The sequence below is a fragment of the Elusimicrobiota bacterium genome, assembly GCA_016721625.1.
Taxonomy (GTDB): domain Bacteria; phylum Elusimicrobiota; class Elusimicrobia; order FEN-1173; family FEN-1173; genus JADKHR01.
Genome location: JADKHR010000001.1, coordinates 2,305,756 through 2,421,098 on the forward strand (window position 1 = coordinate 2,305,756; position 115,343 = coordinate 2,421,098).

Consider the following 115,343-nt stretch of genomic DNA (forward strand, 5'->3'; position numbering starts at 1 on the left):
GGATTTGATGAAAGTGGGTGGCGCTTGAAAAAAATCTTTGGGATCGCGGCGCTCCTCGCCGCCGGGGTCTCTCTCCGCGCCGCGGTCACCTCCGATTCGGTGTCGCCTGTGGTCGGGATCTCCACCACGAACGCCATGCAAACCGGCATCGCCATTGATGCGCGGAACAACATTCACATGTGCTTTTACGATCCCGCGCTACAGGTCCTCAATTACGCTTTCCTCCAGAACGGGACGAACGTCTGGGCGGTGTCGACGGTCTCGGAAACGGGGGTGCAGGTCGCGCCCCAAAACGCTCTGGCCCTCGAAAACGGGCTGGTTCCCCACGTGGTTTTTTACGAGATCAACCCCAGTTCCGGGGTCCGGCACGCCCGGTTAAACGGCGCCTACTGGGTGACGGACTCGGTGGAGGATTTCGTCGGGACCCCGCCCTATGTGTCGATCGCGGTGGGAACGGACAACAAACCCCGGGTGGCCTACACCTACAGCCCCAGCAGTTCAACGGTTTACGCGGAATATTCCACAACGTGGAGCACCTACACCGTTTTAGCCAGTTCCTTCGCCGGCCCGGTGGACCTGGCCCTGACGTCCGCGAACGCGCCGCGCATCCTCTTCGTGTCCTCCACCGCCACCTCCGGCTGGACCGTGGGGATCGCCGACCGCCAGGGGCCAGGGTTCAGGAGCGTCCTCTATGGGGACGAGAACCTCCCCATCGATGACGGGGTGGCCTTGGCGGTCGATGCCTTGGGCAACGCCCACGCCGTTTTCACCAGCAGTACCACCCCGCCCAGCGGAAAAATAACCCATTACGCGGTCTTCAACAGCACGGGGGACCCTCTGTCCGGCACCCCCTTCACCAACCCCTTGGATTTGTTTGTCTCGACCCAGGCCCCGGTATTTTCCGACATCGCCGTGGATAGCCAAAACCATGCGGCCATCGTTGCGTCGCCGGGGAAGACCGATTTGAGGCTCCTTCGCTTCGATGGGACGGCGACGCCCGGGCTGACCACCCTGGCGGTTTCCACCGACCCGGTGGGGGTGGGCGTGAGCGTCGCGCTGAACCCGTTGGGGCACATCGTGACCGGATACTACCAGGTCGGTTCCGCCGACGTGCGGTTTGCCACGGAGGCGGATCGCCATCTGTCCATCACCGGGTCTCTGTTTGATTTTACCCCCGCCGCCCTTTCGGGGGCGAGCCTCTCCCTGTCGGGGCCGGTCCTGTCTTCTTCGGTGGTTTCGGACGCGGCCGGGGCCTATTCGTTCAACGAGCTTTTGAAGGGACTTATGATGTCACTCCCTCCAAATCCGGTTACGCTTTCCAACCGGCCAAGCGTCAAATCGTCCTGCGGGACCCCGGCGCCCCGAACCAGAATTTCCAGGGCGGGCAGGTGAGTTTTTCCGCCATCGGGAACCTGATCGATCCGACCCAGGGAGAATTCGTTACTTTTCGATACTCTATTCTCCCCGGCGCGACCCTGCTGAAAGTGTACGGCTTGCGGGGAAACCCCGTGAAAACCCTGGTGGACCAGGACGAAACGGGGGGAATTCATACGGTCACCTGGGACGGTCGCGACGATTCGGGGGACGTAGTGGCGAGCGGCATTTACCTGACCCGTTTCTCGGGCGACCAAATTAAAGCCACCGGTAAAGTCGCGGTGGTCAAATGACCTTTTTTCAGCGCCGTTGTTTCATCGGCGGGGCGGCGCTCCTCGCGCTTTCCTCGTTCTCCGTCGCCTGGGCGCTGGATCCGCGCACCGGGGGAACCACCCTCCTGGAAACCATAGACGCCCGGGCCGCGGCCCTGGGTGAAGCGGGATCAAGTTTGACGGGGGATCTGAGCGGTGTTGCTTTCAACCCCGCCGTGCTAACCGCCATGGAGGGCGCTCAATTTGAAACGCAGTTCGAAGCGGCCCCTGGGGATGTCCGCACCGGGCTGGTGGCCTTTGGCCGAGGCGGACCCCGGGCCGGTTGGAGCGCTTCTTTGGTCTTTTTAGACGCTGGAACCATCGATCTCGTGCCAACGGTGGGCACGCCGACGACGGCGCGGGCCCAGCAAGACCTGGTGGGAACGTTGTCGGGGGGCCTCGTTCTGTCTCCCTGGTTTCGGGTGGGCGGGACGGTGAAGGGTCTCCAATCGAAACTGGTTGAGGATTACAGCGCCACGGCCGTGGCCGGGGACGCGGGAGTTCTCATGGATCTTCCGCTCCCGGGACTGCGCCTGGGCGCCGCGGTGCAGAACCTCGGCGCCGACCTCGCGTATCGGTCCACCGGGGATCCCCTGCCGTTGTTTTATCGGGGGGCTGTCCTACACCTTTTCTCCCGGAGGAGAAGACGCCTCCGTCCCCATGGCGAAAACCTGGTACGCCGAAGAAAGTTCGGCCGGTTCTTCCATCTGGGTCGGGGCGGACGCCGTTTCGGACCGCTGGGGAGCCGTCTCTGGGAATTTGGGATTCGAATGGGATTACGCCCACAAGGCTATTTTTCGTCTCGGGGGGAAAGTCGGCGCCGAAGGCGAGGGCCTTTCCGGCGGAGTCGGGTTCTGGATCCAATCTTGGCGTCTGGATTACGCCGTCCAGCTGGTGAACGAAATAACGGACCGGCACCGGTTGTCCGTGTCCTATTTTTGGAAGGGGAAATCCTAACTATGCCGAAACGAACCGACATTGAAACCATCCTGATCCTGGGGTCCGGCCCCATCGTGATCGGGCAAGCCTGTGAATTTGACTATTCCGGAGCCCAGGCGGTGAAAGCCCTGAAGAAAGAGGGTTACCGCGTGGTTCTCATCAATTCCAACCCCGCCACCATCATGACGGATCCGGAATTCGCCCACGCCACCTACATCGAGCCCTTGATCCCGTCCATGGTGGAGCGCATCATTGAAAAGGAAAAGCCCCAGGTCATTTTACCCACCTTGGGAGGCCAAACCGCCCTGAATCTCGCCGTGGAGCTCCACGAGAGGGGAAGCCTGGCCCGTTACGGGGTCGAGCTGATCGGCGCCAAAGTGGAGGCGATCAAACGGGCCGAAGACCGGGAATTGTTCAAGAAAACCATGATGGGCATCGGCCTGGATGTTCCGAAAAGCGGGGTGGCGCGAAACCTGGACCAGGCGGAGCGAATCGCCGCCGATATCGGGTTTCCCTTGATCATCCGCGCGTCGTTTACCTTGGGCGGCATCGGTTCCGCCATCGTCTACACCCGGGAAGATTTTCTGGCCGCCGCCCGCCGCGGTCTGGACGCCAGCCCCATCCACGAAATTTTGCTGGAGCAAAGCGTTATCGGCTGGAAAGAATTCGAGCTGGAAGTCATGCGGGACAAAGCCGACCAGTGCGTGGTGATCTGTTCCATCGAAAACCTGGACCCCATGGGGGTCCACACCGGAGACTCCATCACCGTGGCCCCCGCGCAGACCCTCTCGGACCCGGACTATCAAATCCTGCGGGACCAGTCCTTCGCTTGCATCCGCGCCATCGGCGTCGAGACGGGAGGGTCCAACGTTCAGTTCGCGGTGGATCCCAAGTCGGGCCGCACGGTGATCATCGAAATGAACCCCCGGGTTTCCCGTTCCTCCGCTTTGGCCTCCAAAGCCACGGGGTTTCCCATCGCGAAAATGGCGGCGCTCCTGGCGGTCGGGTACCGGTTGGACGAGATCCCCAACGACATCACGAAAAAAACCCCCGCCTGTTTTGAACCGGTGATCGACTACGTGGTCACCAAAATCCCCCGTTTCGCCTTCGAGAAGTTCACCGAAGCGGACCAGACTTTGAACACCAGCATGAAATCCGTGGGCGAGGTCATGGCCATCGGAAGCACGTTCCGGGAATCCCTCCAAAAGGCCCTTCGCGGGCTCGAAATCGGCCGCGCGGGACTCGGCGCGGACGGGAAATCCATCGTCCCCAAGGTGGATGAGGCCGTTCAACGCCTAGCGGCGGGCGGGGAAAACCCCGAACGAGTGAAGCTCCTGGAGGAAGTGGAACACAAGCTCCGGGTGCCGAACTGCGACCGGATCTTCAATATCAAATACGCTTTGCAGTTGGGCCTGTCCGTTCAGGATATTTGCGGGTTGTCGGCCATCGATCCTTGGTTCGTACACCAGATCTCCATGATTTGGGAGCTGGAAAAAGAAATCCGTGCGGCGGGAAAAAGTCTCTCCATCGACCTGCTCCGCCGGGCCAAGCGCGACGGTTTTTCCGACAAACAGATCTCGTATCTCACGGGGCTCACCTCCGCCGCCGTCGCCAAGATGCGGAAAAAGAACGTGCCCGTGACGTTTAAGAAGGTGGACACCTGCGCGGCAGAGTTTCCGGCGGAGACCCCTTATTTCTATTCCACGTACGAAGAAGAGGACGAATCTCTCCCGCTTTCCAAGAAAGACCGCGTGATCGTTCTGGGCGGCGGTCCCAACCGGATCGGGCAGGGCATCGAATTCGATTATTGTTGCGTGCACGCGGCCATGGCCATCCGGGAATGCGGCGGCGAAGCCATCATGGTGAACTGCAACCCGGAAACCGTTTCCACCGATTACGACACCTCCGACCAGCTTTTCTTTGAGCCGCTGACCTTGGAAGACGTGGTGAACGTGGTGGAGCGCACCAAAGCCAAAGGCGTGATCCCCCAGTTCGGCGGCCAGACACCGCTCAACCTGGCGAAACCGCTCCTCAAGGCGGGCGTGAAAATTTTGGGCACCTCGGCGGATTCCATCGACATGGCCGAGGACCGGCAACGCTTCGGCGACCTTTTAAAAAAGTTGAAGATCCCGCACCCTGCCCACGGCACCGCCCGCAACCTGAAGGAGGCGGAAGAGGCCGCCCGTCGGGTGGGTTACCCCGTCATGGTTCGTCCCTCTTATGTCTTGGGCGGGCGGGCCATGGAAGTGGTTTTTGACGACGCCCAATTGGCCGTCTACATGAAGCGGACCTTGGAAGGCGGCGCCGGCCTCCCCATTCTGTTGGACCGATTTCTGGAGGATGCCAAGGAAGTGGACGTGGACGCGGTGTGCGATGGGAAAGAGGTCTACATCGCCGGCATCATGGAACACATCGAGGAGGCCGGCATCCACTCCGGCGATTCGGCCTGTGTCCTTCCGCCCTATAGCCTCGAACCGAAGGTGTTGGAAGCGCTCTCCCGCTACACGACCCAAATGGCGCTGGCGCTCAAGGTGAAGGGGTTGATCAACATTCAATTCGCCGTCCAGAACGGAACCGTTTACGTGCTGGAAGCCAATCCCCGGGCCAGCCGCACGGTTCCCTTCGTCTCCAAAGCCACGGGCGTGCCCATCGCCAAATTGGCCGCCATGGTGATGGTGGGGAAACCTTTGAAGGATGTTTTGGCCCCCTGGAAAAAAGTCATCGATCAAAAGAAGCCTTGGTTCTCGGTCAAAGAGGTGGTTTTCCCCTGGTTGCGCTTTCCGGAAGTGGACGTGGTCTTGGGGCCCGAGATGCGCTCCACCGGCGAGGTCATGGGGATCGACGTGGATTTTGGGACCGCTTTCGGAAAATCCCAGGCGGCGGCGGGCGGCGCCCTGCCGAAAAAAGGGACCATCTTGTTCAGCCTGCGGGAACGGGACCGGGCCCAGGCGCTCCCGATCGTCAGCGCTTTCCAGAAGATGGGTTACGGTTTGATGGGAACCCAGGGTACTTACGAATACCTAAAAGAGAACGGCCTGGAAATGGAGTCGGTCAAGAAAATCGCCGAAGGGCGGCCCAACGTTTTGGACGTCATCAAAAACCGGGAGGTGGTTCTGGTGGTGAACACTCCCGAGGGCCACCGCTCCCGTTCCGACGGGTTCCACATTCGGCGGACGGCGCTCCTCTCCAACGTCCCCATCGTCACCACTTACGCCTCGGCCCGCGCCGTGGTGGAAGGGCTCCAAGAGTCCCGGGAACGCCGCTGGGAAGTCCGGTCCCTCCAAGAACTCTACAAATCCGGCGCTTCCGTTCCCGTCAAAAAACCCTCCTCCGTTCCCGCCTGACCCCAAGGCGATTGGGATAAGGGGATTTAAGGGTCGTTGCCCGATTTATCGGGCGCCCTTCTTCTATCCCGAGGCAAACCCCATGAATGGGTAACGCCACATCACAGCCCTTCTCTAGAAGCCCAACAAAATCAGGTCCTTCGGGGTCTCTCTTCCCAACGGGCCCAAAGGGCCAGGATGGATTTCAAAAAGACCTGGTCTCCCGCCATGCCGATGATCAGGATGAGGACGTTCAGCGCTCCGAAAAAGAATATCGGACGGAAATGGGACAGCATGAGAACACTGAAGGCGATCCCGATGATGAAGAAAGAGGAGAAGGACGTTTCTCCCTTTTCGTAAGAGACTTCTTCCAAGGCTTTCCTCACGGTCATCCCGCGCCGTCTCGCGTCTTTGAAGGCCACGAAGAAATGCACGGTGTCGTCAACGATAATCCCGAAGGCGGAGGCCGCGATCAAGGACGTGCCCGTGTCCAGGGGAATGCCCGAGGCGCCCATGATCCCGAAATTGACGGCAATGGGAAAGAGGTTCGGCAGTAAAAAGAGCAGGGCCAACCCCCAGGACCGCAGGACCAGGGCCATCAGGAGAAAAATAACGACCACCGTTTGGCTGATGTTGGACACCTGGTCGTTCACCATGACCCGCATGGTTTTAACCGTAAGATCGATGAGGCCCGTGATCCGGGCGGTGACCCCGTCCATGGGGTGGGCGTCGAGGATCCGCTGGATTTGCCCGATCAAATTCTCGGCGTCTTGGGACCCCGGGCAGTGGGCGCGGATCACCAACCGGGTGCGATCATACGCCGGAGTCACGTAGTCCTCCAAATCGTCCGCTCCATAGAGAAGCAGGTATTGCTCCAGGAGCCGCCGCCGTTCCGGAAGCCGGTAGTGGGCAGGGTCTTCGGCGTGAAAGGCTTTGTTCATTTCCTTAAAAAATTCGTTGATCCCGATCACCGTGTCGATTCGTGGAAGCGCGCGGATCTCCTTTTCGACCTCTTCGATGACCGCCAGGCGGGTCGGTTCTTTGAAGGCGTCCCGTTGGCCCGCCTGAAAAGAAACGTCGATGGGTTCCGTCCCGGCCAAATTTTTCCGAACGAAATCAATGTCCTGGCGCACGGGAGAGGACGAGCGGAAGAACTCCACCAGGTTCGTTTCGACCCGAACCTTCCTCATCTGCCATCCCCCCCAGAGCAACGTCAGGAGGCAAAGGGAAACGGCCCAGGTCGGGCGTTTCGTCACCGTCCGGTGGATCCAGCGGATGAGCCGAGGGATTTCCCGCTTGGAATGTACGTCGGGGTCCCGATAGACGCTTTCGGGACGGAGGTAGACCAGAAGGGGTGCCACCAGCCCGAAGGTGAAGATGAATTCAAAAATCATTCCCGCCGAAGCCAGCCACCCGAAACTCCGAATGGCCGGGATGCTGTTGAAGGTGAAAGAGAAAAAGCCCACGGCGGTGTTCACGCTGGTCAAAAGGCAGGGGAACAAAACATTTTCCAGCACCCGTCCCAGGGCACCGGGCGCGTCCGGCGTTTCTTTCAAAAGGGATCGGTCCAAATGGGAAAAAAGGTGCACCAGGTCCGAAAGCGCCAAGGAGACCACCAGCGGAATGACGGCCACGGACGCGTTGTTGATCGGAACCCCGGTCATCCCGGCCAAACCGAGCGTCGCCAAAAGAGTCAGGAGGATCCCGACCCCAGCCAAGAGCAGGAGGCGGCTGTTTCGGAAAAGAAAAAAAACGGTCAAGAGGGTCATGCCCACGCTGAGAGGCATGAAGGTTTTCATGTCGACCATCATGTATTGGGATAGGAAATAATTGGTGGAAGGCCACCCCGCCAGGGAAAACCGGTAACCCGATTTCCGGTAAGGATCCAAAACTTTATCCATCTCCTCCATCAACCGTTTTCGCGCCGTGGAGCTGGGGGTGGCTTCCTCCCCGTCTCCCGCGTAATGAGCGCGAACGTAGACGATGATGGCCGTCGTCTGCCCGTCCTTGGAGATGAGACTTTTCCGATAGAGGGGGTTCGCCAGGGCCCGGGCGCGAAGCGTTTCCAGGGTTTTGGGGTCGGAAGGGATCGTTTGCAGGAAGGGCTCGGCCTGGAAGGCGTCCTCCGTTCCCCGCAGGTCCGTGGCGTTGGCGAGGCTGGTGACGTCTTTGACATCATCGAGGTTCAGCAGGGAGTCCGTGATTTCCTTCAAGTCCTGAAGACGGCGGGGGGTAAACAGGTCTTCGGCTCGATAGGCGATGACGACGAATTCGTTTTTTGGGAAGGCTTTCTTATGGTTCTTGTAAAAGGCGACCGCGGGGTCCGAATCGAGAATGAAGTCGTCCACGTCGTTCTTTGACTTTGTGTTCGGCAGAAACGCCAGGAAGGTTAGGGCGAACAGCGCGGTGAGGAAGATCAGCCTCCCCGAATGGCGGGAGATCTGGAAAGCCATCCAGCCAATGGCGCGCTGGCGGAAAGGGTCGGCGGAGGAGGGTTTCGTGTGCGTCATTAAAAGGGTTGTCGTTTGGGGGCTTGGCCGCGCCCCCCCACTCGTATACCAGGGAAAAGCGATTCCGTCAAGGACGGGGCATCGGAAGCCGGACCGTGAAGACACTCCCCTGTCCCGGCACGCTGGCGACCGTCACGGAGGCTCCCCGGTTTTCAACGATATGTTTCACGATGGCCAGGCCGAGCCCCGTTCCGCCTTTTTGGGAGGTGCGGGCCTTGTCGGCGCGGAAAAAGCGTTCGAACACCCGGGGTTGGTCTTCGGGCGAGATCCCCGTTCCCGAGTCCTCCACCTCGATCCGGGCGTTCCCTTCTTCGCGCGTCGCCCGCAGGGTCACCCGCCCGCCCGGGCGATTGAATTTGATTCCGTTGTCGACCAAATTCATCAGGATTTGCATCAGTTCGTCGGCGTCGACGTCGATGTCCAAGGGGGACGGCGGAAGATCGGCGGAAAGGGAAACGTTTTCTTTTCGGGCCAGGGGTTCCAGGGTCTTGAGGACCCGGGCGACGATCGTGTGGAGGGAGCAGGCCGCTCTCTGGGGGGCGACGCCGGGCCGCTCCAGGAGCGAGAGAGCCAATAGGTCCTCGATGAGACGTTGGAGTCGTTCCGCTTGCTCTTGGGCCGTTTCCAGAAATTCCCGCGCATGGGCGGGGTCTTCGAGCGCGCCGTCCAGCAGGGTCTCCAGGGCGGCGCGGAGTGCCGTGAGCGGGGTTTTGAGCTCGTGGGATACGTTGGCCACGAACTCTTTTCTCAGGTTCTCCAGGCGGCGCAGATGGCTGATGTCGGAGAACGTCAACACCGCCCCGTCGGTTTTTCCTTCGGAGCGAAGCGGCGATGCCCGAACAAGAAAGGTCCGTTCCGGGCCTGTTCCGAACCCCAACTCTCGAGTCCCGCCCGGTCCGCCGGCCATGGCGCCGTCCACCAATTCCCCCAGTTCGCGATGGCGCAAGACTTCCCAAAGAGGTTTCCCGATGGCGTCGAGCGGAGGACGGTTCAAGAGTCCCGAAAGCGCCGGATTGGCCAAAACGACGCGCCGTGCCCGGTCCACGGCCAAAACGCCTTCCGACAGCGAATCCACCAGGGGTTTAAGGAATTCCAACGCGGGAGCCGGTGTGGGGGGGAGAACCGGCGGTGGAGCTGAGGGTTTGCGGAAAAAAAGTGACAAGAGGCTCTAGTCCGCGCGAAAACGGTAGCCGACGTTTTTGATCGTCACCACCCGATTTTTCTCGGGTCCGAGTTTCGACCGGAGTCGGGCCACGTGCTGATCGATGGTTCGGGTTTCGAGATCGGCCGCTCGATCGACGCCCCATACGCGCTCCAACACGTCTTCGCGGGAGAGGACCTTGCCCCGGGCCGTCCAAAGGGTTTTTAGCAGTTCGAATTCTTTTCCCGTGAGAGAGACGCGTTTTTTGTTCACCCGGACTTCGTAGGCCTCCGGGTCGAGCTCCAAAGCCCCGGCCTCCAGGATCCCGGCCGGCATCGCGTCGGCGGGGCCCGTTCGGCGGAGGAGTCCTTTTATCCGCGTCATCACTTCGCGGACGGAAAAAGGTTTCGTGACGTAATCGTCGGCGCCCATTTCCAAACCGACGATTTTGTCCACCTCGCCGCTTTTCGCCGTGAGCATCAGAATGGGAACACCGCGGTCCACCCCGCGCACCAGTCGGCAGACCTCGAGGCCGTCGACCTTGGGGACCATCAAGTCCAGGAGGATCAAACGGGGTTTCTCTCGACGGAAAAGTGCCACCGCCGTCTCTCCGTCTTCGGCCAGGAGCGGCGCGTATCCCTCTTTTTCCAGGTTGTACAGAAGGATCTTGGCGATCGCCCGGTCGTCTTCAACCACCAGGATCTTGGGTTTCCCCACGGCGGTCAGCGGTTGGGGCGGCGGAAGAGGGAGCGGACGCGGGCCAGAAGCTCTTTCTCCCCGAAGGGTTTGGTCAGGTAATCGTCGGCTCCCGCGGTGAGTCCCGTGACCTTGTCGGTGTCTTTTTTCTGCCCGGTGAGCATGAGGATCAAGACGCTCTCATCCTCCCGGCGGATCTCCGCGCAAACGGCCACGCCGTCTTTGATCGGCATGAAGAGGTCCAAGATCACCAGGTCCGGTTTCTCGCGGCGGTAGAGGTCCAAGGCCGCTTGGCCGTCGTTGGCGGCCCACACGGTGTACCCCTCCATCTCGAGCATGCGCTTGAGAACGAACGTGATGTCCGGTTCGTCGTCGGCGATAACAATTTTGCCTTTGCTCATAAAAACCTCAGTTCATCGCCCGACGGCCGGAGAGGGCCTGGGCGAGGGTGTGTTCATCGGCGTATTGGATGACGCTCCCGGAAGGGAGTCCAGCGGCCAAACGGGTGATCCGCACCCCGGCCGTTTTTAAAAGGTCCGCCAAATAGGCCGCGGTCGTTTCTCCCTCGACGGTGGGGTTGGTGGCGAGGATGACTTCCTCGGTCTTGTCGGCGCGGACTCGGTCCAGGAGCGATTCAATCCTTAATTCTTCGGGCCCCACGCCGTCCAGGGCGGAAAGGACGCCGCCCAAAACATGGTAGCCGCCGCGAAAGGCCCGGGACCGTTCCAGCGCCGCCAGGTCGCCGGATTCTTCCACCACACAAATCTGTTGGGCGTCCCGACGGGGGTCTTGGCACCGGCCGCAGGGTTCGGGATTTCCCAGGACCTCCACGTAATCTCCGCACGTGGGGCATCGGCGCATGCGGGCCCGCGCCTCGGTCAGGCTGGTTTGCAGGAAATCAGCGCTTTCCCGCCGCCGCAAAAGGTGGAGCGCGATCCGTTCCGCCATTTTCGGTCCGACGCCGGGCAGGCCCAAAATCGAAGAGACGAGATTGTCCCAGGCTCCGGCCATTACGATTCCTCCACGCGGCGGATCCGTCCAGGGAATTTGTTCAACACCTTTCGGAGGCCCGGGTCCAGTGCGGCGATGGTTTTGGGGTCCTCCTCCTCGGCTTCCAGGGAGGGCGGGGAGGCGCTGGGTTCTTCGTCTTCCGCATTTTCCACAACGGCTTCTTCGTCCGCGGGTTCCGGTTCCGGGGCTGGGGCCCGGGGGGCCGCGGGCGCCGTCGCGGCAACGGCCGGCGGCGCTTCCAGCGCCATTTGAAGGCTGAAGGGAAGGGGGATGTGGCGCCGCAAAATTTCCATCCAAAGGGCCTCTTGGGAAGCCACTTGGAATTTCTGGAACTCCTGGTCGAAAGCGAGTTTCAAGACGTTTCCAGGAAGAGCCGACCATCGCGCGGCGTGCAGGAAGGTTTCCAGCGAGGGTTTCTTTTTCCCCACTTCCTGAACCATGGCGGTCCAGGCAGAACGGACCATGTCCGGACCCCAAGGGCCGGAGGCCACCGGGGCTGTCGGGGCGGACACCGGCTCCGGCGGTCGGGGCGGTTCCGAAGGACGTCCCGTTCCCGGGGTTTGGCCCACGGCGGGCGGGGCCACGGTTCTCTCCGGCATGGGAGGGCGGGGTGCCGGTGCTGAAATGGACGGGGGCGGCATCCCGGAGCGCAGATTTTTCTCTAAAGTTTCCAATCGTTCCACGAGCTCGTTGACGGACACGGCGTCCTGGGCGATTTCCAGGCAGGCCAGCTCGAAGGTGATCCGGGGGGATTCGCTTCGCCGCATGTCGGCCACGGCCCGGGAGAGGATCCCCAGGTCCCGTTCCAGCCGTTCTTCGCCGAGCGCGCCGGCTTCGCTCTCCAGTTCGGCGGCGTCCGGGGCGCGGGGGTCCCGCACGCCGGCTTTCCAAAGGAGAAGGCGGTGTCTTCGTTCCAAGAGATCTTCGGCCAATTGGGAAAGGTCCAAGCCGTCGTCCAAGGCTTTTTGAACGGCCTGAAGCACGGCGGCGGGGTCTCCGCTCCGGATGGTCTCGGCAAAACTTCGGATGAATTCACCGGGCAGAAGCCCCAAGAGGTTCCGCACATCCTCCACGGTGGCTCCCCCGGGCGCGAAGGCGATCACCTGGTCCAGAAGCGAGAGGGCGTCCCGGAGCGACCCGTGGGCCGCGCGCCCCACCTCGCGCAGGGCGGCCTTGTCCACCGGGAGGGATTCGGCGTCGATGATTTTTTTCAATCGGCTGAAAATGTCGCCCAGGGTGATGGATCGGAGTTGGAAGCGTTGACAGCGGGAAAGGATGGTCTCCGGGATTTTTTGTGATTCCGTCGTGGCCATGATGAAAACTACGTGGGGAGGGGGCTCCTCCAGCGTTTTTAAGAGCGCGTTGAATCCGTCCTTGGAAATCTGGTGCGCCTCATCGATGATGATCACTCGGTAGCGGGAGCGGGCGGGAGCGTACTTGACCGTTTCGCGCAGTTCCCGGATTTGGTCGATGCCGCGGTTGGAGGCGCCGTCGATTTCCAACACGTCGTCCGTGGAACTCCCGGCCGTGATCTCGACGCATTGGGGGCATTCGCCACAGGGGGTCGGGGTCGGACCCTTCACGCAGTTCAGGGCCTTGGCCAGGATGCGCGCGGTGGTGGTCTTGCCGCACCCGCGGGGGCCGGAGAGAACGTAGGCGTGGGCGATCCGCCGGGCCGCCAAGGCGTTGGTCAGCGTTTGGGTCACGTGTTCTTGGCCCACCAGGTCGTCGAAACCCTGGGGCCGATATTTGCGGGCGAGAACGAGATAAGACATAAGCGGCCCCTCCAGGGCCAGGCGACTAATCTACCACTTTCCCGTCGGAGGGGTCAATGAATCTGTGGCGGTTTCGGTAAAAGAGAGGGGGAGAACGTCCTCAAAAGGAGCTCGGCGTCGGAGGGCCGCCACCAGGGCTTGGGCCTCGGAAAGACCGCGGGTCCGTTTCGGGTCCGGGATGCGGATTTCCAAGGTTTGGCCCTTTTTCGTCATGCCGGTGATCCGGGCGCCCGAGGCGCGGAGGGCGTCGTTGACCTCTCCCACGCGGGCATCGGCCCGGATTACCACGATGAAATGGGTGGGCGAAAGGAAAGGCCGCCCCGCCTCGTCAAAAATGATCTCCGTGTCCGGAATCCCGCCCGCCGAGTAATCCCGCAGGGCGGAAGCGGCGGGGAGGCTCCGATCCCCCAAAAGGAACACCCCCACCGGGGCCGGCGCTTCGGCCCCGAAAAGGACCGCGGCGGCGAACAAAAAAAAGAGCGCGGGCCGGAGAGCGGCCCGACGAACGTCGGGGGTCATTCAGTGGGAGGGGGCTTTGTTGCGGGCCCAAGCCGCGTCGGGGTCAGGCACGTCCAAATGGTCCAGTCCCTCGGGAATGCGCGCGACGATCTTTTTATACTCGTCTGCCACGGCCGGATCGGGATGGACCCAGGGGTGAAGAAAATAGACTTTCCGGATTTTGGCCTGGAGCATTTCCTTGACGCAACCGAAACACGGTTGGGTTGTGGTATACACGGTGCCGTTGGCGACGGAAATGCCGAAACGGGCGGCCGCCAGAACGGCATTCTGTTCGGCGTGGACGCAGATGCAAAGATCATACCCTGTCCCCGACGGGTAGGAGGACCGGTTGGCGCACCGGTCGCACCCGCCGTCCAGGCAGTTGGTCATCCCCTCGGGGGTGCCGTTGTATCCCGTGGAGACGATCCGGCGGTCCACGACGACGATGGCCCCCACGCGGCTTCCCCGGCAGTTGGCCCGGCGTCGGACGGCCATGGCGATGCCCATGAAGTAATCGTTCGGATCGGGGCGGGGAACGCTCATTTTTTCTTCTCGTCTTTCACGAATTGAAGGGCGGCGGAGTTGATGCAATAGCGGAGCCCCGTGGGTTTGGGGCCGTCGGTGAAGACGTGGCCCAAGTGGGCGCCGCATCGCTTGCACAAAACTTCCGTGCGGGTCATGCCGTGGTCGGTGTCGCTGGTTTCGACCACCCGATCGGTTTTGGCGGGTTTCCAAAAACTGGGCCACCCCGTGCCGGAATCAAATTTTTCGTCGGACCGGAACAGTTCCTCCCCGCACCCGGCGCAACGGTAAACGCCCGGTTCGTGGTGGTTCCAGTAGTCGTTGTGGAAGGGGGCTTCCGTCCCCTTCTGGCGCATGATGCAGAATTGGGCCGGGGTGAGCATTTTTTTCCATTCCGCTTCGGTTTTCGGCATTTCCTTTTCACTCATGGCGGCCTCCTTTTTGGGAACGTTCGTTTCTCCCGCGATCAACGCGGTGGCCAGGCAAATCCACCCTGCGGTGATTACGACTCGAAACTGCACAGATACTCCGTCAAGCCGTTCGCCACGGCGATGTCAAAAGACGATTTTCCTGGGACGTTAAAACTTCCGCCGGCCGGGACGTCTTTCCAAGAGGATTCTCCCGCGAGTTTGACCCGGCAGGACCCCGCCAAAATGTCCATCCGTTCCGGGGCGTCGGTGTTAAAATGAAAAGTGCCGGGCGCGATCAGACCCACGGTTTTTTTGGCGCCGTTCGGGAAAAGGAGGGAATGGCTCACCACCTTCCCGTCAAAATAAACATTGGCCTTCAGTTTTACGGTGACGCCGGAAATGGATTCGGCAACGGGCATGGAGCCTCCTATTTTTTCTTGAACAGTCCCTTGAAGTCCGGGATTTTGAGGGATTTGGTCCCGCTTCCGGCCAGGTCGTCCAGAGTCTTTTTGATTTTCTCTTGAACCCCGGCCATGTCCTTTTCGTTCAGGTTCAGTTTTTCCAAAGCGGGCCCCGCGCTTTTTTCGATGAGAGAGGTGAGCTGGGCGGTTTCCTTGTCCACCAGGCTCCCGATTTCCTTTTCCACATCGCCCCGGAGTTTGGCCACTTCCTGGTCCAGGGCGCCTTTCAACGCCCCGCGAATTTGGTCGTCCACGGTGGTGTTCAAAGCGAACCGAGGGTTTTGGATCGTGCCGGAAAGCTCCACGCCGATTTTCGCCTCGGTGATGCCTTTCAGCACGTTCTCCAAGGCGGCGGTCAGCCGATTGGGTTTGGCGGCCCCGGCGTGCTCCAGCGCCAAGCCGGCGCCGTCCAAGCGGATCGTCCCGCCCAGGGCGTCCCCACGGGCTTCGACGCGGGCGTTCACGTTCCCGCGGCCCCGCTCGATGGAAATAGGGCCCCCGTCCAGGGAGCCGAGACGGAGACCGTTCAACGGAAGCCCCGTATAGTCCGCGTTGATCTTCTCACGGGGAACCTCGGTGGTCAGGTCCAGAGTGGCGTCCACCTTCAGCGCCCGTTCTCCCGACCGGCCCGCCAACTGCAACACGGACGGCTTGCCGAGCCGTTTGGGGTCGGAGGTTACGTCCTGGAGGGTCCCCTCATAGGCCAGTCCCCCGGGCGTCTCCCCGGAAAGGGCGGCGCGCTTCAAATGAAAGGTCGGCCAGTGGTAATGGAAAGGGAACGGGATGTCTTTCCCCTGCCGGGTCGGAATAGGTTTCGGGGTTTCTTCCGCTTTCTTTTCTTTTCCATCCGACCCCGCCAGGCGTCGGCCTTTCTCGATCCAGCCGAGGGCCTTCTCCAGTTTCGCAGACCAAGCCGGTCCCAGGAGCCCCTTCGTCAACCCTTCCGTTGAAAAACCCGACTTCACCTGGGCGACGGCTTTGTCGACGTCCGCTCGGCGCAGGCGGTCAATCTCCTTCACCGTCTCTTTGGCCTCGGCGACTTCTTTCCGCACATCCGTCCCTAGAGTTTTCACTAATTTCTGCGCTTCGGACAGGTCGCCTTTGAGGTCCTTCCTCTTTCAGGAGGGCCTGCACCTTGATCACGCCTTCCACGCCGGAAATCTTTTCCCTCTTGACCTTGTCCGCAAACTCTTGGGCCCGGCGCGACAGGTCTTTCACGTCGAGGTTCTTGGTCCGATTTTTCCAGTCGGCGGAAAGGGCGGTGAGCCGGTCCCGTTCGGCGATGGCTTTCCGATAGGACGCGAGGTTTTCCGGAGAGACCAGTTTCTTGGGGTCGTAGGCGTCTTTCAGGTTGCCCCAGGCGTCATCGGCAACTTTACCGACGGCCGACGGTTTTTCCTTGGGCGCGGAGGATTTCACCTTGTCCGGAAGCGCCCCCGATGTGCGCCGGGGGGTTCCGGTTCGGATGTTGGAAATCTCTGCCGTTTCCACGATAAACTTCCGCCAAAAGAGGGGTTTCAGTTCTAATTTCAACCGCAGGGCGCCGACCTCGACCGCGTTCGTCATGGGCTCCTCCGGGTCCGTCACGGCCAGGCCCCTGACGGTGGCCGACAGGCGCCAGAAGCTGGTGCTGACCCCCGCCACGTCCACCTGGGCTCCCACGGCCGCCGAGCCGGCGGTTTGGATGGCCTGACGAATGCCGCGGTCCAGGAAAAAATGGGTCCCCGCCCAGACGAGGACGAGGGGGGTGAGAAGAAGCGCCAGCCGGCCCCAGCGGATCACGAGAGTTTCTCGTAGAGCATGTAGAGTTTGGAAACTTTCATGAGCTGGAACAATTTCCACTTGGACGCCACGGCGATCACGCGTTCCCGGTAGGTCTTCACCAGCCGGGTCGAGAGGATGAAGATCGGAGCGAAAAGGAGGAGGGCCGAGATCAAACTTCCCAGGACGAGGGTGTTGTTGAATCGCGTCCATGGGAGGACGGGCGTGTTGTAGCAGGCGGTCCAGAAACCCCGGAGGGACGGCAGCGTCAGGAGAAATTCGCCGATGCGGTTGAAAACGGGATCGAAGAGATAGGAGAAAAGAGAAAAAACGGCGACCGCGACCAAGGAGGCGCTTTTGTTGACGGGGAGGAGAAAGATCAGGAGAACGATCACGACATTGTGAAGGCTTCCCTTGGGAGTCAACCCGATGACCGCCCCCAAGGCAAACCCTCCCGCCAACGCCCGGGGGGACGCCTTCTCGTTCAGCGCTTTCAGGAATGAAACGAGGATTTTTAAGACAAGCACGTCCTCATTCTATGGTACGGGGGGGACATCGTCAATCGGCCGAATTCCGTTTGTCGAAAGGGCCTTCGAGGGGTTCTGGGGATGCGGGTGGAGTTTTGACGCCGAGGTTAAATCAGGGTGGCGTTGTTCCTTTGCTGTCCAAACATCGGACCACCTCGGCCTTCAGCTCCTGCATTCCTCGCCCCTCGCGGGCGCTGACCCAGGCCACGTCTTTTGGTGGAAGGCCGAACATTTGGGCGATGGTCTCGCGTTGTTTCGCGGCCAGGGTGGAGCGGACCTGGTCCGCCTTGGTAGCGACGATGCGCCAGGGGATCTTTTGGTCCACCATCCACTCGTGCATCTGCAGGTCCAGGGGGGTGGGGCCCACCTTGGCGTCAATGAGGCAAAAAACCATGCGCAGATTGGGTCGGCCCGTCAGGTACCCTTCGATCATGGGGCCCCAGTCCCGGCGTTCGTTCTTGGGGACCTCGGCGTATCCGTAGCCGGGAAGGTCCACCAACCATCGGTCCTGTCCCGCCGAAAAAACGTTGATCATCCGGGTTCTCCCGGGGGTGCGGGAAACGCGGGCAATCACCTGGCCGCAAAGGGCGTTGATCAGGGTGCTTTTTCCCACGTTGGAGCGGCCCACGAAGCTTACCTCCGAGCGGGAAGGGCCCAGGCGGGTGGGGTCGGTTTCACTGATTAAGTAACGGACGTTTTTCCACATGGCGACAGGCCATTATAACCTCAAACGAGGGGGAACGGGGATTTCCCCGAATTTTCGCTGGGCCCATTCTTGTAGGCCACGACCTTTAGTTTTAACGTGATTCCCTCGGGATGGGCGTAGGAGAGGTTCTGGGGTTGCCGGAGTTTAATGAAGACTTCTCCGTCGGGGCCCTTGACCGTGACCCCCTCTTCCATTGAGCCGGACCATAACCGCGCGGTGAGGTCCGTTCCGGGCAAGGAGGCCGTCATTTGGTAGCGGATTTTTACCCATGTGGCGGTGGCTGGAACCACCGGGGAGAGGTCGGCGACGCCCATGGACAGGGTTTTTACCATTTTCGGGTCCGGGGGGGGATGCCAATCCGCTCCGGTTTTCATATGATCGGTCCTCAGACTTCGCTTCTTCCGTTCGGTATCCCCGTTTTCCCCGCCCGTGGATCGTCACGGGCCGAACGAGATCCAAACCCCAGAGGTTTCCAAGCCATGTCCGATACACAATTTAAAACCATTGACGCCGGCGAAGCCGTCGCCTCCGTCGCGTTCCGCACCAACGAAGTCATCGCCATTTATCCCATCACCCCTTCCTCCACCATGGCCGAATGGTCCGACGCCTGGATGTATGAGATGAAAAAGAACATTTGGGGAGACGTGCCCTACATCTACCAGATGCAAAGCGAAGGCGGCGTGGCCGGCGCGGTTCACGGTGCGCTCCAAACGGGCTCGCTCGCCACCACCTTCACCGCCAGCCAAGGTCTCCTTTTGATGATTCCCAACATGTACAAGATCGCCGGGGAACTCACTCCCGCCGTCTTCCATGTGGCCGCCCGCTCCCTGGCGGCCCAGGGCCTTTCCATTTTCGGCGACCACCAAGACGTCATGGCCGCCCGGCAAACCGGGTGGGCCATGCTCTGTTCCGCTTCCGTCCAAGAAGCCATGGATTTCGCCGCCATTTCCCAGGCCGCGACGTTGAAGTCCCGCATCCCGTTCGTCCATTTCTTCGACGGGTTCCGCACCTCCCACGAAGTCCAAAAAGTCGCCTATTTGGAAGACGACACCCTCCGCGCCTTGATCGACGATGCCGATATCCACGCCCACCGGGCCCGGGGCCTGACCCCGGAGAAGCCCGTCATGCGGGGCTCGGCCCAAAATCCGGATGTCTATTTCCAAGGACGGGAAACCGTCAATCCCTTCTACGACGCCTGTCCCGGCATTACCCAGGAGCTGATGGATCGTTTCGCCAAATTGACGGGTCGGCATTACAAGCTATTCGACTACGTGGGCGCGCCGGACGCGGACCGGGTGATCATTATCATGGGTTCGGCCGCAGAAACCGCGGAAGAAACCGCGAAAGTGTTGAACGCCGCCGGGGGGAAAGTAGGCGTGCTGAAAGTCCGGCTCGTCAGCACCGTGTTCGAGGCCATCGCCGCGAATGCCGCCCCGTTCAAAACGGTGCCCATCATTGTCGGCGGTCGATATGGACTTTCGTCAAAGGATTTTACTCCGGGCATGGCCAAAGCGGTTTTCGACAATTTGTCGGCCGCGAAACCGAAGGGGCATTTCACCATCGGGATCAACGACGACGTGGGCCACACGAGCCTCCCCTGGGACCCCCATTTTTCCGCCGAGCCGAAAAACGGCGTGCGGGCGCTTTTCTATGGTTTGGGCTCGGACGGCACGGTCAGCGCCAACAAGAACTCCATCAAAATCATCGGGGAAAACACCGAGGGGTACGCCCAAGGCTATTTTGTCTACGACTCGAAGAAAGCCGGGTCCATCACCATTTCCCATTTGCGTTTCGGCCCCGAACCCATCCACGCGCCCTACCTGATTTCGGAGGCGGATTTCCTGGGCATTCATAACCCCGTCTTTTTGGAGCGGTTCGACCTCTTGGACCAAATGAAGGTGGGGGGGACGGTCCTCCTCAACACTTCTTTCGGCCCCAACGAGATTTGGGATCAACTTCCCCGCATCTTCCAGGAAAAACTCATTTCCAAGAAACTCCGCTTCTTCGTCATCGACGCCAACTTCGTCGCCAAAGAGGCGGGGCTCCGGGGGTTGATCAACACCGTCATGCAGTCCTGTTTTTTCGGGATCTCCAACGTCCTTCCCCGGGAACGGGCCATCGAACAAATCAAAAACTCCATTATCAAAGCCTACGGCAAAAAAGGCGACGAAGTGGTGCAAATGAATCTTCGTTCCGTGGACATGTCCCTGGAACATATGTTCGAAGTCAAAATCCCGGCGAAGGCGACCAGCCTGAAAGAACTTCCTCCCTCCGTGGCTGAGGGCGCCCCGGCCTATGTCCGAGACGTCATCGGCACCATGATCCGGAACCAGGGGGACAGCTTGCCCGTGAGCGCCATGTCCATTGACGGCACCTTCCCCGTGGGCACCGCCGCCTTCGAAAAACGCAATTTGGCCCAGGAAATTCCCGTGTGGGACACGGCCACCTGCATTCAGTGCAACAAGTGCGTCATGATTTGCCCCCACAGTGTCATCCGCTCCAAAGTGGTGGAACCGGCCCTGCTCGCCAACGCCCCCGCGACGTTCAAAAGCCGGGACGCCATCGAGCGGGACTGGAAAGGACAAAAGTTCCTTCTCCAAGTGGCCCCGGAAGATTGCACCGGCTGTAACCTATGCGTTGAAATTTGCCCCGCCCGCAACAAGTCCGAGGCGAAACTCAAGGCCATCAACATGCGGCCCCAGCCCCCGCTCCGTGCGGCGGAAAAAGAGAACTGGGACTTTTTCTTGAATCTACCGGAATACGATCACCGGAAACTGAAGATGGAGCGGATCAACCAGGTTCAGATCCAAACCCCCCTCTTCGAGTTCTCCGGAGCCTGCTCCGGTTGCGGTGAGACCCCCTATTTGAAACTTCTCTCCCAAATCTGGGGCGACCGGGCGCTGATCGCCAACGCCACGGGGTGTTCCTCCATCTACGGCGGCAATTTGCCGACGACTCCCTGGACGAAGAACAAAGACGGGCGGGGACCGGCCTGGTCCAACTCGCTTTTTGAAGACAACGCGGAGTTCGGCCTGGGGTTCCGCCTGTCGGTCAACCAACAGATGGAGATCGCCCGGGACCTGGTGAAAAAACTCGCTTCCCAGCTGGGGGACGACTTGGTCACCGGCCTTTTGGAGGCCAAACAACGGGACGAGGCGGGGATTTACGACCAACGGGAACGGGTCAAGATCCTGAAGGAAAAGCTGAAATCCATTCCCGGCCAAATTTCCGCGCGGCTCACGGACCTAGCGGACGTCTTGGTTCGCCGAAGCGTGTGGATCGTGGGCGGAGACGGCTGGGCCTACGACATCGGTTTCGGCGGATTGGACCATGTTTTCGCCAGCGGAATGGACGTGAACATCTTGGTGCTCGACACAGGGGTCTACTCCAACACCGGCGGCCAGTTGTCCAAAGCCACGCCCCGGGCCGCCGTGGCCAAGTTCGCCACGGGGGGGAAATCCTCCGTTAAGAAAGACCTGGGCCTCATGGCCATGAGTTACGGCAACATCTACGTGGCCGAGGTCGCCATGGGCGCCCGGGACGAACAGACCCTCCGCTCCTTCCTCGAGGCGGAATCCTTCGACGGGCCGTCCCTGATCATCGCCTACAGCCATTGCATCGCCCACGGCATCAACATGACCAAGGCGTTGGACAGCCAGAAGGCCGCCGTGGGAAGCGGCCAGTGGCTCCTCTACCGCCACGATCCCCGCCGCATCGCCCAGGGCCAGAACCCCCTCGTGATCGATTCCCGCCCGGCCGCCATGAAAATGGAGGACTTTTACCTGCGGGAAAACCGCTTCAAGATGTTGACGAAAACCGCGCCGGAACACGCCAAGGATCTGTGGGGACGGTCCCAGGTGGACACGGATTCCCGCTGGGCTTTGTACCAGCATATGGCCAGCCGACCAGTGGCCAACGGCCAGGCCGCCCCCGCGGCCGTCCCCGCTTCGGCCCCGGCGAACTAAAAGGAGAGCCTCCATGCCCGTTGATCTCTCGACCAATTATCTGGGGATGAAACTTCGGTCTCCGCTGGTCCCCTCGGCGTCCACCTTGGCGGACGATTTGGACACCTTGAAAAAAATGGAAGACGGCGGCGCGGCGGCGGTGGTGCTCCACTCGCTATTCGAGGAACAGCTCCGCCAGGACAAAGAAGAGATGTTCGAGCGCACCACCCAGGGCACGGAGAGTTTCGCCGAGGCGTTGACCTATTTCCCCGAATCCGAAACCGCGATCTTGGGGCCCGAGGAATACCTCGAGCACATCGGGAAAGCCAAGAAAGCCCTCCGCATCCCGGTCATCGCGAGCCTGAATGGGAGTTCCGCGGGAGGGTGGATCGAATACGCCAAAAAAATCCAGGAAGCCGGCGCGGACGCCCTGGAATTGAATATCTACGTTATCCCCACCGATCTGAACGCGTCGGGATCCCAGGTGGAGGACAACGCCGTCGACATCGTTCGGACCGTCCGGGCGGCGGTCAAAATTCCCGCTGGCCGTCAAATGCAGTCCGTTTTATTCGAACATGGCGAACATGGCCAAACGGTTCGTGGACGCCGGGGCCAACGGGCTTGTCCTGTTCAACCGGTTCTATCAGCCCGACGTGGATTTGGAGAACATCGACATCCGTCCGAAAGTCCTCTGGAGCACGCCCCAGGCCGCGCGACTGCCTTTGACCTGGATCGGAATCCTTCACGGCCGATTGAAGACCGATTTCGCCGCCACCAGCGGCGTCCATACCGGCCGCGACGCGTTAAAGATGCTCATGGTGGGCGCCAACGTGGCCATGATCGCCTCGGCTCTCTATCGCCACGGACTGAAACATCTCCCTCTCGTTGAAAAGGAAATTCGGGAGTGGATGGAAAAAAACGAATACGAATCCGTCAAACAACTTCGGGGAAGCCTCTCTCAGATCAATTGCCCCGACCCCTCCGCCTTCGAGCGAGCCCACTACATGCGCGCTCTCCAAACCCCGCCCGCGTCTTAACGCATGCCCCTCGAAGGCCCCCGTTGTGGCGGCGAATATTTCGGCGCCAAGATCGACGCGGCCCTTCGGGGAGGGTTGAAAGCCCGATGAGAGGAATCTTCGTCCTGACCCTGTCCCCCGCCCTATTTTTTTGTCTGGCGTCCACCTCTGGATGGGCGAAAGCCAAAACGGCCGCGGTCCCTTTCTTGACCTTGGACACGAGCGCCCGCGCTTCCAGTATGGGCGGAGCCCAGGCCGCCGCGGTGAACGACGCGAGCGCTCTGGTTGCTAATCCGGCGGCCCTTCGCGGCCTGCTCCGGCCCTCCGCCTCCCTGTTCCATGCGACCTATGAGGGAACACTTTTTTTCGATTTCGCCGGTTTCGGCCGCCGGGTGGGCCGGGACGGCGCCTTCGGCGCGGGCGCCCAATTCCTTTCCCAGGGGGATGTTGAACAAATTGATGTGAATGGAAACACCACCGGCCACCTGACCCCCAACGACCTGGCGCTTTCCCTGGGGTATGCCCGCGAGGTTTCGGGGGTTTGCCTGGGGGTGGGGGGAAAATACATCCAATCCAAATTGGTGAACACCGGATCGACCTTCGCTTTGGACGCGGGGGTTTTATCTCCGCTGTTCAGCCAGGGACGGCTTCGCTGGGCCGCCGTTCTTTCGAACGTGGGCCCCTCGATCACCTACGGATCCAAATCCCAGGCCCTTCCGACCCAAGTTCGGGGCGGCGCGGTCTTTGCCGCCTCCCCCCGCTGGGACCTGGCCGCGGACGCCGTGTTTCCGAATGCGGGAGACTCTTATTTCGCCCTGGGCGCCGAATACCATCTTCCGTTGGAGGGTCCGATGAAGGTTTCCCTCCGGGGCGGTTACAACAACCAAAGCGAGGGACAAGATACCCTGAGCGGGTTCAGCGGTGGGCTTGGTTTCGGCGGGAAATCTTTCGGCCTGGACTACGCCCTGGTCACCCTGGGCGATCTCGGTCTCAGCCACCGCTTTTCCCTTAATTTCCGCTTCGGTCCGGAAACCAAACCCCCCACGCCCAAAACCTTTCCTTCCCGCCCGCCGGAATAAACGGGAATTTTCCCTCCCGTCTGTTTTGTCGCCGAACCGCGACGCAACTGAGGATTTCGGGTTAGGGGAGGTGGACAGGGGATTCTGGCTCCGCGTCGACGGGAGAACCTCGGTTAGTGAATCGACCATTGAATCCCTTTGGCGTCGGCATGGGTACACCCTACCCATGATTTTCCTTGGGTTCCAGTCACCCCGTTAAAAGTGTTGCTAATCGTCCAGTTCCAGTAGACCCAGTTGCCATTGTCGGTTGTAAAGATTGCGTTTAGACCTCCTTGATCATTGGTGAAAACGGTTGTTGCCCTGTCGTGGATCCCGACTTTTGGGGTTGGGATCGATTCCAAATACCGCCCCCCGGTCGTCAAGCAGGTCAGGCGGTCGGAAGGAAACAATCCTTCCGTATCGGCGTAGTAAATGGATATCGCGGACCGCAGTCCGCCCAGATCTCCCTGTACGGAAGCGTCCCGGGACTTCTGTATTAAGTCCCCAAATTTCGGAATGGCTATGGCGGCCAAAATTCCGATGATGGCGACGACAATCATAAGCTCGATCAGCGTAAATCCGAAATCTCGAAAAAAACCTTTCGTTCCATCTTTCATATCTGAAGGATAAAGGGAATTTTTTTTCTTGTCAACCCCGAGCATGGCGTGCCCCCTAACGCCTGGTGGGGAACCAGCCTGGAAAAACTTGAGAAGGGTTCTGCTTTTGCAGCGTTTATTCTAAAATTCGGGTGAATTTTATCCACAGAAAGGAGTCTTCCATGGGCATGAATTCGGTTGTTCGAGGGTTGATTTCGCTGTCTATCGTTGGTTTCTTGGCGGGGGGTGCGGTGGCGGAGTGGGAAGAGTCCGCGGATTATCCCTATCCCGTTCCGACGGGTCTCAAAAAACCGCCGGTGCCGACGGACAACCCCCTGTCGGACGCCAAGGTCGCTTTGGGGAAGGCCCTCTACTTCGATACTCGGCTGTCCGCGGACAAAACGGTCAGTTGCGCCACCTGTCACAACCCCAAAAAAGGGTGGACCGACCAGGCTCCCGTTTCGACGGGAATCCGGGGGCAAAAGGGGGCCCGGAGCGCTCCGTCGGTGTTGAACAGCGCTTATTACGATAAACAGTTTTGGGACGGCCGCGCGCCGAGTTTAGAAGAACAGGCCAAGGGCCCCATCCAAAACCCCATCGAGATGGGCAACACCCATGAAGCCGCCGTGGCGACGCTGAGGGGTATCCCCGGCTACGGGCCCCTCTTCGAACAGGCTTTTGGATCGTCGGAGATCACCATCGACCGGGTGGCCCAGGCCATTGCCTCGTTCGAACGAACCGTGTTGACGGGGAACTCGCCCTACGACCTCTACGAGGCGGGGGATAAAAAAGCGCTTTCCGCCTCCGCGCAACGGGGATTGAAACTCTTTTTCGGCAAGGCCAATTGCAGTGTCTGTCACACGGGGTTCAACTTCTCCAACTCCGACTTTCACAACATCGGCGTCGGCATGACCGCGAAGGATCCCGACCTCGGCCGCGAGAAAGAGACGAAGGACATGGCCCACCGCGGCGCTTTCAAAACCCCCACCCTCCGCAACCTGGCCCACACCGCGCCCTACATGCACGACGGTTCCGAGAAGACCTTGGAATCCGTGGTGGAGTATTACAATAAAGGCGGTTTCCCCAACCCCTGGCGGGACAAGGAAATGAAACCCCTGGGCCTGACGAAAGCCGAGAAAAAAGATCTGGTGAATTTCTTGAAATCGCTGAACGGCGACAAGGTGGAAATAAAAGCACCACCTCTTCCCTGATCAACAATCACCGGCACTCTTGGAGACGCTGGACCGGGGAAGGTGGGTGTCGCTCGGGAAAAAACCATGGCGAAAGGACGTCGGGCAGAACCTCTCTCAGAATGATTTCCCGTTCCGCAATTAACCTGAAAATACGCCGATGGGTGTTTTCTCTGGGTGGGAAATCAATCTGTGCATTTGACATGAGGGGGCGGTCTTTGTTAGGATTCTTGTGATTGGCGGGGCCCCGAACCTGCGTAACGGAAGAAATTCTGGGGCCACGCCTCACGGCGAGGCTTTAATCACCAACTTGCCCCGGCCGGCTCGAGGTTGTGAGCGAACAGGGTGCTAAAGCGGTCCGAGTCCCTCAAGATTTTCTGAAGGCCCGCACCGCAACATCCGGTGGGGGCCTTTTTTTATTGCCCCGCCTAAAAACGGAGTACTCCCATGACACAGTTCGATAGCAAGCTCAAAGCGGAAACGTTGGCCCTGCACGGCGGGCAAGAGGCGGATCCCACCACGGGGTCCCGCGCGGTGCCCATTTACCAAACCACCAGTTACCAATTCAAAAATACCGAACACGCGGCCAACCTGTTCGGTCTTAAAGAGTTCGGCAACATCTACACCCGGCTCATGAACCCCACCACCGACGTTCTGGAAAAACGCATCGCGGCCCTGGACGGCGGCGTGGGCGCCCTGGCGGTGTCCAGCGGGCAGTCGGCCATCAGCTTGGCTCTGCTGAACATCGCCCAGGCCGGGGACGAGATTGTTTCGGCCGACAATCTCTATGGCGGCACCTACAACCTGTTCCACTACACGTTCCCGAAACTCGGTGTGACGGTGAAATTCGCCAAGTCCAACGATCTGGACGCCATCAAGAAGGCGATCACGCCCAAAACCAAGGCGATCTACGCCGAATCCATCGGTAACCCCAAACTGGACGTGGCCGACCTGGAAGGGATCTCCAAAATCGCCCACGCGGCGGGGATTCCGTTCGTCCTGGACAACACCGTGTCGCCCTACCTGCTTCGTCCTTTCGACCACGGCGTGGACATCACCGTTTATTCCGCCACCAAGTTCATCGGCGGTCACGGGACCTCCATCGGCGGTTTGATCGTGGATTCGGGGAAATTCGATTGGACCAACGGAAAGTTTCCGTTGATCGCCGATCCCGACCCTTCTTATCACGGGATCAGGTTCGTCGAAGCGTTGAAACCGATCGGCAACATCGCCTACATCATTAAAGCCCGGGTGACGCTCCTCCGCGACCTGGGAACGGCGATCTCGCCCTTCAACTCGTTCCTTCTGCTCCAGGGATTCGAGACGCTCCACCTTCGTATGCCGCGCCATTCGGAGAACGCCCTGGCCGTGGCGACCTTCCTCAAAAAGCATTCCAAAGTGGCCTGGGTCAACTATCCCGGGCTGGCGGACAGCCCCGAACAAACCCGCGCGAAGAAATATCTCCCGAAAGGCGCCGGCGCCATTTTGGGGTTCGGCATCCAGGGGGGACTGGAGGCGGGCCGGAAATTCATCGACGGCTTGAAACTGGTGAGCCATTTGGCGAATGTGGGCGATGCCAAAACGCTGGCGATCCATCCGGCCACGACCACGCACTCCCAGCTGTCGGCCGAAGAACAAAAGGCCACGGGCGTGACGCCGGACTTCATCCGCCTCTCCGTTGGGATCGAGCACATCGACGACATTCTGGCGGATATCGACCAGGCCTTGAAACAGGCATGATTCAACCCCCACCCTCTCCCCAGCCCTCTCCCGCATCAGCGCCTTTGGCGCCCCAGGGGCCCATCGCTCTACGATGGGCCGCAAGCGGGAGAGGGAGCTAAAGGCTCGCGTCATGATGTATCTTCTCCTTTGCTTTTCCGGCCTCTCTTTCCCTCTCCCGCTCGCGGGAGAGGGCAGGGAGAGGGTGGGGGGTTGATCCATGACCGATCTCCTTTCATCCATCGGCCCTGTCCAGACCCAATCCTTTACTTTTGACCGCCTGATGTTGGCCTCCGGTCAAGAGTTGGGGCCTGTGACGCTCGCCTACCAAACCTATGGCCGGCTGGACGATCGCGGGGGAAATGCCATCCTCCTTCTTCACGCCCTCACCGGGGACGCCCACGTGGCGGGCCTGGTGGCGGGGGAACCTAAACCCGGCTGGTGGGACCCCATGGTGGGTCCCGGGAAGGCCTTCGACACCGACAAATACTTTATTGTTTGCTCCAATGTCATCGGGGGCTGTCGCGGGTCCACGGGGCCGGGCTCCACGGATCTGAAAACAGGAAAACCCTATGGTATTCATTTTCCGGTCGTTACGATCGCCGACATGGTGGAAGCCCAACGCCACTTGATGGACCATCTGGGGGTCCCCGCCTGGTTGGCGGTGGCGGGGGGGTCCATGGGGGGAATGCAAGCGCTTCAGTGGGCGGCCCGTTACCCCGAGAGGGTGCGGAGCGTGATCCCCATCGCCGCCACGCTCAAACATTCTCCCCAACAGATCGCTTTCGACGAGGTGGGCCGCCAGGCCATCATGGCGGACCCGGATTGGCGGGGCGGGGATTATTACGGCCACGGCCAACCCGAGCGGGGTTTGGCGGTGGCGCGGATGATCGGGCACATTACCTACATGTCCGACCAGTCCATGGAGGAAAAATTTTCGCGCCGGATGAAAAATGAAGGGTTCAAATTCACCTTCGACGCCGAATTCGAAGTCGAAGGCTACCTGCGCAACCGCGGGGCGCATTTCGTCCGCCGGTTCGATGCGAACAGTTACCTCTACGTGACCCGCGCCATGGACTATTTTGATTTGTCCGGCGACAAACTTTTTAAACCCGGCACGCCGATCCCTCGATTTCTGGTTGTTTCCTTCAAGTCGGATTGGCTCTATCCCTCCTATCAGTCGAGGGACATCGTGACCGCCCTCCGCTCGAAGCACGGCGACGTCACCTACGTGGAAGTGAACTCCACCTACGGCCACGACGCCTTTTTGGTGGAGTATGACGAGCAAACCCGCCTCATTAAATCGTTCATCGCCAAAACCCATGCGCCCTGACCACGAAGCCATTCTCCGAATGGTGGAACCCGGCGCCAAGGTTTTGGATCTCGGGTGCGGAAAGGGCGATCTCCTGGCCCTCCTGGTCAAAGAGAAGGGGGTGAAGGCCCAGGGCATCGAACTGCGGGAAGAATCCATTTACGAATGCGTGGAAAAAGGGCTCACAGTGTTGCACGGAGACATCGAGGGCGGGTTGGGCGAGTTTCCCGACAAATCTTTCGATTACGTCATTCTCAATCAAAGCATGCAGGAAACCCGGAACGTGGAGTTCGTTCTGAAAGAGGCCCTGCGGGTCGGAAAAAAGGCCATCATCGGGTTTCCTAATATGTGCCACTGGCGCGCCCGGATCGACGTGTTCTTTCGGGGGAGAACCCCGTTGTCCCCCGCCCTGCCTTACCATTGGCACAACACGCCCAACATCCATTTCTTGAGCCTGAAAGATTTCGAAGAGTTCTGTCTTGAAAAGGGTCTCCGGGTACTGGCTCGAGAGGGGCTCACCCGAACCGGGCGGGCGCGGATTTGGCCCAACGTGTTCGGGGAAAGCGCGGTTTTTAAAATAACGGCTGGGGATTTATTCTCTTTATAACGGCGTGGTCCTTTTCCAGATAGGAGGCCACATAGAACGCCATGGCCTCGGTGGGGTTCAGTTTCCCATCCCTGCAGATTGTCAATTCAATTGACAATCTGCAGAATATGAAAGCGCTTGACAAATCGATTATGATTAGGTATAAAGTGAAAATTAACGGTGAGGCTTTAAGAACCAACTTGCCCCGACCGGCTTAAAAAGCGCACAGGGGGCTAAAGCGGCGAAGTACCAGGGCTCTGTCATGTCCCGTGCCGCTTTTTTAGCCGCACGGGTCTTTTTTTTGCAGGATCGGATTTGTTGAAGTGAACGGCGAGGTCCCAAACCCGTGTCGCCGCGGGAAAACTGGGGCCACGCCTAACGGCGAGGCTTTAAGAACCAACTTGCCCCGGCCGACTCATCAGAGTGAACAGGGTGCTAAAGCGGTCGAGTTCACGGAAAATTATTTTCCTGCGACCCGTGCCGCATAACGTGGCACGGGTCTTTTTATTTGGACCCGGCCCAAAAAATGAAAAGGAGAAAGACAATGAAGAAGCAATGGGCAGTGGCCGGGGCGATCGTGTTGAGCGCTTTCGGTTGGACGTCGGTCAAGGCCGAAGATGCTGTCAGCGCCGCCGATCGGTTGATTCAGTTGGAACAGCGTCAAAGCATCTTAGAGAGGAAATACGAAGTCGATCAAGAAAACGCCGCCGCCAAGGCCAAAGAGACGCCCGTGGTGACGGCGAATTCCAAAGATGGGTTCAGCGTGAAGGCGCCGGACGGGTCCTTTGTCTTTAAGATCACCGGCGATATTCAGGCGGACAGCCGGTTCTTCTTGAACGATGCCCAGGACACGGCCAAAGGGTTGACGGACACGTTCCTTCTTCGTCGCGCACGCCCCACGTTTGAAGTGTCCCTTAATAAGTGGATCACGGGGCGACTCCAAACCAACTTCGGCCAGGGGACCGCGACCATCGAAGACGCCTACATCAACCTGGCGTTTCATCCGTTGGTCCAATTCCGCACGGGCCGTTTCAAAGCGCCGCTGGGCCTCGAGAACCTGAAATCAAGCACGAAGCTCACTTTTATCGAGCGCGCGCTTCCCACCCAACTGGTGCCGATCTTTGACCAGGGCGTTCAACTGTGGGGAGAACCCTTGGACGGCCGTTTGAGTTACGCCTTCGCCGTGACCAACGGCGCCGTGGACGGAACCAACGTGGACAACACCGATACCAACGATCGGAAAGAGTTCACCGGACGCCTTTTCCTGAAACCGCTCAAGACGTCGGCTCAACCGCTCTTGGCCGGTTTAGGTGTTGGAATTGCCGGATCCACCGGTCGTCAGGTGGGAACGTCCGCCGCGCCCGGGTTGACGTCGGGCTATAAAACCAACGCGCAAACCAACTTCTTCACGTATACCTCCGGCCGCGCCGTGGCGGCGGGAAATCGGACCCGTTGGTCTCCCCAGTTGACGTGGTATCCGGGCCGATTCGGGGTTCTGGGGGAATACGTGGCCAGCCGTCAAGCCGTTCAGTCCACGACCACTCTGCAAACCACCGATTTGACCCATCGCTCCTGGCAGGTGGCGGCGAGCTATGTGTTGACCGGGGAAGACGTGACGGAAAAAGGGGTCACGCCGCGTCAGCCTTACCAGGTCGGGAAACCCGGTTGGGGCGCATTGGAAGTGGCGGGCCGTTATTCCCAATTCAATGCGGATAAGGCGACCTTTCCGACCTATGCGTCTTTGACGTCCTCCGCGCAAACGGCGCGGTCCTGGACCGGCGGGCTGAACTGGTATGCGACCAATACGGTCAAGATCCAATCCAACTACGAATACACCTCCTTTGATCGGGGGCGGCCGGGACCGGCCATCGGCCCGTGGAGCGGGCGATTCTGACCCGCGTTCAGCTCGCATTCTAATAGCTTAACAGGAGAAACCCCATGTTAAAGCATTCGATTCGGTTTTTGTCAGCGGTGGCCGTTTTGGGGGTGTGGATCGGTTCCCCCCTGGCCGCCAAAGAAATTAAACTGTTGAACGTCTCCTACGACCCAACGCGGGAGCTGTATCAAGAGTACAACAAGGCCTTCGCTTCCTACTGGAAGACGAAAACGGGGGACGACGTGACGGTGGAGCAGTCCCACGGTGGTTCCGGCAAACAGGCCCGGGCGGTCATCGACGGGTTAGACGCCGATGTCGTCACCTTGGCCCTGGCCTACGACGTGGACGCGATCTCGGAGAAAGCGGGGTTGTTCCCGAAGGATTGGCAGGAACGCCTTCCGTCGAACAGTTCGCCCTACACCTCCACCATCGTGTTCCTGGTGCGGAAAGGGAATCCCACGGGCGTCAAAGATTGGGACGATCTCATCCGCCCCGGCGTGACGGTCATCACCCCAAACCCTAAAACTTCCGGCGGCGCCCGCTGGAACTATTTGGCGGCGTGGGGGTATGCCCTGAAGAAGTTCGGGAGTGAGGCCAAAGCCATGGAGTTCGTGGGTAAGCTCTACAAAAATGTCCCGGTGCTGGATTCGGGCGCTCGGGGAGCGACGGTGACTTTCGTCGAACGGGGCATCGGGGACGTTCTGATCGCCTGGGAGAACGAGGCTTTTCTCGCGCTGGAAGATTTAGGGAAAGGCCGGTTTGAAATCGTCATTCCCTCGGTGAGCATTTTGGCCGAGCCGCCGGTCGCGGTGGTGGACAAAGTGGTGGATCGGCGTGGAACCCGCCGAGTGGCGGAAGAATATCTGAAATATCTCTACACGGTGGAAGGACAGACGATCGCGGCCAAGCACCACTACCGACCGCGACTGGAAAGCGTAGCGACCGAATACAGCCACCTTTTTCCAAAGGTGAACCTGTTCACCATCGATGGATTATTCGGCGGTTGGCAAAAGGCCCAGAAGACCCACTTCGCGGACGGCGGGGTGTTCGACCAAATCTACCAACCCGGGCGGTAAGGAAAGAAGGGCGCGCCCCGCCCGGGCAGACAGGCCCGGGCGGGGCAGTTCCCCCCTATCGGCCAAAGCGATACAATCTCTGTCTCCATGAAGGCGTTTAAGAAATCACCAGGCGTTCTCCCCGGGTTTGGCCTTTCGCTGGGCTTTACCCTGTTCTATCTTTGCCTCATTGTCCTCCTCCCGTTGTCCACCCTGTTTGCCAAGGCTTTCCATTTAACCGGGCCTGAGTTCTGGGGTATCCTTTCCTCTCCCCGGGTCCTGGCGGCTTTCCGACTCAGTTTTGGGGCCTCCGCCCTGGCGGCCCTGGTCAATACCGTCTTCGGGCTCTTGGTCGCTTGGGTGTTGGTGCGTTATTCTTTCCCGGGCCGAAAACTGGTGGACGCCATCGTTGATATGCCCTTCGCGTTGCCCACCGCCGTGGCCGGCATTTCCTTGACCGCCGTTTACGCGCCCACCGGCTGGCTGGGCGCGCCACTGGCCCGATGGGGAATCCAGGCGGCTTTCGCCCCCCTGGGGGTGGTGATCGCCTTGATCTTTATCGGATTGCCCTTCGTCGTGCGGACCCTTCAGCCGGTGCTGGAGGCCACGGAACCCGACATGGAGGAAGCCGCCCAGACCCTGGGAGCCTCTCGTTGGCAGACGCTTCGGAGCGTGGTGTTCCCGCCGCTCGTCCCGGCCCTGCTCACAGGGTTCGCCCTTTCCTTCGCTCGGGGAGTCGGGGAATATGGGTCCGTGGCTTTCATCTCGGGCAACATGCCCATGAAAACGGAGATCGCGCCGCTCCTCATCATGACGAAATTGGAACAATACGACTACGCCGGGGCCGCGGCCATCGCCGTGGTCATGCTGGGGATCTCCTTCTCCCTGTTGTTGACGATCAATCTGCTCCAGGCCTGGAGCAGACGGCGGAGCGGGGAAAAATAATGGCCGGCGGCGCTTCTTCCCTCACGCGGATCGGCGGGGCCTCCCCGGCCCGCACTCTCACGGAACCTCGCTGGGTTCAACGGATGGCCATCGGGGCCAGTCTTCTGTTTTTAGGACTTTTTCTCGTCGTCCCGCTCCTTTCCGTTTTTGTGAACGCTTTTTCCAAGGGCTTGGCCGTTTTCGGCCGCGCTGTGGTGGACCCCATGGCCCTGTCGGCGGTCCGCCTTACGCTCTTGACCGCGGCCATCGCCGTGCCGGCCAATCTGGTCTTTGGCCTGGCGGCTTCCTGGGCCATCGCGCGGTTTCGTTTTCCGGGAAAGAATTTTCTTATCACGCTGATCGATTTACCCTTTTCCGTCTCGCCGGTGATTTCCGGCATGGTGTTCGTCCTGATGTTTGGGGCCCAAGGCTGGTTCGGCCCCTGGTTGGCCGACCGCGGGATCCGGATTTTGTTCGCCGTCCCGGGGATCGTTCTGGCGACGATCTTCGTGACCTTCCCCTTCGTGGCGCGGGAAGTGATCCCGCTGATGCAGTCCCAGGGCACGGAGGAAGAAGAGGCGGCTTTCGTGATGGGCGCCAGCGGCTGGCAGATGTTTTGGCGCGTGACGCTTCCCAATATCAAATGGGGTTTGCTCTACGGAATCATTCTTTGCAACGCCCGCGCCATGGGCGAATTCGGGGCGGTCTCGGTCGTGAGCGGCCATATCCGCGGCCGGACCAACACCCTCCCCCTGCACGTGGAAATCCTTTACAACGAATACAATTTTGCCGCCGCCTTCGCCGTGGCTTCCCTCTTGGCGCTCCTGGCCCTCGTCACCCTCGCCGCCAAAACCTGGGTGGAGTGGCGCTTTCGATCAGAAACCGCGGCCCGGCATCCTGAACTTTAAATGAAAAGCCATACCGACTACCTCTGGTTGACGACGAAAAAGCGGCGGGAGATTTTGAACATTACTTCGGTCCTGGCCGGTCAGGTGGAAAAAAGCGGCGTGCGGGAAGGGTTCTGTTTGGTTTCCGCCATGCACATCACCGCCGCCATTTGGGTCAACGACGAGGAACCGGGGCTGAAAGAGGACGTGATGGCGTGGTTGGAGAAGCTGGCTCCCGCCGGGGACTACCTCCACCACCGCACCGGGGAAGACAACGCCGACGCGCACCTGAAACGCACGCTCATGGGCCACCAAGTGATTCTCCCCATCACGAAAGGCGCGTTGGACCTGGGCCCCTGGGAACAGATTTTCTACATGGAGTTCGACGGCCAACGGCGGAAGCGGGTGGTGGTCAAAATCCTGGGGGAGTGAAATCTTCCGTGGCAGGCCCGGCCCCGGATCGCCTGGGCGGGCGCGGGCAGGTCAACAGGAGGAGATGGTTCCGGGCCCTTGCAAAAAGGGCGGATTGGAGTCATACTCTGGTTATGCGACGGTCGGCGGTTGCGCTTTGCGGGCTTTTCCTATTCGGGGTCTATGCCCTGCCGGGGAAGGTTTGCCCCAATGGGCATGAAACGGCGGCCCGGCCGGCCGCAGAGCGGTCGGACCTTCCGCCTTGCCATCGAAAAATGGCGGCCCACAAAGCGGGGCCCGGCGTTCCTTGCGACACCATGGTGTGCTGTCTCGTTCCAGAAGCGACCCGGGGGGCGACGACGGCGGTGGCACTGCCTTCACCTCGTTTTTCCGGCACATTGGTCGCGTCTTCCGTCCTCACGGTTACGCCGGTTCCGGATTTTGTTTCCCGCATTTGTTTTGAAGCCCAGGCCCCTCCCGGGGTTTTGGGACGATTCCCCTCGCACACTTCTCCTCGCGGTCCTCCCCTGGCCTAAACGGGCGGGGGCACCGTTCTTTCCCCGCTCTGTCTGAACCGGCCCCGCTTTTGCGGGGACGGCATTCGTGCGTTTGCGTAGCATAGGGGGAAAAATGAAAATTTCAGGAATGATCATGATTTTAATGGTTTCGGTAGCGGCGGGAGCGGAACCTCCTTTAGCGGAGTTTTTGTCTCTAGAGGACTTGTTGAGCGCGGTGGACACGCGGAGCCCGGAACTGAAATCCGTTCGGGCCGCGGCCTCGGCGGCGGAGGGGCGGGTGGGCCCGGCCGGGACGTGGCCTAACCCGTCGGTGGGATTCTCCCGGGAGAAAATACCCGGTGGGGAGAAGATGAGCCACCTGAAGGGGGAACAAGAAATTCCCTTTCCCGGGAAACTCACCCAGGACGCGCGGATGACGGCCCACGAGGCCCAGGTTCTGCAAGAGCAATCTAGGCAGAAGGCGTTGGCGATTCGGAGCCGGGCGCGGGTTCTGTATTTCGATCTCCGTCGCGCGGAGGAAGTCACTCGGCGAATTTCGGATCAAATTGCGATCGTTGATTCGCTTATGGCGTCGCTCCGGGGTCGGGTGGCCGGCGGAGGTGGGGGGGGGATGGGGGGAGGCCCCCCTGGCGCGGACCTTTTCGCACTGGAAGCGGAGCGCGGGCGCATGTCCAACATGCTCCTCATGGAAAAACAGGCGCGTCTAACCGTCCGGTTTGAATTGAACGCTCTCCTCGATCAATCGCCGGAAGCGCCCCTTTCGGCCCGCGGGGTCCCTGTCTTAAAAGACCCGCCGGGAACGGTGGAATTCTTGATCGAACAGGCCCGCGCCCAGGGGCCGCTTTTTCGTCAGGCTCAACACGAAGAGTCCCATGCCCGGGCCCAGCTCCGCCGCTCGCGGCTGTCTTACGCTCCGGACCTGGCGGTCATGTACGACCGCTCGAAAGATGACGACGGGATGACCGGTTATGAGGCGGGCGTCTCGGCTTCGGTGCCGCTCTGGTGGTCCCGCCCCCAAGGGGAACGGCGCGAGGCCCGCGCCCATATGGAGTCCGCCCAATCGTCGGCCCGGGCTATGGAAAACGAGGTGCTCCGGGCGGTGACGACAGAGCGGGGCGAGGTGGCGACCCGTCTTGCCTTGGCGAGGAGTTTTGAAACCGTCCTTCTCCCCGCGGCCCGAAGTTCCCTCGAACTTTCCCGGCGGCGGTTTGAAAGCGGTTCCTTTCCGTTCGTCCAGTTCTTGGAAGCGCTCCGGACCCTTTCGGCGGCGGAGATCGACTATCAGGATTCCCTGGTGCAATACGCCGTCCACTGGGGAATGTTGGAAGAATGGGTGGGTGTCCCCTTGGACACTCTCCCTCACTAGGAGAACCCCATGAAAAACAAGATCCCATTATTCTTTTTGGCAACGGCGCTCCTGGCCGGGTACGCCTGTCGCCCGGCTTCCGCGCCCACGGAGATGAAACAGGCTCTCTATCATTGTCCCATGCATCCCAGTTATACCTCCGACCGCCCAGGGGAATGTCCGATCTGTCACATGGCGCTCGTGCCCGTGGAACCCGCTCTCCCCATGGATCGAAAGGCGGACGAAGGGGGCGATCGCGCCCCCGTTTATGTGGCGGGGGAAAAAGAGCAGTGGATCGGCGTGCGGACGGCGGTGGTGGAGAAAAAAGAACTGGAGGTCCTGGTCCGTGCCAGCGCGCGGGTTTCTTATGATCCGGACCTTTTCGCCCTCCTGGCCGAACACCGGGAATTTCTGGCGGCCCGGGACCGCGCCGCTTCCGGCGGGAACGCCGAGGCCGCCGCTCGCGCGGAAGGACTGCTCCGATCTTCCCGCATTCGACTGGCCCAGTCGGGCCTGTCGGACGCCCAAATGGACAAGATGGCCCGAGGGGGAGGGCAAGGTCTCCTGGCGGGGTCGGGACCCCGCGAGGTGTATGTTCAGGTCTATGAGGACGAAGCCGGCCTGGTCAAGCCGGGACAGTCGGTGGACTTCACCTCCCCCGCCCTGTCGAACCAAGAGGTTATGGGCCGGGTGGAGTCTTTGGATCGCGTGGTGGACCCCGCGACCCGGACGATCCGGGCCCGCGTGCGCGTCACGGCGGGGGCCGAGGAACTGCGGCCGGAAATGTATTTGGAGGCGGTCATCCACGTGGGACTTGGAAAACGTCTGGCGCTTCCCAAGGAAGCGCTGATCGATACCGGCACCCGGCGATTGGTGTATGTGAAAACGGAGCCGGGCCATTACGTCCCCAAAACCGTCACCGTGGGCAGAGAAGCTGAAGAGGATTTTGAGGTTTTGTCGGGCCTGAGCGAGGGAGACGAGGTGGTGGCCTCCGGCCAGTTCTTGATCGACTCGGAATCTCGTTTGAAAGCGGTGGTGAGCGGAGCTGACCATGTCCACTGAGGCGCCGGAGAAAGAGTCCCCTGGAGGGGCCAGCGGAAAAATCGGGCTCATTGCCCGGATCATCGCCTTCTCGGCGCACAACCGGTTTTTGGTTTTGTTGCTGACCCTTGTGGCCTGCGGCGGAGCGGTCTGGTGCCTCAAGCACATTCCTCTGGACGCCCTGCCGGACCTCTCCGACACCCAGGTCATCGTCTACTCGAAGTGGGACCGCAGTCCGGACATCGTGGAAGACCAGGTGACCTACCCCATCGTCTCGGCCCTCCTGGGCGCGCCGCGGGTCAAGGCGGTGCGGGGGTTTTCGGACTTCGGTTTTTCCTACGTCTACATCGTTTTCCAGGACGGCACCGACCTTTACTGGGCCCGAAGCCGGGTGTTGGAATATCTGTCCAAAATCCAAGCCCAACTTCCGTCGGGTGTTAAAACCGAGCTCGGGCCCGACGCCAGCGGCGTGGGCTGGGTGTTCCAATACGCGCTGGTGGACAAGACGGGTGGGCACGACCTGGCCCAGCTCCGGAGTTTTCAAGATTGGACGCTCCGCTATTGGCTTCAGTCTGTGCCGGGGGTGGCCGAGGTGGCCTCCATCGGCGGATTTCAGAAACAATACCAGGTGAACGTGAACCCCAACGCCCTGGCGGCGCACCGGGTTCCCTTAATGAAGGTCGTCCAAGCCGTGCGGGAAGGCAACAACGACGTGGGCGCGCGCCTGGTGGAATTCGCCGGGGCGGAATACATGGTTCGGGGGCGCGGTTATTTGAAGAATCTGCGCGACATCGAAAACATCGCCGTGGGTCAGGGCATGGACGGCACGCCGGTCCTGGTCAAAAACGTCGCCCGGGTGGTGCTGGGTCCGGACATCCGTCGGGGTGTGGCCGACTTGGACGGGCTGGGGGAGACCGTGGGCGGCATTGTGGTCATGCGCCAGGGCGAAAACGCCCTGAACGTCATCGATCGCCTCAAGGCCAAAATCGAGGACATTCGTCCCTCTTTGCCCAAGGGCATGGAGATTGTGGTGACCTACGACCGGTCGGACTTGATCCACCGGGCCATCGAAACCGTCACCCACGAATTGGCGGGGGCCATGGTGGTGGTGAGCCTCGTGATCCTATTTTTCCTGTGGCACATTCCTTCGGCCATCGTGCCCATCGTGACGATTCCGGTCAGCGTTCTGTTGGCGTTTATCCCGCTCTATTTCATGGGACTCACCACGAACCTCATGTCGCTTTCCGGCATCGCCATCTCCATCGGGGTGTTGGTGGACGGCGCCATCGTGGAGGTGGAGAACGCCTACAAGCGGTTGGAGGAATGGTCGTCGGGCGGCCGGAAGGGCGATTTCCATGAGGTGCGCTTAAAAGCCTTGCAGGAAGTCGGGCCGTCGGTCTTTTTCTCGCTCCTGGTGATCGCCGTGGCCTTCGTGCCGATTTTTACGCTGGTCGACCAGGAGGGGCGGCTCTTCAAGCCCTTGGCCTATGCGAAGAACCTCACCATGGCCCTGGCGGCGGTACTGGCCATCACCTTGGACCCCGCGCTCCGCATGCTGTTCTCACGGATGGACCCCTGGCGGTTTCGGCCCGCTGTCCTCTCGCGGGTGTGGAATGCGGTGACCGTCGGGACCTATTACCCCGAGGAAAAACACCCGGTCAGCCGACGGCTCTTCGCCCTTTATGAACCCGTCTGCCGCTGGACGCTCCGCCATCCCAAAAAAACTCTGGGCGGGGCCCTGCTTTTAATGGCGGCCACCGTTCCGATCTATTTCCGACTGGGTTCGGAATTCATGCCGCCCTTAAACGAGGGTGTTCTCCTCTACATGCCCACCACCATGCCCGGCATCTCCGTAACGGAGGCCCAGCGCCTCCTCCAAACCCAGGATAAAATCCTGAAGAGCTTTCCCGAGGTGGAGCGTGTGTTCGGAAAGGCGGGCCGGGCCGAAACGGCCACGGACCCCGCCCCCTTTTCCATGATGGAAACCACCATCGTGTTAAAACCCCGGGACCAATGGCGGGCCAAACCCCGCTGGTATTCCCGCTGGCCGGGGTTCCTACAGGAGCCCTTCCGGCGGGTGTGGCCGGACCGAATATCCCAGGAGGAGCTGATTCAAGAACTGGATCGAGCCGTGAAACTGCCGGGGGTCGTTAACGCCTGGACCCTGCCCATCAAGGCCCGGATCGATATGCTGACCACCGGGGTCCGCACGCCCGTGGGTATTAAAATTTTCGGCACGGACCTCGCGCAGATCGAAGCGGTGGGAGCCCGGTTGGAACGGCTCTTGCCGGAGGTGAAGGGCACCCGGAGCGTCTACGCGGAACGCACCGCGGGCGGTTATTTTCTGGACGTGGAACTGAGGCGGGACCGCCTGGCCCGGTTCGGTTTGACCGTTCAAGAGGCGGAGATGACGCTCATGGCCGCCGTGGGCGGCGAGCCCGTGACCACCACCGTGGAAGGGCGGGAACGCTACAGCGTGAACGTCCGTTACGCCCGGGAGTTCCGGGACGACCTCTCCGCCTTAAAACGGGTATTGGTTTCCACCATGGGCGGCGCCCAAGTTCCCCTGGGTCAGGTGGCGGAATTCCGGTTCGTTTCGGGGCCCGCCATGATCCGGGACGAGGACGGGCGGTTGGCGGGATACGTTTACGTGGACCTCGAAGGCCGGGACGTCGGTGGATACGTGCGGGACGCCAAGGAGCTGGTGGGGAATAAACTGTCTTTACCCGCCGGCACCACCCTGGTCTGGAGCGGCCAATATGAAAACATGATCCGCGTTCGGGACCGGTTGAAGATCGTTGTCCCTGTCACGCTCCTCTTGATTTTCGTTCTGCTCTACATGAACACGGGGTCGGCGGCCAAAACCTGGATCGTTCTTTTAGCGGTCCCCTTCTCCATGGTGGGCGCGGTCTGGCTTTTGTGGGCCTTGAACTACAACATCTCCATCGCGGTTTGGGTGGGCCTCATTGCCCTCCTGGGGTTGGACGCAGAAACCGGTGTTTTCATGTTGTTGTATTTGGACCTGTCCTATGAGGAAGCCAAACGGTCGGGGCGCCTTCGGGGTCCGGCGGACCTGGAGGAAGCGTTGGTCCACGGCGCCGTCAAGCGGATCCGGCCGAAACTCATGACGGTCCTCACCTCGATGATCGGGCTACTGCCCATCCTGTGGTCCACGGGCGCCGGCGCCGACCTGATGAAACGCGTGGCCGCCCCTCTGGTCGGAGGGCTCGTGACGAGCTTTCTCCTAGAACTGTTAATTTACCCGCCCCTGTACGGAATATGGAAGCGGCGGGAAACGGGAGGTATACGATGAGAAAGGAAATACGGTTGGCGGGGTTGTTGGTGTTGGGGGCCCTGTTGGGGGCGGCTCCGGTTCCCCCGAAAAAAGCGGCGGAGGAACCCTTGTCGCCCGGTCGTTACAGCGCCACGATCAAGGCCTTCGTCTGCGGCGGGTGCGCGGAATGGGTGGAAAGCCATCTTCAATCGCAAAAATCCCTGGAGAACGTGAAAGCCGTTCAGGAAACCAAAGCGTTGAGCTTCACGGTGAAAAAGGGGGCGAAGGTGAAACGTTCCGACGTCCAAAAGGTGTTGGACGCCGCCGCCAAGGAAATGGGGATGGGGGCGGATTATGAAATGACGGCGCTCAGGAAAATGTAAGGACCGAGCGACGGCCCGGCCATGAAGCGTGGGCGTTTTAACCCGAATTACCCAGGCGCCGGGGGCTTTGCGGCTGGCCGGTCTTCGCGTCCTACTGAATTGTCCGGGTTAAGACGGCGATTGAGTCAGGGGAGGAGGGGATGTCGATTTGACCCATGAAGCGTAGGCCAGGTCATCCTTGAGAACATGTTGAGAAAGCCAATCCGCCAGGAATTGACTGACCTCGACCGTGAGGACGGATTGGGTCAATTGATAAGTTTGCGCCATGGCCGTCACATGTTCCATCAATTCCGCGTGGCGCGCTTTATGGGCGCGCAGACCGGGATAGGCGGTCCGGGCCAACAGGATTTCTTCCTTGCTGAAATGGTTGGCGGTGTAATGGATGAGGAATTCGATGGTTTCCGCAACCTGTTCTCGGTTTAAACCCTGGCGCAACGCCTCGTCAAAGGCGTTGACGCATTGAAAAAGTTCCTGATGCTCCCGGTCGATTCCGGGGAGGCCGGTGCGGTATTGGTCGGACCAGAGCATAAGAGCCATAAGAACCCATTGTATCTCCCAAATCGTCCGAAATCAAGATAAATATAGTCATGTATCTTTTTTCCAAAATCCGGGGGATCATAAGATCCGAAAAATAACCCTTGAAAATTTATTATTCAGGGGCTAGACTATCGCCGTATGTGGACCCATCTCACGAGCCAGGATGTTTTCACTGAGGCGGGGCCCGTCGGTTTTCGGCGCGCCGACCGGTTCCAGAAGAGCCTTCCTAAGAGGATGAGACAAATCCGGCAAAAGGCGGGCGAAAATTGTCGCACCAAATGGCCGTTGTGTCGCATGCATGATACCTGATATGACACAAACGAAAGCGTTTTTTATGAACAAAACATTGAAACTCTGGTTTCTGGGTGGTTTAGCCATCCTGGCGGGTCGCGGGTGGGCTGTGGATCAATATGTCATCACAGGTCCCTCCGTGGTCATGGTGGCCGACTCGGACGTCTCCATTTCCTTGGAACCCCGGGAAAAGGGAGAACCCGACGCGACCCCCCATCGGGTCAAATTTGTCGGCCTCCCCGCGGGTTTAACCATCACCCCGGATAATCCCGCGGACGGATCCCCTGTCCAAGGCCCCACCCGGTTTTTCCTTTCTTTTAATGCCACCGTTACCCCTGGGCCCTTCGTTCTTAAGGTTCGGAAATCTGATAACGCGCGAGTGTTGGGCCAAAAAGCCGTTAACCTGGAGCGTTCCGTCGCTCGTTTTAGCCTGACGCCCCTGGCGCGGCCTTTTGTGGGCGTCGTCGGTCAACCCTTTGAGTTACAGATCATCGCCCGGGATGCCACGGGAGCCGTGGTGACTTCCTTTAAAGGCGACGTGGACCTGAAAGCCGTCTCGGGCGACCTGGATGGCGGGAGCGTCACCGGTGACAAGTTCGAGAAAGGGATCGCCACCGTGACCGTCCGATTTTTGGGTGGAGATCCCACCGCTCAGTTCAATCGACTCTCCGCTCGGGCCCGGACGATCTACAGCGGCCAACAGGAGCCCGCCACCGGCCAGCTGGACCTGGCGGTACGGACGGCGGAGCCCGCCCCTTGAAAACCTTAAAACGTGGGATCAAAACGCTGGGATGGCTCTCCCTCCTTTGGGTTCTGGCGGCTTCCCGCGCCCAGGCGGTGGACTCCTACTTTATCTCCATTGCCACTAACGTGATGAGGGGCGATACCAACGTCACCCTGACTCTCAATCCCCTGTCGGGAGGTCTTCCGGACCTGACCGCGCACAACGCGGCCTTCGTCGGTTTACCGCCGGGCGTTAGTGTGACTCCGAACGACACTGTTTTTGGCGTCCCTGTGGCGGGCCCCACGGGTTTCACTCTTTTGGCGACCGGGGCGGCTCCCCTGGGACCGATGATTTTGACGGCGGAAAAAAAGCCGGTGGTGGGCGTGCAGGGAACCATCTCCATCAATATTCAACGGGTGGTGCACCATTTCGATGTGGTTCCCCCCTTCGGGCCCTTTACCGGAACGGCCGGCGTCCCCTTCGCGGTTCAAATCGTCGCTCGCGACAGCGTGGGCGGGGTGGTGAGCGGTTTCCACGATAACGTCGACATCACTGCTTCCACGGGCGACGTGATCGTCAACGGCGTCAGCACGTTCATCAACGGGACCTCGTTTGTCAACGGTATCGCCGTGGCCACTATCCAGATGAACGGCACGGATCCCGGTTCCCGCACCAACCGGCTTTGGGCGACGGCCCAATTGACCTACGTGGCGGCCGGGCAAGCGGCTCCCGCCACGGGCTATGTGGATATGACCATCAATCCCAACAGTTTCGACCACATTACGTTGCTGTTTCCAGGGGAACGTTTAACCCCGGGCACCGGGGCGGGAAAAATCGGCGCCGCCAACCCCGCCGTGGCCGGGATCGGCGTGCTCAATGTTTCCACCTTTCTGGTGGACCTTTACCACAACCCTGTGATCTCGGCCCCCGGATCGGTTTCCGTTGTCTACACCTCGCTTTCCCATCCGGGCCCTCCAAATCCGCCCGGCGATATTTTCCCCGGCCTCCGAACGATCAACAGCGGGAATCAGGATTTGATGAACGGCCTGTTCTCCTTTACCATCTCCGGTGTCAACCACACGATCCGGGCCCAGGTTTTTCCGGGCGGCCCCATTTCGGATAGTTCCATCTTCGTCAATAGCGCCGCGCCCAGCAGTGTGGAAATCTCCACCATCTCCACCCCCCAAACGGCCACCAGCTTTTTCGCCGTTTCGGCCCGGGTTCGGGACGTGGCGGGGAACACCGTGGTGTCCTACAATGGCCCGATGACGGTTTCGGCCAATAACTGTTTAGGCACGGGGCTCGGAAACAATACTTTAGACACGAACCCCGGCTTGGGCGGCGTGCAGAACACGGTCAATTTCGTCGCGGGTGTTTGGGTGGGAGCGGTCAAGGTGTTGCGGGAAAGTTTGACGGCCTGCATCCGCTTCGACGATGGCGCGGGTTTCACCGGGGATTCCAACCTCTTTTTGAACAATCACGGTCCCCTGGACCACCTGCACCTCGTTCTCCCCGGGCAGTCGTTTACGCCTGGGGCCTACCCCGGCAACGATCCAAGCCTCCCTCCCAGCCCCCAGTTGGCGGGGAACGTCGTCGCGGTTCAAGTGTGGGCCGTGGACGCCAGTTGGAATCCGGTGCCGAGTCCCGCCAACCCGGTCACCATCGCCGCCGACAACAGCGCGTTTCCCGCTTACGTGGACATCCCGGGGACTCCCAATATGGTGCCATCGGGGGGGCCCTTAAGCATCGCTGGGATTACTCTCCGAACCGCCTATCCATCGAGCCTTCAGCGGCTGACGGCTTCCATGTCGGGCACGGCCTTGGGGGTGAGCGACTATATGAACGTCGGGCCCCGGCCTTACAACCAGATCATTTTCGTCGCGCCGGGTGAAACCCTGGAGCCCGGGATCAACCCCATCGCCACGGGGGAAACCGATGGAAAAACTGGCACCATTTCAACGGCCGCCGTTAATGTTCCCGTGAGGTTCGACGTCTATCTGACGGATAGTTATTTTAACCCGATCACCAATCCGCCGTTGGCCGGGGGGCTCTGGCCGATCCTGAACTTCACCCTTCCCAGCGGCGGGGTCTGGACCCTGCCTTTCGTGAACCCCTTTCAAATGTCGAGCGGCCTGTTTCCCCAGCAATTGACGCTCGGGACACTGGGGCCCAATGTGGTCCGCGTGCGCGACAACAGCCCCATTCCCAAACAAGTGGACACGACGATTTCCGTTCAAGCCGGCCCGGTGGACCATTTCGTCGTGACGCCGAACGCTTTGTCCGTGACGGCGGATCCCATTCCCAATCAGACCGTGGGCGTGCCCTTTCTTCTGACGTTCAAGGCGTTTGATCAGTTCAATAACCTTTCGAAGAATTTTGGGGGGCTGGTCCAGTTGGAGTTGTGGGAGAATGGCGCACCCGTGCCCTACGCGGGGACGATTTCGCCCAGCACCATCACCTTCGTGGCCGACCCCGTCTTGGGGGGCGTGGTGACGCAACCCATCACGATCACCTACGCGGGGCCCTCTTTGCTGACAGGGGCCGACCAGCTTCAAGTCAGGGCTTTCTATAGCACCTCCACGGTCCGGGAGGGTTTCAGCGCCCTGTTCAATGTGAAGGAATTGATCGTCTGCTCGGGCATCGTCCTCACTCTTCCCGGCGAAACCCGCACGCCGGGGTTGGGGCTTGGGTCGCTGAAGTCCGGAAGTCCCAGCGGCGTCCTGGCCGGCAACTCTTTCCCCGTCACGGTGACGGCCGTGGATCTTTACGGAAACAAGATCGACCAGGCCGCGATCGCGAACCTCGGTCTGCCGACCCTGGGAGTCTTCGCCAATCTGGGGTCCCCGGCTCAGGTGGTCCTGGCCAACGGCACGGGCACGGGGTTCGTTCAGGTTTATACGGCGGGACCTTCGGTGATCGTGGCGTCGATCACCGCGCTCGGGTTTCAGAACAGTTCCACGGTGACCGTGAACGCGGGTTCCTACTCCGGGGGAACCGGCCGGTTGCTTCTTCTGGCGCCGGGGGAAGTCCACTTTCCGGGTTCGCCCTCGGACCCCGGGAAAAACAGCGTCTCTATCAGCTCCGTCCAGGCCAACACCTCCATGAGTTACACCCTTCTGGCCTGCGACCGTTTCTACAATAAGGACGTCACCTATTCAGGCAACACATTTTCTTTGAATTCGAACGACACCGCCATCTCGCTTTCAGGCGTGGCGGTCAACAGCGGTTCGACGACGGTGAGCGGCGTTTTCCTCCGGGGTATGTTGCCCACGAACCCCTGCACCGTCCGCGTCACCGCCACCGACCAGTCCGCCCCAGCCAAAACGTCCTATTCCGACGTGCCTGTCACTCCGGGCGCTTTTTACCAATTCACCGTTCTTCCGGCCACCGCGTTGGCGGGCCAGAATTTTAATATGACCGTCACCCTGGTGGATCCGGTCAGCGGTCTTCCCGTTCCCACTGCCAATAACGCCATTAACCTCCAGGCCCTGGACCCGGCTCTCTCACCGGCCACGGTCCCCCTGGGAACCGGCGTGGCGACCCTCAACGCGGGGAGCGTGATCATTCCGCAAAGCTACAGTTACGTGGAGACCATTCGGATCCGGGTCACCGACAGTTTTAACCGCGTGGCGGATTCCGGAAACATCACCATCACGCCGAACGGTTTGAAATACGTCGTCACCCTTCCCCCGGCGGCCAAAAGCACCGACGACATTTTCTCCGTCACCGTCGGACTTTACGACACGATCCAAGACGCACTCCCGATTCAGGACACCAGTTATCAACATACCTTCGGCGTGTCGGTGGAGGTGGGAACCAGCCCGGCCGTGGGGAGTTTTCCGGTGTCCGCCGCCACCCTCACGAACGGCCTAGCGACCTTTAATTTCAGCTACACCAAGGCGGAACACATCGTGGTCCGCGCCTCGGGCACTTTGGGCGTGTTTCCGACTATTGTCGGTTTTGACGATATGGACATCACCCCCGGGGCCTACGTCAAGGTTCAAATCCTCGCTCCGGGGGAGGTCGCCATTCCGGGCATCCCTTCGTTGACGGGAAAAGATTCCTCCGGCTTGGCGGCCCAGGCGGCGCAGGAATCCTTTTCGGTTCAGGTGAACGCGGTGGACCGCTATTGGAACGTCGTCACTTCGCTGAACACCGCGTTGGCGCCCAGCGTGAGGCTCACTTCGTCGGACGGTGCGCTGGCCGCCATGCCCGTCCAGTCGTTTTCCAACGGGCAAGCGCTCTTCGCGGGTGTCAAACTGAGCGCGCCTCCCCAGGTGACCGTCACGGCCCAAGACATCTCCAGCGTCAGCCTTTTCCCGCAATCGGTGGTGATTCCCATCACGGGCCGGACCTATGTGGCCGTCTTGACCCCCAATTTTCCGCCGAATTTTTACAGCGGCCCCCCTCGAGATTTCCATGTGGACCTGTCCCTGTACCGTTTCACCGGGGTGAGCACCGGCGCCCTCGTGACCGGTTTTACGGGCACTGTGGATATTGAGCCTGTCACGTTGTCCCTCCAGCCTCTGCCCGTTGGCAACCTGGTCATCGTGAACCCGCCGGTCCCGGACGTGAATCACCCTAACCGGGTCCGCATGGACCCTTCGGGTCTTTTGAACCTCACCTTGGGTTACCGGGTGGCCGAAGACGTCATTTTGAAATTCGTCGACGAGGGGGGCTGGCAGGGGTTCAGCGCTCCCATCCATTTCATTCCTCGCGATGTGGACTACGTGGCCACTATCCCGGCGGAAAATCGCGTGGGTCCGCCGGACTCGTTCACCATGACGGTCGCCCCCCGGGATCGGGACACCGGGACCACCGCCAAAAACTGGTCCCAGCCGGTCACCCTCTCCGCCGTGAGCCCGGCGGCGCTTCCAGTAACGGGAACCCTTCAGGTCACGAACCTTCTGATCAACGCGGGGGCCTACACGTTCCAGCAGGCCTTCTCCCAGGCCGGCCTCTTTTATTTCCAAATGACGGACGGCGTGCGGACGTCGACCAGCGCTTCCATGAATTTCATCCCGGGCCCCTTGGCCGGTTTGACCACCAACCTCCCCGCTACATTGGAAGCCGGGACCACCCAAGCCATTCAGGTGACGCTGGTGGACGCCTACTCCAACCCCATCCCCAATTTGCCGGTGACCTTCCAACTCCCGGACCCGACCTTCGGGACTCTTTCGACCCTGAGCGGGGTGTCGGACGTCGCCGGCCAGGCGTCCACCCTGTTCGTGACCAACGCCCAGAAGTCGGGCACCGGGGAATTCGTTGGGGCGTCTGGCGGCGCCAGCGTCCGTCAATTCTTCCGTCTGCTCGGGCCCCCGCTGACGACGCTCCGGGTCGGCGGCCGGGGAGTGGCGGAGGACAAGGGGTTCGCCATCAAACCAGGCGACCCCATCTTCCTCGACGTTCAGGTGGAGACCGGCACGGTCCTTCTCTCTCTCAGTTATTCCATCGACGGGGGGCCGACCCAGGTTTACGGCGGCCCCTTCGTGATTAACGACGTGGGTCGGCACACGGTTCAATATTTCGGGGTGACCCAGTCGGGGGTGATTCATACGGAAACCCTCAAAACCAGCAAGACCCTTTTCGTTTCGGCCCCGACGACTCCCGACCAGGGGTTGCTCAACTACCCGAACCCTTTCCGGGCGGGACGGGACCTCACGTATCTGGAGTATAACCTCCCGGGGGATTCCGGCGTTCGGTTGACCATCTACGACCTGATGGGTCAGAAGGTTCGGGAACAGAGTTTCTCCCAAGGGGAAGCGGGCGGTCAGACGGGATTGAACCGGATCTCCTGGGATGGACGCAACGATGACGGCGTGGCCGTTGGAAACGGCGGCTATGTGGCCGTCTTGGAATCGGCCATCGACGGAAGCACCTTCAAACGAAAGATAGCGGTGATCAAATAATATGACCCCACGAACTTCTGGTTCTCCCTTCTCGTCCCCTCGTTTTTCGCCTTGGTGGAGGGCGGGGGTGACTTCCTTCCTTCTGGTTTCTTTCTCCCTGGCTTCCCGGTCGGAAACGACCTTCGGGCAGGCGGGAGACTATTTGCTCTACGGCGCGGGGGCCCGGGCCTTGGCCATGGGCGGCGCCTTCACGGCGGTGGCCGATGACGTTTCGGCGGAATATTGGAACCCCGCGGCTTTGTCTTTTCTCGACGAATATCAACTGCACACGATGTATGCCCCCTTGAACCTCGGGACCAAACTCTACGACCTGGCCCTCGGCGTTCCGTTGGGACCCCTCGGCGGGTTGGCCGTTTCCGACATGTTGCTCCGTTCGGACGGGTTTCAAGGGAGGGACGATCTGAACCTCGCCTCCGGCGGGGATGGGGCGGTTTCCCAGAATGCGCTGTCCTTGTCGTACGGGAAATCTTTTAGGGACTTCTGGGCGGCGGGAGCGCGGGTGCGATTTCTTCAACAGAAAGTCCTTTCTCGATCCGGGAGCGCCTTCGCCGTCGATCTGTCCGGATACACCCGGCCCTGGCACGGGGTCAGCGCCGGACTGGCGCTCAACAATCTCAATAAACCGGAAATCACGCTGGGCGACGACGCCGACCCGATCCGTCCGGTGGCTCGGTTCGGGCTGGCCTTCCGGGCGCCGCGGGACCTCATCATCGTTTCCATGGACGCCAACAAAACCGAGCGGCAGAACCCCTACTACGTCGCCGGGCTTGAATACAATCCCACCCCCCTGCTCAGCTTGCGTACCGGGTGGGACCAGAACCAGGAGTGGACGGCCGGGCTCGGCGTGGCGCTTCGGCTCTTCCGTTTCGACTACGCGTTCGCCAACCAGCAGGACCTGGGTTCGACGAACAAGGTCTCCCTCACGCTCCGGTGGGGGAACATCTATCAGGCAAAAATTTCACCGGAAGGCCTTGCGCCGAACTCGGATTCGATATATATAGAAGGGCTGAAGAACGAGGTGAAGTTCAAGATCGATGTCCCGAATTTCAAGATCGCCCGCTGGACGCTGATCTTGACGGACGAAGAGGGGAAAATCGTTCGAACGCTGGCGGAGCAGTTCCATCCGGGTTCCACGATCCTGTGGGACATGACCGACGAGAACGGTCGGCCCGTCAAGCGGGGCCTCTACCGCTACCGCTTCGCGGTGGAATACAAGGCGGGCCGGTTGTGGGAGGAGCGGGGCAAGTTCCGGCTGGATTATAAGTCGAACATCGTGCCGGACGTGGAAATACGCATGCGGGCGCCGGAGGGGCTGGAGGGAGCGGACCCATCGGTTCCCGCGGCGCCGGTGGCCCCCCCGGTTCCGAAGGCCGAATCGGTTCCGGTCCTGGACGGCGGAGGGGCGGACGGCGGTGAACGAGTGACGAACTGACGAACCAACGCAAGCTATGAGGGACACCATGATGACACGCACACGAACCCCCTTTGGTCTTCGCAACGCTCTGGTCTTGGCGGCCGCGCTGGGAGGGATGGGCGCGGCCCAGGCCGCCTTCGTCAACCCGGACGCCGAGCGCCTTTTCGTCGTCATGTCGGGCGCTTTCCAGTCCGGCAAATATGAGACGTCGATCGCCGAAAGCCGTGAATTTCTTCGCCAGTTCGCCCGCCACCCCAAAGCCGCCGCGGCCCAATACGTGAAGGCTGAATCCTATTTCCTCCAAAACCGATGGCCCGAGGCCGCCGCCGAGTTCAAGGAATTCATCGATAACAACGGCGCCTCGGAGAACGCCAACCTCATCATTTCGGCCCGCCTCCGCATGGGCGAATGCCATTTCAATTTAAAGAAATACCTGACGGCCCTGGATCATTTCGCCTGGGTGGAAAAGTCGAAGAACGACAGTCTTCGCGCGGAAGCTCTCTTGGGGTCGGCTTACTGTCTCCTGGCCCGCGGTGAGCACGCCAAGGCGGAGGGGTATTTGGTTAAACTCCTGGAATCCCATGGCGGTTACGCCAACCTGCCGAACGTGGTCGTTCCTCTGGCCTTGATCTACATGGAACGCGGCGAATATCAAAATGCCCTGGAGCTCTTGGAACGGGCGCCGGGAGATCCTTCCTGCCTCTACTACCGCGGCGTTTGCCAGCGGCTCTTAAACCGCGTGATCGCCTCCGCCCAGCTTCTGAAGGAAGTGTTGGACAACGATGAAAAAAAACTCTGGACGGATCGGGCCCTGTATCAAATGGGAGAAGCCTATTTCCAATCCAAAGAATACCCCCTGGCCTACAATTCCTTTAAACGCATCTACACCACCGAACTCGCCAGCCCCTTCCGCCCCTTCGCCCTGTTCCGCATGGGTTGCGTGGACTTCCAGAACGGGAAATTTGATCAAGCCGGCCTGAACTGGACCCAACTGGTGAAGGAGTTCCCTCAAAACCTCTCGGGCCCGGCGAGCCAATACCTCCTGGCGGAGATCTCGCTCCGTCAAGGCGAGTTGGCGAAGGCCATTCCGGGTTTCTCCGGGTTGATCACCAACAACGACTACACCATGGACGCGCAATTCAAGATCATCTGGAGTCTCGCGGTCCAGGGACAGTATGACGTCGCCATCGCCAAGGCCGACCGCTTTCTAAAGGATTTTGAGTGGGGCGAACTGCACGCCAAAGTCAGCCTCATGAAGGGCCTCTGCCAAATGATGATGAAAAAGCCCGACGAGGCCATCGCCACTTTCCAGTTCATCCTGGACCGCTACCCCAACACCGGCTACTTCGATAAGGCGCTCTATCTCATGGCGGTGACCATGATCCAGGAACGCCGCTACGCGGAGGTCGTCACCCACGTCTTGTTGAACAACGCGGACATGAAGAAGACCGGAACCCTGGACTCCGCCGACGTGTTCTTCAACAAGCGCGAATACGAGCGCGCTGTCGGTTTCTATGAGGAGTTCATCGCCAAATATCCGGACGATTCCCGGACGGAGCGCGCTCTCTACCAAGCCGGTCTTGCGCTCTACCGGCAGGAGTATTTCACCGAGGCCATCGGCAAGTGGACCACGCTATCGGTTAAACACCCGGCCTCCAAGTTCGCCCCGGACGCCGTCTTCCAGACGGCGCGCACCTATTTCGGGCTCGGCCAATACAACCAGGCGTATCAGTCCTTCCGAAAGGTTGTGGAACTCTATCCCGCCTCGCCCCTGGCCAAAGAGTCCATGCTTCAAATCGGCCAGTGTTTCTACAACGCGGGCGACATTCCCCGCGCCATCGACCAGTACCGGGCCTACATGGAGAAATACCCGGACGACGAAAAGGCCAAAGAGGTTCAGGAACTCCTCCAGATGGCTTTCTACAAGCAAGGGAAAACCGGCGGCGACATGAAGGAACTCGTGGCCCAGTTCCCGAAAAGCAAATTCACCGCGGACATCTATTGGGAGCTCGGGGCCGAAGCCTACAACCGCAAGGATTACGACAAGGCCCTGGACTACTTCCAGCGGCTCATCCTGGATTTCCCGGATTCCACCCAAGCCATGCAGTCGTTCTATTACAAGGCGGATTCCTACTTCTTGAAAGGCGAATACGCCGCCGCCGTCAACACGTTCAAGAACTTCATCGTGAACTATCCCCAAGACGTCCTGACGAAAGACTCTCGCTTCAAACTCGCGGTGTCTTACTTCAGCTTGAAGGATTATGGGCAGGCGGCCTTGTCCTTTAATGACTTCCTGGAGGCCCACCCCTCCGACCCGAAGTCCCGGGACGCCGCCTTGAATATTCCGATCTGCTATACCAAATCCGGCCAACCGTTCCAGGCCATCGACGCTTACATGAACTTCCTCCGCCGCTACCCGGGAGACGAGAAAACCGCCTACGTGTATCTTCAAGTGGGGCAACTCTACGAGGAGGTGGAGGATTACATGAAGGCCGTCGAAACCTACCAGAAGCTTCCGGCGGACCGGGAGGAAATTTTCGAGGCGACCTTTAACATGGGGCGGTGTTACGAAAAGTTGAAGGCCCCGACCGAACAGAAGAAGGCCTACGAAACCCTGCGCCGTCTCTCGCCCAAAGACAACAAGTTCCGTCTGGCGGGGCTGGCGCTCCTGGGTGAACTTTACGAAAAAGAAGGGGCGACGGCCCAGGCCGTCGCGGTGTATGCGGATATCGCTTCGTTCAGCACCAATGCGGAATGGCGGGCCATCGCCCAGCAAAAAGTGAAAGACTTAAAGGGAGGAAAGTAAAATGATGCAGATGGGTTTCAAAGAGTGGTTCATGGTCAACCCCCCCATCATCAGCACCATCCTCATTTTTTCGGTGCTGGTCGTGGCTTTCACACTGGAGCGTTTTTGGGTTTTTCGAAGGGAAGCCAAGTTTCCCAAGGAGCTGTGGGAGCGGATCATGGGCCTGGTGAGGGAAAAACGCCTGCGGGACGCGATCGCTCTCTGCGAGGTCAGTTCCGGCGTTTTCTCGAAGGTGTTCAAGGCCGGGCTGGAAGGCTCGCTGGTCTCCCGCCTCGATGCCGAGGACGGGATGGTCATCGAAAAAGAGGAAGGTCAGGAGATTCTGCGCAAACGGGTCGGCCTTTTCGGCACCGTCAGTTTCATCTCTCCGTTGATTGGCCTTTTGGGCACGGTGATGGGCGTGTTGCACGCCTTCCACAGTTTGGCTCAGTCCGGGTCCGGCGGGCCTTCGGTGGTGGCGGCCGGTATTTCCGAGGCCTTGATCACGACCGTGGCCGGGCTGGTGGTCGCGGTGCCCGCGGCCATGATCTACAACTACTTCAACTTCCGCCTCCGGGCGGTTCTGGTGGAGATGAACACCTACGGCCAGCGGCTTCTGCTGGCGGTCTTCGGGGAAAAACGGTAGGAACCTTTCCGCCGGACCGGTGTCCCATACGGTGACGCTGGAACGGAGGTCGAACCCATGAAACGCGCGTCCATCGAGAAAGGCGAAGGCGAAGAGATCAGCGAGATCAACGTGGTGCCGTTGGCCGACATCTCGCTGGTTCTGTTGATCATCCTTATGCTGATCACGCCCATGGTGATGCAATCCATGATCAAGATTTCCGCTTCCCAGGCGGCCTCCGCGGTAAAGGTCAGGGACGCCGTTCCGGAGAAACCCCTCATCGTGGAGGTTCGTCCGGACGGTTACTGGTTGAACCAGAACAAAATGGCGTCCGCCGTGGATCTCCAGCATTACCTGGCGGGGGAGCTGTCCCGAAAAAACGACCGAACCGTGATCATCACGGCCGCCAAGGGGGTCCGGCACGGATTGGTGGTGACCGCGTTGGACATGTCCAAACAGGCTGGCGCGGCTAAATTGTCTTTGGTCAAACGGGCGAAAAAATGAAAAAAGTCCGGGAATACGGGAACGCCATTTCGGGCATCAACATCACGCCCATCATCGACGTGACGCTGGTTCTCCTCATCATCATGCTGGTGGCCGCGCCGGTGTTGAATATCCCGAACATGAACGTGGAACTTCCGGAGGCCTATACCTCCGAAACCAAAGAACAAAATATTTCCATCTCGCTCGGCACCGATTTACGCGTCGCCATCGACGAAAACATCGTGCCCCTGGGGGATTTGCCTCGCCTCCTGGAACGGCTTCTGAAAAAGAAAAAGGGATCGGTCGTCATCATCCGGGCGGACAAAGACGTCGACTACGAGAACGTGGAAAACCTGATCGAGACCATAAAAACGAAAACCCACGCTCGGAAAATTGCCGTGGCTACGAAGCAGAAAACGGTCACGTTGGGGAAGAAGTGATGCTGGAAGTCAACGATCATATTTTCGGCAGTCCCCGGGAAATGCTCTGCGTGGGCCTGGCCCTGGCGATCCACATCCCGCTGTACTTTTGGAAGGCCATGCCCGATGCGGGGCCCATGGGCGACCCCATCGCCGAAATCGAGTTCAAGATCGACCAGGCGGAAACGGAAACGCCCGCGCCCCCTCCGAAGGAAGAAAAGAAAGAGGAAGTGAGTTTTTTTCAAGAAGATGACCCAAGCGGTGGGCCTCAGCACTCCCAAACCGATGGACAAGCTGATCGTCCCCGACAAGCCCAAAACGGATCTTCTCGGCACGCAGACCCCCAGCGCGATTCAGGCGACTCGGCGGATTCCGGAAAATGTTCAACAGCAGGGTCGGTTGGTTGATAAGGATCGGAGTTTGGCCGGGACGTTTGATGTGGGGAAGATCCAGCCCAAGGCGGGGGGCGGATTATCCGGCGTGGGTTTAGGCGCTGGGGACAAGGTGGGCGGCGGGGGAACGATTAATCAAAAATCTCCGGGCGTTCGGTTCGCGAAAGGCGATCTGCCGTTCGCGCTGAATAAAGGTCCCGCAGGGGAATTGGCCAACGCGGACCCGGATGCCCCTCAGATCGTTTTGTCCAACCGAACCGATAAACGCGCGAAGTCCGTTTCAACCGCCTTCTTCGGCACCGGGGGCGGGACGGGGGGCGGCGATGGATCGGGAGAGGGGGGCGGTGGAACCCTGAAGAGCAAGGAGGGTGGCCGCCCGTTAATGGGGGTGTCGGGCGGGTTCTCGACGATCGGAGCGCCCGGAACCGATTCCGGCGCCGGCGGCGGGGACGCCCTCATGGGAACGCCCAGCGGTAAAGGCCGCGGCGCAGGGGCTGGGGGCGGGTCCCGGGTCCCCTATGAAATTTCCGGGCCTCTTTCCGGACGACGAATTCTGTTTCAGACCTTGCCGGTTTTCCCCGACTGGGCTCGGGAGAAAGGCCTGATCGCGACGGTCGGCATCCGGTTTTACGTCCTGCACACGGGCGAAGTGAACGCCAATAAAACCGTCGTGGACCGGTCTTCGGGGTACCAGAAGCTCGACGAATTGGCGAGGCAAGCGCTCCTCCAGTGGCGGTTCCAGGAATTGGACCCCGCGCAATACGGCAAGGAGCAATGGGGTATCATCACCTTCAAGTTTAAAGCCCTTTGATTCGGAGATGTTGACGGGAAGTGGATGGCGGCGGGTTGACAGAGTTTAGGAGGCAGGAATGAGACACCGTGTGCTTGCATCTTTGATCCTTTGCGTGGGGGTCGGCGCTTCCTTCGCCGCGACCCTCGGAAACCCGACGGCCCCGGCCCCGAAGAAAGTCGGTTCCCCCGCCTCAAAAAGCGCTCCGGCGAAACCCGCGGCGAAACCTGCGGCCAAACCCGCGGCTCCCCCGAAAAAGTCGTCCACGCCGCCGCCCCCGTCGTCCACCCCCACCTCTCCGGCCGCCGCTGTGGGGCAGGAGAACCTGGGGTCCATGGAGGTGACGGGTCAGGCCAAAGACAAAGTGATGATCGAGAAGGTCACGCCCGAAATTAAGATCGACATGAAGGATCTGGTGGATGCGGTCACGGACAAGACGGAAAAACTTTTAGAGCAGGGGCGGCCTATCCCCTCCGAAGACGATTTCCGCCGCTTTGATCGCCTTTCTTCCCACCAAACCGCGCGACCCTGGTTGCCGGATTTGGTGGAGCCTCCCCTCATCAGCTTTCAGCCCGCTCCCGCGAAAACCACGGTGATCGGCTGGCGACTGGAAGTCGCGGACGACAAAGGCGACATCGTCCACACCATCGCGGGCAAGGGCAATCCTGTCAACGAGATCGTGTGGGACGGTTTCAACAAAGAAGGGCAGATGATCCGGGTCGCGTCGGCCTATTCTTTCCGGTTCATCACCGTCGACGAATTTAACGACACCCACACAACGCTCGGAAAAGCCTTCACCCTTCGCCACCTGAAATATCGGGACAAGAAAAACCTGGTGGTGGAGTTTTCCTCCACCTATCTTTTCCGGGACGAAAAGATCAACCCCGATGCCCTCCCGATTTTCGAGCGGGGGTTGGACGTCCTGAGGGAATACTCCTCCTATCCCTTCGCCCTGGAGTTCCAAACCATGAATCCCCTGGGCGATATGGTGAAAGGGCGGCAAAAGACCGTGACGGACAAAATCGCCGCCGACCTTCAACTCCCCCCGGACAGCATCAAATACACCTATTCCGAGGTCAAGGATCGGGGCGACGTGCTTCGGTTCGTGATCAAACTGCGCTGACCCGCGCGGGCGGGGAGAGAAACATCAGGGCGGCCGCGGCCAGGAGAGCGAACCCCGCGCCCACCAGGAACGACAGCGGATCGCCTCCCCATTTCCACAGCAGGCCGAAAATAAGCGAAGCGAAAAGCGAGGCGACGCCGCTGATCAGGTGGTAAAGCCCGAAAACCGACCCCCTTAAAACGCCCGGCGCGAAGTCGGCCACCAACGCCCGCTCCACCCCTTCCGTCAACCCAAAAAACAATCCATAAATTCCAAAGAGCATCCACACCTGGAGGGGCGTTTTCGCGTAGGCGAACCCCGCATAAACAGCCGCATAGATCCCCCAGCCGGCCACCAGGAGACTCCGCCGACCCACCCGATCGGACAGACGACCCCCGAGGAAGGAGGTCCCGCTCTTGACCACGTGAAAGAAGCTCCACAGGACGAGAATCAGAGCGGTGGAGAGGCCGAGATTTTTCGCTTTCAAGATCAGAAACGCGTCGCTGGCGTTTCCGAGGGTGAAAATAAAAAGGACGGAGAGAAAGTGTTTGAGCGTCGGGGGCAGTTGCCGCCACGCTTCCCTCGGATGGAAGGGGGCAGGCTCCGCGGGCGAGGACGCGCCTCGTTTGAGCCCAAACAAAATGAGCAGGAGACACAGGGTCCCCGGGATCGCGGAGAGAAGGAACACGGTTCGGAGCGGCAGGTTCCACGCGATCAGGAAACAGGCGGCCACCAGCGGCCCCACCACCGCCCCGGCGTGGTCCATGGCCCGGTGATACCCATACGCGCGGCCGCGCTGGTCGGGTGAGACCGCGTCCGCCACCAAGGCGTCCCGGGGCGACGTCCGCAATCCTTTTCCGATCCGGTCGGCGAAGCGGAGAATCAGGACCTGGGGCCAGGTGGAGGCGATCGCCATCAACGGCCGGACGAGGTTGGAGACCCCGTAGCCCGCCACGATCCATGATTTTCGGTTGCGAAATCGGTCCGAAAGGACGCCGGAGAAAAGCTTGAAAAGGGAGACCGACGATTCCGCCACGCCTTCGATCAACCCAAGCGACGCCGGCCCGGCGCCCAACACCTGCGTTAAAAAAACCGGCAGGAGGGGATAAATCATGTCCGCGGCGGCGTCGTTTAAAAAGCTGACGAAGCCCAAAACGCGGACCGTTTTAGGGAGGGGCGGCTGTTTCAGGGAAGCGGGGGCAGATATGACGGGCGTCATAGACGGGGTCCTTGGCGAATCTTACGATAAACCCGCAGGTCTTCTTTATCAAAAGAGAGGGTATCCTATGAAATTCTTAAGGCTCTTGTTGGCCCTGGCTCTGTTGTTCCCAGCCACCGGCGTCCGGCTCTTCGCCGCGGGCGAGGGGGACGGTCTTTCCCTCGACGATCTGGGGTTCAAGGCCGATCAGTTGAAATCCGATCCGGCCGCCCAGGCCACCCTTCATAAGCGGTCCAAAATGCTTAAGACCCATCAAATCCTCGGTCTCGTGACGGCGGTCCCCATGTTGGCCAGCGTGATGACCGCGTCCGGGGCGGCGGAAGGAACCGATTCCAAGCGGGACCTCCATAAAAATTTGGGAATTACGACGGGCGTCCTCTACTTCACCACGGCGTCTTTCTCTCTTCTCGCGCCGGAAGGGGAAGCCAAGAAATCCGCCGGCGCCACCAAGATTCACAAGGGGTTGGCGTGGATCCATTTCCCGGCCATGGTGATCGCCCCCATCTTAGGGTACCAGGCGTATCAACAACGGGATAAAGGCGAGGATGTGCACGGCGCGGCGAAACATCACGCGACGGTGGCCGGCGTCGGCGCCGCCGCCTATTTTCTGTCCATGGCCGTGATGGTCTTCAACTTCTAGGGGCACCCATGAAAAAAATCCTCTTCGCTTTGACGTTGGCGGTCGCGTCTGTTTTGATTCACGCAGAATCCTGGGTGTTGGATTCCTCTGCGCTCACTTACCATGTCACGCACACCCTTCATAAGGTGGAGGGAACCAGCACGGCGTCCCGCGGCAAAGGAATCTGCGATGGCTCGGGCTGTAAATTCTTGGTGGCGGCGCCGGTCAACAGTTTTTTGTCCGGAGACACCAACCGGGATTCCCACATGTTGGAAACCACGCGAGGCGCCACGTTCCCCATGGTCCAGGTATCCGTGGCGATGCCGAACGCTCCCGCCGGTCAAAATTTCACGGCGGACTTGGACATTGCTTTCTCCGGCCAAAAAACGACCTACAAAGCCGTCCCCTTCACCGTCGTGGACCGCCCGGAAGGAAAACTTCATTTCAAGGGCGTCGTGCCCCTAAACATCGACGACTTCAAGATCCCGGCCCCTTCCCTCCTCGGCATGGCCATCAAACGCCAGGTTCCCGTCGATGTGGAAATGACCTGGAAAAAACAATAACTTCCCCGCGAAAAACGTAAAATAGAGGGGTGAGCGAGCCTTCCACCCCGCCCAGGGACGGTGTTCTTGGGCCGGGGTTTGTTTTATCCGCCGTTTTCTTTTTGGCCTTTCTTCTCTTAAGGCTGGTCTTGGCCCTTTGGGTTCACGGCATGTTGGAAACGGGGTTCGCGGTTTGGGCGAAAACCTGGTGGGTGGGACTTCGGTTGGACGCCGTGGCCGCCCTGGCGCTTTCTCTGCCCGCGGCGTTGGCGTTATGGGCGATTCCCTCCCGCCTATGGCGTCGGCGGGGTTTTCTGTTATTCCTTCGGGGCGCCTATTTCCTGGGGCTCTTCCTTTTCCTTTTCACCTCCACCATCGAAGTGGCTTTCTTTGACGAGTTCAACGCGCGATTCAACTACATCGCCGTGGATTATCTGCTTTTTCCCACTGAAGTGGCCGGAAACATATGGCAGTCTTATCCGGTGCTCTGGATTTTAGCGGGAGTGGCGACCGTGGCTCTGGGATTTTTTCTTCTCACCTATCGTCGATTGGAGCGGGGGCTCGATCAGCCCCGCCGTTTCGCGGCCAAGGGCTTGGCGGTTCACGCGGCGCTTTTGTTGGTTCTGGGGGCCATCACCCCCCTTTCTTCCATGGAGGTTTGCCAAAACCGGGTTCAAAATGAAGTGGCGGCCAACGGGGTTTTGACGTTTTTCCGGGCTCTTTGGACCAACGATCTCAACTACCACGCTTTTTACCACACCCTGGATACAGACGAAGCCCATCGACGGGTGAACGCGCTCCTCGCCGAGCCCGAAGGGGGCCCCACTTCCGGCGGGACTCCGAACCCCCTGGAACGGGTCCTCACGGAGGATGGGAGACTTTCCCGCCCCAATTTCGTGATCATGATCGAGGAAAGCCTGGGAGCGAACTTCACCGGCGTTCTGGGTCACCATCCCGAAAACCTCACGCCCGCTTTTGATCAATTGTCCCGTGGGGGTCTGCTTTTCACCCGTTTCTACGCCACAGGTTCCCGCACGGTTCGGGGCCTGGAGGCCATTCTCTGCGGGTTCCCGCCGATCCCCGGCGTGTCGATTCTCAAGCGGTCCAAGTCCGAAAATGTTTTCACGATCGCCGACATCGTGAAGACCCACGGGTATGAGACCCTTTTTCTCTACGGGGGCCGGGGGATCTTTGACGGCATGCGGCCTTTCATGAGGAACAACGGGTTTAACCGATTTGTGGAACAGAAGGATTTTAAAGCCCCCGTCTTCACCACGGCCTGGGGTGTTTCGGACGAAGATATTTTTCATCGAGGCCTGGAGGAATTCGACCAACTCCACGCCGCGGGACGGCCCTTTTTGGCGGTGGTGCTCAGCGTTTCCAACCATAAACCCTACGAGTACCCCCCGGGGCGGATCGACCTGGACCCGAAACGCCACCGACGGGAACATGCCGTCAAATATGCCGATTGGGCCCTGGGCGATTTTTTCGACGCGGCCCGGACCCGGCCGTTTTTTAAGAACACCGTATTTGTGATCATCGGCGACCACGGCGCCCGTGTCTACGGCGCGGACTTCATCCCCATCCGCTCCTATGAAGTCCCCTTTTTGATTTACGCGCCCGGGCTTTTGAAGCCGGGAACAGTGGGCACGCTGGCCTGTTCCATGGATGTGGCTCCCACTCTGTTGGGCCTGACGAACTGGACTTTCCCGAGCGTTTTTTTTGGCCGGGACCTGTTTGATGTGCCGCCCGACCGCGGTTACGCCATGATGCAACACGATCGGGACGTGGGATTCTTGCGGGGGGACCGGCTGGCCGTTTACCGCCCGGACAAGTCCGCGAACCTTTATCTCTTCGACCGCTCGAGCGCCCATTTCAACCCCGCCCCGCCCGCGCCCGGTGACGAGGACATCGTGAAGGACGGGGCCGCCTTGTTTCAAACGGCCTACGAACTCTACGACCAACGTCGGCTCCGTTTGAAAAACGGCCGCCGGTAGTTTCGCCGACCTTTCCCATGGACCCCGTTTCTGTTCCGCTCCCCGCCTCCCAAGAGCCCGGGCTGTGGTCCGGCCGGGCTTTGGAAGACCTGATGGCGGACCTGGCCACCTCCCTCGGTGGACTGACGGAAAAAGAGGCCCAGGTGCGTTTTGAAAAAGGGGGGCCCAACGAACCCGCGCGGCGTCGCAAACGGGGGCTCCTCTTTGGGTTTCTGGCCCGGTTCCTCGATCCCCTGGTTCTCGTCCTGCTGGTCATCGGCGGTTTCTCTCTGTTCTTCGGCGAAAAAGTGAGCGCCGCCCTCGTGGCCGGCATGGCCTTGATCAGCGTAGGGTTGAGCTTCGCCCAGGAATTCCGGGCGGACCGAGCCGCCGAAAAACTGACCGCCATGGTCCGCGTGCGCGCCACCGCCCTTCGGGACGGCGTTCCCCAGGAGGTGGATCTTCGGAACATCGTTCCGGGAGACGTGGTGGTTCTGGCCGCGGGGGATATGATCCCGGCGGACCTCCGCGTGCTGGAAGCCAAAGACCTCTTCGTCAACCAGTCCGCCCTCACGGGGGAATCCTTGCCTTTGGAAAAACAGGCCGCGCCTCCGGCGGCCGGGGGTCGGGGACTCTCGGACTTGACGAACGCGGCGTTCATGGGGACGAGTGTGGTGAGCGGCCGGGGGCTGGGGCTGGTCGTTAAAACGGGTCCCGCCACCCAGTTCGGCGCCATTTCCCAGCGCTTGGCCCGGCGGCGGGCGGAAACCTCTTTCGAGAAGGGCCTTCAAAGTTTCGTCTGGCTCATGCTTCGTTTGATGCTGGTGTTGGTCGTGGTGATCTTTGCCGCCAACCTATTAACCAAGACGGGGTGGATGGAATCCCTCCTCTTTGCCCTGGCCGTGGCCGTCGGGTTGACGCCCGAAATGTTGCCCATGATCGTGACCTTAAATCTTTCCCGTGGCGCCCTCCGCATGTCCCAGCGGGAGGTGATCGTCAAACGGCTGTCCTCCATCCAAAACCTGGGAGCCATGGACGTTTTTTGCACTGACAAGACCGGCACCCTCACCATGGACGAGGTTGTTTTGGAGCGGCATTGCGACGTGATCCTTCAAGAAGACGAGGCGGTCCTGTCCCTCGCCTATCTGAATAGCGTCCATCAAACGGGGTTGAAAAACCTGCTCGATCGGGCGATTTTGAAACATCATGACGAAATGAAGGTGGTCGGGGAAAAGGTCGACGAGATCCCCTTCGATTTTTCCCGGCGGATCCTTTCCGTCGTGGTCTCCCCAGGGGCGCCACCGCTTGATCGCCAAAGGGGCCCCCGAGGAGATCTTTAAGCGGTGTGTGCGATACGAGTTGGACGGCGAGATCTTTCCCATGGAAGATCTCATTCTCCAGGACCTCCGGGAAGAACACGACGCCTTGAGCCGGGACGGTTACCGGGTTCTGGCGGTGGCCTACCGGGACATGACGGAGCCTAAATCGGCCTACAGCAAGGCGGATGAAACGGATCTGGTTCTTCGGGGCTACCTCGCCTTTCTGGACCCCCCGAAACCCTCCGCGATGGAGGCGTTAGCGGCGCTTCGTCGCCGGGGTGTTTCGTGCAAGGTGTTGACCGGGGACAACGCCCTCGTGACCCAAAAGATCGCGCGGGAGGTGGGCCTTCCCGTGGACGGCCTGCTGACGGGGGAAGAGCTGGACCTCCTTTCCGATGAAGCGTTGGCGCCCCGTTTGTCGTCCTGCACGATTTTCGCGCGCCTCGCCCCGCTCCAAAAAGAGCGCGTGATCCGCCTGCTTCAAAAAGAAGGTCGAACGGTGGGGTTTCTGGGGGACGGGATCAACGACGCCCCCGCGCTCAAGGCCGCGGACGTCGGTCTTTCGGTGGAAAACGCCGTGGACGTGGCCCGGGAAGCGGCCGACATGATTCTGCTCCGAAAGAACCTGAACGTCCTGGCGGCCGGCATTGACGAAGGTCGCCGCACCTTCGCCAACATCGTCAAATACGTCCGCATGGGGGCCAGCTCCAATTTCGGGAACATGATCAGCATGACGGGCGCGAGCCTCGTATTGCCTTTTCTCCCGATGCTTCCCATCCAAATCCTCCTCAATAATTTTCTCTATGACATTTCTCAGGTGGCGCTCCCCACTGACACGGTGGATCCCGAAGCCCTGGAACGCCCGCGCCCCTGGGACATTTCTTCCATTCGGCGTTTCATGTTTCTTTTCGGTCCCTTAAGCTCCCTGTTCGATTTCGCTACCTTCGGCGTCCTGTGGCTTCTTTTCGGTCGACAGCCGCTGTTTTTTCAGACCGGGTGGTTTTTGGAATCGTTTTTGAGCCAATCCTTGGTCGTTTATGTTATTCGAACCCGAAAACGCCCCTGGGCCGGCGCCCGTCCCAGCCTACCGCTTCTCGCCTCCACGGTCCTGCTGGGAACTGTTGTCCTTTGGCTCCCGAAGTCATTTCTGGCGAAGCCTTTCCACTTCGCCGCGCTCCCTCCCCTCTACTTCACCGCCCTCGCCCTCATCCTTGGAACTTACCTCGCCCTCGCCCAAACCCTCAAAACCCATTTTATCCGCCGTTACGGCTACGATTGACCAACGCCCCCCGTTGAGCTATAATCCTCGACGGAAAGAATCAAAGGAAACCGCCCTCTGCGCAGTCCCCTCCCCAGAGTTCCGGGGACAGGCCGCGGGCCAGAGGCCCGAATACTCGGCCGAGCGTCGAGGACAGGCGGCGGCCCAGAGGGCCGAAGGCCCCGCCGGGGTGCCCTCGCACAAAACGCGAGGACTCCACGGACAATGTGGCCAGAATGACCGGCACCCACGCAGAGCTTATGGTGCCGGCGGCGGGTCCAGCGGACCCGAAACCCCGCCGGGGTGTAGCTCAGTTGGCTAGAGCGTCCGCTTTGGGAGCGGAAGGTCGCTGGTTCAAGTCCAGTCACCCCGAGATTTGAGCAGAGAAAAGGCGCCTGCGTTGGGGCGAAGAGTGCCCAAAGGCACTCTTCGCGGGCGCGCTAGCGCCCCGGCCCGAACCGAGCCGTTAGGCGAGGAGAGGGAGGAGGCCGCTGGTTCAAGTCCAGTCACCCCGGTCGTTCCCCTAAATTTTTTCTTGGAAGGGAAAATGGCACTTTCGTCTTTTTGACCCATGCTTACCGTCACCAACCTTCATAAAGCCTTCGGGCAACAAGTGGTTTTCGACGCCGCGTCGCTTCAACTGAACGCCGGGGATCGCTACGCCCTCATGGGGCCCAACGGGTCGGGAAAATCCACGCTTTTTAAAATCCTCCGGGGGTTGGAGCTTCCCGACGAGGGGGCCATCACCTTCCCGCGCGGGGTCCGGATCGGATACCTGCCGCAGGAAACGGCGGATCTGGGGGAGGGAACCGTTCTGGAGGAGACCCTCTCGGGGGAGGGGGAACGGGAAGACGGTCCCTCACCGGAAAGGCGGAGCGCCGAGGCCAAGAAAATCCTCATGGGGTTGGGCTTCCGCGTGACGGATTTCGATCGGCCGGCCTCGGCCATGTCCGGCGGATGGCGAATGCGGGTCGCCATCGCTCGGCTCCTTTTGCAAGCGCCGGATCTCCTGCTCTTGGACGAACCCACCAACCATTTGGACTTGGCGTCGCTCCTCTGGTTTCAGGAATACCTCCAGCGGTCCCGAAGTTCCATCCTGTTGATTTCCCACGACCGGGCCTTCGTCAACGCCATCGCCCAGGGGATTTTGGATTTGCGGGACCAAAAGATCTTTCGTTACGTGGGGGACTACGAGAAATTCCTGGCCGCCCGCGCCATGGAGCAAGAACAGGTTTTGGCCGCTTACAAAAAGCAACAGCGGGAGATCGCCGACGCCCAGGAGTTCATTAACCGTTTTCGGGCCCAGGCTTCCAAGGCCCCCCAGGTTCAAAGCCGGATCAAAATGTTGGAGAAAATGGAACGGATCGAAATCCCGCCCGAGATCAAAAAAATAAGCATCCATTTTCCTCAACCCACCAAGACCGGGGTGAAGGTGTTGTCGCTGAAAGGGGTCGGCAAGTCCTACGGCGATGTGGTGGTTTACGATGGGTTGGATTTTGAGCTGGAGCGAGGTCAAAAAGTGGCTTTCGTGGGCCCGAATGGGGCGGGGAAGTCCACCCTGCTTAAAATGTTGGCCGGGGTACTGCCTTTTGAGCGGGGGGAACGGGTCCTCGGGCTCAATGTTCAGTCCGGCTACTTTTCCCAGCATCGATGGGAAACGTTGAACGCCGGCCGCACCGTCCTCCAGGAGGCCATGGACACCAAACGCATGAACCCGGACCTGCTGGTTCGCACGGTGTTGGGGACCTTTCTCTTTCGGGACAACGCGGTGTTCAAAAAAGTGGAGGTTTTGAGCGGCGGGGAAAAGAGCCGTTTGGCCCTGGCCAAACTCCTTCTGGACCCCCCCAATCTGCTACTCTTAGACGAGCCCACCACGCACTTGGACATGGCCAGCGTGGATGCCCTGGTGGAGGCGCTTAAGGATTTCGAGGGCACGATCTGTTTCATCAGCCACGATCTTTACTTCGTGAACGCCCTCAGTAACCACGTGGCCCACGTGGACCAGGGAAGGGTGAAGCTCTACGCGGGGAACCACGACGATTTCCTTCGTTTGGCGGCCCGGACGGCCGGGCGGGCCGGCGTGGCTTCCCCCGCGGCCCCGGCGACGGAGCCGCTTCCGGGTGGCGCCCCGGCCTGGATGAAGTCATCGAACGACGATTTAAAACGCCTGCGCGAGGCCGAAAAGGCCCGCACCAAGAATCGGAAGAAGTTGAACGAACGCATCCGTGAACTGGAGGAAGAAATGTCCGACTTAAACCAACGCATGAGTTCGGTGTTCATCCAGAGCGACTACCAAAAGTTGATGGAATTGGACCTGTCCTTGAAGGCCCGGCAAAAAGACCTGAACGAGGCCCGCGCGGCCCTGGACCAAACCCGATGATTCGCCGCCTCGCTGACGAACGCTGTTTTCCGCCTCAGGAAGGGGATTCCTCCTTGTCCGGGGAAGAACTGGCCGAGCTTTGCGAAGCGCTCAACCGTTGGAAACTGGATCACCGGGAAGGCGTGGCGCGCATCGTGAAAGTTTTCTCTTTTCGGTCGGCGGCGGATGGGCAAACCTTCGCCCAGGGGGTTTCCACCCTGGCGGAACGGGAAGACCACCACCCGGAGATCGTGGTGGAGGAGTCCCGGGTCACCGTGGTTTGGTGGACCCGCCGCCTCCGAGGCCTCCATCGGAACGATTTTATCATGGCCGCGAAGACGGACCGGCTGGCCGGCTAGATTGACAAAGCGTCGGCATGTGATAAAATAGGGCTGATCCGGCAACCTGTTCCAACTCCGTTCCGATTCCCGGCGGCATCGACCACTCGCTTCCCTAACGACATGAGGCACAAATTGAAAATAAAGCTTTCCCTTTTCGCGGTCCTTCTTATGGCTGTCTCCAGCGCCCGCGCGGCGTCGCCAGTGATTGAACTGATCGACATCCCGACGGCCGAAGTGTTGGACCGCTACGGGTTTGACGCCTCTTTCCGTTTCTATACGGATGGAGGCATGTTGACCAAGACCCATTTCGGCGTTTTTCCCCGTTTGAATATCGGTTTCAACCTGGACGCCGAGGGATTCGTGGGCAACCAGTCGGTGGACGTCAACAAACCCACGCTGAACGTCCGGTTTCGGTTTTTTGACGGCCAGCGAAATCTTCCGGCCCTGGCGTTGGGATACGACGGGCAGGGACTTTTTTATAACAACGACACGGACAAATACACCCAGAGGGAAAAGGGGCTTTTCCTGGTGGGGAGCGGCGAAATCATCGTTCCGGATTTGAGCCTTCACGCCGGCCTCAATATGTATGATTTCAGCAACGATTACGTTTACGGGTTCATGGGCGTGCGTTACCTGTTTCGCGATGTCATTGGGTTGACCACCGAATGGGACAATATTCGCGTGGGCCGGGACAGCCGTCTGAACGCGGGTCTCAGTTGGTGGGTGACCCCCAGCTTCGCCGTGGAATTTGCCGGGCGGGACTTGGCCGCCACCGGCCGGCGCGCGGAACGGATCGTTCGTTTGGTTTACACCGGAGGGTTTTAAGCCAAGGGGGATGACGACAGCCATGGCCGAACACACGACGACGTTCAAAGGGTTTGATTTCGAAAAGCCGATCCTTGATTTGGAGGAACAGATCCAGGGTTTGGAAAAAACCGCCCAGGACAACGAAGGCGTGGGCATCACCGCCGAAATCAAGGCCCTCCGCCAACGCCTGGACGATCTCCGCCGGGACATTTACGGGAAACTGACCCCCTGGCAAAGGGTTCAAATCGCCCGGCACCCGCGCCGACCGTATTCGCTGGATTTTATCGAACGGGTGTTCACGGGGTTCATCGAAATGCACGGCGACCGTCATTTCGCCGACGATAAAGCCATCGTGGGGGGGCCCGCTTATCTGGACGGTAAGCCGGTGGTGGTGATCGGCCATCAGAAGGGTCGGACCCTTCAAGAATCCATGGCCAGGAACTTCGGCATGCCCCATCCCGAAGGCTACCGGAAAGCGCTCCGACTCATGCGGATGGCCGCCAAGTTCGGGGCGCCGATCATCGCCTTCATCGATACGGCGGGCGCTTACCCCGGCATCGGGGCCGAGGAGCGCGGGCAAGCCACCGCCATCGCGGAAAATTTGCGCGAGATGTCCCAGTTCGCCGTGCCCATCCTTTGTTGCGTGATCGGAGAGGGCGGTTCCGGTGGCGCGTTGGCGCTCGGCGTGGGCGACCGGATTTTGATGTTGGAGAACTCGTGGTATTCGGTGATCTCGCCGGAAGGGTGCGCCTCGATTCTCTACCACGACGCGGCCAAGGCCCCGGAAGCGGCGCGAGCCCTTAAGATCACGGCGGCCGACCTCAAAGAGATGGGGGTCATCGACGAGATCCTTCCGGAGCCCTTGGGAGGGGCCCACCGGGACGTGGACGCTTCCGCCGTCACCGTCAAAGAGGCGCTTCTCCGGAACCTGATGGAACTTCAAGCGATGCCTCCCGTCGAACTGGTGAAGAAGCGTTACGATAAATTTCGTTCCATTGGCCGTTTTGAAACGACCGAGAAAGCGCGCCTTTCCGCCCGCCGAAAAACAAAAGTCAAATCCAAAGAATAATCGTTTTTCATCCTTAGGAGGATCGAACCAATGACCACCGTTGCCGACACATCGAAGAAAAGTTCCATCGCTGAACTCCTTGGCAAAGACGCCGAGAATCTGTTGACCTACAAGGCCAAAGTCCCCGCCTCCCGCCTTCACCTTCCGGGCCAGGATCACGTGGACCGCGTTTGGGTTTATTCCGATCGGAAGGCTCCCGTTCTTCGCAATTTACAGAATTTGATCGAGAGCGGACGCATGAAAGGAACCGGGTACGTCTCCATCCTCCCCGTGGACCAGGGCATCGAGCATTCCGGTGGGGCGTCCTTCGCTCCGAACCCGGACTACTTCGACCCGGAAAACATCGTGAAGCTGGCCATCGAGGGCGGTTGCAACGCGGTGGCTTCCACTTATGGGGTGTTGGGGTCCGTGGCGCGGAAGTTCGCCCACAAGATTCCCTTCATGCTCAAAATCAACCACAACGAGCTGATGTCCCTCCCGCAGGTTCCGGACCAGACCATGTTCACCAAGGTCAAACAGGCCTTTGACATGGGGTGCACCTCCATCGGCGCCACCATTTATTGGGGTTCTTTGGAAAGCCGCCGCCAACTGCAAGAAGTGTCGGAAGCCTTCGCCCAAGCTCACGAGCTCGGTATGTTCACGGTGTTGTGGTGCTACGCCCGGAACAACGCCTTCAAGACGGCGGAGAAAGACTACCACGTTTCCGCTGATATCACCGGCCAAGCCAATCACCTCGGCGTCACGATCGAAGCCGACATCATCAAGCAGAAGCTCCCCGAAAACAACGGCGGCTACAATGCCGTGAAATTCGGTAAGACCAGCCCGAAGGTCTACACGGACCTCACCACGGACCACCCCATCGACCTCTGCCGCTATCAGGTTCTGAACTGCTATTCCGGCCGGGCCGGGTTGATCAACTCCGGTGGAGAATCCAAGGGGGCTTCCGACTTGGCCGACGCCGTTCGCACCGCCGTCATCAACAAGCGTGCCGGGGGCATGGGCTTGATTTCCGGCCGGAAAGCCTTCCAGCGTCCGATGAAAGAGGGCGTGGCGCTTTTGAACGCGATCCAAGACGTTTACTTGGACAAAACGGTCACGATCGCTTAATCTTCGATCCTCAACGGCACAGACCTCTCCCGCCCTCCTTGAGACGGAGGGGGAACACCGCCTACCTTTTTTGGCGTCGTTCCCTCCCCTTCTTAAGGGGAGGGCGGGGGAGGGGTCTCAGAAAATGATTCTTGACTAAAATGAGGTCAGTGTCCATGCCATCCAAACCATCCGAACTTCAAATCGAGCGAGCCAAATTCAAACCCGTTCTTCCGACCGTGTTTCGTTCCGGGCCGGCGGGGGTTTCTTTGCAAATGGGAAAGCCCACCCAAAGCGTGTCCGACCAGGGGCCCCTTCGGGCCATCTTTCCGAACATGTACGGGCTTCCTTTGGCGATTTTGAAGAAAGGACGGAACGCCTCTTTGGGGAAGAAGGTGTTTCGGTTGGGGGTCGTTCTTTCCGGCGGGCAAGCCCCGGGTGGGCACAACGTGTTGGCCGGACTTTTTGATGCATTGAAAAAAGCGAACCCCAAAAACAAACTCATTGGATTTTTGGGCGGTCCTTCCGGGATTTTGGAGAATAAGTGGGTGGAGATCACCGCCGGGATGGTGGGCCCCTACCGCAACACCGGCGGGTTCGACATGATTCAGTCCGGCCGAACGAAAATCGACACCCCGGAACAACTCGCCGCCGCCAAACAAACCATGGAGCAAACCGTCGGGAAAAACCGCCTGGACGGGCTGGTGGTCGTCGGGGGGGACGATTCCAACACCAACGCCGCGGTGTTGGCCGAATATTTCAAAACCCACGGGCTTCCGGTGGGCGTGATCGGCGTTCCCAAAACCATCGATGGGGACCTGAAAAACGACGACATCGAAGCGTCTTTCGGTTTCGACACCGCCACGAAAATCTACGCCGAACTGGTGGGAAACATCTGCCGAGATGTGTTGTCGGCGCGAAAATACTGGCATTTCATTCGTCTCATGGGGCGGAGCGCGTCCCACATCACCCTGGAAGTTTCCCTGAAGACGCGGCCGAACCTAACGTTGATCGGCGAGGAGGTTCTGGCCAAGAAAATGACGCTGGCCCAGGTGGTGGACCAAATCGCCCAGGCCGTGGCCCGTCGCGCGGAAGCGAAAAAGAATTACGGCGTGGTGTTGGTGCCGGAAGGGCTCATCGAGTTCATCCCGGAAATGAAGGAGTTGATTTCCGCTTTGAACGACACCTTGGCCGCCCAGGAACCCCGTTTGGCGTTGCTGTCGACTTTTGACGAGAAACGAGCGGTGGTGGCGGAAGCGCTCCCCGCGCCCTTGTCGTCTCTGCTTCATTCTCTTCCCCAGGGCATTCAGGCCCAGCTCATGCTGGATCGAGACCCCCACGGGAACGTCCAGGTTTCCCAAATTGAGACGGAAAAACTGTTGGTGGAAATGGTGAAGGCCCGTCTCGTTTCATTGAAGGTGGGGGGAGCCTACGCAGGTAAGTTTGCCGCCATCACCCACTTCTTCGGTTACGAGGGCCGGTGCGGCGCCCCGTCGAACTTCGACGCGACCTATTGCTACGCCCTGGGCTTTAACGCGGCGGTTTTGGCGTTGAACGGATTGACGGGCTACCTGTCATCCATCAAAAATCTGACCAAACCGGCGGCCCAGTGGGTGCCCGGGGGAGTTCCCTTGACGATGATGATGAACCTGGAACGGCGGAAAGGGAAGGAGAAACCCGTGATCCAAAAGGCGTTGGTCAAGCTGGACGGCGCCCCCTTCCGGGCCCTGGAGAAGATTCGCGAATCCCTGGTGTTGGAAGACGCCTACGTTTACCCAGGCCCCATCCAATATTTCGGCCCCGCCTCCGTCACGGACCTCACCACCCAAACTCTCCAGTTGGAATCTTAATGATTCACGAAATGGATTTTAGGGTTTCCTATGCGGACACGGACCGCATGGGCGTGGTCTATTACGCCAACTATCTCGTTCTCTTTGAACGGGGCCGGACCGAGCTCATGCGGGGGCTGGGCGTTCGATATCGGGACCTGGAGGAACAGGGGCTGTTTCTCCCGGCCATGGAAGCCCAAGTTAAATATCTGGCTCCCGCCCACTACGACGACCTGTTGAAGATTCGGACGTGGATCTCCGCTCTCGGCCGGGCGTCCATCACCTTCGAATATGAACTGCACAATGCCGATTCGGGCAAAGTGATGGCCCGGGGCTCCACCAAACACCCCTTCGTCGACAAGTCCTGGAAGCCCGTCGCCATTCCTTCCCCCATCAGAGAGACCCTTCTCACTTCTCTCCCTCATCCCTGAGGTCTATTTATATTTCCGGGAAGGAAAATGGATCCAAGGCCAAAAAGAAGCTAGAATGACCCCGGTGGGGGAAACGGACCTCGTGCCCGCCTTTGTTCAAACCATCCCCGCCGTGTGAGAATTTCACCAAAAAGGAAGACCATGGATTCTTTGGATTTTGATAAACCACCGGAAAAAAAGGCTCCTGAGTTGGAGAAAAAACCCCTTTCCTCCCCGGCGCCGGACCCCGCCCCTGCCGTTGTTTATGATCGTCGGACGGAAGCCAAACCAATGGTTTCGTTTTTAGTCCCGGTTTTTAATGAGCGCGCCTTTATTAGGAAATGCCTGGATAGATTGGCCGCGGTTCCCCTCTCCAAAGAAATCGTCATCGTGGACGACGGGTCCACCGACCGAACCCGGGATTTCCTGGCGGGGAACCCCGTGGATGGAGCGGTTCTTCTTTTTCACGCTAAAAACCAGGGGAAAGGCGGGGCCCTTCGCACGGCCTTGACCAAGGCCAACGGGGCTTACTCAGCGGTTCAAGACGCGGACCTCGAATACGATCCGGGCGAATACGTGGACTTGCTGAAATACGCCCGGCAAAACAATATCAAGGTCGTTTTTGGGTCACGGTTTCTAAAATCGAATCCGCATCCCTACCGGCGATTTCTCTGGGGCAACAAAGCTTTGACGGCTTGGATCAATTTCCTTTGCGCCTCCTCCTACACGGACTGCTACACCGGCTACAAGCTGATGCCCACGGCCGTCTGGCGGGAACTGGGTTTGGTTTCTCGGGGTTTTGAAGTGGAGGCGGAAATCTGTGTAAAGGTGGCCCACCGGCGGCATTCTTTCGCCGAACTCCCGATTTCTTATGCCCCGCGGCGGGTAGAAGAAGGAAAGAAAATCAGTTGGAAAGACGCCGTCCGTGGCCTTCGCGCCGCCCGTTTTTTCGCCTACGCCAAATAGCCGTTGACTTTCCCACCCGCCAACCCCAAAAAACCCTCATAGTATAATAGTGAAGGGCGTCCCGTTTCGCGTCCACCGCGAGCATGAGTTCAATTAAAGTGAATCCCCGGGCGCGCTTTTTAAAGGGCTCCTATCGCCTCCGCATCGTTCTTCCAATCCCAAGGTTCCCTCTCAAGCTTACCCCCCTCCCCCGATCTGTTAAGGGGGGAATTTAATCGCTGAAACGGTGGCGGCGGTGGAACCAGAGGGCGCCGGCGAGGCAGAAAGTGCCGCCGGCCAAAATGGTGTGGGGCGCGCCGAATTTTTGGGCCAGGGCGCCGGCCACCAGGCTTCCGAAGGGGGCGGTGCCTAGGAAGGCCATGATGAAGAGGCTCATGACCCGGCCGCGTTTGTCGTCTTCCACGATGGTTTGGATCATGGTGTTGCTGGCGGCCATTTGAACCATGAAACCGAACCCGGTCACCACCAGGAGTGCCATGGACAGCCAGGGGGTTCGGGAAAAGGAAAAACCCATGAGACCCACGGCGAAGAGGGCCGTTCCTGCGGGGATCCAGGCGGCGAGGCCTCGGGTGGATTTTCGCGCGGCCAAGGTGAGGGCCGCCATCAAGGCGCCGCTTCCGGCGGCCGTCATCAGGAATCCCAGGGTATGGGGGCCCCCGTGCAAAACCTTGCCGGCGAAAATCGGGATGAGCGTCATGTAGGGGACTCCGACCAAGCTGGACAGTGCGAGCAGGATCAGGATGGCTCGGATGGGTTTTGAACGGAACGCATAACTCCAGCCCTCCCACAGTTGGTTCAGGGTTCCCCGGGTCCGGGGGGGAAGGGGTGGACGTACGGGGACCCGGATCGCCAGGAGGGCGGCGATGACCGCCAGGTAACTGATGCCGTCCACCAGGAAACACCAGCCTTCCCCCGCCGCGGAGATCAGCATCCCGCCCAGGGAGGGGCCCACCAATCGGGCCAGGTTGAACATGGACGAATTGAGGGCGATGGCGTTGCCCAGATCCTCTTTGTTTTCGATCAGGTCCACCACGAAGGATTGGCGGCCGGGCATGTCGAAGGCGTTGACGATGCCTTGAAGGGCAGTCAGGGCCAAGAGGGCGGGGATGGTGGCTCGGTTCGAGAGGGCCAAAAAGGCCAGGGCGAGAGACTGAAACATCGACAGGGTTTGGGTGGCGATCAGCAGTCGTCGGCGGTCCCAGCGGTCCACCGTCAAGCCGGCGAAGGGGGTGACGAAAAAAGCCGGGAATTGGCCCACGAAGCCCACCACCCCCAGCATAAGCCCCGAACCCGTCAGGCGGTAGACCAGCCAGCTCGTGGCGATGGAACTCATCCAGGTTCCCACGAGCGAAATGATTTGCCCCCCGAAAAACAGGCGGTAATTGGGATAGCGCAGGGCGCGCAGGAGGAACGCCGCGCGGGAGGGCGAAGAGGGAGCCGGTGTTTGATCTATATTCATGAGTTTGTCCCGAAAACAGAGGCGAAATTCCGAGAACGATGGCGAAACCTATAAACCACCCCTCCCTGGCCCTCCCCTTGGCAAGGAGAGGGGAAAAAACGACGAACCGGGTTGCACGACCCGTTCGGGGAAATTTCGCCTTTTCTTGGTCTCCCCTCCTTCCCAAGGAGGGGAGAAAGGGGAGGTCTTAATTCGTTCCTCCGTGTTCATCGTCGGGGGACTCCATCCGGTCCGGGGCGGGAGCCCATGGGAAAGCCATTCTAGCTGACCTTGAGCCTTTTGGGTGGACCGGGCGACTCTGCGTGCGACAATGTTATCTGGCCGAGCGGGTTTTGAATTTCTATAATAAAAAGGTGAAAAAGTTTATCTGGTTTCTTTTAGCGGTGCTTCTCGTCGGCTGTGGGCGGGATGAAATGCAAACCTACCGCGTTCCGAAAGAGCCCGAGGCCACCCTCCCCCTGTCGGGCGAAATGCCTCCGTCGGATCTTCCGGGGGGGCATGTCCATACGCCACCGGGGAAAGCCGATCTGCCACCGGGACATCCGGAGATCGGCAACGATATGGGCCTGGCCAACGCGGCCGCCCAGGGGCTGGTTCCTCCGTCCGCGCCTTCGGGCGAGGTCACGTGGACGACGCCCAGGGGTTGGGTGGAAAAGCCGGGGTCCGGTTTCCGTTATGCCAGCTTCGTGGTTCCGGGTCCTGAGGGGTTGACGGGGGATCTCTCGGTGACGGTGTTGGAGGGCGGCGGCGGGGACCTTTTGGCCAACGTCAACCGATGGCGCGGCCAGATCGGCCTCGCGGACTTGTCCGCCGACCAGCTACCCACCCAGACCCAATCCATTCACCCGGCGGGGCGGGCCATGACGCTCGTCGATTTTTTAAGCGAAGGCAACCTGATCGACGGAAAATACAAAAAACGACTTTTGTCGGCTGTTTTTTCATCGGACGGGAAAACCTGGTTCTTTAAACTGGTGGGGGAAGACCGGCTGGTTGAATCCGCGAAAGGCGATTTCCTGAAATTCCTGGAAAGCCTGAAAGGGCTCTAGTGTCCTCCAAAAAGAAACCCATCGGTTCTTCGCCTCCGGCTCGACCCTCCCAGAAACCTCCATCGGGTCTTCAAATCGCTTGGGACCTGTTGGGGTCCATGGAACTGACGGTGGCGCTTATCGTCTTGATGATGGTCTTGGTTTTTTTCGGGACGATCCATCAGGTTCAGCTGGGCACCTGGCTCGCCCAAAAGAAATATTTTTCCAGTTGGCTCCTCTTCTTTGAAACGGAGAACGGATTTCGGTTCCCGATCTTTCCCGGCGGCTATGCCTTGGGGTCCCTTTGGCTCGTCAACCTCCTGGCGTCCCATTCGGCCCGGGCCCGGTGGGAATGGCGGCGCGCGGGGCTCCTCCTCACCCATGGGGGGCTTTTCGTTCTGCTCCTGGGGCAGGGGCTGACCCAAATGTTTTCCCGTGAAAGCCAGATGGCCATCGAAGAGGGCCAAACCGCGAACCATTCGGAAGATTCCCGCGACGCGGAGTTGGCGGTGATCGACGTTTCCGGTCCCACCGAGGACGTGGTCCATACCTTTCCGGTGTCCCTGCTCGAAAAAGAGGACGCCCTTCAACATCCGGATTTGCCTTTTGAGGTGGTGGTGAAAAAGTTTTTCCCCAACGCCGTGCTGGGGCGAGGGGGCAACACCCTGGCCACCATGGGGGTCGGATCGCGGGTCAGCGTGATGGAAGCCCCTCGCGTGACCGCGGACGACGAGTCGGACAATATCTCGTCCTTCATTGAAATTCGTGCGGGAGGCCAGAGCCACGGGGTGTGGCTGGTGTCCATGGCCCTGGGGGCCCCCCAGACCTTCGTCTTTAAAGACAAAACTTACCGCCTGGCCCTGCGCGCCACACGGCATTATATGCCCTTCAACCTAACCTTGAAAGATTTCACCCATGACGTTTATCCCGGCACGGACATTCCCAAAAACTTTTCCAGCCTCCTCCGTCTTCAGGACAAAGAAACGGGGGAGGACCGGGACGTCCTGATCTATATGAACCATCCCCTCCGCTACCGGGGGTTGACGTTCTTTCAGGCCAGTTTCGGCAAAGGGGATCGGCTCTCGATTCTTCAAGTGGTTCGGAACCCGGTTTGGGTCACGCCCTATCTGGCCTGCCTTTTAGTGTGCTTGGGCCTCGCCTGGCAATTTTTGGCCCACCTGGTCCGTTTCCGACGGGGGATCCCATGAATCGGCGGTTCTTCTCCCTCGTGGTTTCCTTGGTGGGGGTCTATTTGGTGTACGCCTTGGTGTCCTGCGGCGGGCCGGCGGGGGCGCCGGATCGGTTGTTCGGCGAACTCCCGGCGTTAAACGGGGGGCGCGTGAAACCCCTGGACTCCCTGGCCCGCCAATCGCTTCTCCTTCTTTCCGGCCGACAAACCGCTCGGCTGAACAAACATTCCGTCACCGCGACCCACTGGCTGATGGAGATGGTTTTCCGTCCATCGGCGGCCGACGCCTATCCTGTATTTGAAATCGACGATCCGGACGTCCTGGGCCTGATCGGAATCCAGCAGAGCGCCCAGCGGCGCTTCACCTTTCTGGACCTCCAACCGCACCTGGGCGAACTTCAGACCCAGGCCAACCGCGCCCAGGAAGTGCGGGCGGAACAGCGATCGCGGTTCCAGACCGCCGTTTTGCGGCTCGGGGAAAAGGTGTTTCTCTATTGGCGCCTGCAAAACACCCTCCAGCTCACGGACGCCGACGCCCAGCTCCCCGGGGTCACAAGTCAAGTTCAGGAAATGTCGGCCTACGAGACCGCCCTGAACGAGCGGGATGCTCCCTCAAAACCGGCGCGAAAAGATAAAGGGGCCGCCGCTACCCTGGCCGGCGCCGTGGCCGCTTTCCGAGACCGCTATCACACTCTGGCCGATCGCGCGGAATTCATGCCCCTTCCCATTCCCCCGGAGTCCGACACCCGTTGGGTCAGCGTCGGCCAGGCCCTGGCGAATCGAGCCGACGGGTCGGCCATGCTCCCCGGCCTGGGGTTTTTCGCCCGGATGGGAGACGCCTACCGTTCTGACGACGTGGCGGGGTTCCGGGAATCGCTCCGGGACTATCGGCGCTGGCTTTCCGACAATGCCCCCCGGGCCTTGGCCCACGCCCGGCGCGAGCGCCTGTTCAATCAATACGACCCTTTTTATAAGAGCTTGGTCCTCTATGTCCTCGTCTGCCTGATGATTTTTGTTTCGTTCCTCCGCTGGCCGGAGTCTCTCCGCCAAGCGGCCTTTGGGATTTTGGTGTTGGCGTTGATCGTTCACACCGGCGGGCTTTTCGCCCGGGTCATTCTCCAGGGCCGGCCTCCCGTGACGAACCTTTACTCCTCGGCCATCTTCGTCGGTTGGTGCGCGGTGCTCCTGGGGGTCATCCTGGAACGGATGTTCCGGAACGGGCTGGGGGCTCTGGGCGCCGCGGCCATCGGATTTCTGACCCAGATCATCGCGCTTCACCTGTCGGCCCAGGGCGACACCATGGAAATGATGCGCGCGGTCCTCGACTCCAACTTCTGGCTGGCGACCCACGTGGTGACGGTGACGGTGGGATACAGTTCCACCTTCCTGTCCGGCGCCCTCGCCATCGTATTCATCCTGCGGGGCCTCTTCAGCACAAAACTCTCCGAGGACTCCGCCCAAAACCTCACGCGCATGGTGTATGGAATCGTGTGTTTCAGCATGTTCTTCAGTTTCATCGGGACCGTCCTGGGCGGCATTTGGGCCGACCAGAGCTGGGGGCGATTCTGGGGTTGGGACCCTAAAGAAAACGGCGCCCTCATGATCGTGTTCTGGAACGCCCTCATCCTCCACGTCTGGTGGGGAAAAATGGTGACCCGTCGAGGCCTCATGGTGATGGCGGTTTTCGGCAACGTCATCACCGCCCTCTCTTGGTTCGGCGTCAACATGCTGGGCATCGGCCTTCACTCCTACGGTTTCATGGACAAGGCGTTCCCTTGGCTCCTCACCTTCTGCATCGCCCAACTGGTTCTGATGGCCCTGGGCGCTCTCCCCGCCCGGTTCTGGTCTTCTCCCTCCAACGACGCTGGCCGTTGATTCGCTTTCGCCGCCGGAAAAAAAAATAGATAATGGGGACGACGCCTATGTCCGCCAAACGACTTCACAACGAAACCGAGATCCGGTCCGCCCTGCGCGACATCGCGCTGAACATCGCCACCCGTGTGGCGGCCCCGAAAAGCCAATGGGCTCTGGTGGGTATTCACCGGCGCGGCGTTCCCCTGGCGCACCGCCTGGCGGCGGCACTGGAGGAACGGAGCGTTCCGGCGCTTCCCGTGGGGAGCCTGGACATCACTTTTTACCGGGATGACGCAGGCGAGACGCCCCTCAACCCCGTCGTACAGGAGACGGACCTCCCCTTTGACGTTTCGGGCAAAGTGGTCTTCTTGGTGGACGACGTGCTCTTTACGGGACGCACGATCCGGTGCGCCCTGGACGAACTGATGGATTTTGGTCGGCCGGCGCGGGTCTATTTGGTCGCCCTGTTGGACCGGGGCCACCGGGAACTTCCGATCCAGGCCGATTTCGTGGGCAAAACGATTCCCACGGAACGCGACGAGCGGGTGGACGTCCACCTGACGGAAATCGACGGAGAAGACGCCGTCTGGCTGTCTCCGCCGGGCGAACGGAGCGACCGGAAACGATGAAAGACCTCCTGGGTTTGGAATCGCTTTCCGCCGCGCAAATCGGCTACATTTTGGACGTGGCGCGGCCCATGAAAAGCCTGTTCACCCGGTCTATCAAAAAAGTCCCGGTGCTTCGAGGGAAAACGGTCGCTCTCCTCTTTTTCGAAGCCTCCACCCGCACGCGCAGTTCCTTTGAGCTCGCGGCCAAACGGCTCTCCGCGGACACGCTTTCCTTCACCGCTTCCACCAGTTCCGTCACCAAGGGGGAGTCGCTTCTGGACACCGCCAAGACCTACGAGGCCATGAAAGTGGATTTCCTCGTGATGCGCCATTCGGCTTCCGGCGCTCCGGCGCTGGTGGCCCCGGAAGTCAAGGCTCACGTGATCAATGCCGGGGACGGTTCCCACGAACATCCCACCCAGGGGCTCTTGGACCTCTTCACGATTTTGGAAAAGAAAAGAAAAATGGAGGGCCTGCGCGTGGTCATCCTGGGGGACATCCTCCATTCCCGCGTGGCGCGGTCCAACCTCTGGGGGTTGACGAAACTCGGGGCCCACGTGACGGTGTGCGGACCGGCCACCTTGATCCCGCCGGGGCTTCCGGAAATTTTCGGGCCCAGCGTGTCGGTGTCGACGGACCTGGACGAAGCCTTGGACGGAGCCGATGTCATCAACGTGCTCCGCCTCCAGCGCGAGCGCCAACAGGGCGACTACTTCCCCACCGTGCGGGAATACACGGAACTTTTCGGACTGACCACCGAACGGTTAAGGCGTGCCAAGCCCGACTGCCTGGTTCTCCACCCTGGGCCCATGAACCGGGGTCTGGAGATTTCGTCCGAAGTGGCCGACGGGCCGCGGTCACAGATCCTCGAACAGGTGACGAACGGCATCGCTGTGCGCATGGCCGTGCTTCACCTTTTTTCCGGTCCCGATGGATTGCCGTCGGTGATACCGGACAGCCAACGGACGGCCAAGGCCGTTCAGACCACCTTCAAGGCCCTCTCATGAACGCTCCCCTCGTTCCGCCGTCCGCGCCTTTCCTCATTAAAGGAGGCCGCCTCGTGGACCCGGCCCACCACCGCGACGAGGTTTTGGACCTTTTGGTGGAAAACGGCAAGGTGGCCCGGCTGGGAAAATCCCTCGCGCTTCCTCCCGGCGGCACGGTGTTGGACGCCAAGGGGATGATCGTCGCCCCGGGCCTCGTGGACATCCACGTCCATCTTCGGGAGCCCGGGAACGAAGGGGCCGAAACCATCGAGTCGGGAACCTTGGCGGCCGCGGCCGGCGGGGTGACGAGCGTGGTCGCGATGCCCAACACGAATCCGCCCATCGACAGCGGCACGGGAATCCGGTTCGTCCTCCGGCGCGCGGCCGAAACGGCCCACGTGCGGGTGTGGCCTTCGGGTTCCATCACCCTGGGCCGCGCCGGGGAAAAGTTGGCCGAGATCGGCGGGATGGTCCAGGCCGGCGCCGTGGCCGTGACGGACGACGGGAATTCCGTTCCCGACACGCAACTCCTCCGGCGGGCCTTGGACTACGCCAAGATGTTCGAGGTAACGGTGATCGAACACGCCGAAGACAAATCTCTGATGGGTGACGGGGTCATGAACGAAGGCGCTCTGGCCACGCGGCTGGGCTACAAGGGCATTCCCCGCCAATCCGAGTCCATCGCGGCGGCCAGGAACATCGCCTTGGCGGAACTGACCGGCGCCCATCTCCATTTGACGCACATCTCGACCCGGGAAACCGTGGACCTCGTCCGCCGGGCCAAAAAGAAGGGGCTCCGCGTGACGGCGGACTGCACGCCGCACCATTTCACTTTGACGGAAGAGGCCGTGGTTCGTTGCGGAACCAACGCCAAGATGAACCCTCCGCTTCGGGGCGACGACGACCGCCGGGCCTTGGTAGAAGGGTTGGCGGACGGGACCATCGACGCCATCGCCACCGACCACGCCCCGCACACCCGGGCCTCCAAAGAACAGGAATTTTCCGCCGCTCCCTTCGGGGTGATCGGGCTGGAAACGCTCTTGCCCCTGACCGTCACCCAACTGATCGAGCCCGGTCATCTCTCCTGGATGGAGGCGATCCGTCGCCTGGCCACCAACCCCGCCAAGATCCTCAGCCTTCCCGTGGGCCACCTGGGGGAGGGCGCGCCGGCGGACCTCGTGGTCATCGATCCCGCCGAGGAGCGGACCGTGACGGGGTTCAGTTCGCGGAGCCAAAATTCACCGTTTTTAGGATGGACCCTTCGCGGGTTTCCTCAACTGGTCCTGGTGGAGGGACGGGTGATCCTCCGCCGCGAAGCGGTTCGGGTCGCGGCCTCGTCCTAAGTGGGCCTGGGCGCGCTGTTTTACCGGAAACTCCTCCGGCCGGCGCTCTTTCTTCTCGCTCCTGAAACCGCCCACGGCGTGGCCGTGGCGATCCTCCAGGCGGCCGCGCCAGTGGCGGGGTGGGGACGGCCTTTTTTTAAAACCGACGATCCCCGGGGTGTCGTGGTGCTGGGGACCGGCGCCGACGCGCTCCGTTTTTCCAATCCCGTCGGGTTGGCCGCCGGGTTCGACAAGGACGGGGAAGCCCTGGCCGCGCTGGCGTCCCTGGGATTCGGGTTCATCGAGGTCGGAACCGTGACCCCTCGACCCCAGCCCGGAAACCCGAAACCCCGGCTGTTTCGTTTTCCGAATCAGCGGGCCCTGGTGAACCGGTTGGGGTTCAACAACGCCGGGGCCGAGGCGCTGGCCCGACGATTGGGGCGCGGTCCGCGTTTGGGCATCCCGCTGGGGATCAACATCGGGAAAAACAAGGACACGCCCAACGATCGGGCGGTGGACGATTATTTGTTTTGCTTGGACCGGCTTTTTGATTTCGCCGACTTTTTCATCGTGAATGTCAGTTCTCCCAATACTCCCGGCCTCCGATCGCTTCAGTCGGCCGACGTGTTGGAACCGCTCTTGACCGCTCTTCGCCGTCGGGCGGCGGCGTTGAGAGAGGAGCGACGAAAGCCCAAACGCCCCCTCCTTTTCGTCAAGCTGTCTCCCGACGAGACCGATTATGCGGATAGGGTGGAAACCGTGGTCCGGTCGGGTTTCGATGGAATCGTGGCCACGAACACGTCTCGAAACCGCGCCGGGCTCCCGGCCGAAGCTCCCCCCGAGGGGGGGATGAGCGGGGCCCCGCTCCTTGACCTTTCGACGGAAGCCCTCCGGAAAATCGCCCGGGCGTCCCGGGGCCGATTGGCCTTGATTGGCGTGGGGGGGATCTTTCAGGGGGAGGACGCATTGGAAAAGGTGATGGCCGGGGCCTCGCTCGTGGAACTCTACACCGGTTTCGTCTACGGCGGGCCGGGAACGGCCAAGGCGGTGGCGCGGCGGCTTCCTCGCTTGACCGCCCGGGCCGGGTTCCGCACGGTTCAGGAGGCGGTGGGGAAAGGATTATGAAATCAAGGGAACTGATCGTGGCGTTGGATCTGGAGGGGGAGGAGGCCCGGGGGCTGGTCCGCCGCCTGGGTCCCGCGGTGGATTTTTATAAGGTTCCCCCGGCGGCGACGCTGAACGATCCGCGGTTGATCGGCTGGCTTCTGGCCCGAAAAAAACGGGTGTTTCTCGACTGCAAGTGGTTCGATATCCCCACCCAGGTCCGCCGTTCCGTGGAGGCGGCGGGGCGGTTGGGCGTGACGGCGGTCACCCTTCACGCCGGGGCGGGAAGGGCCGTGATGTCGGCCGCCTTGTCCGCGCGGCCGCGGCCCCTGGTGTGGGGCGTCACGGTCTTGACGAGTTTCGGGTCGGAAGATTTGAGGGAGGTGGGCCTTCGGGTCCTTCCCTCCGTTCAGGTTCTTCGGTTGGCCCGTTTGGCCCAGCGCGCGGGGCTGGACGGGTTGGTCTGTTCTCCTCAAGAGGTGGCTTCGCTCCGAAGGGCGGGGATCCGCCTGCCGCTCGTCACTCCGGGCATTCAATTCGGGGGGCTCGTGGGCGCGGACCAAAAACGCACGGCCACTCCGGAGAAGGCCTGGGGGGCCGGGGCCAACCACCTGGTGGTGGGGCGAAGCATTTTGGAGGCGCCGGATCCCGCCCAGGTGGCTCGGGAAATCCTAGAATTAGGCCGCCGCGGTTCACGAAAAGCGAAAGGATGACCATGGACCCGAACCTTCCTGAAGTTCGAATTCAAGATGATTTTCACCTCTGGGCGCTTTTTTGCCACCTGAGCATCTTTCTGTCCATCGTCATCCCCTTGGCCAATTACATTGTTCCGTTGGTCCTCTGGCTTTTGAAACGGAAAGAGTCTCCCTTGGTGGACCACCACGGAAAGGAATCCATCAATTTCCAGATTTCCATGCTGATCTACGGCATGGGAATCCTGGTTTTTCTCGCTTTCAGCATTCTGCCGTGGATATTCCTGAAATCAAAAATGACTCTGGCCCTGGCGGGGCTTCTTTCTTTGCCGGTCCTGGCGAGCATCACGGCGGGACTGGTTTTGATTTTAGCGGGCATCATTCTTCCCATCGTCGCCGGAATCAAGGCGTTTCATCGGGAAGATTACCGTTACCCGGCTATTTTGCGGTTCGTTAAATGAGGAGCCTTCCCTCGCGCGTGTACTCGCTCTGCAATTTGAAGGGGTCTTTCAAACTCAGGAGCGGACAGGTTTCCAACGAATATTTCGACAAGTATCTTTTTGAATCCCAGCCGGAGGTCTTGCGGGAAATCGCCGAGGGGCTCCGGTCTCGGATCCCTCCGGGGACCGAGGTCTTGGCGGGCTTGGAGATGGGCGGGATTCCGGTGGCGACCGCGCTGTCCCTGGCGTCCGGTTTGCCGGTGGTGTTCGTGCGGAAAAAAGCCAAGGACTATGGGACCTGCAAGGTGGCCGAGGGGGCGGACGTGACGGGGCGGAAGGTTCTGGTCATTGAGGACGTGGTCACCATGGGCGGAGCGGTCATCGAGGGTGTTCGGGCCCTGCGGGAGCGTGGGGCCGCCATCGACACGGTGCTGTGCGTGATCGACCGGGAATCCGGCGGCGCGGAAACTTTGAAAAATTCGGGACTCACCTTAAAGCCCCTCTTCACGGCGACGGAACTGCGAAAGGCGGCGGGAGAATAATCATGGCGAAGAAAACCGCATGGACGTATAAAAAAGCCGGCGTGGACATCGAGGCGGGGGACGCTCTCGTGGATCGGATCAAGAAACGGCTTCCCGCCATCGGCGATTTCGCGGGGCTCTTTCCGTTCCCTTCCGGCCTGAAGAAACCCTATCTGGTGGGTTGCACGGACGGGGTGGGGACGAAACTAAAAATCGCCCAGGAATTGGACGGCCATGACACCATCGGCATCGACCTCGTGGCCATGAACGTCAACGACCTGATCTGCACCGGCGCGCGTCCGCTTTTCTTCCTGGACTATTTCGCCACGGGCCATTTGGACGTGGGAGTGGCCGAACGGGTGATCGACGGGATGATCGACGGTTGCAAACAAGCCGGTTGCGCATTGATCGGGGCGAAACGGCGGAAATGCCCGGGTTCCACAAACCGGGGGAATACGACCTGGCCGGTTTTTCCGTCGGCGTGGTCGACGAGCCGGACCGCGTCCGAAACGAGAAAATCAAGCCCGGCGACGTCCTCCTGGGCCTCCCCAGTTCGGGGGTCCACTCCAACGGCTATTCGCTGGTGCGGGTTCTCTTTCGCGGCGCCGACTTAAAAAAGTGGGGGCCCGCGCTTTTGGCGCCCACGAAAATTTACGTCAAGCCGGTTCTCGCCGCCTTAAAAAAGTTTCCGGGCGCCATCAAGGGCGTCGCCCATATCACCGGCGGCGGGCTTTTGGAGAACGTGCCCCGGTTCCTGCCGAGAAATTGCGACGCGGCTTTTCATCTCGCGACCTGGCCCATGCCCGAGGTCTTCAACGAAATCCGCCGACGGGGGAACGTGTCGGATACCGAGATGTACCGAACCTTCAACATGGGTCTCGGCCTGGTGCTGGCCGTGGACCGGTCGAAAGCCGACGCCGTTCAAAAGGCCCTGGCTCCTTGCTTTCACGTGGGCCGCGTCGAGAAAGGCGCGCGCGCGGTGCGCTTTCTCTAAGGCGATCGTGAAGCGCATCTTTCTCCTGCTGGGGCATCCGGACACCCGAAGTTTCTGCGGGGCCCTGGCCGATATGTACGAAGCCGGGGCCCGGTCGGCGGGGATGGAGGTCCGGCGGTTGAATTTGGGCGAGCTCGCTTTCGATCCCATCCTTCGGCGGGGGTTCAAGGGCGACCAGGCGCTGGAGCCCGATCTGGTCCGCGCCCAGGAGGCCATCGCCTGGTGCACCCATTGGGTTCTGGTCTATCCCACCTGGTGGGGTTCCTTTCCCGCCCTGTTGAAAGGTTTTTTTGATCGCGTCCTTTTACCGGGGTTCGCCTTTAACTACCGTCCCAACAGTTCCCGATGGGACCGTTTTTTGGGCGGGCGGAGCGGGCGGCTTTTCATCACCTCGGACGCTCCGGCGATTTGGACGAGCCTGGTGTACCGCGGCGCGCCGGCCCAAGTGGTGAAAAAGGCCGTCCTTGATTTCTGCGGGGTGCGGCCGGTGAAGACGACCTGGTTCCACGGTTTGCGCCGGTCCAGCGACCGGCGGCGGGCCGCCTGGCTGAAAGAGACCCGCCGGTTGGGCGAGGCCGGCGCGTGAGAACCGGCGCGGGGTTTTCCCGTGCCTGAGGCGGAGCTGGGGATCGGCGTTCTGGCTTCCGGCGGAGGATCGAATTTTGAGTCGTTGGCCCGCGCCTGCCGGGACGCCCGGATCCCCGGAGCCGCGGTCCGGCTCCTCATCGTCAACAAAGCGGGGGTCGGCGCCCTGGATCGCGCGGCGCGCCTGGGGATCGAGGCCATGGTTCTGAGTCCGAAGGATTTCGCGACCCGCGAAGTTTACTTTGAGCGGATCGCCCGGGAACTGGAGTCCCGGGGCGTTCGGTTGGTCTGCCTGGCGGGGTTTCTCCTGAAAGTCGAGCCTCTTCTGGTCCATCGTTTTCCGGGGCGGATGGTGAACATTCATCCGGCGCTTTTGCCAAAATATGGAGGCCGGGGGATGTTCGGGCACCATGTCCACGAGGCGGTGTTGAACGCGGGCGACGCCGAATCCGGTTGCACCGTGCATGGGGTGGACGAAGAGTTCGACCACGGCCCGGTCCTGGCCCAGGCGCGGGTGCCCGTCCTTCCCGGCGACACGGCGGAGACCCTGGCCGCCCGCGTGCTGAAAGAGGAACATCGAATTTATCCGGAGGCGGTCCGCGACCTGGTCCTTCGACTGAAAAAGGAGATCGCATGATTCCCCGTTACACTCGACCCGACATGGCGGCCTTGTGGACCGACGAGTTTCGCTGGAAAACGATCCTCGAGATCGAACTTTTGGCCGCCGCGGCCTACGCCCGGTCGCCGGAAGACCGGCGCGCGGTGCGCGTCTTGCGCCGGAAGGCGCGAGTGAACGTGCGCCGGATCCTGGCCATCGAAAAGACGACGAAACATGATGTGATCGCTTTTTTGACCCAGATCGAGGAACAAGCCGGGCCGGCCGCCCGGATCCTCCATCGGGGACTGACCTCCTCGGATGTCCTCGACACGGCCTTGGCCGTGCAAATGACGAAATCCCTGGACCTTCTGGCGACGGGTCTCCGGAAACTAATGGTCCCCGTCAAACGACTCGCCCTGGCCCACGCGAGAACGCCTCTCATGGGGCGGAGCCACGGCGTTCACGGAGAACCCATCACCTTCGGGTTCAAGGTCGCCGGTTGGTACGCGGAGCTGAAACGGAACCTGACCCGCCTTGGCGCGGCCCGGCACGAAGTGGCCTTCGGCCAACTTTCCGGAGCCATGGGAAACTTCGCCCATTTGGATCCATCCGTGGAGGCCGCGGTCTGCAGAAAATTAGGTCTTCGGCCGGAACCGGCCTCCACCCAAGTGATTCCCCGGGACCGCCACGCCGTCTTCATCCAAACCATCGCGTTGGCGGGGGCCGCCCTGGAGCGGATCGCCACCGAGATCCGCCATCTCCAGCGCACTGAAGTACTGGAAGTGGAGGAGCCGTTCACCAAGGGGCAAAAAGGGTCCAGCGCCATGCCCCACAAACGGAACCCCGTGGCGTCCGAAAATGTGCGGGTTGGCCCGTCTTCTTCGTTCCCACACGATCCCCGCGCTGGAAAATATCTCTCTTTGGCATGAGCGGGATATCTCCCATTCTTCCGTCGAACGCGTGATCCTTCCGGACGCGGCGGTGACCCTGGACTATATGTTTCATCGGATGACCGGCGTTTTGGAAGGGCTCCAGGTTTACCCCGATCGGATGAAGGCCAACATGGCCAAAACCGCCGACCTCGTTTGTTCCCAACGGGTGGTGGTCGCGCTGACCAAGAAGGGCCTCCCCAAGCAAGAGGCCTACGAGCTTGTGCAAGCCCACGCGCTCCGGGCGTGGACCGAAGGGGTTCCCTTTCGCCCCGCGGTGGAAGCCGACGGGCGCATTCGGTCCAGCCTCGCCCCCCGGGAGCTGGACGCCTGTTTCGACCTCGCCCCGTTTCATCGACACACGAGGGCCGTTCTTCGGCGTGCGCTTTCCTCATTCCGAATCCGCCGCGGTCGGGCCTCCTAATCCCATGGAACACGACTATTACCAATTCAGGCACCTGTCCGTGGACGACGCCGTTCTGTTCGGTTTCAACGCGTGGACAGCGCGCATGGCGGTGTGGCTTGCCTGCGGGATCGCGCTGGGTCCCGTCCACCATGTATTGCTGAACGCTTTGGGGGAAAAAGGCTACGTGTCGCTCTTCGTACGGATTCTCGAGGCCCTTCTCCTTTCCGCCCTCCCCCTCCAAGTCGCCTCTCGCGCCGCGACGGAGTATCAAGAGGAAAAGGATGGCGGGTTTTGGGGTTTAGTTCGGCCGGGAAACTTGGTGGTCTTGGCATTGTGCATTTACACCCTGTTTTTCTTGGCCCTGGTCGGCGCGCTATCGATCAACGGGCTGGTGGAGGCGGCTTTTTGGTATTTTTTCAACAACGACGTTAATTTGTTGTGGCGTGACCTTCTGGCCCCCATAAAGGTGTTGCCCTCGATGACCGCCTACCCTCTCTTGATCTTTGGCGGCATGCTCTTCGGGGCCCGTTATTCCTTCATTCCTTTCGTGGCGATCCATGAAGGAGGAGGTTTTTTCAATGCGGTCAAACGCGGGCGGGAATTGGCCCAAGAGTTGGTGTTCGCCATGATTTTTTTGCATGGGGCATTGTTTATCACGGTGAGCTTATCCTTCTTGGTGGCCGCGGTGCTGTCCAACGAAGCCACCCTCCTAAATCGGACCGCGGAGTCCTGCTTGATCACCCTCGCGGTTTCTTTCACGGCCTGCGTCTGGAATCATGCCTACCGACAAGCCTTGTTTTTTGATAAGAAACAGAGAAGGTTGGGTCCGACGGGAAAAACGCTCTTCGTGATCCAGTGAGGGGACATGCCTCGATCTAATTGTCGGTTCCGGACCCTGTCGGTGCAGGACGCCATCTTTTTTGGTTTCTCGATCCTTCTTCCGAATGTTCTCGTTTGGTCGGGGGCGGGAATTTTGGTGGGGGCTCTCCATCACTTCCTGCTGCGTTTTCTGGTGTCCGACGGAGGATCTTTCACGCTGGCGGAGCGGTTGGTGGAGGCCATCCTCATCACGATGTGGCCTCTTTCCATCGCGGTGGGGTCGGCTTCCCTCACCCAGGACGGGGAGAGGCCGTCTCTTCCCCAGGTGCTCAAATTCCACCATATGTTTTCCCTCGCTTTCAGCGTGTTCTCGCTCCTCTTCGTTTCCCTGGGGGGCGCTCTCGTCCTCCAGCAGATCCTGGTCTGGATTTTCCCGGGAGAGGTGAAATCTCTTCCCGCCCTTTTAATGGGGCCCGTTTCGACGTCAGCGGGGATGGCCCTCTATTCCCTGATGATGCTGGGGGGGGGGATCCTGGGGCTGGCCTACGCCTTTGCTCCCTTCGTGGCGTTTCACGAGGGGAAAGAGTTCCTGGAGGCTATGGAACGGAGCCGCCACCTCTCTCGCGAGCTCAAGCTCGAGATGTTTTTCCTTTATGGATTTCTTTTCATAGAGGTGACGCTGGGTTTTTTCACTGTCGCCTTCCTGCCCAAGGAGCCCACCCTCCTGAACCGGGTGGTGGAGTCTCTGGTTCTCTGTTGGACGGTGGGGCTGGGGGGGGCCGTTTGGAACCATGCCTACCGGCAGGCGATCGCGCTGGACGAGTTCATTCCGGACGACGGGGTCCTTCAGGCCCATCGTCGGCACATTGTTCCGGACTCTGCCCTGGATGCAAATATTTCGGAAGAGCCTTGAAAATTAAGCCCATCTCGACCATACTAAAGGGAGGAGACGCATGACCTTACAACTCTACATCGCGATCCTGTTGACTGTCCTCGTTCTGGCCCTGCTGGCCGTGACGGTGGCGCTTGTGTTGGCCTTGGTTCAGATACGCCGGGTCGCCCGCGCCGTTGAACGGCTGGCCCGTCGGGCGGAAGACGAGATGTCTCGGCTGGGCGTGATGGCCGGGACCCTGGGCCAGGTGGCCCTGGGGGTCGCGGGAGGGTTGGGAAAAAAGGCCGCCCTGGGAGTGAGCCTTCTTTACGGCGTCCTCCGTTTTTTTCGCCGCCGCCGGCGCGAAAAAAATGAGTCGGAGGCGGAGAACGAGGATTCAGGAGGCATCCATGACTGAAGAACGTTCGGGGGGGAATACGCTGGCCGTTTTGTTGATCGGGGCGGCGGTGGGGGCGGTGGCGGGCCTTTTTCTCGCGCCGCGAAGCGGCCGGGACACTCGCCGGCGCCTGTCTCATTTTTTGGATCGGTTGGAGGATGGGGGAAAAGACCTGTTGGACGGGGGCCGGGAAGTTCTGGCACGGGGAAAGGACACGGCCCGCAAACTTCGCCGGACGGTCGAGACCGCGGCCCGCGATCTCGAGGATAAGATTTCCTAGTGGACCTCCTGGCGGACCAAGTCCCTTCCCGCCCGGCGACCCTGGTCGGCCGCGTGGGGGCCCGGGTTCGGGCGTCAGCCGAAGCGTTCCTCGGCGACCCGGTCTATCGCCAAAAAATCCATTTTTTCCGAGCCATCATTCTCTTTAAGGATCTGGGTCGTTGGGATTTGGCCCGATTAGTCAAACGGATGATGGAGAAGACCTACGCTCCCGGCGACGTCGTTTTCCAGGAGGGGCATTTGGGGAGGGCGTTCTTCATCGTGGCGGAAGGGCGGGTGGAGGTTCTGCGCCACAACCCGGCCAAAGAAGGTATGGAGCCCGTGGCGGAGTTCGGTCCGGGTGATTTTTTTGGCGAGATGGTTCTCTTGGATGAGTTGCCCCGCTCGGCCACCTGCCGGGCGGTGGAGACCACGCGGCTTTACGTCCTTTATAAGGACCATTTCGACGCTCTGCGCGCGCAGGCTCCTCGGGCGGCGGGGATTATCCTGCACGCGCTGGCGCGCCTTTTGTCCGCACGCCTCCGCCGGGAGCGGCGGTCTTTCCGGTCGTTGGCGGCGGCGAACGACCCCGTCCAATGAACGACCGCCGACAAGAGGGCGGACGGTTTTCCGCCCCTGTGTCGGGCGGGGCGGCCCTGTTCCTGCTGGCGTTGGCCGGCTGGTTCCTCTATGGGGTTCGGGCGGTCCTGACGCCCTTTGTTTTCGCCGCCATCCTCGCCTACCTCCTGAACCCCTTGGTGTCATTCTTAGAAACCCGCGGCGTTCGCCGGGAGAAGGCGGTTTTGGTCCTCTTTATCGGGCTCTTGGCGGCGGCCACGGGTCTGGCCTATTGGGGTCTGGTGGCGTTGTGGCAGGACCTGCCCGACCTTCGAGCCAGTTGGCCGACGTACATGGGCCGGGCCGAGGAGGCCATGCGTAAAATCCAAGCGTCGCTGGAGTTCGAGTGGCCCTATTTTCAACGAACCAAAATTCTGGAACGGACGATCACCGATTCCATGGCGTGGGTCCAGCTCAACCTTTGGCATTCACCGACGGTGGTCACCTCGGTTCTGGTTTTTTTGGTGAACGTGTTTCTGGCGCCTTTCATCGCGTTCTTTTTCCTTCGCGGCGGATCCCGCGCGGCCCAGATGGCGTTGGACGCTTGCCCGGGTTCCTGGGTGGAACGCTTCTTGAGCCTGCTCAATAAGTTCGGGGAGGTTTTGGGAAACTACACGCGCGGCGTGATCTTTGAGTCCTTCCTGGTGGGCGTTCTTTCGGTGGCGGGTCTCCAGTGGCTGGGACTGAACTACGCGGCCCTGATCGGGATTTCCACGGGCGTGGCCAACATGATCCCTTTTTTCGGGCCCGTTCTCGGGGGGGCGTTGGGGGTGGCGGCGGCGGTTTTTCAGTTTTCCAACATGACCGTGGCTCTCCGGGTGGTGGTGCTGTTCATCGTCGTCCACTACATCGACAGTTGGATCCTCCAACCCCTGATCATGAAACGGGCCGTCAATTTGAACCCCGTCACCGTGGTTTTCGCTTTGATGTGCGGGGCCAAGTTGGGCGGCGTGTGGGGCTTGGTGTTCGCGGTCCCCGTGGCCGGTTTGGTCAAGGAAGCCAGCGCGGTGTTCTACGTGTGGTATCGGGCGGAACGCGGCCTGATCGTTCCCTCGAAAGACATTGCCCTGGCCGCCGCCAAACCCTGGATCGTTTAGTTTTTGAACTTGAAGGGTTCTCTGGCCCTTTCTGAGGGGGCGGCGAAATAAAAAGAGCTTCCTTTTCCCTGTTGAAAAAGGGGATCGTGGGTGGGAGGAATGGGTGTTTTCCGTCGACAAATTCCCTCTCCCGCCAGCGGGAGAGGGAAAGCGCTTTCGTGGGCCTCAAAAATATTTTCGCGCGGGTCTTGACAGAGCGCGTCTCGCTTGTATAATGACGTCCGTCCCGTTCCGGGACTCCCGCTGGTCAAGGCCTCCGCGAAAAATTAATCGGACAGAGAAGGGGGCGGCCCTCCTTCTGAAATAAGACCGGGTGAGGCGCGGGTTCGGAACGTCGACCCAAAACCGTTTTGAATCATCGAACCTCCAATCCAATCCGGAATCATTCGACCACCTGAAGGAGTCCTCCATGGACCATCACACCCATCCTCACCCGCATCCCCATTCAAATCCAACCCCGCCCGTCACTCCCGCCGGGAGCAACTCAACGGGGGCCTCCCAGAAAATCCTCAAGGCGGCCATGCTCTCCCGGGCGCCCATGGGGGAACTGATGAAATTGGCGGAGGATCTCAAAGTCTCGATTTCGGGCATGCGCCGCCAGGAAATCATCGCGCGGGTGCTGGAAGCCCAGGCCCGGGAATCCGGGGAATTGGTGCGCCAGGGGGTTTTGGAAATTTTGCAGGACGGTTTCGGCTTTTTGCGTAGTCCGGACTACAATTACCTTTCGGGACCGGACGACATTTATATCAGCCCATCCCAGATCAAGCGGTTCGCCTTGAGAAAAGGAGACACCGTGGCCGGCCAGGTCCGGCCGCCCAAGGACCAGGAACGCTTTTTCGCTCTCCTGCAGGTCCACACCATCAACGGGGATCCAGTGGAGAAGTCCATCCATCGGCCGCTTTTCGACAACCTGACGCCCCTCTATCCCCAAAACCGCATTAATTTGGAGACCAAAAAGGACGAAATCAACACCCGCGTCCTGAACTTGGTGGCCCCCATCGGAAAGGGCCAGCGCGGCCTGATCGTGGCGGCTCCCCGCACCGGCAAGACGATATTCTTACAGAAAATCGCCAACGCGGTTTCGGAAAACCATCCCGAGGTGGATTTGATCGTCCTTCTCATCGATGAGCGGCCGGAGGAAGTGACGGACATGCAGAGGTCCGTTAAAGGCGAGGTCATCAGTTCCACGTTCGATGAGCCGGCCGATCGCCACGTCCAGGTGGCCGAAATGGTGATCGAAAAGGCCAAACGCCAGACGGAGTGCGGCAAGGACGTCGTGATCCTTTTGGATTCCATCACCCGGCTCGCCCGGGCCTACAACACGGTGACGCCGTCCTCGGGACGCGTCCTCTCGGGCGGTTTGGATTCGAACGCGCTCCAGCGGCCCAAACGTTTTTTCGGCGCCGCGCGGAACATCGAGGAAGGCGGCAGTCTCACCATTGTGGCCACTGCCCTGGTGGAGACCGGAAGCCGGATGGACGACGTGATCTTCGAGGAATTTAAGGGCACGGGGAACATGGAAGTGTACCTCGATCGGAAACTCGCCGACCGCCGCGTTTTCCCGGCCATCGACATGCACCGTTCGGGCACCCGAAAAGAGGAACTGTTGTTGACGCCCGACGAACTCAACAAGGTATGGGTCCTCCGAAAAGTCCTCTCCACCATGACGCCCGTGGACGCCATGGAACTCCTGATCGAGAAAGTCTCCGCCACCAAGTCCAACAAAGACTTTCTCCGCGCCATGGAAGTTTCCAGCATCAACAAATAAAACCGTTGAAATTTCGCCGAATTCCGTCTATGCTTAGGGGCGTGAAGAGGCCGACGGATCTATTGCTTTTGGTGATCGTCCTGGCGGCGGTGCTGGTGGGTTCCCTGGCGCCGCTCGGGGGCGCGGCGTTTCAGTTCAGCGCCGGACCGTTGCCTGCCTTTTCCGAATCCCTCCTTTTGTCGGCAGGGCCGGCCGCCACGGGCCCCGCGCCGGAGATCTTTCGGAGCCTCGGGACCCTGGGCCGCGTGGTGGTGGGCCAATACGAAGTTCGCCGCAACGACACCCTGGCCTCCCTGTCCAAAACCTTCGGTTCCGCTCCGGATTTCATCCGAAGCACCAACCATCTGGGCTCGGTCAACCTCTCTCCCGGAAAAACCCTCCTGGTCCACAACGGGCTGGGCATGCTCTACCAGGTCCGGGAAAAGAGCGGCCGACCCGAGAGCATTCAGGAAATCGCGAAGAAATACAATCTTTCCGCCGTCGAAATCGCCCGGGCGAACCGTCTTCCCGGCGTCGCCCTCTTGAGCGATCGATGGCTGGATCCCGGGCGGGTGATATTCCTGCCCAGCGTCCGATTGCGGTTCACCGACTATCTTTTGCCCGTGGCTTGGGTTCCGGGCGAACGGATGATTTCCTCCGGTTTCGGCTATCGGCGCCATCCCATTCTGCACACCCGGCGTTTCCACCAAGGGCTCGATATGCCGCGTCCGGCCCGGTCTCCGGTTCGCGCAGCTCGGGAGGGGACGGTGATTTTCGCCGGTTGGCGGGGTGCTTTCGGGCGGCTGATCATCCTCAAGCACGAGGGGGGGCTCCGGACGTGGTACGGCCATTTGTCTTCGATCGATGTCCAGCCCGGCCAACGGGTGGCGAAAGGGCATTTCATCGGCCGTGTGGGAAGTTCGGGGCTGGCCACGGGACCCCATCTCCATTTCGAGGTGCGGGACCGCTACGGGAACTCGTTAAATCCCAAAAAGTTTCTGTTTTAAGGTATAATGCCGCTTTGAGGCCCCGGACGGGCGTCTCGCCCGATCCGGGTTTTTTTATTGTCCAAGAGAGGCCGACATGAAAGATGGGATCCACCCCTTGTATCAACAAGTCACCGTCGTTTGCGCCTGCGGGAACACCTGGGAAACCCGCTCCACGGCGAAGCAGATCCGTTTGGAAATTTGTTCCAACTGCCATCCGTTCTACACCGGGCGGCAAAAACTGATGGACACCGCGGGCCGCGTCGAGCGCTTTGAGAAGCGTTACGCCGAGACCGGCGGCAAGACCGTCGCCCGCAAGCCCGCGAAAAAGAAAGCGGCCCCCGCGGTCAAACCAGCCGCCAAAAAAGCCGCCAAGGTCCTCACCAGCACTCCGAAACCGGGGACCAAGGCCAAAACCGGAAAGCCCGAGAAACCGGCCAAGACCGAAAAAGTGTCCGCCAAGGCGTAAGGCCTTTTTTATCGGCGAATCTCCCCCTGGCGGGGAGGTTCGCTTGAGGTTCCCGTGAATCCCGCTTTCGATCCGATCGAAGTCCGTTACCACGCCCTGCAGGAACGGTTGGCGGACCCCGTTCTTCAGGGCACTCCGACGTACAACGAGTTGGCCCGGGAATACAAGGGTTTGGAACTGGCCGTGCAGAAAGTGCGCAAGGTCCGCCAGGCTGAAGCCGAAATTCAGCAGGCGGAGGGTTTGCTCTCCTCTTCGGAACCGGACCTGAGGGCCTTGGCCGAGGCGGAGTTAAAAGCGCTCAGGGAACGGGTGGACGGTCTGTCCCGGGAGCTGGAAGATTTCTTGGTGCCCCGGGATCCCCGGGATGGACGAGACGTCATTATTGAAATTCGCGCGGGAACCGGGGGGGACGAAGCGGCGATTTTCGCGGGAGACCTTTTTCGCATGTATTCTCGATACGGGGTCGAACATTCTTTCATCGTGGAGCCCTACGCTTCCTCTCCCTCGGGGCTCGGGGGTTTCAAGGAAATCGTTTTCGGAATCAAGGGACCGGACGCCTACGCCCGCTTCAAACATGAAAGCGGGGTCCATCGGGTTCAGCGGGTTCCCGACACCGAGGCGTCCGGCCGCATCCATACCTCGACGGCCACCGTTGCCGTTCTTCCGGAGGCCGACGAGGTGGAAGTGACCGTCAACCCGGCCGACCTTCGGATCGACACCTACCGCGCCTCCGGCGCCGGGGGCCAACACGTGAACAAGACCGAGTCGGCCATCCGCATCACGCACCTTCCCTCGGGCATTGTCGTCGCCTGCCAGGAAGAGCGTAGCCAGGTGAAAAACAGGGCGCGGGCGTTTTCCATGCTCCGGGCCAAGCTTTACCAATCGGAACGGGACCGGTTGGATGTGGAGCGGCGTGACCTTCGCCGTAGCCAGGTGGGGACGGGGGAACGCACGGAGAAAATCCGAACGTATAATTTTCCCCAAGACCGCGTGACCGACCACCGCATCAATCAAAACTGTCATAACCCCCCGGGCATTCGGGAGGGGCACATGGACGACACCCACGCCGCTCTGTGGGATGCCGAAAAAAAGGAGCGGCTCGCGCGGGTCGAGCCATGAACGTCGTGCTGGAATCGATCCCTTTAACCGTTTCAGAGGCCCTTTTGGAGACGACCCAAAGCCTGGTCGCCGCCGGGTTCTCCAATGGAGAGGGGGAGGCCAAGGAAATGGTGGCCCGGGCCCTGGGCGCGATCCCAAAAACCATGGACCTCCGACGGCCCGACCCCTGGTCGGCGCCTGCCCAAAAGATCCTGAATTCCCTCCTCCGGAGACGCCTCTCCCACGTTCCCTTGGCCCATCTTCTGGGCGAGTGGGACTTTCTGGACCTGACCCTGACCATCACGCCCGACGTGCTGATCCCGCGCCCGGAAACCGAAGAACTCTTTTTGTTGATGGTGCGAATAGTGACCTCCTCCGTCGGATGGGGGGAGGGCGCCTCGCAGGTTTTGTTGGACGTCGGGACGGGGGCCGGCGGTCTGGCCCTTTCCATGGCCCGACGTTGGCCGAAGGCCCAGGTGGTGGCGGTGGACCTTTCGCCGGCCGTCTTGGCCGTGGCCCGGTGGAACGCGCGGCGGCATGGCTTGGAGTCTCGAATCCAGTTTCGAAAAGCGGACCTTTTGTCGGGAGTGGAGGCCGGGACGCTCGATTTGGTGGTGGCCAATTTGCCCTACGTTTCTACGGGAGATTGGGCCGCCCTGTCGCCGGAAGTCCGCCGGGAACCGCGGCTCGCGTTGGACGGCGGCCCGGACGGCCTCGCCTTGATCCGCCGGTTGATTCCTGAGGCGGCGTTCGCGCTCAAGGTGGGAGGCCGGTTGTTCTTGGAGGTTGGGATCGGCCAGTCGGAGGAAGCGGCGGAGGGAATGCGGAACGCGGGTTTTTCTTTCGTTGGGGTGGAGAATGATTTTTCCGGGATCCATCGGTTTGTGTGGGGGGAGCGATGATCCGAATGGACAGTTTCGTCGTCAAGGGGGGGCGCCGGTTGAAGGGAACCGTCCGCGTGTCCGGCTCCAAAAATTCAGCGCTTCCTTGCCTTTTCGCGACGCTTCTGACCGACGAGGTCTGCGTGTTGGAGAATGTGCCCGACCTCCAGGACATCCGGACCGCGTTCCGCCTTCTGGAACGGCTGGGGAAAAAGGTCGACGTTTCCTCTTCAAGGGTCACGGTGAGGAAGCGCGGGGCTCTTCGCGCCCAGGCGCCCTACGATTTGGTCCGTCGGATGCGCGCCAGCGCGGTGGTCATGGGCCCTCTCCTGGCCCGGCTCGGGCGAGCCGAGGTTTCGCTTCCGGGCGGGTGCGCCATCGGCGCGCGGCCCATCAATTTCCACCTCAAAGCCTTCGAGAAAATGGGGGCGCGTATTTCCGTTCACGAAGGGTACATCACGGCCGTGGGCCGGCTCCGGGGAGGGCGGGTTAAACTTCCTTTCCCTAGCGTCGGCGCGACGGAGAATGTTTTGATGGCGGCCACGCTGGCCCGTGGCCGGACGACGATCGAGAACGCGGCCCGCGAACCGGAAATTTCGGACCTGGCGAACCTGTTGACCGGCATGGGGGCGTCGATCGTGGGCGCGGGAACGCCGCGCATCGTCGTTGACGGATCGCCCCGTCTTCACGGGGTTCACCACCGGGTGATCCCGGACCGGATCGAGGCGGGAACGTTTCTGGTGGCGGCGGCCATCACCCGCGGGCGGGTGCGGCTCACGGGGGTGGAACCCGCCCATCTGAAAGCGGTCCTGGACGCGCTCCGGCGGGCGGGCATGGGGCTCACCGTGGATCGGGACGGCGTGGAGGCGAAGTGGGTTCGGCCGCTCACCCCGGTGTCGGTCAAAACCCGGGTCTACCCCGGTTTCCCAACGGACATGCAGGCCCAATGGACGGCGCTCATGGCCGTGACCCCAGGCCGGAGCGTGATCGAGGAGGACATTTTCGAAAACCGATTTTTGCACGCCCAGGAACTTCTTCGCATGAGCGCGCGTCGATATTCGCGGGAGCCGGGCCCACGTGGAAGGCGTCAAACGGTTGTCGGGGTGCCCTCTCATGGTATCGGATTTGCGGGCGGGGGCGGCGTTGGTTCTGGCGGGGTTGGCCGCCCAAGGGACGACTAAGATCCTCCGCGTCTACCACCTGGACCGAGGCTATGAACAGCTTGAAAAAAAATTGCGCGCGTTGGGGGCGGACGTTCGGCGGGTGCCCCAGTGAGACGTCGTTCGTGGCTGGTTGTCTCGGCAGCGGCTCTCGTCCAGGGCCTCGGGGGGGCCCAGGAACCCGCGGGTTCTTCCTCTCCCGTCGCCGGGGCGGTCTTTTCATCCACCGCGCCTTCGTCGGACACGCTCGGGACCCCGCTTCCGGCGACGAACCTGGAGGAAAAACCTTCCTGGCTCCTGCGCGCCGAAAAAAACATGGCGGACGGCGTGGCGGCCGAAACCGCGGGCGACCTCCGCTCGGCCCACCGAAAATACGCCAAGGCGTTGAAACTGATCGCCGAAGGAGCCGATGACGTGACGCTCCTGAGCCTGAGGCCGCAAATTTCGGAGCTCATGGGCCTCGCGGGCCAGGGCGCGGGCCCCGAAATTCCGATCGCCGCCATTCCCCCGCCGGCCGTAAACGACCCGGTTCGAGTGCTGGACCTCTCGGCGTCCCTGCCTCGTACGTCCACCCATTCCTATTCCTTTCGGATCAACGCGGAGGATCCTCTCGTCAAACGGTATGTTGAACTTTATACCGGACCCCTGCGCGGTCGGACCCAGGAGGCTTTTGACCGAATGAGCCGGTATCTGGAAATGGTGAACCGGACGATTGAAGAAGAACAGATGCCGAAGGAACTCGCCTACCTCCCGGTGGTGGAAAGCGAATATCAGCCGTTCGCGGTGTCGCCGGCGGGGGCCGTGGGTCTGTGGCAGTTCATGAGTTCCACGGCGAAATTTGCCGGGCTCAAAATTAACTATTGGATCGACGAGCGGAGGGATCCCGATAAATCCACCCGGGCGGCCATGAAAACCTTAAAGAGCCTTTACGATTGGTTCGACGACTGGTCCCTGGCTTTGGCCGCCTACAACCGGGGTTTATACGGCATCCAACGGGATTTGGAGTTCACTCGGTCGACAAATTTTTCCCTCCTCTCCAGCCGGCAGGGCGTTCCCGTGGAGACGGAGCACTATGTGCCGAAGCTGATGGCCCTCGTCCTGATCGGCGAGAACCCGGCGGCCCATGGGTTTCGGGCTCCTTCCTCGGGGCGCTCTCCGAAACCCGACACGGTGATTCTTGAAAAACCTTTGGACCTAAAAGTGGCGGCGGCCTGCGCGCGGACCACCGAGGCGGTCATCCGGGAACTCAATCCTTCGTTGCGTTTGTGGGTGACGCCGAACAACGAACCGAATTTCGCTTTGAAGGTCCCCCCGGGATCCAAGACCCTGTTTTTGGAAGAACTGGCCAAGGTGAAGGATTGGACGCCTTCGCCGGGTTTCGTCCGCTACACCGTCCAGAAAGGCGACATTTTGGGCCGTATCGCGAAACGTTACCGGACCACGTCGGAGGCGATCCAGCGGGAAAACAAGATCGCTAACCCCAACCGTCTTCGACCCGGAGATAAACTGGTCATCCGACCCGGCCGCGGATTCAAAGGAGAATAAGCGTTATGGCTCAACCCATCGTTTTTGGAACGGACGGCTGGCGCGGGCTCATCGCCCGGGATTTCACTTTTCCGAACGTGCGGCGGGTGGCGGAGGCCCTGTCGGTGGTTTTGCGGCCCCGGTCCCGGGTGGCCGTGGGATACGATTTCCGTTTCTTGTCGGCGGAGTTCGCGGAGGAAGCGGCACGCATTTTGTCGGCCCGGGGACACCGGGTGTTCCTTGCCAAAGAGGCCACCACCAGTCCCGCTCTTTCTTTTTCCCTGAAAGGTTTGGGCGCCGCCGCCGGCGTGATGATCACGGCCAGCCACAACCCTTCCTCCTACAATGGATTCAAGATCAAGGTCCCGCCCGGACGGTCGGCGGACCCGACCTTCACCGCGCTCGTGGAATCAAAGATCGAGTCCGAGGCCCCTCGACCGGAGCCGGGACCGGCTCCGGATGCGTTTTCCCCGAGGGAGGGCTACCTCGCCCATCTCCTGTCCCGCCTGAACCCCGCGCTGTGGCGGGGGAAGAAGCCCCCGATCGCGGTGGACGCCATGCACGGGACAGGCGGCCCCGTTTGGACCGCCCTCTTCGATCGGCTGGGGATGAAAGGGGAGATCGTGCGGGGGAATCGAGACCCGCTCTTCGGCGGGACCGCGCCGGAACCCATTGAAAAAAATCTAGCACCGCTCGTGGACGCCGTTCGGCGGAGCAAAGCGGCGCTCGGGGTGGCGGTGGACGGCGACGCAGACCGTTTGGGCATCGTCGACGACACGGGCGCTTACCTGCCCCCCCACACGGTCTTCCCTCTTCTTTTGACGCACCTGGTTCAAAACCGGAAATTGAAGGGGAACGTGGTGCAGGCGGTCTCCCTCGGCTATTTGTCGGAACGGATGGCCAAAGCCTGGGGCCTGCCGCTGACTCACGTCCCCGTGGGGTTCAAATACGTGGCGGACGAGATGGCTCGCCGCAAGACGTTGTTGGGGGGCGAGGAATCGGGCGGTTTCGGTGTCGGATTGTGGGGGTTGGAGCGGGACGGGATTCTTTCCGGCCTTCTCTTGATAGAGATGGTTCTCGCCTCCGGCAAACCGCTGTCGGCGCTCCGTCGGGAAATGGCGGAAAAGTTTGGCGCTTCGGATTTTCAACGGGTGGACCTACCCCTGCGGACGCCCGTCCCCGATAAGGCCGCCTGGGCCGCCGCCGTGGCCCAGCGCGTGCCGGAGAAGCTCGCGGGGCGGCTCGTGAAGGAAAAACGAACGGCCGATGGTTTGAAGATTATTCTGGCGGACGGCGCCTGGCTTCTCCTGCGGCCCAGCGGAACGGAACCCCTGCTTCGGACCTACGCCGAAACGCCGGATCCCGCCGTCACGGCTCAGCTTCTCCGCAAGGCCCAGGAATGGGCGGGGACGAAAATCGGGCCGCCTGGATCATGAACCGGAGGGGGGATAGGGGGCGGTCCCTTTCGGAGGCGGAGTATTTTTCCCTTGTAAATTTCTGTTTTGGATCTATACTAATAGGGAGTGAAGTTGAGCTGTGGGCTCCTCTGGATCGGATGACGTTAAGGCCAATGCCGGTCCCTTAAGTCCCGGAGGGGCCTGGCCCCCTTCATGGGGCTCTGTTTAAGTGGGTAAAGTTTGGATGTCGATGTCAAAGGAGCCCGATCCATCGGGCAACGACGCTTGCCTGCAGGGAAGTGACGGGCCGGTGTTTCAGTTGTTTTAAGAAAATGATCCAAAGGGTCGGTCGGGGGTCCTGTTCCCGATGGCCCATCCTAACCGAAATTCCAGACGCCAGGGAGGGCGGCTGGAAATCGGACTTTCGTTACGGAGGACACACGGTTTGATGACAACCCGGGCACGACCACAAGGAATCACGCGGTGTCGTTAACGGAACCTCAACCGCTCCTGTTGTTCTCGACGGGCGCCCGTTCGCGGGGCACCCAGTTGGCTGCGCTGTTGATCGGCCCCGCGGGGCTTCCCCTTTTTACCGCCTTGATCCTTTGGGGAATGGTCCGCGCTCCCCTTCCCGCCACCCACCTTTTCCCCCTCTTCGTTTCCCTGGAGTTGTTTCTCTACCTTGGGGCGGGACTGAGCTGGGTGTTTGCCACGGCGATTTTGGCTTCGGCGGTCGCTTTGGGCGGATTCTTTTTTTCCATGGCGCCCTGGGCCCGGACTCTTTACGCCATCCACGGGATTTTGGTGTGGGTGGTGTTTTGGGTCCTCAGTTTGTTCGACCGCCGTCGGAACGCCACCTGGAACCATTTTCACGAGGAATGGGATGGTCTCGAGCTGGATCTCTCCCGCCTTCAGGCCGATGTCGAAACGGCCCGAACGGTGATCGAAGACAACCAAGCCCGCATCGGCGCCTTCGATCGCCTCCAACTGTTCACCGATGACCTCATTGGTCCCTACCACCGGGACGAACTGCTCCAGCGCGCTCAAGCGGGTTTGCGAACCATGTTTCCCAAAGCCCGGGTGACGCTTCACCTCTTTCCCAAACCCGACGCCCCGGACCCCGGCGACGAGTGGGGCATGAAGGTGTTGCAATGGGGCCAACCGAGGCTCCTGACGTCGCGGGCCTCCACGACCCCCACCTGGGAGCCCGGCCTTTTCATCTGCCTTCCGGTCAAGGGGCGGGAAACCTACCTAGGGTGGATCGCCCTGGAGGCTAAAAGCGCAGACCAGCCCTTCCACATCCACGACCTCCGCCTGGCTTCCATCGGCTCGGACCTGATTTCCCTGGCGCTCGGCAACACGGAACGTTTCAGCCAGACCGAGGCTTTGGCCATTTCAGACGAGCTGACGGGGGTTTACACCCGAGGCTACTTCAACGAGCGTCTTTTGGAGGAGTTTGGGAAGGCGCGCCACAACTCCCGCCCCTTCTCTTTGGTCCTTCTGGACATCGACCACTTTAAAAAGGTCAACGACGCCCACGGGCACCACATGGGCGACGAAGTTCTTCGCTGGCTGGCTCGCCTTGTCACGGCCCAGGCCCGGGAGACCGATTTCGTCGCCCGCTACGGCGGCGAAGAATTTGTGGTCATCATGCCCTCGACCCGCGGCGCCGACGCCTTCCGGTTCACCCAACGCCTCGTTAAAATCATCGCCGCCACGCCTTTCCGGTGGGGGCAAAAAAATATCAAGGTCACCGTATCCGCCGGGGTCGCCACCTTGACGGACGACGTGGCGAACGAGGAAGAAATGATCCGTCGTTCGGACGAGGCTCTTTACGCCGCCAAGAACGGCGGCCGCAATCGGGTGCGCGCCCATGCGGATTGATTTCGATCTCGCCCACGCCCTTTTGTTCTGGGGGACCGTGCCGGTCCTCTGGGGGTGCATCCTTTTCAGCGACGCCCGCTGTTTTTTCTTTGGCGGCATCTTCGGCGTCCTCGCGGTCCTTCATTCAGCCACGGGCCTGGGGGGCGCCGTGGACCTGGCGCTCCACTTGGGGACCTATGGTTTGGCGGTCATGGTTCCGCTCTATTTCCGTCGGTCGCAGAGCGCCCTCGAGCGGGATTTTACCCGGCGGCGTTCCGCCCTCCAGGAACAAAAAACCAAGGTCCTCCATAAACACGAATCGGTTCTGCGGGAAAAGGCCGACCGACAGGAAAACCTCGAAGCGCTTCAAAACCGCTTCGCCCTGGTGCAGGTCATGGCCACGAAACTTGAGGCCGGCGAGATTTTGCAAACCCTGGGCCACATGTGGAAGAAGCGCGCGGGGGTGAAAGGGGCCTTGATCCTTCGACGGCAATTGAACGGAAATTGGGGCACCGCTTTTACCGACGGACACTTCAACGCCCAAGACTGGGTGCGGGTTCTGGCCTCGCACCCTTCCCTCGGCCGGTCCCGGAACATCCGGCGCTATGCCGCCTCCGGCAAACAACTGACGCTTCCAGGCCAGCCTTTCGGTTCCACCTGTCTCCTCGTTCCCTTTACCTGGGACAAAGACATTTTGGCCATGGGCATTCTGGAGGTGGATCCCAACGGCCTGGAGGAAAGTAGCGAGGGGTTCAATATCGAGCGGAAACTTGTTTCCATCGGCCTGCGCCGCGCGGACCTCTACGATTTAATGACCGAGCGCAGCCGTTTCGACGCCCTGACCGGGGCCTTTCTTCGTCGGAGCATGACGGAACGGCTCGAGGACGGGCTGAGGAAATCGCACCGTTACACGACCCCCCTCTTTTTCGCCCTCATGGACATTGACAGTTTCAAGACGCTGAACGATCGCTGGGGCCATCTGGTGGGGGACAAAGTCCTCATCCATCTCGCCCAGGCGGTTCGCCGCCTGGCTCATCCGGGCATCACCTTGGGTCGTTTTGGGGGAGACGAGTTTGCTTTAATCTTGGAGATGGAAACCGTGACCGAAGTGTTCGCCTGGTTCGAGCGTCTCCGGCAGGGCGTGGCGGAAACGCCCCTCCGGGACCGTGAAGCCATTATCCGTTACACGGTCAGCGCCGGGATCAGCGCTTATCTGCCGGAACGGCCGCCGCTGTCCGAGCTGATGGCCCAGGCGGACCATGCCCTCTATCAGGCCAAACGCGCAGGGCGGGACCGGGTGATGCTGTGGCGCGCGCCGGGCACCACGGCGCCTGCGTCCAGGAAATAGCCCATGGCCCGACTCTCCCTGCAAAATGTTTCCAAGTGGTACGGCCTGGTGCCCGGGGTCCAGAACATTTCCTTCGATGTGGAAGACCGGGAGCTTTTCGTCATGGTAGGGCCCTCCGGGTGTGGAAAAACGACACTGCTTCGGCTGATCGCAGGGTTGGATGACGTCACCGAAGGTAAGATTTTTATCGACAAACGGGTCGTCAACCATGACCCGCCCAAGGCGCGGAACGTCTCCATGGTGTTCCAAAACTATGCCCTCTACCCCCACATGACGGTGATGGACAACATGTCCTTCGGTTTGAGGATGCGCGGCTATTCTGACGAGGAAATTCAGGCGCGGGTGCGCCAGGCGGCCGAGATGTTGGATTTGGTGGCTCTTTTGAACCGCAAACCGAGCGAGATTTCGGGCGGTCAACGCCAGCGGGTGGCGGTGGGGCGCGCCATCGTCCGGAAGCCGAAAGTGTTTTTGTTCGACGAGCCGTTTTCGAACCTCGACGCGAAGCTCCGGGGAGAAACGCGGGGGGAACTCATCCGGCTTCATCAGCGCCTGCAGACCACCATGATTTACGTGACCCACGACCAGGTGGAGGCCATGACGCTCGGGGATCGCATCGCCGTTTTAAAAGACGGCGCGGGCCAGCAGATTGGAAAACCCATCGATCTATACCGCCGCCCCAAAAACCGGTTTGTGGCCGAGTTCATCGGAAGCCCTCCCATGAACTTCTTTAACGTGACTGTTCTGGACCGCGGCGACAGCGTCTGGCTGGATCAAGGCCACTTCCAATTGAAACTGCCGCCTCGGTATCGGCGAACCGGTTTTTTAAAAGACGGCCTGGAAATCCTTTTGGGCGTTCGCCCCGAGGATATTCATGACCGGCTTTTTCAAACCGGCGCTGTAACCGAGGGGAACACGGTGATCGCCATGGTCCAATTGGTGGAACCCGTGGGCGCCGAAACCCACGTTCACCTGGACGCGGGGGGAACGCGTTTCATCGCCCGGGTTCATCCCGACAATCCTCTGGAGATGAACCAGCCCATGGAACTGGTCTTCGACTTGGACAAAATCCACTTGTTCTCCCGCAACGGAAAAGAACGTTTTTCCCTGGAAGCCTAACCCGACGTCCCGTCGCCCAATCGATCGTTGTGGGACCCACCTTGCGTTGAATTTAATTTAAGACGGTTCGTTGGCTGGGGGGAGAGGCGGAGGATTTACAAATCTGCCGGAGGGGGGACTTCCCTCTCCCCCGCGCCTTCGGCGCTCCGCCGAGGGCCGGCCACTCGCCCTTCATCCGCCATTCATGGCGGCGGGCGGTGGCTTCAGCCCCCTCCTTTATCAGGAAGGATCTACAAATCTGCCGGAGGACTTCCCTCTCCCCGCGCCTTCGGCGCTCCGCCGAGGGCCGGCCACTCGCCCTTCATCCGCCATTCATGGCGGCGGGCGAGTTGGCTTCAAGCCCCCCCTCCTTTATCAGGAAGGATCTACAAATCTGCCGGAGGGGGGACTTCCCTCTCCCCCGCGCCTTCGGCGCTCCGCCGAGGGCCGGCCACTCGCCCTTCATCCGCCATTCATGGCGGCGGGCGAGTTGGCTTCAAGCCCCCCCTCCTTTATCAGGAAGGATCTACAAATCTGCCGGAGGGGGGACTTGAACCCCCACGCCGCATAAGCGGCTTGAGATTTTGAGTCTCACGCGTCTGCCGATTTCGCCACCCCGGCCTGAGGGTGTATTATCTTTTTTCCGTCGATGAATGTCAACATGGGTGGCCGGGCGTTTTTCGGGCTTGGAGCGGGGCTCTGGGTCGGGTACAATTAATCACCGTGGACGACACTCCCGACTATGCCGAACATCGGAAACGCCTTCGCCACCGGTGGGACACCGCGGGGGGGAAGGGGTTCGCGGATTACGACCTCTTGGAACTCTTGTTGACCTACGCCATCCCCCGCCGGGACACCAAGCCCCTGGCCAAACGGTTCATGGAAAAGTTCGGGTCCTTTAAAGCGGTGCTGGACGCGTCGCCGGAACAGTTGTCGGCGGTGGAAGGCGCGGGGGCGGCGACGGGTTCCTTTGTCGGGCTCCTGCGGGGGGCCATGGAACGCTATTTTGAGACGCAAGCCCGGCAATCGGACCTGCTTAATTCCCCGGAGGCGGTGCTGGCCTATTGCCGTGCGTCCTTGGAGGGGCTCCGGAACGAGGTTTTTGACGTGGTTTATCTCTCGACAAAAAACCGCGTGATCGGCAAAGATCGTTTGACGGAAGGGACCATCGACCAGGCGGCGGTTTATCCACGCCGGGTGGTGGCGGGAGCCCTGGCGGCCAACGCGGCGGGTTTGATTTTTGTTCACAACCATCCCTCGGGCGATCCGACCCCTTCCCCGGAGGACAAGCGGTTGACGACGCTCCTTTCCCAGGCGGCCCAAACGGTGGGCATCCCCGTTCTCGATCACATCATTGTCGGCAACGGACGACATTACAGTTTTCGCGATCGAGGGCTCCTATGAAGATATGGCGGTGGGCCTCCCGGTGGGGCCCAGTGGCGGCGTGGGCCGGGCTCATCTTTTTCCTCTCGTCGATCCCCGATACCCGGACGGGAGGCGGATCGGAACTTCCGGAACTCATGTTTCGAAAGGCGGCCCATCTGACCGAATACGGGATTTTGGCGTTCCTTCTGGCGCGGGCCCTGTCCGGGCGCGGGTGGAGCCCCCGGAGGATTTTCGCGACGGGTCTTTTATTCTGCGTTCTTTTTGCGGCGTCTGATGAGATCCATCAATCCTTCGTGCCGGGTCGGTTCGGAAAAGTCCGGGACGTGGCGCTGGATAGCTTGGGCGCGGCCCTGGTTTTGAGTTTGGACGCCCGTCGGAAAGAATCGGCTCTTTTCCGACGGGAGACTGTGGTATAATACTCCCGCTATGGCGTCCGAACCAGATTATTTTGATGGGATCCGCTTCGATCGAGAGTGGGAGGAGGAGGACTGGGAGCGGTTCTTCGACGCCCAGGACCGCCTTTCTTCCGATCTCCGGCGCAAGGTCGGGTCTCCCCCGGAACGGCCCTCCGCCGATCCAGCGCTCACCTTCCGCGGCGTTCTGCGCCAGTTCGGCATGGACCCGGACAACCCCGAGGCGTCTCCCCGTCCCTTCGCCCTGGACCAGGTGGTGGGTCCCGACGGAGCCGTGGGCCTGCCCTTTTGGCATCCGGGGGCTGACCACGAACGTTTGCCTCTCTACCTGCAAGCCGCCGAATTTCACCGCCAGTCAGCGGAATTCGTTGAAATCCGTTTCGCCAAAATGCTCGCCAAAACCTACAAGAGCGCCTCCTACCGGCAATTCCAAAAGGTCCTGCCGGAAATCGAAGATCGGGCCCGGGCCATCCCCCGCCTGATCGCCCTCGGGCACCGCGTGGGCTACGACCCGTTCGGAGCCAAGGGCAACATCGTCCGTTGCCGTCGGGCGCTGGAACATGCGGAATCCTGTGTCAGTCTCCTCTCCCGCCTTCCCCGCCGCCACATGGACCGCGACCTTTACCAACGGTTCTTCGCCGATGGCATCCGTCTCCGGAATGGGCTTTTGGATTGGATCCTTTTGCTTCGGACCCGGTTCGCGGCCCGTTCGAACCGGCGCCCATGAGTTCCGGGATGGTGGTGGCCGTGGGGGTTTTGGCCATCGTGGCCGTCCTGGCGTTGGTCCTGGCTCTGCGCGCCCGCCCCGGGAGCGATCTGGTCCTTCTCCAACAGCAGATCGAAGCCCTGCGGCGCCAGTCGGCCGATTCCGCCCAAAGCCAAACCCAGCTCGTGACGGACCGCCTCCTACGGTTGAGCGCGGACGTCAACCGTCAGTTGGAAACGGTGGGCCAGCGGGTCCAGGAAAGCCAAAAATCGGTGGGGATCGGCTGGAGAGCGCTACCCGCGTGGTGGGCGAGGTCCAAAAAAGTTTGGGCGCCTTGGGCCAGGCGTCCGAGAGAATATTTGAGATCGGCAAGGACATTTCGAGCCTTCAGGACATTTTAAAGGCGCCCAAACTGCGGGGCGGGCTAGGGGAGTTCTTTCTGGCCGATCTCTTGGCCCAAATCCTGCCGGCGCAAAACGTGGAGCTTCAACACACCTTCAAAACGCGGGACACCGTGGACGCGGTGATCCGCTTGGGCGGACGGCTGGTTCCGGTGGACGCCAAATTTCCGCTGGAGAACTTCCGGAAGATGTTAGCGACGGTTTCTGAAGAAGAGCGGCGCTCCCTGCGGAAAAAGTTCGCCGTGGACATGAGGAAGCATGTGGACGCCGTGGCCTCCAAATACATCCTGCCGGACGAAGGCACCTTCGATTTCGCCCTGCTCTACATTCCGGCGGAGAACGTCTACTACGAATGCATCGTCAAAGACGATCCGGAGGAAAGCGCCCTCGTGGAATACGCCCTGCGCCGACGGGTAGTGCCCGTGTCCCCGGGAAGTTTTTATGCCTATTTGCAGGTGATCGCGCTGGGCTTGCGGGGATTTCAAATCGAAGAAAACGCCCGGCGCATCATGGAGGATCTGGGCCGACTGCGGGAGGATTTCGGGCGTTTCGCCGAAGAGTTCGATCTGGTGGGCCGCCACCTCTCGAACGCGAAAACCAAACACGACGACGCCGGCCGCCGACTGGAACGCTTCGAAGATAAACTCTCCACCATCGCCAACACCGCGCCCCCGCTCCTGCCTCCCGCCGAAACGCCCGCTCTCACCTCCCGTCCCTGATCAGGAGCGGGACGCCGCCCCCCTTCCTTTCTAGGGGACGTTTAGACCTTGAAGGAGTCGCCGCAGGAACAGGTGGCGGAAGCGTTGGGGTTTTTGAACGTGAATCGGCGGGAAAAGACGGAATCTTCGTAGTCGAGGGTGGTTCCAGCCAGGAAAAGCAGACTTTTTTTGTCGACGTAGACGGACAGGCCGTCCAGGTCGACCCGGTGGTCATCGGCGGGGGCGGGACCCGCCCAGGGTTCCAGATGGTAACTGAATCCGGAACAGCCTCCCGGGGTAACCTTGACCCGGAGGGCGCGGGCCCCCGAGGGGACCCCGGCCAACAGAACGTTGGCGCGGGCCACGGCCCGTTCGGTCACGTCGAAAAGACCGCGGGATTTAGGCGTTGAAAGATTTTCCGCAACCACAGGAACTCTTGGCGTTGGGATTCGAAATGGCGAACCCGCCGCCGGCGAAATCCTCTTTGTAGTCAATCACGGAACCCGCCAGTAGAGAGGCGGTTTGGGGATCCACCAAAACCTTCAAACCGGCTTGATCCAGCTCCGCGTCCCCGTCTTTTCTCTGGTCAAAGGAGAACCCGTATTGGTAGCTGGAACAGCCGCCTTTCTCCACCAGCACCCGGAGGGATTTTCCCGCCAGGGACGGGTCTCCCGCAACGATTTCCTTCACTTTTTGAGCGGCGCCTTCGGTGAGAGTCACCATATCAACCTCCTAAGGATATAACAATAGATTACAAAAAGTGTCATATATTGTCAATCCCGTCGGTGACATGTATAATGGAGGGGCCATGAACGAGCCCATTCCGAAAAGTCTCCCCGCTCTTCTGCCGATCCGCAAATACGGCGATCCCGTTTTGGTGCGGAAAGCCAAACCCATCCAGCGGATCGACGAGTCGGTCCTTCGTTTGATCCCGGTGATGTTCAACACCATGTACGCCGAGCCCGGCATCGGGCTGGCGGCGCCCCAGGTGGGGGTGTCTTTACGCCTCATGGTGGTGGACGTGGCGCCGGAGGGGAAAAGCCAGCCCCTGGCTCTGATCAATCCCAAGATCGACGAGCGGAAAGGCCGCATCCAATCGGAGGAAGGGTGTCTTTCGTTTCCCGGTATTCAGGTGACGGTTCCCCGGGCGGCCTGGGTGAAAGTTTCGGCGGTGAACGAAAAGGGCCTCCCGGTCACCATCGAGGCCGATGGACTTCTGTCGCGATGCCTTCAGCACGAGCTGGATCATTTGAACGGGGTCGTGATGATCGATCTCCTCTCCCTCCCCCGCCGTGTCACCGCCCTCTGGGAAATCCGCAAACGGAAGAAAGCCGGCCTCTGGTAGGGCCCCTGTGCTGACCACCGTTTTTTTCGGGACGCCTCTCGTGGCCGTGCCTTTTTTAGAGCGGCTGGCCAAAACATCCACCGTTCTGGGCGTTGTCACCTCTCCGGACCGGCCGGCGGGGCGGGGGTACGGGCTCGCTCCAACCGAGGTCAAGCGCGCGGCCCAGTCGCTGGGTATTCCTGTTCAACAACCCGAACGGTTGGCGGGCTTCTCGATCGAAGGGGCTTTCGGAAAGAAACCGGACGTGGGGATCGTGGTCGCCTACGGCCACCTGATCCCGCCCTCTGTTTTCAACGAACCTCGCCAGGGCCTGGTGAACATTCACTTCTCGCTCGTTCCCCAATACAGGGGCGCCGGGCCCATGCAGTGGGTGTTGATCCGGGGAGAAACCGAAACGGGGGTCTCCCTCTTTCGAATTGAGAAGGGTTTGGACACGGGGCCGGTCTTCCTGCAGGGTCGCCAGACGATCGATCCCGCCGACGATGCCGTGACCCTGAGAGAAAAATTGGTGGCCCTGGGGCTTGAACTTATGGACAACTTCCTTCGTCAGTTGGAGGAGGGTCCCTGGGCCCCGACGCCCCAGAGCGGAGCGGTCTCCACGGCGCCGCTTTTGACCAAGGAGGACGGCCGGATCCGCTGGAGCCTCCGATCCGCCGGGGAAATCGTGAACCTGATTCGCGGAACCTGCGAATGGCCCGGCGCCTACGGCGTGTTGAAGGGGCAACGGATGAAAATACGGCGGGCGGAGTCCTGTCCCGGGGGGGCGGGCGCCCCGGGAGAGATCATCGCCGTCGAGAAAGACCGCGGTTTTTTGGTAAAATGTGCGTCGGACAGCCTTCTCGTTCGGAGCCTTCAGCCGGAGGGGAAAAAAGAGATGGACGCGCCCCGTTTTTGGAACGGAGCCCGCCTTTCGGTGGGCGACCGGTTTGAAGAATAATAAAAGGAGTCAACCATGGCATTCATGAAACGAATGGTGCTTTTTATGGCCGTCAACCTATTGGTGGTCGCGACGATTTCCATTGTTTTGAACGTTCTCCAGGTGCGCCCTTACCTGACGAACCACGGCATCGACATGCGGTCCTTGGCCGTGTTCTGTCTGGTGTGGGGCATGGGGGGCTCGCTTATTTCCCTCGGCCTTTCGCGGATCATGGCCAAGATGGCCATGGGCGTGAAAGTGATCGACCCGGTGTCCTCCTCCGGCGAGGCGGCCTGGTTGGTCCAAACCGTGCACCAGTTGGCCCGTTCCGCCGATCTTCCGGCCATGCCGGAAGTGGGCATCTACCAAAGCCCTGAATTGAACGCTTTCGCCACGGGGCCCACCAAAAGTCGTTCTTTGGTGGCCGTTTCCTCGGGACTTCTGGAACGAATGGACCGGAACCAGGTGGAAGGCGTTTTGGGCCATGAGATTACCCACATCGCCAACGGCGACATGGTGACCATGACCCTCCTGCAGGGTGTCGTGAACGCTTTCGTCATGTTCGCGGCTCGCGTGATCGCCTTCGCCATCAGCCAAAACGTGAAAGAGGAAAGCCGGCGGGGGGTCCAAATGATGGTGACCATCGTCCTTGAGATTTTGCTCAGCGTTCTCGGAATGCTCGTGGTGGCCGGTTTCTCCCGACTGCGGGAGTTCCGCGCCGACGCGGGCGGGGCGCGCCTGTCCGGGCGGGAGAAGATGATCGCCGCTTTGGAAGCCCTGGGCCGGGGCGCGGGCCTCGTGGATAAAAGGGCTCCGTCCCTGGCCGCGTTCAAAATTTCCGGTCGGCCCGGGGGATTTCTGGCTCTCCTGGCCACGCACCCTCCCCTGGAAGTCCGCATCGAACGCCTGCGTCGGGCGTATTAAAACGATTCCTTTGTGACTTCTTCCGCCGTCGCCGCGCGGCCTCTGCTGGATATTCCCTTCAACGACTGGTTCAAGGTTTTAGGCCTTGAACCCAAGGAGGCCTATCGCGTTCGGCAGGTCCAAACCTGGGTCTTTGAACGGCGCGTGAAAACCTTCGGCGAGATGAGCGATCTGCCCCAGGCGCTCCGTGAAAGATGGGAAGGCGCCTTTCGTTTGAGAACGTTGCGTCTGACCCGCCGGGAAGTCTCCGCCGAGGATGGGACCGCGCGGCTTTTTTTTGAGGCTTCGGACGGGCGATCTTTTTCAGCGGTCTATCTGCCGGCCAAGGGCGGCGAGGGGGACCGGTCGGCCCTTTGCCTATCAACCCAAGTTGGGTGCGCTTGGGGTTGCGTGTTTTGCGCGTCCGGGCGGGTGCCGTTGGAGCGCAACCTCACTCCGTCCGAAATGGTGGAGCAGGTCCTTTGGGCCGAAGAGGCCTTCGGCCATAAGATCAACAGCCTGGTGTTCATGGGGATGGGTGAGCCCCTGGCCAACTACGCCAACCTGATTTCCGCTCTCCAAATCCTCCGCTCGCCTTTGGGATTGAATTTCGGCGCGCGTCACGTGACGGTGTCCACGTCGGGCTTGGTTCCTCAAATCGAGGCGCTGGCCCGGGAGGCGCCCAAGGTGAACCTGGCCATCAGTCTCCACGCGGCGGACGATGAAACGCGAAAGAAGCTCCTGCCGAAGGCGTCCGCCTGGACCATTAAAACATTGCTCAAAGCGGCCTGGGATTATCAGCGCGCCACCGGCCGGGGCCGCGTGACGTTTGAATACATTTTGATCAAGGGCGTGAACGATTCGGTCCGAGAGGCTCAACGGTTGGCCAACCTGCTCCGAAGCAAGAAGGCCTGGGTCAATTTGATCGCCTACAACCCCGTGGCGGGGGTGCCTTACGAGGCGCCGGACGAGGCGTCCGTGCGCGCTTTCGCGAAGGTGTTGGGGGAGCGGGCCCTGTTCGTTCGGGTTCGCAAGCCCCAAGGCACCGATATCGCCGCGGGTTGCGGCCAGTTAGGCGAGGCGCGTTCTCTGTGACAAACTCGAAAAAAGTTTCTTTCCGTTCCTCGCCTCGCGGCGGCATTTTTTACTCTTAAGAGAGGGTATTTCCATGTCTCCTGACTATCCCAATATTCCAGACGATACACCCCCTGGTTCCCTGAAAGACGATCGCTTGGCCGCCCTCGCCCATCGATTAGGGACGAAGGGAGCCCGCTTCCGGCTCAGTTCCTTGGCGTTGTTCGTTTTTCTCTTTATCGTGGCCGCCCTGGCCTCGGTTTTGGCTCTTCATTGGGCTGTTTCCGGTTTTCTTCATTCGCGGAAAAACGTTACCGTGCCGGACCTCACGGGGAAAAATCTGGAGCAGGCCCTGGACCTTCTTTCTCCCCAAGGGCTCGGGCTCACCAAAGAGGCCGTCCAGTTCGATGAAAGTTCGCCGCCGGGAGCCATTCTCCGTCAAGCCCCGCCGCCTGGGCTCCAAGTGCGGGAGGGAAAAATCGTCCGCGTGACCCTTTCTTCGGGCGGGCAGGTCCTTTTCATTCCCGACCTCACGGCGGTGACCATCACCGAAGCCCAAAACCGCCTTCGGGCGGCGGGGCTCGCGTTGGGAGCCGTCACCCAGGTCTATTCCATCGAGAAAGCGGCGGGCATCGTCATCGAGCAGAACCCGGCTTCCAACGGCGTCGCTCACCGCAACGCCATGGTGGACCTCCGGGTCTCCAAAGGTCCGCCGCCCGAGGGAACCGTGTTGATGCCGGACTTCGTTAACCGCCCCTACGCCCAGGCCCGCCAGTGGGCCGAGGACCAACACATTTCCCCCGACGTGAAAGAGGAGCTGACCGCCGCTTTTCTCCCCGGGCTGGTGATTCGACAGACGCCGGCCCCCGATTCGACCGTTGCGGAAAAAACCGCCATCCATTTCGTCGTGGCCCGTTCTTCCAGCGCGCAATCCCAAGACGTCGTCATGGTCCGTTATCAAGTGCCGGAAGGGTCGGATCGGGTCACGGTCCGCGTCGTGCTTCGCGACGACGGAGGGGAACGCGAGGTCTTTTCCTCGGCTCAGGGAGGAGGTTCCGTTGTGGAGGTCCCCGTCTCGCCTCAAGGCGCCGCCCGGGCCCGGATTTTCGTGAACGGAGTTTTGGTGGAGGAAAAACCCCTCCCGTGAATCGTCCCCCTCTCATCGCGCCGTCCATCCTGTCCGCCGATTTCGCGCGCCTGGCCGAGGAGGTCCGTCGGGTGGAAAAGGCCGGCGCGGACTGGCTTCATGTGGACGTCATGGACGGCCATTTCGTGCCCAACCTGACCATCGGGCCGGTGGTGGTCCATTGGTTGAAGAAATGCACCCGTCTTCCGTTGGATGTCCACCTCATGATCGAACATCCCGAAAAATACATTCCCGATTTCGCCAAGGCCGGGGCCTGGAACATCACGGTCCATTGGGAAGCCTGCCGCCGACCGGCGGATGTGTTACGGTTGATCAAAAAACAGGGGTGTCGGGCGGGGATGTCAGTGCGGCCCCGCACGCCCATCGAAAAGGTGGCGCCCTATTTAAAAGAGTTGGATGTGGTTTTGGTCATGACGGTGGAGCCCGGATTCGGCGGCCAATCGTTCATGCCGGACATGCTTTCCAAGATCCGTTGGCTCCGGGAACGGAACACCAAGCTCAAAAGCTCCCACCAACCATGGATCGAAGTGGACGGCGGCATTAACAACGAAACAGCCCCCCTCGCCGTCCACGCCGGGGCCGAGGTTCTGGTAGCCGGAAACGCCATTTTCGCCGCCAAAGACCCCGCCGCCGCCCTCCAAACCCTCCGCCACCGCGCTCAAACCCCTATCCTGTAATCCCCATTTTGGGTGATCGGGGCCTTGTGGTAAAATAGTTTAATAGTATAGGGCGTCCCTTAATGCTCTTAATGCCTCTAATGCCCTTGAGTGAACGTGGGATTATTTCTTTTTGAAGAGACGCTCGAGGGCTTGGCCGGCGGCCTCTCCGAGGGGGTCTTTGGCGGGGGCGTCGTTCGAGGAGGGGGCCTTCTTCGGGTCGGGGGAACGGTCGGGTTTTCCTTTCCAGCCGCCGATGGCTTTTTTCAGGATGTCTTGGGCGGCCCGGCGGACCGTGTCCCGGTAATCCACTTTGACTTTGGGGTCGCCCAAGGGGCCCTTGAGCGAGGCTTCGATGGTGGGGCGGCCGTCCTCGGCGGTGATCCAGTCGCCGACGCTTCCCCGGACCGAGCCGGGGGGGAGCTTCAATTGCAGGGTGAGGTCCGAATCCAGGTCTCCCAGGCGGACCCGGCCTTTCGCGAGAAAGTCCGTTTGGTCGCTGTCCAGCGTGAAAGTCTTGATGTCGGCCAGTCCCCGGGTGACGACGAACTGGCCGGCCAATTTTTGGTAGGTGATCTCCGCCCCTTCGCGGCCCATGAGTTTGTTGATCTTCTTCGCCACCGGGACGTCGGTGATCTCCCCCGAGGCGGCGGTGACGGAGGCCGTGCCGGATAGAACCGAGAGGTCGGGGCCCACGTCCCGGAGGTTCCAGTTGAATTGAAAGTTCCGCCCGAGATAGTGGGGGTGGGTGATTTCGCCGATGCGGAACACCCCGGCGGCGCGGGCGATGGGCGCCGGGCTGGGGCGCGGCGGGGTTTTAGCCGCCGTGGGGGAAGTCTTCGAGGGCGTGGTCGTGGGAGAGAAGGCCTTCAGCACCTTGTCCACTTCCAGGCGCGCCCAATCGCCGTCCAGAAAGATCGCGGGTCGTTCCCCGTTATCGACCCGGGCGTTCAGGGTGAAAGGCGAGCCGAAGGCTTTCCCGCTCAA

102 protein-coding genes, 2 tRNA genes and 7 pseudogenes (2 of these 111 only partly in view) are annotated in these 115,343 nt (G+C 60.6%); 87 read left to right on the plus strand and 24 right to left on the minus strand.

Going from position 1 to position 115,343, the window contains the following annotated elements; genetic code table 11:
* From carA to carB, 4 genes are all read left to right on the plus strand, one after another.
* A protein-coding gene (carA, locus tag IPP35_09985) for a glutamine-hydrolyzing carbamoyl-phosphate synthase small subunit (GenBank protein MBL0059419.1) crosses the window boundary here: on the plus strand, nucleotides 1-28 show its end. Its footprint begins 1,121 nt before the window's first position; only the last 28 of its 1,149 coding nucleotides appear in the window; its start codon lies beyond the left edge, outside the window; the stop codon is at nucleotides 26-28.
* Entirely contained in the window at nucleotides 25-1,392 is a 1,368-nt protein-coding gene (locus tag IPP35_09990) for a hypothetical protein (GenBank protein ID MBL0059420.1), read from the plus strand. Before carA ends, IPP35_09990 begins: the two co-directional genes overlap by 4 nt.
* On the plus strand, nucleotides 1,389-1,667 hold the full coding sequence (locus IPP35_09995; GenBank protein ID MBL0059421.1) for a hypothetical protein: 279 nt from the start codon (nucleotides 1,389-1,391) through the stop codon (nucleotides 1,665-1,667). The genes IPP35_09990 and IPP35_09995 overlap by 4 nt, the downstream gene beginning before the upstream one ends.
* A 977-nt stretch (nucleotides 1,668-2,644) precedes the next feature.
* Nucleotides 2,645-5,968 carry a carbamoyl-phosphate synthase large subunit gene (gene carB / locus IPP35_10000; GenBank protein ID MBL0059422.1) on the plus strand — a complete coding sequence of 1,108 codons (3,324 nt, stop codon included), beginning with the start codon at nucleotides 2,645-2,647 and terminating at the stop codon, nucleotides 5,966-5,968.
* A gap of 131 nt (nucleotides 5,969-6,099) precedes the next feature.
* Here carB and IPP35_10005 read toward each other — a convergent pair whose 3' ends face one another.
* The 15 genes from IPP35_10005 to IPP35_10075 form a co-directional block, all read right to left on the minus strand.
* Nucleotides 6,100-8,457, minus strand: a complete 2,358-nt coding sequence (locus IPP35_10005) for an MMPL family transporter (protein ID MBL0059423.1) — start codon at nucleotides 8,455-8,457, stop codon at nucleotides 6,100-6,102.
* Between the two features lie 67 nt (nucleotides 8,458-8,524).
* Nucleotides 8,525-9,553, minus strand: coding sequence for a PAS domain-containing protein (locus IPP35_10010; protein MBL0059424.1), 1,029 nt, complete (start codon nucleotides 9,551-9,553; stop codon nucleotides 8,525-8,527).
* A gap of 72 nt (nucleotides 9,554-9,625) precedes the next feature.
* Complete coding sequence (locus tag IPP35_10015; GenBank protein ID MBL0059425.1) at nucleotides 9,626-10,315, minus strand: response regulator transcription factor; 690 nt, start codon at nucleotides 10,313-10,315, stop codon at nucleotides 9,626-9,628.
* Nucleotides 10,316-10,320: 5 nt separating this feature from the next.
* Entirely contained in the window at nucleotides 10,321-10,695 is a 375-nt protein-coding gene (locus tag IPP35_10020) for a response regulator (GenBank protein ID MBL0059426.1), read from the minus strand.
* A 7-nt stretch (nucleotides 10,696-10,702) separates the two neighbouring features.
* Nucleotides 10,703-11,305, minus strand: a complete 603-nt coding sequence (gene recR, locus IPP35_10025) for a recombination protein RecR (GenBank protein MBL0059427.1) — start codon at nucleotides 11,303-11,305, stop codon at nucleotides 10,703-10,705.
* Nucleotides 11,305-13,080, minus strand: coding sequence for a DNA polymerase III subunit gamma/tau (gene dnaX / locus IPP35_10030; GenBank protein MBL0059428.1), 1,776 nt, complete (start codon nucleotides 13,078-13,080; stop codon nucleotides 11,305-11,307). The genes recR and dnaX overlap by 1 nt, the downstream gene beginning before the upstream one ends.
* A gap of 30 nt (nucleotides 13,081-13,110) precedes the next feature.
* Nucleotides 13,111-13,599 carry a hypothetical protein gene (locus IPP35_10035; GenBank protein MBL0059429.1) on the minus strand — a complete coding sequence of 163 codons (489 nt, stop codon included), beginning with the start codon at nucleotides 13,597-13,599 and terminating at the stop codon, nucleotides 13,111-13,113.
* Nucleotides 13,600-14,085 carry a dCMP deaminase family protein gene (locus IPP35_10040; GenBank protein ID MBL0059430.1) on the minus strand — a complete coding sequence of 162 codons (486 nt, stop codon included), beginning with the start codon at nucleotides 14,083-14,085 and terminating at the stop codon, nucleotides 13,600-13,602.
* Between the two features lie 32 nt (nucleotides 14,086-14,117).
* On the minus strand, nucleotides 14,118-14,528 hold the full coding sequence (gene msrB / locus IPP35_10045; protein ID MBL0059431.1) for a peptide-methionine (R)-S-oxide reductase MsrB: 411 nt from the start codon (nucleotides 14,526-14,528) through the stop codon (nucleotides 14,118-14,120).
* A gap of 74 nt (nucleotides 14,529-14,602) precedes the next feature.
* Nucleotides 14,603-14,929: a pyrimidine/purine nucleoside phosphorylase gene (locus IPP35_10050; GenBank protein ID MBL0059432.1), complete on the minus strand. Its 327-nt coding sequence runs from the start codon at nucleotides 14,927-14,929 to the stop codon at nucleotides 14,603-14,605.
* An 8-nt stretch (nucleotides 14,930-14,937) separates the two neighbouring features.
* Nucleotides 14,938-16,023, minus strand: coding sequence for a hypothetical protein (locus IPP35_10055; protein MBL0059433.1), 1,086 nt, complete (start codon nucleotides 16,021-16,023; stop codon nucleotides 14,938-14,940).
* The gene (locus IPP35_10060) at nucleotides 15,977-16,753 is read right to left on the minus strand and encodes a hypothetical protein (protein ID MBL0059434.1); all 777 of its coding nucleotides are present in this window, start codon (nucleotides 16,751-16,753) and stop codon (nucleotides 15,977-15,979) included. Before IPP35_10060 ends, IPP35_10055 begins: the two co-directional genes overlap by 47 nt.
* Nucleotides 16,750-17,259, minus strand: a complete 510-nt coding sequence (locus tag IPP35_10065; protein MBL0059435.1) for a TIGR03546 family protein — start codon at nucleotides 17,257-17,259, stop codon at nucleotides 16,750-16,752. The genes IPP35_10060 and IPP35_10065 overlap by 4 nt, the downstream gene beginning before the upstream one ends.
* 112 nt (nucleotides 17,260-17,371) lie before the next feature.
* Nucleotides 17,372-17,965 carry a ribosome biogenesis GTP-binding protein YsxC gene (gene ysxC, locus IPP35_10070; GenBank protein ID MBL0059436.1) on the minus strand — a complete coding sequence of 198 codons (594 nt, stop codon included), beginning with the start codon at nucleotides 17,963-17,965 and terminating at the stop codon, nucleotides 17,372-17,374.
* 20 nt (nucleotides 17,966-17,985) lie between these two features.
* Entirely contained in the window at nucleotides 17,986-18,339 is a 354-nt protein-coding gene (locus tag IPP35_10075; protein ID MBL0059437.1) for a hypothetical protein, read from the minus strand.
* Nucleotides 18,340-18,444: 105 nt separating this feature from the next.
* On the opposite strand from IPP35_10075, the gene nifJ reads away from it, so the two are divergent.
* The 3 genes and pseudogenes from nifJ (at nucleotide 18,445) to IPP35_10090 (ending at nucleotide 24,004) form a co-directional block, all read left to right on the plus strand.
* The gene (gene nifJ / locus IPP35_10080; protein ID MBL0059438.1) at nucleotides 18,445-21,930 is read left to right on the plus strand and encodes a pyruvate:ferredoxin (flavodoxin) oxidoreductase; all 3,486 of its coding nucleotides are present in this window, start codon (nucleotides 18,445-18,447) and stop codon (nucleotides 21,928-21,930) included.
* A gap of 13 nt (nucleotides 21,931-21,943) precedes the next feature.
* Nucleotides 21,944-22,946, plus strand: a pseudogene (locus IPP35_10085) (dihydroorotate dehydrogenase-like protein).
* A gap of 86 nt (nucleotides 22,947-23,032) precedes the next feature.
* Entirely contained in the window at nucleotides 23,033-24,004 is a 972-nt protein-coding gene (locus IPP35_10090; GenBank protein ID MBL0059439.1) for a PorV/PorQ family protein, read from the plus strand.
* Nucleotides 24,005-24,489: 485 nt separating this feature from the next.
* Here IPP35_10090 and IPP35_10095 read toward each other — a convergent pair.
* Nucleotides 24,490-24,600, minus strand: a pseudogene (locus IPP35_10095) (prepilin-type N-terminal cleavage/methylation domain-containing protein).
* Between the two features lie 167 nt (nucleotides 24,601-24,767).
* Between IPP35_10095 and IPP35_10100 the strand changes: the two are divergent.
* The 14 genes from IPP35_10100 (at nucleotide 24,768) to IPP35_10165 (ending at nucleotide 41,100) form a co-directional block, all read left to right on the plus strand.
* Nucleotides 24,768-25,790 (plus strand): cytochrome-c peroxidase, encoded by a 1,023-nt coding sequence (locus IPP35_10100; protein ID MBL0059440.1) that lies wholly within the window; start codon nucleotides 24,768-24,770, stop codon nucleotides 25,788-25,790.
* A gap of 426 nt (nucleotides 25,791-26,216) precedes the next feature.
* Nucleotides 26,217-27,509, plus strand: a complete 1,293-nt coding sequence (locus tag IPP35_10105; GenBank protein MBL0059441.1) for an O-acetylhomoserine aminocarboxypropyltransferase/cysteine synthase — start codon at nucleotides 26,217-26,219, stop codon at nucleotides 27,507-27,509.
* 199 nt (nucleotides 27,510-27,708) lie between these two features.
* Complete coding sequence (locus tag IPP35_10110) at nucleotides 27,709-28,821, plus strand: homoserine O-acetyltransferase (GenBank protein MBL0059442.1); 1,113 nt, start codon at nucleotides 27,709-27,711, stop codon at nucleotides 28,819-28,821.
* Nucleotides 28,811-29,407, plus strand: coding sequence for a methionine biosynthesis protein MetW (gene metW, locus IPP35_10115; protein ID MBL0059443.1), 597 nt, complete (start codon nucleotides 28,811-28,813; stop codon nucleotides 29,405-29,407). The genes IPP35_10110 and metW overlap by 11 nt, the downstream gene beginning before the upstream one ends.
* A 523-nt stretch (nucleotides 29,408-29,930) precedes the next feature.
* Nucleotides 29,931-31,280 (plus strand): porin, encoded by a 1,350-nt coding sequence (locus IPP35_10120; GenBank protein MBL0059444.1) that lies wholly within the window; start codon nucleotides 29,931-29,933, stop codon nucleotides 31,278-31,280.
* 44 nt (nucleotides 31,281-31,324) lie between these two features.
* On the plus strand, nucleotides 31,325-32,338 hold the full coding sequence (locus IPP35_10125; protein MBL0059445.1) for a sulfate ABC transporter substrate-binding protein: 1,014 nt from the start codon (nucleotides 31,325-31,327) through the stop codon (nucleotides 32,336-32,338).
* A gap of 87 nt (nucleotides 32,339-32,425) precedes the next feature.
* Complete coding sequence (gene cysT / locus IPP35_10130; GenBank protein MBL0059446.1) at nucleotides 32,426-33,262, plus strand: sulfate ABC transporter permease subunit CysT; 837 nt, start codon at nucleotides 32,426-32,428, stop codon at nucleotides 33,260-33,262.
* Nucleotides 33,262-34,149, plus strand: a complete 888-nt coding sequence (cysW, locus tag IPP35_10135; GenBank protein ID MBL0059447.1) for a sulfate ABC transporter permease subunit CysW — start codon at nucleotides 33,262-33,264, stop codon at nucleotides 34,147-34,149. The genes cysT and cysW overlap by 1 nt, the downstream gene beginning before the upstream one ends.
* Nucleotides 34,150-34,560: a YjbQ family protein gene (locus IPP35_10140; GenBank protein MBL0059448.1), complete on the plus strand. Its 411-nt coding sequence runs from the start codon at nucleotides 34,150-34,152 to the stop codon at nucleotides 34,558-34,560. It begins immediately after the preceding gene.
* Between the two features lie 113 nt (nucleotides 34,561-34,673).
* A complete protein-coding gene (locus IPP35_10145) occupies nucleotides 34,674-35,075 on the plus strand; it encodes a hypothetical protein (protein MBL0059449.1) in 402 nt (133 codons plus the stop codon).
* 94 nt (nucleotides 35,076-35,169) lie between these two features.
* Nucleotides 35,170-36,423, plus strand: a complete 1,254-nt coding sequence (locus IPP35_10150) for a TolC family protein (protein ID MBL0059450.1) — start codon at nucleotides 35,170-35,172, stop codon at nucleotides 36,421-36,423.
* A gap of 9 nt (nucleotides 36,424-36,432) precedes the next feature.
* Nucleotides 36,433-37,464 (plus strand): efflux RND transporter periplasmic adaptor subunit, encoded by a 1,032-nt coding sequence (locus tag IPP35_10155; GenBank protein MBL0059451.1) that lies wholly within the window; start codon nucleotides 36,433-36,435, stop codon nucleotides 37,462-37,464.
* Nucleotides 37,454-40,756: an efflux RND transporter permease subunit gene (locus IPP35_10160; GenBank protein MBL0059452.1), complete on the plus strand. Its 3,303-nt coding sequence runs from the start codon at nucleotides 37,454-37,456 to the stop codon at nucleotides 40,754-40,756. Before IPP35_10155 ends, IPP35_10160 begins: the two co-directional genes overlap by 11 nt.
* Nucleotides 40,753-41,100 (plus strand): hypothetical protein, encoded by a 348-nt coding sequence (locus IPP35_10165; GenBank protein ID MBL0059453.1) that lies wholly within the window; start codon nucleotides 40,753-40,755, stop codon nucleotides 41,098-41,100. Before IPP35_10160 ends, IPP35_10165 begins: the two co-directional genes overlap by 4 nt.
* Before the next feature lie 108 nt (nucleotides 41,101-41,208).
* Here the strand turns inward: IPP35_10165 and IPP35_10170 are convergent, their stop codons facing one another.
* Complete coding sequence (locus tag IPP35_10170; GenBank protein MBL0059454.1) at nucleotides 41,209-41,637, minus strand: hemerythrin family protein; 429 nt, start codon at nucleotides 41,635-41,637, stop codon at nucleotides 41,209-41,211.
* A gap of 334 nt (nucleotides 41,638-41,971) precedes the next feature.
* Here IPP35_10170 and IPP35_10175 point away from each other — a divergent pair, with 334 nt between their 5' ends.
* From IPP35_10175 to IPP35_10220, 10 genes are all read left to right on the plus strand, one after another.
* Nucleotides 41,972-42,688: a hypothetical protein gene (locus tag IPP35_10175; GenBank protein ID MBL0059455.1), complete on the plus strand. Its 717-nt coding sequence runs from the start codon at nucleotides 41,972-41,974 to the stop codon at nucleotides 42,686-42,688.
* Nucleotides 42,685-48,561 carry a hypothetical protein gene (locus IPP35_10180; protein MBL0059456.1) on the plus strand — a complete coding sequence of 1,959 codons (5,877 nt, stop codon included), beginning with the start codon at nucleotides 42,685-42,687 and terminating at the stop codon, nucleotides 48,559-48,561. The genes IPP35_10175 and IPP35_10180 overlap by 4 nt, the downstream gene beginning before the upstream one ends.
* A gap of 67 nt (nucleotides 48,562-48,628) precedes the next feature.
* A complete protein-coding gene (locus tag IPP35_10185; GenBank protein MBL0059457.1) occupies nucleotides 48,629-49,993 on the plus strand; it encodes a PorV/PorQ family protein in 1,365 nt (454 codons plus the stop codon).
* A 28-nt stretch (nucleotides 49,994-50,021) separates the two neighbouring features.
* On the plus strand, nucleotides 50,022-52,781 hold the full coding sequence (locus IPP35_10190) for a tetratricopeptide repeat protein (protein ID MBL0059458.1): 2,760 nt from the start codon (nucleotides 50,022-50,024) through the stop codon (nucleotides 52,779-52,781).
* Nucleotide 52,782: 1 nt separating this feature from the next.
* The gene (locus IPP35_10195; protein ID MBL0059459.1) at nucleotides 52,783-53,406 is read left to right on the plus strand and encodes a MotA/TolQ/ExbB proton channel family protein; all 624 of its coding nucleotides are present in this window, start codon (nucleotides 52,783-52,785) and stop codon (nucleotides 53,404-53,406) included.
* A gap of 57 nt (nucleotides 53,407-53,463) precedes the next feature.
* Nucleotides 53,464-53,889: a biopolymer transporter ExbD gene (locus IPP35_10200; protein MBL0059460.1), complete on the plus strand. Its 426-nt coding sequence runs from the start codon at nucleotides 53,464-53,466 to the stop codon at nucleotides 53,887-53,889.
* Nucleotides 53,886-54,308: a biopolymer transporter ExbD gene (locus tag IPP35_10205; GenBank protein MBL0059461.1), complete on the plus strand. Its 423-nt coding sequence runs from the start codon at nucleotides 53,886-53,888 to the stop codon at nucleotides 54,306-54,308. The genes IPP35_10200 and IPP35_10205 overlap by 4 nt, the downstream gene beginning before the upstream one ends.
* Nucleotides 54,308-54,694: a hypothetical protein gene (locus IPP35_10210; protein ID MBL0059462.1), complete on the plus strand. Its 387-nt coding sequence runs from the start codon at nucleotides 54,308-54,310 to the stop codon at nucleotides 54,692-54,694. Before IPP35_10205 ends, IPP35_10210 begins: the two co-directional genes overlap by 1 nt.
* A complete protein-coding gene (locus IPP35_10215; protein ID MBL0059463.1) occupies nucleotides 54,687-55,490 on the plus strand; it encodes a TonB family protein in 804 nt (267 codons plus the stop codon). The genes IPP35_10210 and IPP35_10215 overlap by 8 nt, the downstream gene beginning before the upstream one ends.
* A 58-nt stretch (nucleotides 55,491-55,548) precedes the next feature.
* Nucleotides 55,549-56,592 carry a hypothetical protein gene (locus IPP35_10220; GenBank protein ID MBL0059464.1) on the plus strand — a complete coding sequence of 348 codons (1,044 nt, stop codon included), beginning with the start codon at nucleotides 55,549-55,551 and terminating at the stop codon, nucleotides 56,590-56,592.
* On the opposite strand, the gene IPP35_10225 is transcribed toward IPP35_10220, so the two are convergent.
* Entirely contained in the window at nucleotides 56,579-57,790 is a 1,212-nt protein-coding gene (locus IPP35_10225; GenBank protein MBL0059465.1) for an MFS transporter, read from the minus strand. The two genes, IPP35_10220 and IPP35_10225, sit on opposite strands and share 14 nt — an antisense overlap.
* A 67-nt stretch (nucleotides 57,791-57,857) precedes the next feature.
* Between IPP35_10225 and IPP35_10230 the strand changes: the two genes are divergently transcribed.
* The 14 genes and pseudogenes from IPP35_10230 to IPP35_10295 all read left to right on the plus strand — a co-directional run bounded on the left by IPP35_10230 (nucleotide 57,858) and on the right by IPP35_10295 (nucleotide 72,371).
* Entirely contained in the window at nucleotides 57,858-58,430 is a 573-nt protein-coding gene (locus tag IPP35_10230; protein MBL0059466.1) for a hypothetical protein, read from the plus strand.
* Between the two features lie 8 nt (nucleotides 58,431-58,438).
* Nucleotides 58,439-58,972: a YceI family protein gene (locus tag IPP35_10235; GenBank protein MBL0059467.1), complete on the plus strand. Its 534-nt coding sequence runs from the start codon at nucleotides 58,439-58,441 to the stop codon at nucleotides 58,970-58,972.
* A 29-nt stretch (nucleotides 58,973-59,001) separates the two neighbouring features.
* Nucleotides 59,002-60,948 carry an LTA synthase family protein gene (locus tag IPP35_10240; protein MBL0059468.1) on the plus strand — a complete coding sequence of 649 codons (1,947 nt, stop codon included), beginning with the start codon at nucleotides 59,002-59,004 and terminating at the stop codon, nucleotides 60,946-60,948.
* A gap of 17 nt (nucleotides 60,949-60,965) precedes the next feature.
* Nucleotides 60,966-62,267, plus strand: coding sequence for an HAD-IC family P-type ATPase (locus IPP35_10245; GenBank protein ID MBL0059469.1), 1,302 nt, complete (start codon nucleotides 60,966-60,968; stop codon nucleotides 62,265-62,267).
* Nucleotides 62,268-62,274: 7 nt separating this feature from the next.
* Nucleotides 62,275-63,525 carry an HAD-IC family P-type ATPase gene (locus IPP35_10250; GenBank protein ID MBL0059470.1) on the plus strand — a complete coding sequence of 417 codons (1,251 nt, stop codon included), beginning with the start codon at nucleotides 62,275-62,277 and terminating at the stop codon, nucleotides 63,523-63,525.
* Between the two features lie 278 nt (nucleotides 63,526-63,803).
* Nucleotides 63,804-63,877 (plus strand) — tRNA-Pro (locus IPP35_10255).
* Nucleotides 63,878-64,075: 198 nt separating this feature from the next.
* Nucleotides 64,076-65,551: pseudogene (locus tag IPP35_10260) on the plus strand (ABC-F family ATP-binding cassette domain-containing protein).
* Between the two features lie 329 nt (nucleotides 65,552-65,880).
* Nucleotides 65,881-66,222, plus strand: a complete 342-nt coding sequence (locus tag IPP35_10265; GenBank protein MBL0059471.1) for a 4a-hydroxytetrahydrobiopterin dehydratase — start codon at nucleotides 65,881-65,883, stop codon at nucleotides 66,220-66,222.
* Between the two features lie 114 nt (nucleotides 66,223-66,336).
* Nucleotides 66,337-67,029, plus strand: a complete 693-nt coding sequence (locus IPP35_10270; GenBank protein ID MBL0059472.1) for a hypothetical protein — start codon at nucleotides 66,337-66,339, stop codon at nucleotides 67,027-67,029.
* Between the two features lie 22 nt (nucleotides 67,030-67,051).
* Nucleotides 67,052-68,080 carry an acetyl-CoA carboxylase carboxyltransferase subunit alpha gene (locus IPP35_10275; GenBank protein ID MBL0059473.1) on the plus strand — a complete coding sequence of 343 codons (1,029 nt, stop codon included), beginning with the start codon at nucleotides 67,052-67,054 and terminating at the stop codon, nucleotides 68,078-68,080.
* A gap of 30 nt (nucleotides 68,081-68,110) precedes the next feature.
* The gene (locus IPP35_10280; GenBank protein ID MBL0059474.1) at nucleotides 68,111-69,187 is read left to right on the plus strand and encodes a class I fructose-bisphosphate aldolase; all 1,077 of its coding nucleotides are present in this window, start codon (nucleotides 68,111-68,113) and stop codon (nucleotides 69,185-69,187) included.
* Between the two features lie 140 nt (nucleotides 69,188-69,327).
* The gene (locus IPP35_10285) at nucleotides 69,328-71,016 is read left to right on the plus strand and encodes a diphosphate--fructose-6-phosphate 1-phosphotransferase (protein ID MBL0059475.1); all 1,689 of its coding nucleotides are present in this window, start codon (nucleotides 69,328-69,330) and stop codon (nucleotides 71,014-71,016) included.
* Nucleotides 71,016-71,426 carry an acyl-CoA thioesterase gene (locus tag IPP35_10290; GenBank protein MBL0059476.1) on the plus strand — a complete coding sequence of 137 codons (411 nt, stop codon included), beginning with the start codon at nucleotides 71,016-71,018 and terminating at the stop codon, nucleotides 71,424-71,426. The genes IPP35_10285 and IPP35_10290 overlap by 1 nt, the downstream gene beginning before the upstream one ends.
* A 141-nt stretch (nucleotides 71,427-71,567) precedes the next feature.
* Nucleotides 71,568-72,371 carry a glycosyltransferase family 2 protein gene (locus IPP35_10295; GenBank protein ID MBL0059477.1) on the plus strand — a complete coding sequence of 268 codons (804 nt, stop codon included), beginning with the start codon at nucleotides 71,568-71,570 and terminating at the stop codon, nucleotides 72,369-72,371.
* Here IPP35_10295 and IPP35_10300 read toward each other — a convergent pair.
* Both IPP35_10300 and IPP35_10305 read right to left on the minus strand, forming a co-directional pair.
* Nucleotides 72,310-72,492 (minus strand): annotated as a pseudogene (locus IPP35_10300) (prepilin-type N-terminal cleavage/methylation domain-containing protein). The gene IPP35_10295 and the pseudogene IPP35_10300 overlap by 62 nt on opposite strands.
* A 90-nt stretch (nucleotides 72,493-72,582) precedes the next feature.
* On the minus strand, nucleotides 72,583-73,830 hold the full coding sequence (locus IPP35_10305) for an MFS transporter (protein MBL0059478.1): 1,248 nt from the start codon (nucleotides 73,828-73,830) through the stop codon (nucleotides 72,583-72,585).
* A gap of 302 nt (nucleotides 73,831-74,132) precedes the next feature.
* Here IPP35_10305 and IPP35_10310 point away from each other — a divergent pair, with 302 nt between their 5' ends.
* The 31 genes and pseudogenes from IPP35_10310 (at nucleotide 74,133) to ugpC (ending at nucleotide 104,732) form a co-directional block, all read left to right on the plus strand.
* Nucleotides 74,133-74,876: a hypothetical protein gene (locus IPP35_10310; GenBank protein ID MBL0059479.1), complete on the plus strand. Its 744-nt coding sequence runs from the start codon at nucleotides 74,133-74,135 to the stop codon at nucleotides 74,874-74,876.
* A complete protein-coding gene (locus IPP35_10315) occupies nucleotides 74,876-76,063 on the plus strand; it encodes a cytochrome c biogenesis protein ResB (protein MBL0059480.1) in 1,188 nt (395 codons plus the stop codon). Before IPP35_10310 ends, IPP35_10315 begins: the two co-directional genes overlap by 1 nt.
* Nucleotides 76,060-77,919 (plus strand): cytochrome c biogenesis protein CcsA, encoded by a 1,860-nt coding sequence (ccsA, locus tag IPP35_10320; protein ID MBL0059481.1) that lies wholly within the window; start codon nucleotides 76,060-76,062, stop codon nucleotides 77,917-77,919. Before IPP35_10315 ends, ccsA begins: the two co-directional genes overlap by 4 nt.
* A 47-nt stretch (nucleotides 77,920-77,966) precedes the next feature.
* Nucleotides 77,967-78,527, plus strand: a complete 561-nt coding sequence (pyrR, locus tag IPP35_10325) for a bifunctional pyr operon transcriptional regulator/uracil phosphoribosyltransferase PyrR (protein MBL0059482.1) — start codon at nucleotides 77,967-77,969, stop codon at nucleotides 78,525-78,527.
* Nucleotides 78,524-79,513 (plus strand): aspartate carbamoyltransferase catalytic subunit, encoded by a 990-nt coding sequence (locus IPP35_10330; GenBank protein ID MBL0059483.1) that lies wholly within the window; start codon nucleotides 78,524-78,526, stop codon nucleotides 79,511-79,513. The genes pyrR and IPP35_10330 overlap by 4 nt, the downstream gene beginning before the upstream one ends.
* Nucleotides 79,510-80,835, plus strand: coding sequence for a dihydroorotase (locus tag IPP35_10335; GenBank protein ID MBL0059484.1), 1,326 nt, complete (start codon nucleotides 79,510-79,512; stop codon nucleotides 80,833-80,835). The genes IPP35_10330 and IPP35_10335 overlap by 4 nt, the downstream gene beginning before the upstream one ends.
* A gap of 15 nt (nucleotides 80,836-80,850) precedes the next feature.
* On the plus strand, nucleotides 80,851-81,939 hold the full coding sequence (locus IPP35_10340) for a quinone-dependent dihydroorotate dehydrogenase (GenBank protein ID MBL0059485.1): 1,089 nt from the start codon (nucleotides 80,851-80,853) through the stop codon (nucleotides 81,937-81,939).
* Nucleotides 81,936-82,631 carry an orotidine-5'-phosphate decarboxylase gene (pyrF, locus tag IPP35_10345; protein MBL0059486.1) on the plus strand — a complete coding sequence of 232 codons (696 nt, stop codon included), beginning with the start codon at nucleotides 81,936-81,938 and terminating at the stop codon, nucleotides 82,629-82,631. Before IPP35_10340 ends, pyrF begins: the two co-directional genes overlap by 4 nt.
* Before the next feature lie 2 nt (nucleotides 82,632-82,633).
* A complete protein-coding gene (locus tag IPP35_10350; protein ID MBL0059487.1) occupies nucleotides 82,634-83,071 on the plus strand; it encodes a DUF4870 domain-containing protein in 438 nt (145 codons plus the stop codon).
* Nucleotides 83,068-83,592, plus strand: coding sequence for an orotate phosphoribosyltransferase (gene pyrE / locus IPP35_10355; protein MBL0059488.1), 525 nt, complete (start codon nucleotides 83,068-83,070; stop codon nucleotides 83,590-83,592). The genes IPP35_10350 and pyrE overlap by 4 nt, the downstream gene beginning before the upstream one ends.
* Before the next feature lie 2 nt (nucleotides 83,593-83,594).
* A pseudogene (locus IPP35_10360) lies at nucleotides 83,595-84,565 on the plus strand (phosphoribosylformylglycinamidine cyclo-ligase).
* Nucleotides 84,566-84,569: 4 nt separating this feature from the next.
* Nucleotides 84,570-85,151, plus strand: a complete 582-nt coding sequence (locus IPP35_10365) for an NAD(P)H-dependent oxidoreductase (GenBank protein ID MBL0059489.1) — start codon at nucleotides 84,570-84,572, stop codon at nucleotides 85,149-85,151.
* A 21-nt stretch (nucleotides 85,152-85,172) separates the two neighbouring features.
* Complete coding sequence (gene purN / locus IPP35_10370) at nucleotides 85,173-85,787, plus strand: phosphoribosylglycinamide formyltransferase (GenBank protein MBL0059490.1); 615 nt, start codon at nucleotides 85,173-85,175, stop codon at nucleotides 85,785-85,787.
* Nucleotides 85,784-87,101 (plus strand): annotated as a pseudogene (locus IPP35_10375) (adenylosuccinate lyase). Before purN ends, IPP35_10375 begins: the two are co-directional and overlap by 4 nt.
* A 4-nt stretch (nucleotides 87,102-87,105) precedes the next feature.
* Nucleotides 87,106-87,942, plus strand: coding sequence for a hypothetical protein (locus tag IPP35_10380; protein MBL0059491.1), 837 nt, complete (start codon nucleotides 87,106-87,108; stop codon nucleotides 87,940-87,942).
* A gap of 6 nt (nucleotides 87,943-87,948) precedes the next feature.
* The gene (locus IPP35_10385) at nucleotides 87,949-88,815 is read left to right on the plus strand and encodes a hypothetical protein (protein ID MBL0059492.1); all 867 of its coding nucleotides are present in this window, start codon (nucleotides 87,949-87,951) and stop codon (nucleotides 88,813-88,815) included.
* 40 nt (nucleotides 88,816-88,855) lie between these two features.
* Nucleotides 88,856-89,191, plus strand: a complete 336-nt coding sequence (locus IPP35_10390; protein MBL0059493.1) for a hypothetical protein — start codon at nucleotides 88,856-88,858, stop codon at nucleotides 89,189-89,191.
* The gene (locus tag IPP35_10395) at nucleotides 89,184-89,450 is read left to right on the plus strand and encodes a YtxH domain-containing protein (protein ID MBL0059494.1); all 267 of its coding nucleotides are present in this window, start codon (nucleotides 89,184-89,186) and stop codon (nucleotides 89,448-89,450) included. The genes IPP35_10390 and IPP35_10395 overlap by 8 nt, the downstream gene beginning before the upstream one ends.
* Nucleotides 89,450-90,028: a cyclic nucleotide-binding domain-containing protein gene (locus IPP35_10400; GenBank protein MBL0059495.1), complete on the plus strand. Its 579-nt coding sequence runs from the start codon at nucleotides 89,450-89,452 to the stop codon at nucleotides 90,026-90,028. The genes IPP35_10395 and IPP35_10400 overlap by 1 nt, the downstream gene beginning before the upstream one ends.
* Nucleotides 90,025-91,143 carry an AI-2E family transporter gene (locus IPP35_10405; GenBank protein MBL0059496.1) on the plus strand — a complete coding sequence of 373 codons (1,119 nt, stop codon included), beginning with the start codon at nucleotides 90,025-90,027 and terminating at the stop codon, nucleotides 91,141-91,143. Before IPP35_10400 ends, IPP35_10405 begins: the two co-directional genes overlap by 4 nt.
* Nucleotides 91,144-91,552: 409 nt before the next feature.
* Nucleotides 91,553-92,911: a transcription termination factor Rho gene (gene rho, locus IPP35_10410; protein MBL0059497.1), complete on the plus strand. Its 1,359-nt coding sequence runs from the start codon at nucleotides 91,553-91,555 to the stop codon at nucleotides 92,909-92,911.
* A 41-nt stretch (nucleotides 92,912-92,952) separates the two neighbouring features.
* On the plus strand, nucleotides 92,953-93,897 hold the full coding sequence (locus IPP35_10415) for a M23 family metallopeptidase (protein MBL0059498.1): 945 nt from the start codon (nucleotides 92,953-92,955) through the stop codon (nucleotides 93,895-93,897).
* Nucleotides 93,898-93,973: 76 nt separating this feature from the next.
* The gene (rpmE, locus tag IPP35_10420; GenBank protein MBL0059499.1) at nucleotides 93,974-94,345 is read left to right on the plus strand and encodes a 50S ribosomal protein L31; all 372 of its coding nucleotides are present in this window, start codon (nucleotides 93,974-93,976) and stop codon (nucleotides 94,343-94,345) included.
* 54 nt (nucleotides 94,346-94,399) lie between these two features.
* A complete protein-coding gene (gene prfA / locus IPP35_10425) occupies nucleotides 94,400-95,464 on the plus strand; it encodes a peptide chain release factor 1 (protein MBL0059500.1) in 1,065 nt (354 codons plus the stop codon).
* The gene (prmC, locus tag IPP35_10430) at nucleotides 95,461-96,345 is read left to right on the plus strand and encodes a peptide chain release factor N(5)-glutamine methyltransferase (GenBank protein MBL0059501.1); all 885 of its coding nucleotides are present in this window, start codon (nucleotides 95,461-95,463) and stop codon (nucleotides 96,343-96,345) included. Before prfA ends, prmC begins: the two co-directional genes overlap by 4 nt.
* A gap of 5 nt (nucleotides 96,346-96,350) precedes the next feature.
* A pseudogene (murA, locus tag IPP35_10435) lies at nucleotides 96,351-97,599 on the plus strand (UDP-N-acetylglucosamine 1-carboxyvinyltransferase).
* Nucleotides 97,596-99,029, plus strand: coding sequence for a transglycosylase SLT domain-containing protein (locus IPP35_10440; GenBank protein MBL0059502.1), 1,434 nt, complete (start codon nucleotides 97,596-97,598; stop codon nucleotides 99,027-99,029). Before murA ends, IPP35_10440 begins: the two are co-directional and overlap by 4 nt.
* A 5-nt stretch (nucleotides 99,030-99,034) precedes the next feature.
* Nucleotides 99,035-100,444, plus strand: a complete 1,410-nt coding sequence (locus IPP35_10445; GenBank protein MBL0059503.1) for a phosphoglucomutase/phosphomannomutase family protein — start codon at nucleotides 99,035-99,037, stop codon at nucleotides 100,442-100,444.
* Between the two features lie 444 nt (nucleotides 100,445-100,888).
* Entirely contained in the window at nucleotides 100,889-102,289 is a 1,401-nt protein-coding gene (locus IPP35_10450; protein MBL0059504.1) for a diguanylate cyclase, read from the plus strand.
* Nucleotides 102,279-103,616 carry a GGDEF domain-containing protein gene (locus IPP35_10455; protein ID MBL0059505.1) on the plus strand — a complete coding sequence of 446 codons (1,338 nt, stop codon included), beginning with the start codon at nucleotides 102,279-102,281 and terminating at the stop codon, nucleotides 103,614-103,616. Before IPP35_10450 ends, IPP35_10455 begins: the two co-directional genes overlap by 11 nt.
* A 3-nt stretch (nucleotides 103,617-103,619) precedes the next feature.
* Nucleotides 103,620-104,732, plus strand: a complete 1,113-nt coding sequence (gene ugpC / locus IPP35_10460) for a sn-glycerol-3-phosphate ABC transporter ATP-binding protein UgpC (protein ID MBL0059506.1) — start codon at nucleotides 103,620-103,622, stop codon at nucleotides 104,730-104,732.
* 514 nt (nucleotides 104,733-105,246) lie between these two features.
* On the opposite strand, the gene IPP35_10465 is transcribed toward ugpC, so the two are convergent.
* Nucleotides 105,247-105,332: transfer RNA gene (locus IPP35_10465), tRNA-Leu, on the minus strand.
* Between the two features lie 102 nt (nucleotides 105,333-105,434).
* On the opposite strand from IPP35_10465, the gene radC reads away from it, so the two are divergent.
* The 5 genes from radC to IPP35_10490 are packed head-to-tail and all read left to right on the plus strand — an operon-like array spanning nucleotide 105,435 to nucleotide 108,336.
* Nucleotides 105,435-106,115 carry a DNA repair protein RadC gene (radC, locus tag IPP35_10470; protein MBL0059507.1) on the plus strand — a complete coding sequence of 227 codons (681 nt, stop codon included), beginning with the start codon at nucleotides 105,435-105,437 and terminating at the stop codon, nucleotides 106,113-106,115.
* Nucleotides 106,112-106,513, plus strand: coding sequence for a VanZ family protein (locus IPP35_10475; protein MBL0059508.1), 402 nt, complete (start codon nucleotides 106,112-106,114; stop codon nucleotides 106,511-106,513). Before radC ends, IPP35_10475 begins: the two co-directional genes overlap by 4 nt.
* Nucleotides 106,514-106,523: 10 nt before the next feature.
* Nucleotides 106,524-107,237 carry a hypothetical protein gene (locus IPP35_10480; GenBank protein MBL0059509.1) on the plus strand — a complete coding sequence of 238 codons (714 nt, stop codon included), beginning with the start codon at nucleotides 106,524-106,526 and terminating at the stop codon, nucleotides 107,235-107,237.
* On the plus strand, nucleotides 107,234-107,617 hold the full coding sequence (locus IPP35_10485) for a hypothetical protein (protein ID MBL0059510.1): 384 nt from the start codon (nucleotides 107,234-107,236) through the stop codon (nucleotides 107,615-107,617). Before IPP35_10480 ends, IPP35_10485 begins: the two co-directional genes overlap by 4 nt.
* A complete protein-coding gene (locus tag IPP35_10490) occupies nucleotides 107,521-108,336 on the plus strand; it encodes a DNA recombination protein RmuC (GenBank protein MBL0059511.1) in 816 nt (271 codons plus the stop codon). The genes IPP35_10485 and IPP35_10490 overlap by 97 nt, the downstream gene beginning before the upstream one ends.
* Before the next feature lie 41 nt (nucleotides 108,337-108,377).
* On the opposite strand, the gene IPP35_10495 is transcribed toward IPP35_10490, so the two are convergent.
* On the minus strand, nucleotides 108,378-108,695 hold the full coding sequence (locus IPP35_10495; GenBank protein ID MBL0059512.1) for an iron-sulfur cluster assembly accessory protein: 318 nt from the start codon (nucleotides 108,693-108,695) through the stop codon (nucleotides 108,378-108,380).
* Nucleotides 108,696-108,714: 19 nt separating this feature from the next.
* Nucleotides 108,715-109,038: an iron-sulfur cluster assembly accessory protein gene (locus tag IPP35_10500; GenBank protein MBL0059513.1), complete on the minus strand. Its 324-nt coding sequence runs from the start codon at nucleotides 109,036-109,038 to the stop codon at nucleotides 108,715-108,717.
* Between the two features lie 85 nt (nucleotides 109,039-109,123).
* On the opposite strand from IPP35_10500, the gene def reads away from it, so the two are divergent.
* The 6 genes from def to IPP35_10530 all read left to right on the plus strand — a co-directional run bounded on the left by def (nucleotide 109,124) and on the right by IPP35_10530 (nucleotide 114,377).
* On the plus strand, nucleotides 109,124-109,660 hold the full coding sequence (gene def / locus IPP35_10505; protein ID MBL0059514.1) for a peptide deformylase: 537 nt from the start codon (nucleotides 109,124-109,126) through the stop codon (nucleotides 109,658-109,660).
* A gap of 7 nt (nucleotides 109,661-109,667) precedes the next feature.
* Nucleotides 109,668-110,597, plus strand: coding sequence for a methionyl-tRNA formyltransferase (locus tag IPP35_10510; protein MBL0059515.1), 930 nt, complete (start codon nucleotides 109,668-109,670; stop codon nucleotides 110,595-110,597).
* A 15-nt stretch (nucleotides 110,598-110,612) separates the two neighbouring features.
* Entirely contained in the window at nucleotides 110,613-111,500 is an 888-nt protein-coding gene (gene htpX, locus IPP35_10515; protein ID MBL0059516.1) for a protease HtpX, read from the plus strand.
* A gap of 12 nt (nucleotides 111,501-111,512) precedes the next feature.
* Nucleotides 111,513-112,574 (plus strand): 23S rRNA (adenine(2503)-C(2))-methyltransferase RlmN, encoded by a 1,062-nt coding sequence (rlmN, locus tag IPP35_10520; GenBank protein MBL0059517.1) that lies wholly within the window; start codon nucleotides 111,513-111,515, stop codon nucleotides 112,572-112,574.
* Nucleotides 112,575-112,647: 73 nt separating this feature from the next.
* Complete coding sequence (locus IPP35_10525) at nucleotides 112,648-113,700, plus strand: PASTA domain-containing protein (protein ID MBL0059518.1); 1,053 nt, start codon at nucleotides 112,648-112,650, stop codon at nucleotides 113,698-113,700.
* A 14-nt stretch (nucleotides 113,701-113,714) separates the two neighbouring features.
* Nucleotides 113,715-114,377, plus strand: a complete 663-nt coding sequence (locus tag IPP35_10530; GenBank protein ID MBL0059519.1) for a ribulose-phosphate 3-epimerase — start codon at nucleotides 113,715-113,717, stop codon at nucleotides 114,375-114,377.
* Nucleotides 114,378-114,479: 102 nt separating this feature from the next.
* Here the strand turns inward: IPP35_10530 and IPP35_10535 are convergent, their stop codons facing one another.
* Nucleotides 114,480-115,343: the 3' portion of an AsmA family protein gene (locus IPP35_10535; GenBank protein ID MBL0059520.1), read on the minus strand. 1,800 nt of this gene lie beyond the right edge of the window; only the last 864 of its 2,664 coding nucleotides appear in the window; the start codon falls outside the window, past its right edge; its stop codon occupies nucleotides 114,480-114,482.

What these genes read in the sequence shown, in the direction of transcription:
- IPP35_10220 (MBL0059464.1), top strand. Translation starts at nt 55,549, where the DNA reads ATGAGACACCGTGTGCTTGCATCTTTGATCCTTTGCGTGGGGGTCGGC.
- IPP35_10150 (MBL0059450.1), top strand. Translation starts at nt 35,170, where the DNA reads ATGAAAATTTCAGGAATGATCATGATTTTAATGGTTTCGGTAGCGGCG.
- IPP35_10475 (MBL0059508.1), top strand. Translation starts at nt 106,112, where the DNA reads ATGAAGATATGGCGGTGGGCCTCCCGGTGGGGCCCAGTGGCGGCGTGG.
- IPP35_10120 (MBL0059444.1), top strand. Translation starts at nt 29,931, where the DNA reads ATGAAGAAGCAATGGGCAGTGGCCGGGGCGATCGTGTTGAGCGCTTTC.
- IPP35_10280 (MBL0059474.1), top strand. Translation starts at nt 68,111, where the DNA reads ATGACCACCGTTGCCGACACATCGAAGAAAAGTTCCATCGCTGAACTC.
- IPP35_10125 (MBL0059445.1), top strand. Translation starts at nt 31,325, where the DNA reads ATGTTAAAGCATTCGATTCGGTTTTTGTCAGCGGTGGCCGTTTTGGGG.
- pyrF (MBL0059486.1), top strand. Translation starts at nt 81,936, where the DNA reads ATGAAATCAAGGGAACTGATCGTGGCGTTGGATCTGGAGGGGGAGGAG.
- IPP35_10210 (MBL0059462.1), top strand. Translation starts at nt 54,308, where the DNA reads ATGCTGGAAGTCAACGATCATATTTTCGGCAGTCCCCGGGAAATGCTC.
- IPP35_10295 (MBL0059477.1), top strand. Translation starts at nt 71,568, where the DNA reads ATGGATTCTTTGGATTTTGATAAACCACCGGAAAAAAAGGCTCCTGAG.
- msrB (MBL0059431.1), bottom strand. Translation starts at nt 14,528, where the DNA reads ATGAGTGAAAAGGAAATGCCGAAAACCGAAGCGGAATGGAAAAAAATG.
- ugpC (MBL0059506.1), top strand. Translation starts at nt 103,620, where the DNA reads ATGGCCCGACTCTCCCTGCAAAATGTTTCCAAGTGGTACGGCCTGGTG.
- IPP35_10020 (MBL0059426.1), bottom strand. Translation starts at nt 10,695, where the DNA reads ATGAGCAAAGGCAAAATTGTTATCGCCGACGACGAACCGGACATCACG.
- IPP35_10380 (MBL0059491.1), top strand. Translation starts at nt 87,106, where the DNA reads ATGGAACACGACTATTACCAATTCAGGCACCTGTCCGTGGACGACGCC.
- IPP35_10200 (MBL0059460.1), top strand. Translation starts at nt 53,464, where the DNA reads ATGAAACGCGCGTCCATCGAGAAAGGCGAAGGCGAAGAGATCAGCGAG.
- IPP35_10390 (MBL0059493.1), top strand. Translation starts at nt 88,856, where the DNA reads ATGACCTTACAACTCTACATCGCGATCCTGTTGACTGTCCTCGTTCTG.
- metW (MBL0059443.1), top strand. Translation starts at nt 28,811, where the DNA reads ATGCGCCCTGACCACGAAGCCATTCTCCGAATGGTGGAACCCGGCGCC.
- IPP35_10265 (MBL0059471.1), top strand. Translation starts at nt 65,881, where the DNA reads ATGATTCGCCGCCTCGCTGACGAACGCTGTTTTCCGCCTCAGGAAGGG.
- IPP35_10395 (MBL0059494.1), top strand. Translation starts at nt 89,184, where the DNA reads ATGACTGAAGAACGTTCGGGGGGGAATACGCTGGCCGTTTTGTTGATC.
- pyrE (MBL0059488.1), top strand. Translation starts at nt 83,068, where the DNA reads ATGAGGAGCCTTCCCTCGCGCGTGTACTCGCTCTGCAATTTGAAGGGG.
- IPP35_10195 (MBL0059459.1), top strand. Translation starts at nt 52,783, where the DNA reads ATGATGCAGATGGGTTTCAAAGAGTGGTTCATGGTCAACCCCCCCATC.
- IPP35_10225 (MBL0059465.1), bottom strand. Translation starts at nt 57,790, where the DNA reads ATGACGCCCGTCATATCTGCCCCCGCTTCCCTGAAACAGCCGCCCCTC.
- IPP35_10235 (MBL0059467.1), top strand. Translation starts at nt 58,439, where the DNA reads ATGAAAAAAATCCTCTTCGCTTTGACGTTGGCGGTCGCGTCTGTTTTG.
- IPP35_10155 (MBL0059451.1), top strand. Translation starts at nt 36,433, where the DNA reads ATGAAAAACAAGATCCCATTATTCTTTTTGGCAACGGCGCTCCTGGCC.
- IPP35_10170 (MBL0059454.1), bottom strand. Translation starts at nt 41,637, where the DNA reads ATGGCTCTTATGCTCTGGTCCGACCAATACCGCACCGGCCTCCCCGGA.
- IPP35_10035 (MBL0059429.1), bottom strand. Translation starts at nt 13,599, where the DNA reads ATGACCCCCGACGTTCGTCGGGCCGCTCTCCGGCCCGCGCTCTTTTTT.
- IPP35_10525 (MBL0059518.1), top strand. Translation starts at nt 112,648, where the DNA reads ATGTCTCCTGACTATCCCAATATTCCAGACGATACACCCCCTGGTTCC.
- ysxC (MBL0059436.1), bottom strand. Translation starts at nt 17,965, where the DNA reads ATGTGGAAAAACGTCCGTTACTTAATCAGTGAAACCGACCCCACCCGC.
- IPP35_10285 (MBL0059475.1), top strand. Translation starts at nt 69,328, where the DNA reads ATGAGGTCAGTGTCCATGCCATCCAAACCATCCGAACTTCAAATCGAG.
- IPP35_10105 (MBL0059441.1), top strand. Translation starts at nt 26,217, where the DNA reads ATGACACAGTTCGATAGCAAGCTCAAAGCGGAAACGTTGGCCCTGCAC.
- IPP35_10040 (MBL0059430.1), bottom strand. Translation starts at nt 14,085, where the DNA reads ATGGGCATCGCCATGGCCGTCCGACGCCGGGCCAACTGCCGGGGAAGC.
- IPP35_10145 (MBL0059449.1), top strand. Translation starts at nt 34,674, where the DNA reads ATGCGACGGTCGGCGGTTGCGCTTTGCGGGCTTTTCCTATTCGGGGTC.
- rho (MBL0059497.1), top strand. Translation starts at nt 91,553, where the DNA reads ATGGACCATCACACCCATCCTCACCCGCATCCCCATTCAAATCCAACC.
- IPP35_10100 (MBL0059440.1), top strand. Translation starts at nt 24,768, where the DNA reads ATGAATTCGGTTGTTCGAGGGTTGATTTCGCTGTCTATCGTTGGTTTC.
- IPP35_10405 (MBL0059496.1), top strand. Translation starts at nt 90,025, where the DNA reads ATGAACGACCGCCGACAAGAGGGCGGACGGTTTTCCGCCCCTGTGTCG.
- IPP35_10050 (MBL0059432.1), bottom strand. Translation starts at nt 14,929, where the DNA reads ATGCCCGTTGCCGAATCCATTTCCGGCGTCACCGTAAAACTGAAGGCC.
- def (MBL0059514.1), top strand. Translation starts at nt 109,124, where the DNA reads ATGAACGAGCCCATTCCGAAAAGTCTCCCCGCTCTTCTGCCGATCCGC.
- IPP35_10500 (MBL0059513.1), bottom strand. Translation starts at nt 109,038, where the DNA reads ATGGTGACTCTCACCGAAGGCGCCGCTCAAAAAGTGAAGGAAATCGTT.
- IPP35_10275 (MBL0059473.1), top strand. Translation starts at nt 67,052, where the DNA reads ATGGCCGAACACACGACGACGTTCAAAGGGTTTGATTTCGAAAAGCCG.
- IPP35_10075 (MBL0059437.1), bottom strand. Translation starts at nt 18,339, where the DNA reads ATGAAAACCGGAGCGGATTGGCATCCCCCCCCGGACCCGAAAATGGTA.
- pyrR (MBL0059482.1), top strand. Translation starts at nt 77,967, where the DNA reads ATGTCCGCCAAACGACTTCACAACGAAACCGAGATCCGGTCCGCCCTG.
- IPP35_10350 (MBL0059487.1), top strand. Translation starts at nt 82,634, where the DNA reads ATGGACCCGAACCTTCCTGAAGTTCGAATTCAAGATGATTTTCACCTC.
- IPP35_10455 (MBL0059505.1), top strand. Translation starts at nt 102,279, where the DNA reads ATGCGGATTGATTTCGATCTCGCCCACGCCCTTTTGTTCTGGGGGACC.
- carB (MBL0059422.1), top strand. Translation starts at nt 2,645, where the DNA reads ATGCCGAAACGAACCGACATTGAAACCATCCTGATCCTGGGGTCCGGC.
- IPP35_10165 (MBL0059453.1), top strand. Translation starts at nt 40,753, where the DNA reads ATGAGAAAGGAAATACGGTTGGCGGGGTTGTTGGTGTTGGGGGCCCTG.
- cysT (MBL0059446.1), top strand. Translation starts at nt 32,426, where the DNA reads ATGAAGGCGTTTAAGAAATCACCAGGCGTTCTCCCCGGGTTTGGCCTT.
- IPP35_10290 (MBL0059476.1), top strand. Translation starts at nt 71,016, where the DNA reads ATGATTCACGAAATGGATTTTAGGGTTTCCTATGCGGACACGGACCGC.
- IPP35_10230 (MBL0059466.1), top strand. Translation starts at nt 57,858, where the DNA reads ATGAAATTCTTAAGGCTCTTGTTGGCCCTGGCTCTGTTGTTCCCAGCC.
- IPP35_10485 (MBL0059510.1), top strand. Translation starts at nt 107,234, where the DNA reads ATGAGTTCCGGGATGGTGGTGGCCGTGGGGGTTTTGGCCATCGTGGCC.
- IPP35_10175 (MBL0059455.1), top strand. Translation starts at nt 41,972, where the DNA reads ATGAACAAAACATTGAAACTCTGGTTTCTGGGTGGTTTAGCCATCCTG.
- IPP35_10330 (MBL0059483.1), top strand. Translation starts at nt 78,524, where the DNA reads ATGAAAGACCTCCTGGGTTTGGAATCGCTTTCCGCCGCGCAAATCGGC.
- IPP35_10190 (MBL0059458.1), top strand. Translation starts at nt 50,022, where the DNA reads ATGATGACACGCACACGAACCCCCTTTGGTCTTCGCAACGCTCTGGTC.
- IPP35_10480 (MBL0059509.1), top strand. Translation starts at nt 106,524, where the DNA reads ATGGCGTCCGAACCAGATTATTTTGATGGGATCCGCTTCGATCGAGAG.
- IPP35_10140 (MBL0059448.1), top strand. Translation starts at nt 34,150, where the DNA reads ATGAAAAGCCATACCGACTACCTCTGGTTGACGACGAAAAAGCGGCGG.
- IPP35_10090 (MBL0059439.1), top strand. Translation starts at nt 23,033, where the DNA reads ATGAGAGGAATCTTCGTCCTGACCCTGTCCCCCGCCCTATTTTTTTGT.
- IPP35_10445 (MBL0059503.1), top strand. Translation starts at nt 99,035, where the DNA reads ATGGCTCAACCCATCGTTTTTGGAACGGACGGCTGGCGCGGGCTCATC.
- cysW (MBL0059447.1), top strand. Translation starts at nt 33,262, where the DNA reads ATGGCCGGCGGCGCTTCTTCCCTCACGCGGATCGGCGGGGCCTCCCCG.
- IPP35_10005 (MBL0059423.1), bottom strand. Translation starts at nt 8,457, where the DNA reads ATGACGCACACGAAACCCTCCTCCGCCGACCCTTTCCGCCAGCGCGCC.
- IPP35_10160 (MBL0059452.1), top strand. Translation starts at nt 37,454, where the DNA reads ATGTCCACTGAGGCGCCGGAGAAAGAGTCCCCTGGAGGGGCCAGCGGA.
- IPP35_10335 (MBL0059484.1), top strand. Translation starts at nt 79,510, where the DNA reads ATGAACGCTCCCCTCGTTCCGCCGTCCGCGCCTTTCCTCATTAAAGGA.
- dnaX (MBL0059428.1), bottom strand. Translation starts at nt 13,080, where the DNA reads ATGTCTTATCTCGTTCTCGCCCGCAAATATCGGCCCCAGGGTTTCGAC.
- ccsA (MBL0059481.1), top strand. Translation starts at nt 76,060, where the DNA reads ATGAATCGGCGGTTCTTCTCCCTCGTGGTTTCCTTGGTGGGGGTCTAT.
- IPP35_10305 (MBL0059478.1), bottom strand. Translation starts at nt 73,830, where the DNA reads ATGAATATAGATCAAACACCGGCTCCCTCTTCGCCCTCCCGCGCGGCG.
- recR (MBL0059427.1), bottom strand. Translation starts at nt 11,305, where the DNA reads ATGGCCGGAGCCTGGGACAATCTCGTCTCTTCGATTTTGGGCCTGCCC.
- IPP35_10110 (MBL0059442.1), top strand. Translation starts at nt 27,709, where the DNA reads ATGACCGATCTCCTTTCATCCATCGGCCCTGTCCAGACCCAATCCTTT.
- rpmE (MBL0059499.1), top strand. Translation starts at nt 93,974, where the DNA reads ATGAAAGATGGGATCCACCCCTTGTATCAACAAGTCACCGTCGTTTGC.
- prmC (MBL0059501.1), top strand. Translation starts at nt 95,461, where the DNA reads ATGAACGTCGTGCTGGAATCGATCCCTTTAACCGTTTCAGAGGCCCTT.
- nifJ (MBL0059438.1), top strand. Translation starts at nt 18,445, where the DNA reads ATGTCCGATACACAATTTAAAACCATTGACGCCGGCGAAGCCGTCGCC.
- IPP35_10205 (MBL0059461.1), top strand. Translation starts at nt 53,886, where the DNA reads ATGAAAAAAGTCCGGGAATACGGGAACGCCATTTCGGGCATCAACATC.
- IPP35_10385 (MBL0059492.1), top strand. Translation starts at nt 87,949, where the DNA reads ATGCCTCGATCTAATTGTCGGTTCCGGACCCTGTCGGTGCAGGACGCC.
- htpX (MBL0059516.1), top strand. Translation starts at nt 110,613, where the DNA reads ATGGCATTCATGAAACGAATGGTGCTTTTTATGGCCGTCAACCTATTG.
- IPP35_10245 (MBL0059469.1), top strand. Translation starts at nt 60,966, where the DNA reads ATGGACCCCGTTTCTGTTCCGCTCCCCGCCTCCCAAGAGCCCGGGCTG.